Annotated in this window: 99 protein-coding genes, 1 tRNA gene and 1 pseudogene (1 of these 101 running past the window's edge); 70 read left to right on the top strand and 31 right to left on the bottom strand. The window is 46.9% G+C overall.

The features are described 5' to 3' along the window. The 3 genes from H6H02_RS10405 to H6H02_RS10395 form a co-directional block, all read right to left on the bottom strand. A protein-coding gene (locus H6H02_RS10405; protein WP_190817402.1) for a response regulator crosses the window boundary here: on the bottom strand, window positions 1–57 show its 5' portion. 372 nt of this gene lie to the left of the window's left edge; only the first 57 of its 429 coding nucleotides appear in the window; its start codon is at window positions 55–57; its stop codon lies beyond the left edge, outside the window. 125 nt (window positions 58–182) lie between these two features. Then, on the bottom strand, window positions 183–2,669 hold the full coding sequence (locus tag H6H02_RS27090; protein ID WP_242040656.1) for an ATP-binding protein: 2,487 nt from the start codon (window positions 2,667–2,669) through the stop codon (window positions 183–185). A 595-nt stretch (window positions 2,670–3,264) separates the two neighbouring features. Beyond that, entirely contained in the window at window positions 3,265–3,513 is a 249-nt protein-coding gene (locus tag H6H02_RS10395) for a Ycf34 family protein (protein WP_190817268.1), read from the bottom strand. A 174-nt stretch (window positions 3,514–3,687) separates the two neighbouring features. Here H6H02_RS10395 and H6H02_RS10390 point away from each other — a divergent pair, with 174 nt between their 5' ends. Then, the gene (locus H6H02_RS10390) at window positions 3,688–5,106 is read left to right on the top strand and encodes a CCA tRNA nucleotidyltransferase (RefSeq protein ID WP_190817267.1); all 1,419 of its coding nucleotides are present in this window, start codon (window positions 3,688–3,690) and stop codon (window positions 5,104–5,106) included. Between the two features lie 241 nt (window positions 5,107–5,347). On the opposite strand, the gene H6H02_RS10385 is transcribed toward H6H02_RS10390, so the two are convergent. The 3 genes from H6H02_RS10385 to H6H02_RS10375 form a co-directional block, all read right to left on the bottom strand. After that, window positions 5,348–6,319 carry an orange carotenoid protein N-terminal domain-containing protein gene (locus tag H6H02_RS10385; protein WP_190817265.1) on the bottom strand — a complete coding sequence of 324 codons (972 nt, stop codon included), beginning with the start codon at window positions 6,317–6,319 and terminating at the stop codon, window positions 5,348–5,350. A 423-nt stretch (window positions 6,320–6,742) separates the two neighbouring features. Further along, complete coding sequence (locus H6H02_RS10380) at window positions 6,743–7,258, bottom strand: GrpB family protein (protein ID WP_190817263.1); 516 nt, start codon at window positions 7,256–7,258, stop codon at window positions 6,743–6,745. A 17-nt stretch (window positions 7,259–7,275) separates the two neighbouring features. After that, on the bottom strand, window positions 7,276–8,397 hold the full coding sequence (locus H6H02_RS10375) for an FAD-dependent oxidoreductase (protein WP_190817261.1): 1,122 nt from the start codon (window positions 8,395–8,397) through the stop codon (window positions 7,276–7,278). Window positions 8,398–8,477: 80 nt separating this feature from the next. Here H6H02_RS10375 and H6H02_RS10370 point away from each other — a divergent pair, with 80 nt between their 5' ends. From H6H02_RS10370 to H6H02_RS10350, 6 genes are all read left to right on the top strand, one after another. Then, window positions 8,478–9,320: a YaaW family protein gene (locus H6H02_RS10370; RefSeq protein WP_190817259.1), complete on the top strand. Its 843-nt coding sequence runs from the start codon at window positions 8,478–8,480 to the stop codon at window positions 9,318–9,320. A 30-nt stretch (window positions 9,321–9,350) separates the two neighbouring features. Further along, on the top strand, window positions 9,351–10,751 hold the full coding sequence (locus H6H02_RS10365) for an O-antigen ligase family protein (protein WP_190817257.1): 1,401 nt from the start codon (window positions 9,351–9,353) through the stop codon (window positions 10,749–10,751). Between the two features lie 143 nt (window positions 10,752–10,894). Continuing rightward, the gene (locus H6H02_RS10360) at window positions 10,895–11,893 is read left to right on the top strand and encodes an HNH endonuclease (protein ID WP_190817255.1); all 999 of its coding nucleotides are present in this window, start codon (window positions 10,895–10,897) and stop codon (window positions 11,891–11,893) included. Next, window positions 11,881–12,015 (top strand): hypothetical protein, encoded by a 135-nt coding sequence (locus H6H02_RS27605; RefSeq protein WP_277922542.1) that lies wholly within the window; start codon window positions 11,881–11,883, stop codon window positions 12,013–12,015. Before H6H02_RS10360 ends, H6H02_RS27605 begins: the two co-directional genes overlap by 13 nt. 79 nt (window positions 12,016–12,094) lie before the next feature. Beyond that, window positions 12,095–12,706 (top strand): J domain-containing protein, encoded by a 612-nt coding sequence (locus H6H02_RS10355; protein WP_190817254.1) that lies wholly within the window; start codon window positions 12,095–12,097, stop codon window positions 12,704–12,706. A 38-nt stretch (window positions 12,707–12,744) separates the two neighbouring features. Further along, the gene (locus tag H6H02_RS10350) at window positions 12,745–13,017 is read left to right on the top strand and encodes a DUF3143 domain-containing protein (RefSeq protein ID WP_190412046.1); all 273 of its coding nucleotides are present in this window, start codon (window positions 12,745–12,747) and stop codon (window positions 13,015–13,017) included. Window positions 13,018–13,125: 108 nt separating this feature from the next. On the opposite strand, the gene H6H02_RS10345 is transcribed toward H6H02_RS10350, so the two are convergent. From H6H02_RS10345 to lysA, 3 genes are all read right to left on the bottom strand, one after another. Continuing rightward, window positions 13,126–13,875, bottom strand: coding sequence for an isoprenyl transferase (locus H6H02_RS10345; protein ID WP_190817252.1), 750 nt, complete (start codon window positions 13,873–13,875; stop codon window positions 13,126–13,128). After that, the gene (gene cdaA, locus H6H02_RS10340) at window positions 13,872–14,786 is read right to left on the bottom strand and encodes a diadenylate cyclase CdaA (protein WP_190817250.1); all 915 of its coding nucleotides are present in this window, start codon (window positions 14,784–14,786) and stop codon (window positions 13,872–13,874) included. Before cdaA ends, H6H02_RS10345 begins: the two co-directional genes overlap by 4 nt. Before the next feature lie 787 nt (window positions 14,787–15,573). Continuing rightward, window positions 15,574–17,046 (bottom strand): diaminopimelate decarboxylase, encoded by a 1,473-nt coding sequence (gene lysA / locus H6H02_RS10335; RefSeq protein WP_190817248.1) that lies wholly within the window; start codon window positions 17,044–17,046, stop codon window positions 15,574–15,576. Window positions 17,047–17,117: 71 nt separating this feature from the next. Between lysA and rimI the strand changes: the two genes are divergently transcribed. From rimI to H6H02_RS27080, 6 genes are all read left to right on the top strand, one after another. Continuing rightward, window positions 17,118–17,774: a ribosomal protein S18-alanine N-acetyltransferase gene (rimI, locus tag H6H02_RS10330; RefSeq protein ID WP_347342599.1), complete on the top strand. Its 657-nt coding sequence runs from the start codon at window positions 17,118–17,120 to the stop codon at window positions 17,772–17,774. A 272-nt stretch (window positions 17,775–18,046) separates the two neighbouring features. Next, on the top strand, window positions 18,047–20,527 hold the full coding sequence (locus H6H02_RS10325) for an ATP-dependent Clp protease ATP-binding subunit (protein WP_190817243.1): 2,481 nt from the start codon (window positions 18,047–18,049) through the stop codon (window positions 20,525–20,527). A 336-nt stretch (window positions 20,528–20,863) separates the two neighbouring features. Further along, a complete protein-coding gene (locus H6H02_RS10320) occupies window positions 20,864–21,670 on the top strand; it encodes an MOSC N-terminal beta barrel domain-containing protein (RefSeq protein ID WP_190817241.1) in 807 nt (268 codons plus the stop codon). A gap of 31 nt (window positions 21,671–21,701) precedes the next feature. Further along, the gene (locus H6H02_RS10315; RefSeq protein WP_190817239.1) at window positions 21,702–21,998 is read left to right on the top strand and encodes a DUF3288 family protein; all 297 of its coding nucleotides are present in this window, start codon (window positions 21,702–21,704) and stop codon (window positions 21,996–21,998) included. A gap of 181 nt (window positions 21,999–22,179) precedes the next feature. Beyond that, window positions 22,180–22,602: an HAD-IIB family hydrolase gene (locus H6H02_RS27085; RefSeq protein ID WP_242040655.1), complete on the top strand. Its 423-nt coding sequence runs from the start codon at window positions 22,180–22,182 to the stop codon at window positions 22,600–22,602. After that, complete coding sequence (locus tag H6H02_RS27080; RefSeq protein ID WP_242040654.1) at window positions 22,575–22,886, top strand: HAD-IIB family hydrolase; 312 nt, start codon at window positions 22,575–22,577, stop codon at window positions 22,884–22,886. The genes H6H02_RS27085 and H6H02_RS27080 overlap by 28 nt, the downstream gene beginning before the upstream one ends. Window positions 22,887–22,953: 67 nt before the next feature. Here the strand turns inward: H6H02_RS27080 and H6H02_RS10305 are convergent, their stop codons facing one another. The 3 genes from H6H02_RS10305 to H6H02_RS10295 form a co-directional block, all read right to left on the bottom strand. Next, the gene (locus H6H02_RS10305; protein WP_190817237.1) at window positions 22,954–23,619 is read right to left on the bottom strand and encodes a hypothetical protein; all 666 of its coding nucleotides are present in this window, start codon (window positions 23,617–23,619) and stop codon (window positions 22,954–22,956) included. Window positions 23,620–23,851: 232 nt separating this feature from the next. Then, window positions 23,852–24,037, bottom strand: a complete 186-nt coding sequence (locus H6H02_RS10300; RefSeq protein WP_190817235.1) for a hypothetical protein — start codon at window positions 24,035–24,037, stop codon at window positions 23,852–23,854. Between the two features lie 40 nt (window positions 24,038–24,077). After that, window positions 24,078–27,683 carry a GAF domain-containing protein gene (locus H6H02_RS10295; protein ID WP_190817233.1) on the bottom strand — a complete coding sequence of 1,202 codons (3,606 nt, stop codon included), beginning with the start codon at window positions 27,681–27,683 and terminating at the stop codon, window positions 24,078–24,080. Between the two features lie 625 nt (window positions 27,684–28,308). Here H6H02_RS10295 and H6H02_RS10290 point away from each other — a divergent pair. The 10 genes from H6H02_RS10290 (at window position 28,309) to H6H02_RS10245 (ending at window position 42,157) form a co-directional block, all read left to right on the top strand. Further along, window positions 28,309–28,719, top strand: coding sequence for a GFA family protein (locus tag H6H02_RS10290; RefSeq protein ID WP_190817231.1), 411 nt, complete (start codon window positions 28,309–28,311; stop codon window positions 28,717–28,719). Between the two features lie 959 nt (window positions 28,720–29,678). Further along, window positions 29,679–32,036 carry a CHASE2 domain-containing serine/threonine-protein kinase gene (locus H6H02_RS27075; RefSeq protein ID WP_347342598.1) on the top strand — a complete coding sequence of 786 codons (2,358 nt, stop codon included), beginning with the start codon at window positions 29,679–29,681 and terminating at the stop codon, window positions 32,034–32,036. Between the two features lie 36 nt (window positions 32,037–32,072). Further along, a complete protein-coding gene (locus H6H02_RS10280) occupies window positions 32,073–32,234 on the top strand; it encodes a hypothetical protein (protein WP_190817229.1) in 162 nt (53 codons plus the stop codon). Window positions 32,235–32,253: 19 nt separating this feature from the next. Continuing rightward, a complete protein-coding gene (gene bchI / locus H6H02_RS10275) occupies window positions 32,254–33,375 on the top strand; it encodes a magnesium chelatase ATPase subunit I (protein WP_190817396.1) in 1,122 nt (373 codons plus the stop codon). 170 nt (window positions 33,376–33,545) lie between these two features. Next, window positions 33,546–34,328: an ABC transporter ATP-binding protein gene (locus H6H02_RS10270; protein ID WP_190817226.1), complete on the top strand. Its 783-nt coding sequence runs from the start codon at window positions 33,546–33,548 to the stop codon at window positions 34,326–34,328. A gap of 88 nt (window positions 34,329–34,416) precedes the next feature. Then, window positions 34,417–35,838, top strand: a complete 1,422-nt coding sequence (locus H6H02_RS10265) for an MlaD family protein (protein WP_190817224.1) — start codon at window positions 34,417–34,419, stop codon at window positions 35,836–35,838. A 623-nt stretch (window positions 35,839–36,461) separates the two neighbouring features. Continuing rightward, window positions 36,462–38,501, top strand: coding sequence for a serine/threonine-protein kinase (locus H6H02_RS10260; protein WP_190817222.1), 2,040 nt, complete (start codon window positions 36,462–36,464; stop codon window positions 38,499–38,501). 347 nt (window positions 38,502–38,848) lie between these two features. Continuing rightward, complete coding sequence (locus tag H6H02_RS10255) at window positions 38,849–39,883, top strand: mechanosensitive ion channel family protein (protein WP_190817220.1); 1,035 nt, start codon at window positions 38,849–38,851, stop codon at window positions 39,881–39,883. A 3-nt stretch (window positions 39,884–39,886) separates the two neighbouring features. Then, window positions 39,887–41,218: a DUF2254 domain-containing protein gene (locus H6H02_RS10250; RefSeq protein WP_190817217.1), complete on the top strand. Its 1,332-nt coding sequence runs from the start codon at window positions 39,887–39,889 to the stop codon at window positions 41,216–41,218. Window positions 41,219–41,221: 3 nt separating this feature from the next. After that, complete coding sequence (locus H6H02_RS10245; RefSeq protein WP_190817215.1) at window positions 41,222–42,157, top strand: metallophosphoesterase; 936 nt, start codon at window positions 41,222–41,224, stop codon at window positions 42,155–42,157. 22 nt (window positions 42,158–42,179) lie between these two features. Here H6H02_RS10245 and H6H02_RS10240 read toward each other — a convergent pair whose 3' ends face one another. Then, window positions 42,180–43,454, bottom strand: a complete 1,275-nt coding sequence (locus H6H02_RS10240; protein WP_190817213.1) for a DUF389 domain-containing protein — start codon at window positions 43,452–43,454, stop codon at window positions 42,180–42,182. A gap of 123 nt (window positions 43,455–43,577) precedes the next feature. On the opposite strand from H6H02_RS10240, the gene H6H02_RS10235 reads away from it, so the two are divergent. Together H6H02_RS10235 and H6H02_RS10230 are read left to right on the top strand one after the other, a co-directional pair. Beyond that, window positions 43,578–44,384: an ion transporter gene (locus H6H02_RS10235; protein WP_190817211.1), complete on the top strand. Its 807-nt coding sequence runs from the start codon at window positions 43,578–43,580 to the stop codon at window positions 44,382–44,384. Between the two features lie 144 nt (window positions 44,385–44,528). Further along, window positions 44,529–45,116 carry a hypothetical protein gene (locus H6H02_RS10230; protein ID WP_190817209.1) on the top strand — a complete coding sequence of 196 codons (588 nt, stop codon included), beginning with the start codon at window positions 44,529–44,531 and terminating at the stop codon, window positions 45,114–45,116. A 76-nt stretch (window positions 45,117–45,192) separates the two neighbouring features. Here the strand turns inward: H6H02_RS10230 and H6H02_RS10225 are convergent, their stop codons facing one another. Next, on the bottom strand, window positions 45,193–45,762 hold the full coding sequence (locus tag H6H02_RS10225) for a DUF3611 family protein (RefSeq protein WP_190817207.1): 570 nt from the start codon (window positions 45,760–45,762) through the stop codon (window positions 45,193–45,195). Window positions 45,763–46,067: 305 nt separating this feature from the next. Here H6H02_RS10225 and H6H02_RS10220 point away from each other — a divergent pair, with 305 nt between their 5' ends. From H6H02_RS10220 to H6H02_RS10190, 7 genes are all read left to right on the top strand, one after another. Continuing rightward, window positions 46,068–46,841 (top strand): hypothetical protein, encoded by a 774-nt coding sequence (locus tag H6H02_RS10220; protein WP_190817394.1) that lies wholly within the window; start codon window positions 46,068–46,070, stop codon window positions 46,839–46,841. A 44-nt stretch (window positions 46,842–46,885) separates the two neighbouring features. Next, the gene (locus H6H02_RS10215) at window positions 46,886–47,218 is read left to right on the top strand and encodes a nuclear transport factor 2 family protein (RefSeq protein ID WP_199329098.1); all 333 of its coding nucleotides are present in this window, start codon (window positions 46,886–46,888) and stop codon (window positions 47,216–47,218) included. A gap of 56 nt (window positions 47,219–47,274) precedes the next feature. Then, window positions 47,275–47,463 carry a hypothetical protein gene (locus H6H02_RS10210; RefSeq protein ID WP_199329097.1) on the top strand — a complete coding sequence of 63 codons (189 nt, stop codon included), beginning with the start codon at window positions 47,275–47,277 and terminating at the stop codon, window positions 47,461–47,463. A gap of 468 nt (window positions 47,464–47,931) precedes the next feature. Further along, a complete protein-coding gene (locus tag H6H02_RS10205; protein WP_190817205.1) occupies window positions 47,932–48,570 on the top strand; it encodes a hypothetical protein in 639 nt (212 codons plus the stop codon). A 7-nt stretch (window positions 48,571–48,577) separates the two neighbouring features. Then, on the top strand, window positions 48,578–49,306 hold the full coding sequence (locus H6H02_RS10200; RefSeq protein ID WP_190817203.1) for a hypothetical protein: 729 nt from the start codon (window positions 48,578–48,580) through the stop codon (window positions 49,304–49,306). A 62-nt stretch (window positions 49,307–49,368) separates the two neighbouring features. Next, window positions 49,369–49,644, top strand: a complete 276-nt coding sequence (locus tag H6H02_RS10195) for a BrnT family toxin (protein ID WP_190817200.1) — start codon at window positions 49,369–49,371, stop codon at window positions 49,642–49,644. Then, window positions 49,628–49,873, top strand: a complete 246-nt coding sequence (locus H6H02_RS10190; RefSeq protein ID WP_190817198.1) for a hypothetical protein — start codon at window positions 49,628–49,630, stop codon at window positions 49,871–49,873. The genes H6H02_RS10195 and H6H02_RS10190 overlap by 17 nt, the downstream gene beginning before the upstream one ends. Before the next feature lie 683 nt (window positions 49,874–50,556). Here H6H02_RS10190 and ftsH3 read toward each other — a convergent pair. From ftsH3 to H6H02_RS10175, 3 genes are all read right to left on the bottom strand, one after another. Then, window positions 50,557–52,395, bottom strand: coding sequence for an ATP-dependent zinc metalloprotease FtsH3 (ftsH3, locus tag H6H02_RS10185; RefSeq protein WP_190817196.1), 1,839 nt, complete (start codon window positions 52,393–52,395; stop codon window positions 50,557–50,559). A 291-nt stretch (window positions 52,396–52,686) separates the two neighbouring features. After that, window positions 52,687–53,502 carry an aminotransferase class IV gene (locus tag H6H02_RS10180; protein WP_190817194.1) on the bottom strand — a complete coding sequence of 272 codons (816 nt, stop codon included), beginning with the start codon at window positions 53,500–53,502 and terminating at the stop codon, window positions 52,687–52,689. A gap of 76 nt (window positions 53,503–53,578) precedes the next feature. Then, window positions 53,579–55,783: an ATP-binding protein gene (locus H6H02_RS10175; RefSeq protein WP_199329096.1), complete on the bottom strand. Its 2,205-nt coding sequence runs from the start codon at window positions 55,781–55,783 to the stop codon at window positions 53,579–53,581. Between the two features lie 398 nt (window positions 55,784–56,181). Here H6H02_RS10175 and H6H02_RS10170 point away from each other — a divergent pair, with 398 nt between their 5' ends. Then, a complete protein-coding gene (locus H6H02_RS10170; protein WP_190817192.1) occupies window positions 56,182–57,102 on the top strand; it encodes a bestrophin family ion channel in 921 nt (306 codons plus the stop codon). A gap of 225 nt (window positions 57,103–57,327) precedes the next feature. Beyond that, window positions 57,328–57,486 (top strand): hypothetical protein, encoded by a 159-nt coding sequence (locus H6H02_RS10165; protein WP_190817191.1) that lies wholly within the window; start codon window positions 57,328–57,330, stop codon window positions 57,484–57,486. A 299-nt stretch (window positions 57,487–57,785) separates the two neighbouring features. On the opposite strand, the gene ftsH is transcribed toward H6H02_RS10165, so the two are convergent. Beyond that, window positions 57,786–59,726, bottom strand: a complete 1,941-nt coding sequence (gene ftsH, locus H6H02_RS10160; protein WP_190817189.1) for an ATP-dependent zinc metalloprotease FtsH — start codon at window positions 59,724–59,726, stop codon at window positions 57,786–57,788. Between the two features lie 232 nt (window positions 59,727–59,958). Here ftsH and H6H02_RS10155 point away from each other — a divergent pair, with 232 nt between their 5' ends. From H6H02_RS10155 to H6H02_RS10140, 4 genes are all read left to right on the top strand, one after another. Continuing rightward, window positions 59,959–60,153 (top strand): hypothetical protein, encoded by a 195-nt coding sequence (locus tag H6H02_RS10155; protein WP_190817187.1) that lies wholly within the window; start codon window positions 59,959–59,961, stop codon window positions 60,151–60,153. A 183-nt stretch (window positions 60,154–60,336) separates the two neighbouring features. Further along, on the top strand, window positions 60,337–61,530 hold the full coding sequence (locus H6H02_RS10150; RefSeq protein ID WP_190817185.1) for an AI-2E family transporter: 1,194 nt from the start codon (window positions 60,337–60,339) through the stop codon (window positions 61,528–61,530). A gap of 61 nt (window positions 61,531–61,591) precedes the next feature. Beyond that, window positions 61,592–62,455, top strand: a complete 864-nt coding sequence (locus tag H6H02_RS10145) for a DUF4351 domain-containing protein (RefSeq protein WP_190817390.1) — start codon at window positions 61,592–61,594, stop codon at window positions 62,453–62,455. Window positions 62,456–62,556: 101 nt separating this feature from the next. Beyond that, window positions 62,557–63,756 (top strand): homocysteine biosynthesis protein, encoded by a 1,200-nt coding sequence (locus H6H02_RS10140; protein WP_190817183.1) that lies wholly within the window; start codon window positions 62,557–62,559, stop codon window positions 63,754–63,756. A gap of 67 nt (window positions 63,757–63,823) precedes the next feature. Here the strand turns inward: H6H02_RS10140 and H6H02_RS10135 are convergent, their stop codons facing one another. Continuing rightward, entirely contained in the window at window positions 63,824–64,786 is a 963-nt protein-coding gene (locus H6H02_RS10135) for a hypothetical protein (protein ID WP_190817181.1), read from the bottom strand. Window positions 64,787–65,030: 244 nt separating this feature from the next. On the opposite strand from H6H02_RS10135, the gene H6H02_RS10130 reads away from it, so the two are divergent. Continuing rightward, window positions 65,031–65,936: a tetratricopeptide repeat protein gene (locus H6H02_RS10130; RefSeq protein WP_347342597.1), complete on the top strand. Its 906-nt coding sequence runs from the start codon at window positions 65,031–65,033 to the stop codon at window positions 65,934–65,936. 59 nt (window positions 65,937–65,995) lie between these two features. Here H6H02_RS10130 and H6H02_RS10125 read toward each other — a convergent pair whose 3' ends face one another. The 3 genes from H6H02_RS10125 to H6H02_RS10115 form a co-directional block, all read right to left on the bottom strand. Next, the gene (locus tag H6H02_RS10125; protein ID WP_190817177.1) at window positions 65,996–66,613 is read right to left on the bottom strand and encodes a TMEM165/GDT1 family protein; all 618 of its coding nucleotides are present in this window, start codon (window positions 66,611–66,613) and stop codon (window positions 65,996–65,998) included. Window positions 66,614–67,047: 434 nt separating this feature from the next. Beyond that, entirely contained in the window at window positions 67,048–68,775 is a 1,728-nt protein-coding gene (locus tag H6H02_RS10120) for a succinate dehydrogenase/fumarate reductase flavoprotein subunit (RefSeq protein ID WP_190817175.1), read from the bottom strand. Window positions 68,776–68,966: 191 nt separating this feature from the next. After that, on the bottom strand, window positions 68,967–69,278 hold the full coding sequence (locus H6H02_RS10115) for a hypothetical protein (RefSeq protein WP_190817173.1): 312 nt from the start codon (window positions 69,276–69,278) through the stop codon (window positions 68,967–68,969). 687 nt (window positions 69,279–69,965) lie between these two features. Here H6H02_RS10115 and H6H02_RS10110 point away from each other — a divergent pair. Next, a complete protein-coding gene (locus H6H02_RS10110; protein ID WP_206757270.1) occupies window positions 69,966–73,949 on the top strand; it encodes a PAS domain S-box protein in 3,984 nt (1,327 codons plus the stop codon). Window positions 73,950–74,173: 224 nt separating this feature from the next. Next, complete coding sequence (locus H6H02_RS10105; RefSeq protein ID WP_190817169.1) at window positions 74,174–74,653, top strand: GAF domain-containing protein; 480 nt, start codon at window positions 74,174–74,176, stop codon at window positions 74,651–74,653. Between the two features lie 240 nt (window positions 74,654–74,893). Here H6H02_RS10105 and H6H02_RS10100 read toward each other — a convergent pair whose 3' ends face one another. From H6H02_RS10100 to H6H02_RS10080, 5 genes are all read right to left on the bottom strand, one after another. Then, the gene (locus tag H6H02_RS10100) at window positions 74,894–76,720 is read right to left on the bottom strand and encodes a metallophosphoesterase (RefSeq protein ID WP_190817167.1); all 1,827 of its coding nucleotides are present in this window, start codon (window positions 76,718–76,720) and stop codon (window positions 74,894–74,896) included. A 151-nt stretch (window positions 76,721–76,871) separates the two neighbouring features. Beyond that, window positions 76,872–76,945 (bottom strand) — tRNA-Pro (locus tag H6H02_RS10095). Between the two features lie 50 nt (window positions 76,946–76,995). Beyond that, the gene (locus tag H6H02_RS10090; RefSeq protein ID WP_190817165.1) at window positions 76,996–77,361 is read right to left on the bottom strand and encodes a DUF1818 family protein; all 366 of its coding nucleotides are present in this window, start codon (window positions 77,359–77,361) and stop codon (window positions 76,996–76,998) included. Between the two features lie 241 nt (window positions 77,362–77,602). Then, window positions 77,603–78,223, bottom strand: a complete 621-nt coding sequence (locus tag H6H02_RS10085; RefSeq protein ID WP_190817163.1) for a hypothetical protein — start codon at window positions 78,221–78,223, stop codon at window positions 77,603–77,605. 19 nt (window positions 78,224–78,242) lie between these two features. Then, the gene (locus H6H02_RS10080; protein WP_190416141.1) at window positions 78,243–78,470 is read right to left on the bottom strand and encodes a DNA-directed RNA polymerase subunit omega; all 228 of its coding nucleotides are present in this window, start codon (window positions 78,468–78,470) and stop codon (window positions 78,243–78,245) included. A gap of 230 nt (window positions 78,471–78,700) precedes the next feature. Here H6H02_RS10080 and H6H02_RS10075 point away from each other — a divergent pair, with 230 nt between their 5' ends. Next, window positions 78,701–79,438, top strand: a complete 738-nt coding sequence (locus H6H02_RS10075) for a GDSL-type esterase/lipase family protein (protein ID WP_190817161.1) — start codon at window positions 78,701–78,703, stop codon at window positions 79,436–79,438. Here the strand turns inward: H6H02_RS10075 and H6H02_RS10070 are convergent. Together H6H02_RS10070 and H6H02_RS10065 are read right to left on the bottom strand one after the other, a co-directional pair. Continuing rightward, the gene (locus H6H02_RS10070; protein WP_190817388.1) at window positions 79,424–79,930 is read right to left on the bottom strand and encodes a pentapeptide repeat-containing protein; all 507 of its coding nucleotides are present in this window, start codon (window positions 79,928–79,930) and stop codon (window positions 79,424–79,426) included. The two genes, H6H02_RS10075 and H6H02_RS10070, sit on opposite strands and share 15 nt — an antisense overlap. 135 nt (window positions 79,931–80,065) lie before the next feature. Next, the gene (locus tag H6H02_RS10065; protein ID WP_347342596.1) at window positions 80,066–81,508 is read right to left on the bottom strand and encodes an LCP family protein; all 1,443 of its coding nucleotides are present in this window, start codon (window positions 81,506–81,508) and stop codon (window positions 80,066–80,068) included. 30 nt (window positions 81,509–81,538) lie between these two features. Here H6H02_RS10065 and H6H02_RS10060 point away from each other — a divergent pair, with 30 nt between their 5' ends. The 22 genes and pseudogenes from H6H02_RS10060 (at window position 81,539) to H6H02_RS27600 (ending at window position 105,534) form a co-directional block, all read left to right on the top strand. Continuing rightward, window positions 81,539–81,817, top strand: a complete 279-nt coding sequence (locus H6H02_RS10060) for a hypothetical protein (protein WP_190817159.1) — start codon at window positions 81,539–81,541, stop codon at window positions 81,815–81,817. Next, the gene (locus H6H02_RS10055; protein WP_190817157.1) at window positions 81,777–82,838 is read left to right on the top strand and encodes a mannose-1-phosphate guanylyltransferase; all 1,062 of its coding nucleotides are present in this window, start codon (window positions 81,777–81,779) and stop codon (window positions 82,836–82,838) included. Before H6H02_RS10060 ends, H6H02_RS10055 begins: the two co-directional genes overlap by 41 nt. A gap of 134 nt (window positions 82,839–82,972) precedes the next feature. Continuing rightward, window positions 82,973–84,625, top strand: a complete 1,653-nt coding sequence (locus tag H6H02_RS10050) for an AarF/ABC1/UbiB kinase family protein (protein ID WP_347277012.1) — start codon at window positions 82,973–82,975, stop codon at window positions 84,623–84,625. 481 nt (window positions 84,626–85,106) lie between these two features. Further along, on the top strand, window positions 85,107–86,150 hold the full coding sequence (locus tag H6H02_RS10045) for a class I SAM-dependent DNA methyltransferase (protein WP_199329094.1): 1,044 nt from the start codon (window positions 85,107–85,109) through the stop codon (window positions 86,148–86,150). Between the two features lie 201 nt (window positions 86,151–86,351). Beyond that, window positions 86,352–86,723, top strand: coding sequence for a hypothetical protein (locus tag H6H02_RS10035; RefSeq protein WP_190817411.1), 372 nt, complete (start codon window positions 86,352–86,354; stop codon window positions 86,721–86,723). Between the two features lie 566 nt (window positions 86,724–87,289). Next, a complete protein-coding gene (locus H6H02_RS10030) occupies window positions 87,290–93,289 on the top strand; it encodes an AAA family ATPase (protein WP_190817155.1) in 6,000 nt (1,999 codons plus the stop codon). Next, window positions 93,286–93,915 carry a response regulator transcription factor gene (locus H6H02_RS10025; protein ID WP_190817153.1) on the top strand — a complete coding sequence of 210 codons (630 nt, stop codon included), beginning with the start codon at window positions 93,286–93,288 and terminating at the stop codon, window positions 93,913–93,915. Before H6H02_RS10030 ends, H6H02_RS10025 begins: the two co-directional genes overlap by 4 nt. A 208-nt stretch (window positions 93,916–94,123) precedes the next feature. Beyond that, the gene (locus H6H02_RS10020) at window positions 94,124–94,663 is read left to right on the top strand and encodes a DsbA family protein (RefSeq protein WP_190817151.1); all 540 of its coding nucleotides are present in this window, start codon (window positions 94,124–94,126) and stop codon (window positions 94,661–94,663) included. Window positions 94,664–95,009: 346 nt separating this feature from the next. After that, window positions 95,010–95,255 carry a hypothetical protein gene (locus tag H6H02_RS10015; protein ID WP_190817149.1) on the top strand — a complete coding sequence of 82 codons (246 nt, stop codon included), beginning with the start codon at window positions 95,010–95,012 and terminating at the stop codon, window positions 95,253–95,255. 54 nt (window positions 95,256–95,309) lie between these two features. Next, window positions 95,310–95,747, top strand: coding sequence for a cupin domain-containing protein (locus tag H6H02_RS10010; protein WP_190817147.1), 438 nt, complete (start codon window positions 95,310–95,312; stop codon window positions 95,745–95,747). A gap of 125 nt (window positions 95,748–95,872) precedes the next feature. After that, the gene (locus H6H02_RS10005) at window positions 95,873–96,622 is read left to right on the top strand and encodes an SDR family oxidoreductase (RefSeq protein WP_190817145.1); all 750 of its coding nucleotides are present in this window, start codon (window positions 95,873–95,875) and stop codon (window positions 96,620–96,622) included. 48 nt (window positions 96,623–96,670) lie between these two features. After that, window positions 96,671–97,060, top strand: coding sequence for a DUF302 domain-containing protein (locus tag H6H02_RS10000; protein WP_190817143.1), 390 nt, complete (start codon window positions 96,671–96,673; stop codon window positions 97,058–97,060). Between the two features lie 74 nt (window positions 97,061–97,134). Beyond that, window positions 97,135–97,785, top strand: a complete 651-nt coding sequence (locus tag H6H02_RS09995; protein ID WP_190817140.1) for an MOSC domain-containing protein — start codon at window positions 97,135–97,137, stop codon at window positions 97,783–97,785. A gap of 224 nt (window positions 97,786–98,009) precedes the next feature. Further along, on the top strand, window positions 98,010–100,373 hold the full coding sequence (locus tag H6H02_RS09990; RefSeq protein ID WP_347342595.1) for an alpha/beta fold hydrolase: 2,364 nt from the start codon (window positions 98,010–98,012) through the stop codon (window positions 100,371–100,373). A 165-nt stretch (window positions 100,374–100,538) separates the two neighbouring features. Continuing rightward, a complete protein-coding gene (locus H6H02_RS09985) occupies window positions 100,539–101,534 on the top strand; it encodes an alpha/beta hydrolase (protein ID WP_190817136.1) in 996 nt (331 codons plus the stop codon). Between the two features lie 224 nt (window positions 101,535–101,758). Then, window positions 101,759–102,148 (top strand): DUF6130 family protein, encoded by a 390-nt coding sequence (locus H6H02_RS09980; protein WP_190690633.1) that lies wholly within the window; start codon window positions 101,759–101,761, stop codon window positions 102,146–102,148. A 222-nt stretch (window positions 102,149–102,370) separates the two neighbouring features. Beyond that, window positions 102,371–103,192 (top strand): alpha/beta hydrolase, encoded by an 822-nt coding sequence (locus tag H6H02_RS09975; protein WP_190817134.1) that lies wholly within the window; start codon window positions 102,371–102,373, stop codon window positions 103,190–103,192. Between the two features lie 563 nt (window positions 103,193–103,755). Then, a complete protein-coding gene (locus H6H02_RS09970) occupies window positions 103,756–104,133 on the top strand; it encodes a hypothetical protein (RefSeq protein WP_190817132.1) in 378 nt (125 codons plus the stop codon). 91 nt (window positions 104,134–104,224) lie between these two features. Beyond that, entirely contained in the window at window positions 104,225–104,872 is a 648-nt protein-coding gene (locus H6H02_RS09965) for a cysteine hydrolase (RefSeq protein ID WP_190817130.1), read from the top strand. A gap of 12 nt (window positions 104,873–104,884) precedes the next feature. Further along, entirely contained in the window at window positions 104,885–105,055 is a 171-nt protein-coding gene (locus H6H02_RS09960; protein ID WP_190817128.1) for a hypothetical protein, read from the top strand. A 131-nt stretch (window positions 105,056–105,186) separates the two neighbouring features. Next, a pseudogene (locus tag H6H02_RS09955) lies at window positions 105,187–105,351 on the top strand (mercuric reductase); the annotation flags it as partial. 51 nt (window positions 105,352–105,402) lie between these two features. Further along, complete coding sequence (locus tag H6H02_RS27600; protein ID WP_277922540.1) at window positions 105,403–105,534, top strand: hypothetical protein; 132 nt, start codon at window positions 105,403–105,405, stop codon at window positions 105,532–105,534. Between the two features lie 66 nt (window positions 105,535–105,600). Here the strand turns inward: H6H02_RS27600 and H6H02_RS09945 are convergent, their stop codons facing one another. Then, entirely contained in the window at window positions 105,601–107,454 is a 1,854-nt protein-coding gene (locus H6H02_RS09945) for an AAA family ATPase (protein WP_190817125.1), read from the bottom strand. Between the two features lie 305 nt (window positions 107,455–107,759). Further along, window positions 107,760–108,005 carry a helix-turn-helix domain-containing protein gene (locus tag H6H02_RS09940; protein WP_190817123.1) on the bottom strand — a complete coding sequence of 82 codons (246 nt, stop codon included), beginning with the start codon at window positions 108,003–108,005 and terminating at the stop codon, window positions 107,760–107,762. A gap of 109 nt (window positions 108,006–108,114) precedes the next feature. Here H6H02_RS09940 and H6H02_RS09935 point away from each other — a divergent pair, with 109 nt between their 5' ends. From H6H02_RS09935 to H6H02_RS09910, 6 genes are all read left to right on the top strand, one after another. After that, window positions 108,115–108,405: a hypothetical protein gene (locus H6H02_RS09935; protein WP_190817121.1), complete on the top strand. Its 291-nt coding sequence runs from the start codon at window positions 108,115–108,117 to the stop codon at window positions 108,403–108,405. 13 nt (window positions 108,406–108,418) lie between these two features. Further along, entirely contained in the window at window positions 108,419–108,694 is a 276-nt protein-coding gene (locus H6H02_RS09930; RefSeq protein WP_190817119.1) for a helix-turn-helix domain-containing protein, read from the top strand. A gap of 103 nt (window positions 108,695–108,797) precedes the next feature. Beyond that, window positions 108,798–110,108, top strand: a complete 1,311-nt coding sequence (locus H6H02_RS09925; protein ID WP_190817117.1) for a hypothetical protein — start codon at window positions 108,798–108,800, stop codon at window positions 110,106–110,108. Between the two features lie 243 nt (window positions 110,109–110,351). After that, entirely contained in the window at window positions 110,352–111,194 is an 843-nt protein-coding gene (locus tag H6H02_RS09920; protein WP_190817115.1) for a TnsA endonuclease N-terminal domain-containing protein, read from the top strand. Further along, on the top strand, window positions 111,191–113,377 hold the full coding sequence (locus tag H6H02_RS09915) for a Mu transposase C-terminal domain-containing protein (protein WP_190817113.1): 2,187 nt from the start codon (window positions 111,191–111,193) through the stop codon (window positions 113,375–113,377). Before H6H02_RS09920 ends, H6H02_RS09915 begins: the two co-directional genes overlap by 4 nt. A 3-nt stretch (window positions 113,378–113,380) precedes the next feature. After that, window positions 113,381–114,985, top strand: a complete 1,605-nt coding sequence (locus tag H6H02_RS09910; protein ID WP_190817111.1) for an ATP-binding protein — start codon at window positions 113,381–113,383, stop codon at window positions 114,983–114,985. The last annotated feature ends 358 nt before the right edge of the window (window positions 114,986–115,343 follow it).

Here is a 115,343-nt window from a genome sequence, read left to right as displayed (position 1 = left end):
GCATTCTTCTAATGCATCCTTTGCTAGCAGCCGATCGTCTTCATCATCATCAGCCATCAAGATAGTAATTAGTTTTCCAGCTTCATTCACAGAGTTTTACTCACACCAAGTTGCAGAATCGTGGCATCATTTACTTCTAAAGTTTTTCAGTCAAAAGATAAAAGTTAAAATTCCCAAATTTATTATTTAGATTGTTCAACAGGTAGTGTAAAAATGAATGTCGATCCTTGCCCTAAGATGCTTTTTGCGGTGATGCTACCACCATGACGCTCGACTATTTTACGGCAAATTGCTAAGCCAACTCCAGTTCCTTCATACTCGGTACGACCGTGTAGGCGTTGGAAAACTGTGAAGATCCGATCCAGATACTTCTCATCAAAACCAATTCCATTATCTTTTACCATAATTTGACACATCGGATGAGTTGGTAATTCTTGTGTCCAAAGCGGCTCGTTCTTCTCTAACAAGCGACTCCAAATCTTGACGACTGGTGCTTCTTGCTCACGGTGGAATTTCAGCGCATTGCTAATCAAATTTTGTAATAATTGCCGCATCTGCGACGGATCGGCATCAATCGTTGGCAAATCGCCAATTTCTATTTTTGCGCCTACCTTCTGGATATGCACCTCCAAATCAGACAAGACCTCTTGTAGCACGTTGGTGATATTGACAGGAGTAAAAGGCTGAGCTTTGCTTGTCACTCGCGAGAAGGAGAGGAGGTCATTAATCAGAGTTTGCATCCGTTGCGCTGCTTTTTGCATTCGCTCCAGGTAGTCTTGCCCCTCAGTCGTGAGGGATGCACCGTATTTAAGTTTAAGGCGATCGCCAAAGGCTTGAATTTTCCGCAATGGTTCCTGCAAGTCGTGGGAAGCGACGAAGGCAAAGTCTTGCAATTCCCGGTTGCTTTGTTCCAATTTGAGGGTATAAGCTTTTAACTTTTCCTCTGTTCGCTGTCGTTCGGCAATTTCAGCTTCAAGTTCTGTATTAATGATTAATAATTTTTGAGTACGTTCTTGCACCCGTTCTTCAAGCATTTCGTTGGTGCTTTTGATTTCCCAAAACTTTTGATTAAGTGTCGCCGCCATTGACTTAAAGTTGCGAACTAGAGCGTCCAGTTCTGTCACCGAACTGTTTGGCCAATCGATTAATTCTTGCTCTGAAAGTTTGTAAGGCAGGTTTGTCGTCACTTGCGCTAGTTTTGAGAGAGGGCTAACTAAGCTGCGGCTTAGAAGGGTTGCAAAAATGAGCGCGATCGCTGAAATTAGCATCAAAATCGCTAAACTATTCGTATGAACGCGCTCTATATGGCGGACGTGTGGTGTCGCAGATAATTCTGCAATGAGAGTCCAAGGAAGTTGGCTATCGATTAGGGTCTCTTGCACAAAGAACGAATTGTTCCAACGCACCATGACAAGCCGACTGCCAGTTATCGGTAGCCACTGATAAGTCATCGGCGCAATTGGAAGAATTTCGCCATCCTTACGACGATCAAATGTTTGCATTGCTACTCGATCAGGCTGAGTACTAGCAATTACAGATTTTCTGCGATCGACGAGACTAATTAGTAGTCCTCGCTCGTCAATATTTGATTTTAGGAGTTCGTCAATACCGTTCAAATCGAGTTCTGCAATGACTAAGCCACGGAAGCGATTATCTCTCAGTACGGGTACACTGAGAATTACCTTTTGTCCGGTTAATACATCTGATAGAGTAGGTTGCAGAGTATTATTGATTTCCTTGAAGTAGGGTTTAACAGTGAGATTCGAGCCAATAATGGACTCTCCTGATTCATTCTGTTGTGGAGAAGATGCAATTGCTTTACCTTCAGGGTTGACAACATAAATATTATGGAAATCTGGAAATGCACGCCTAGAAAATTCTATACTTGGCTGCAATGTTTCCACTTGGTTTGATTCAGCGGAAGCAGCAATCCGAGCGATTTCCTGAACTGCCTTTAGATGTTGCTGATGCCAAGAACGCATTTCAACAACTAAATCTATAGAAGCCGCCTTGAGTTCTGCATTAGCTGTTGTCTTGATGTTATCAATTACCCGGCGGCTGTCTAAAACTATAAGAATTAGAGTAGGAAAGAAGACAAAAGCAACTAACAAATTAAATACAGTTTGTTGCAAAGAAAGCGTGCTAACTGCTTGAGGACGACCTAGCCATTTATGAATCGGTAAATGAGTCAGCATCAAGCTAGCAATTAAAGCATTGAAAATCCCGTTTACAGGCTGCTTTAACAAGATAATCAACGCTTGTGTAGTATCTACGTGCAAGATAATGGCATAAAATAGCCAAATGAGAGGCATCCCGATGAACAGCCAAAAAATTCCGTCTAGCAGCACGATATTCTGACGTAGACGATGAAACAATAAACTGACAAAGAATGCTTCAGCGGTAAAGGTAATTACCGTGTAGGAATGATGCCAAATAAAATAAGTACAAATGCCAGAAACGAAGCCTGCAAAAGTACCCCAACCTGTACCGTACAAAAATACTATAATCCAAACGGCAATGCTGCCAAATAGGAAATCTATATCAAAAAATAATGACAAACGGAAATAGTTCCCTAAATATCCGGCAATGATTAAAATACTTAGTCCAATAGCGGCTTTGTTTCGGGCGTAAAACGGTGTTATTCTTGGGATATAATGACTTAAATTCATAACTACGCCTTGGTTTTCTTAATTGATGTTGAACCAGATAAATTCTGTTAAAGCAAGTCGCTTTACTCCCAAACTAGACTTCTTATTAGCTCCCTTTGTTTCGAGCGTAGTTGTGGGTGAGCGGTGAGATACGGGCGAGATTATACGTATCTTCCCAGAATCAAAACGGAATAACGGCTATTAAAGATTCCTAATTATCATGGCTAATATTTCATAAATTAATTCAGATGAATATGCTAATTATTATGGAATACAGCTTAGAGCGATCGCTTTCCTAATTCCTACTACCCTCTCCACCAGTTATATTCATTTTTGCCTACCTGCTGAGGTATCGTTGCCACAAGCAGATTAAAAAGCATTAGTTTATTAATTACTGTAATAACTCTAAGACAGCGCAGATTCTTAGCCAATCGTTACGCGCGTCGTCTGTATTCCGAGCAATTATTGAGAAGCCATTGATTTTTCTGACTAAGTTCGACTCTATGCAGTTACCTGAATTGCCTAAACGCAACAAAACGGCTACTGAAGCAGCAGTAGCCGTCGCGTTAAAGTTGGGTAAAATACCGTGACTTAGGGCAATCTGACTGAGAGGTTTTCAGGTTGGCACTAACTCGCCGGGACGCAACCGCGCCCATTTGCCGGTTTCCCGCTTAAAGCTGAGACAACCCACAACATCCCACTCCATCTCAATCATTTCCCCCTCGGTGCGGATATTGACATTGATGGTGGGTTCAGTAGCTTCAAAATCGGGGTCTTCAGTTAGGTGAGGCACCTGATGCTGCGTTTCTACCGCATGATAGGTGGTGCAGCGGTCTACGTATTGGCAGTTAACACAAATACACATAGCACAGCCTCCAGAGGCTTTTCTGTTAATCTAGCTCAGTCAACACGTCTATTAATTACCTATTGGGTTGATTTTTATTGCGATGTGTCTTTGAGGCGAATAAATTCACAAAGACACAAACGCTTGTTCCTCTGTGTGGACTTGGAAAATTATCTAAATGGCGTAAGTATACAGATGCACTTAAACACAGACACCTCTACCCTATCGCCAGAAACTTGGCCTTTTAGCCTAGAATTGCTCCCGGAACCCGCTTATATGGTGGGGGGTGCTGTGCGAGATGCTTTGCTGGGACGCCGCCGCGAGTACCGGGATCTAGATTTTGTTTTACTTGGGGATGCGGTAAAAACAGCGCGGAAGATTGCCAGTCGCTACAAAGTGGGGTTTGTGTTGTTAGATGCCCAGCGACAGATTGCCAGAGTCGTATTTGAGCAGGCAACCGTTGATATTGCACAAGCCGAAGGGTCAAATCTGGAAATCGATTTGCAGCGGCGCGACTATACAATGAATGCGATCGCATACAATCCCCACACTGGCGAACTCATCGATCCCCTTAATGGCTATGCAGATTTGCAACAGGGCATCATTCGGATGGTTTCCCCCAAAAATCTCCAAGATGACCCTTTACGGCTATTAAGAGCCTACCGCCAAGCCGCCCAACTAAATTTTACGATTGAGTCCGATACCCAATCAGCGATTCGACAACTTGCGCCTTTGCTGGGGCAAGTATCAGCAGAACGAGTGCAAGCAGAGTTTGCCTATCTCCTGAATACTTCTGAAGGCACTCCTTGGATAATTGCTGCCGTTGAGGATGGTTTACTCCAAACTTGGTTTCCCAGTGCCTCAAGTCCCCAACCTCTCCCGAAGCCTCCCCTGCAACCGGAGGGAACAATCGCGAACCTCCAGCCTCTCCCGAAGCCTCCCCTGCAACCGGAAGGAAGAATTGAGAGGTTAATGAACCCACCTCTTAGCCCCCTCCCCGTCAACGGGGAGGGGGTTTGGGGGAGAGGTTCCAAAAATCTTTCTACAATCTTGCCAGCGGTTGAACGTTCAGCGGTAGTGCTGGGAGAAACATGGCATGAATTAGCAAGCTTTTTATCTAGCTTGGTAGGCGATACCTTAAAAACTTCTTGGTTAGGAATTGCCAAACTAGCGACTCTTTTATCACCCGTAGCGGAAGCTGCTGAAGCTGAATTATTGAATTTAAAATACAGCCGCGCTGAAATTCGCGCCATCACCACTGCACTCAAATTGCTGCCGCAGCTGCAATCATCTCAGATGTCTTTAGGAGCGCAGTATTTGTTTTTTCGGGAAGCCGGACAGGTTTTCCCAGTCATCCTCGTTCTGGCTTTAGCAGATGGGGTATCCGTCGCAGAATTGACACCTCTCATCAACCGCTATCTTACTCCTGACGACCCAGTTGCTCATCCCGCGCCCTTTGTCACCGGCAAAGATTTAATCCAAACTTTCAATCTCCCATCTGGGCCACAAGTTGGTCAATTTCTCACCGCGATTGGAATCGCACGGGCTGAAGGTAAAATCTCTACCCCCGCAGAAGCCATAAAATTAGTTTCTCAATTACTTAACGAGGGGTAACATCTCCACCAAAAATCGGGATTAGCGGGTTCAATTCTCTCACCCGCCGCATTATTACTCCCAGTTCGCCCACTTTTTTAGGAGTTATGAATTGTTTGGGTAAAAAATTTGATGTCTTGCAGACTCAAACAGTAATTTAGGGTAACAAAAAGTGTAGGGTGCTGATTTTAGCACCCTACACTTTTTGTTGATAAGGCGATTATTTGTGCCTTATCTTATCTCAGCAACTGTACTGAACGTCCTACTGACGAGTAAGGTTTAGGAGTTCTTTGGGCGATGCTAGTAAGTCAACCGCCACGAAGAAAATTTTGCCTTGGGGATCTAGTAAGAACCGCCATGCAATGTTCATACCAACGCTGGCACCGAACCAAGGAGTTTCTACTTTGCCTGTGACTTTATGTTGAGTATAGCCATCTTCTATGCGCTCAGAGACGCCTTTCTGTGGCATCATCTTGAGTCCCTGGCATTCTTCGCACATATATGCAAAAATCGCTTCACGACCGACAATTGGCTTCTGGAAGGGCGGTTGCAATGCTCCCTTTTCCGCAAATAAAGACACAGCTGCCTCAAAGTCAAATGCGTTCATGTTTTGAATATAATTCAGCACTGTAGGTTCACTGATGCCATCAATACTGATCTTCGGACGGGAAGCTAGGGCGGTGGGTGTTACATAGGGATCTTCGGGTTTTGCGTAATCGTTGAGAGCCGGATCAAATCCCATGTTGATGACGGTATTCCGCAAAACTGTGATTTGCTGACCCGGATCGAGTTTCTTGATGGTTTCCAGCACTGCCGCGGCTTCAGGCGTCATTTTATAGCCAGAAGGGATGGGAGCAACGATGCCCTGTGCCATCAACTCTCCTAACTCATACCAAAAACCTAGCTTGGTATTGACGCTGAAAGAAGAATAGGAACGGCTGATGGGAGTGTCGGCACGGTTAGCAATATCCTGCATCACTTGCGTTTGGGCGGCAGATGGCATCTGCTTAATTTGGGCTAGTAAACCTTCCGCTAGTATCATGCGGGCGGCTCCTGTGGCGGCGCGAGTAATTGAAACACCCATTTCGGTGTAGGCAAACCAGAGTAATGCCAGTTGATCGTCAACGCTGAGCTTATCGAACGCTTCCGTGGTAGCTGGAACCGCATTAGCAATCTGAGTTCCAGGGAAAATGCCCTGTGCGGACTCAATCGTATAAGTCGTGGATGAAGTCATGGATGCATTATTTAGATTCGTTAAAACTATTAATCCAGAAACTTCTGGATTTACGAATCTTTGTCTCCTGTCTTAAAAGATATAACGAAACATTACATAATGTAAAGAAGACTTTACATTATGCGAGACAGTGATCGTGCCCTCCCAGACTGCCAAGAATCAGAATTCTTCATGCATGGCATAGGGTTGATGGTATTCCCCACACCCCAAGTGTTATGAAACAGTTTGTAAATACTGGTGTTCGATGAACGCTCGTGCTTTGAAAATCAGTAGCAGCTAATGGCAGACAAGCAGCGATCGCAACTTCGGGCAGTGAGGCTCTTCTGCCACCACTGGGATGTATTTGGCTTTAAAGACGAAATTTGGCGAATGTTAAGAAAGCGCTTCTAGAAAACTTTCGTCCGGTAGCGATCGCTGCTTATCTTAGATAATTTGCCGCCATGCCCTAGCTTTTGAGAGTAGCTGCTCAATCAAAGGAGCTTTTGCCTGGACGTAGCCCTCTCGATCTAGCCGGAATTGTACCGCTAACTTGCGCTTCAAAGCATCATATTGCTTCGCCTTCTCTGGGTGCGCCCTGAGAAAATCGCGGAAGATCAGCTGGTTTTCCCAAACCTGATTTCCTTGTTTCACCAGATGGAGATGGTGAGTGCGGGGCATCCCTTTGCGAAAGAAGTGTCGTCCTGGAATACCCAACTCACCTTGGTAGAGATACCCGAGTGTTTCGAGAGATGCAATCTGAGTGACGCTGGGTGGTAACTCCTCCAAGCCTACGAGAATATCAATAATTGGTTTAGCTGCTAATCCTGGCACTGAGGTACTGCCAATATGGTGAATGTCCAAAACATCATCACCGAGAGCGTGGAGAATCTGGAGTTTTTCCTGCTCAAATTGGATAGGCCAATTGGTATCGTAATCAACCACTTGGATCAAATCTTCCATCGGTTTAAATTAACTCCTTAGCGATCGCTCCTACTAGATATTTGCTGGAGGGCTTCTAAAAAACTTTCTCCCGGCAAGCTTCGCATTTCCATCTGCTGATTAATCTTGACGGCGGCGGCTAATCCAGAATTCATCGCCCCTTCTACCAAGTTTCCCCCACACCAATCGCCACAACAAACTAGGGGCAATGGTGTCCCAGCGTCTAGGCAATCTAGATCCAATGGACGGCTGGGGAAAGCATAGCGCCAGCAATGGATTTGAAACCATTCGGGAGAATCTAGCCACGGAACAAGTAACTGTGCAGCATGGGATAACATCTGGCGTGCAACTGGGTTTAAATCTTCGGCGTCCAGGTAACGGTTTGCAAATTCAGCGGTGCTGTGCAAAACAAAGACTGGCATCTGGGGATTGGGACGTTTGCTGCTGTCCAAACCAATCCACGACAAGTCAGAGTCGTGTGTAACATCTAGGTGTAACGGGAAATTTCCCGTCTCTGCATTACTTAAATCTTGCTGTCGAGAAGCTGGATAACCCGCCATGACACTGAGACAGGGATCAAACTCCACAGCTCGTAAACTATCTAGAAATTCAGTTGGTATGGTTTTGGCTAAGGGTTCCAGTAGCATCAAAGCTTGAGGCGCTGGAATTGCCACGACGACAGCTTTAGCAATTAATGGGTCGGCTTTCTGCTCAAAAGTGAAATGCCAAGTTTTCTCATCAGTTGCGGTAATTTCCTGAACCCGTTGATTCATCTGCATTTCTAAACCTGTAGCGAGGAATTTAGCGATCGCATTCATCCCCATTGGTGCCACATAACGGGGCAGAAGTGAGGATGAATTCGGCTTTGCAGGTTCCCATTCGTAAACAGGATTCTCCCAAACTTGAAGAATTCCTCGATTTCCTGCAAAATCGCTTTGCTGCACCCCTAAAACATCAATCAACTTCTCACTTAACTTTCCTTGGGGTTCTAAATAACGCAAGCCATGATCGGCACAAGTCCCCTGTAATCGGCGTGTTGCCACCCTTCCCCCAACGCCACGAGATTTGTCAACGACGACCACTTTATATCCAGCTTGGTGCAACTGTTGAGCAACGGTCAGTCCCGCGATACCCGCACCAATTACGGCGACATCAAACACTACGGATAACCCTCAGTCTTCAAGTATATAGAAGTAGAATAAGGGACAGCACCGAATCTGGGGTCTGGGAGGAATTGAAGTTGGACGAGCTGAGAGCCGCGCTGAAATTAGCCACAGAAGAAGAGTTAGAGCAACTGACAGATATTCTATTTCGCCGCAAATTTAATCCCTTAGATTACGTTCAGACACCTGACCCGATCGATATCCAAAGCCAAGACCGTGAAGCTTGGTTGGATGCTATCGAGCAGAGATTTCGCTTTTTAGCGGCGGATGGAGTAACGGTTTTGCGAGGACGCACGGGTGAAGTAACTTATCGCCAAATTTTGATCCAAGTTTGTCGATATCTGAAACTTCCCTATTCTGCAAAACTTTCGACGACTGATTTAGAAGCAGAAGTATTTCTCAACCTGATGGGTCGGGCATGGAAACAAATGCCACGACACGAACAGAAAGCGTTAACCGCCAGAGTACAGCGATCGCTCGCGAAGTCTCAACTCTCCGAACCCCTCCCAGTGCAATTGCAGCACGACCCGATGGCTTTACTCGTTAAGGGCGGTAGTGCCCTTGCCGTTAGTTCCATTGTCCAGCCGCTGCTGCTACAACAACTTGCCCGTCAATTCGCGATTCACTTTGCTAGCTATCAAGTTGCCAAAGAAACGGTTATCCAAGGCAGTGCTGCGGCGGCTGCACAGTTCCAAAATTACGTGGTGCTACAAACAGCAAAGCGTGGAATGGCAATGAGTGCCGCCCGTTATGGTGCCATCCGCAGTGTATTTGCATTAGTGGGACCCGCAATGTGGGCGTGGTTTTTTGCCGATTTGGGCTGGAGAGCGATCGCGACTAACTACGGTCGGATTATCCCTATCATCGTTGCCTTAGCGCAAATTCGCCTAACTCGTGCCGAATGCTGGGAACCTGCTTAGGAGTTAAAAGTCAAAAGTTAAAAATTAAAAATGAAGAAATCCCCGTTTTTAATTTTTAATTTCCCATTTTTAAGTCGGCATCCTGACCCCAGCTTGCAAGCCTCTTGGCACTATGCTCAACTGGGGTTTCTGTTTTTCCCCTTAATTCCTATTCTGGGTGCTGTTGGAATATTTATTGGATTAGTCGGCACCTGGAGAAAAAAATATCCCACAATTATCCGACGCCCTCTCAATCGCGGATTCGCTATCTTTTGCGCCTGGGTAATTATTTCAGCTAGCTTCGCCCCTTTTCCTTTAGAAGCCTTGCTGGGATTGTTTAATTTCCTCCCCTTTTTCATCTTTTTTGCTGCCTATAGCGAACTCATTCAGACACCAGCACAACTGCGACGGTTAGCTTGGATTTTGGTGGTGCCTTCTGTCCCCGTAGTGATTCTCGGCTTTGGGCAGATATTCTTGGGCTGGGCTAGCCCAGCGCTATTGGAAGGTATTGTAGGCTGGGCGCTGCAACCTAAAGGGAATCCCATCGGGCGGATGGCTTCGGTATTTATGTACGCCAATATTTTGGCAGCCTATCTGCAAATTGTGTTTATTTTGGCGCTGGGATTGTGGATTGAAGAAAGCAAAAAGCGATCGCCCCAACCTTTGCGTTTACGCGCCGCTACGCTAGAAAAAAGAGAGGAAGAAAAAGGCAGAAGAAAATATATTTTTTCCTTTCCGATTACGTGGCGGATGGGGTTTCTGAGTGTAGCGGTAATTGGAAATGCTGCTGCACTGATTTTGACGAATTCCCGCAATGCTTGGGCGATTGTCGTTCTTAGCTGTCTTGCCTTTGCCTTCTATCAAGGTTGGCGTTGGCTAATCGCAGCGGTGGGGGCGATCGCTACTAGCATCCTCTGGGCAGCTTTTGGCCCTTCACCCGTGCGAGAATGGCTTCGCACGATTGTCCCCTATTACTTTTGGGCGCGACTCACCGACCAAATGTATCCAGATCGACCCGTGGCGCTGTTACGGACAACTCAGTGGCAGTTTGCTTGGTCGATGACTCAGCAACGTCCTTGGACGGGTTGGGGATTAAGGAATTTTACACCCCTCTACGAGGCACAGATGAAAGTTTGGCTGGGGCATCCTCACAGTTTGCTGTTAATGCTAACTGCTGAAACTGGCATCCCCGCAACCATTTTCTTCTGTTGTTTAGTTGGCTGGGTGATGGTTCAAGCTGTCCTATTATTAGCAAAGAAGCGATTAATCCTGTCCCTACGAAATAAATTAATTCTATTTAGTTATTTAGTTGCTTTTGGTGCCTGTACGCTATTTAACATAGTAGATGTAAGTATATTTGATTTACGGGTGAATACTTTGGGGTGGTTGTTGTTAGCCGCAATTTGGGGAGTAGTTTATCAAAAGAGAGCGCTCCCTCTTACTCTAAATTAGCTATTTACACACTTGGGAAATCTATATAATTGCAAGCTGTATTTCATGAATTTATTTTTATTTAATTTTTTTTATAAAAAAGCCATTTCAAATTATAGAATTTAATAATTGGTGTAACAAAAATACTATAATAGGAGCCATTAATGCTAACAAGAATTTTTCTATGTAATAAAAAAGAGTGGAATAAAGAGAACTGTTATAAGGATATTGAAGATGAAATAAACCAAGCTCAAGAAAAGATTTCTAGTGGTGAAGTTCATCGTAGTCATTGGAGTGTTGGGAAGATAGATAAGATTCAGGTTGGAGAAAAAGCATATTTTAAAAGGGTAGGTAGCAAGCCTCATGGCTTTTTTGCGCGTGGACATATTATTAATGCTGAAGAACAGTATCAGTTAAAATTAAAACTTGATAATAAATATTATCAAGAAGTAAGCGAAGCATATACTGATATATATAGCAATGTATCTAAAGATTTAAGGGTTTGCTATGAATGGGACTCAGTCGTAGGTTACAACAACCCATTGGATGTAGACATACTAAAGAAAGAAGATAAATTTTCTAAAGCATTTTTTGATTATCGTAATTCAGGATGTAAGTTCAAAGAAGAATATATTGAGGCATTAGACTATTTTTGGGAAACTCACGTAGAAAAATACGGGGTTAAAGTTAAATTTGTTGATAACAAAGTAATTCAGGAAGTTGCTGCTGCACAGGAACGTGCCGAGAATGATGGCAGTTTCAATCCAGAAAGCATTAAAGATGCCAGGGAGCGAGCTTTCGTATCTATTGTGCGGCGGCGAGGGCAATCTGAGTTTAGGATAAGTCTGCTAAAAGCTTACAACTATCGCTGTGCAATTACTGGCTGTAATGCAGAGCAAGCTTTGGAAGCTGCCCACATCAAGCCATACAATGACACGCAAACAAATGATCCCTCAAATGGGTTGCTGCTTCGAGCTGATATACATACACTTTTTGACCTTAAACTAATTGCCATTGACCCAGAGACCATGAGGGTATACCTTGAGCCTAGTTTACGCAATACATACTACGCAGAACTTCACGAAAAATTGCTGCAACTGCCCAAGAATATTAATAAAAATGCACTGCAATGGCGATGTGAACAATGCGGGTGGTACAGATGATTTTGTGGGAAGTTGTAAGGAATGCGATCGCATTCTTTCCCCATCTCCTTGTATACCCCACAACGGCAAGCATTCGATGCGACGAGATAATGTGGGGCGTCCTATGCGATCGCTTAGAATAATTGAAAACCACTCTTAACTAAGCAGAGTGAAGCTGCGGTGACTCAAAACAGGGAAAATCTGAATAGTCAAAGTCGCAGGATGCCGTATCAAACAACCTTAGCGACCAGTCATTACGCTTTGCTAGGGCTGCATCCTTCGGCGTCGCCAATCGAAATCCGGCGGGCATATCGAGAATTAAGCAAATCCTACCATCCTGATACCACAGAATTGCCTGCTAACGTAGCAACGGCTAAGTTCCAGCAGCTAAACGAAGCCTATTCCACTCTCAGCAACCCACAACGGCGAGTGGCTTATGACCTAAAAATTGGCTATTCCCGCATTAGCGTAATTCAAGCACCACCAAACTTGAAGCCTCCGGTTTCCCCAATCAAAAAAACATATTCTTCCTCAGCCTACTTAGATCCAACCGACCGTCCCCTCTCTTCAGGAGAGGTTTTTGTCTTATTTATCATGGGTCTAACTCTTGTGGGTTGCCTACTGTTAGCGATCACCATTGGCTTAACACGGGGAGAAACCGCTTTCCAGGTTTCCGGTCTACACACCCTGCAACCAGTCGAGCAACAGGTGACTCCTCCTCTTCCTGTTCATCCTCAACCTCTATCTAAACCCGTAGCATCTGGGTCGCGGCTTGCCCCACTCATCCCTCAAAACAAGCGAGTTGATTCAATCTACTTGCCGGATGACAGATAATTTGGGAGAATCCGCCCCTAGCCAAATAAAAACGACCTATGACTCTTCCCACTGCTGATACGCCCCTTTATAACCATCCCTTGCCTGATATTGAACAGTGGCTCAAAAAGATGGGATGTCAACAAGATCGAACTCAGCTGCACTGCTGGCACATTGCTAGACCTTTTTGGAAAGCAGAGCTGTCTCTAGATGTTGAGGAGCTGACCGTGCGCTATCTAGAAGCGGGTGAAGGCGGACGAGATATCCTGCGCTCCTTCAAATATTCTCTAACTCGCCAAGATGTAGAAGACGCGGTCTTTGCAGGCCCTTAGAAAGAGTTTTGAGTTTTGAGCTTTGAGCTTAAGAAATCAGTCAAAGTCCTTTGATTACAGAGACGCGATAATCGCGTCTCTACAAATTTACTTATACTTTGCCAATCTTCATACTTTGCCGAAACGGCGATCGCGCTGTTGATAGGCACACAATGCCCGATGAAACTCTGCCCGGTCAAAATCAGGCCACAGCGTCTCTGTGATATAGAGTTCTGCATAAGCTAATTGCCACAGCAAGAAGTTCGAGAGGCGCATTTCCCCACTGGTGCGAATCAGTAGGTCGGGATCGCCAACTTTGGCAGTATAGAGGTGGCGTGAAAACAAAGCTTCATCAATTTCATCAGGCTGTAAAACACCTTCCTGCACCTGAGTTGCGATCGCTCGGCAAGCTTGCAGAATTTCCTGGCGTCCCCCATAATTAGTTGCCACAGTGAACTGAATGCTGGCATTGTCCTGAGTTTCAGCCATTGACCGCTCAATTTCTGCCTGGAGACTTCGCGGTAAATCTGCTAAATTTCCCATAAAGTTGATTCGCACATTCTCCTGCACCATTTCCCGGAGTTCCTGCCGCAACACCCGCTCAAACAAGGTCATCAAAAAATCAACCTCTTCCAGCGGTCGTTTCCAATTTTCCGTAGAAAATGCATAAGCAGTCAGCGCTGGAATTCCCCAATCCTTACAGCAGCGCAGTAAATCCTTCAGCGCGTAGACTCCCCGCCGATGGCCCATAATTCGAGGTAGCCCTTGACTTTTGGCCCATCGACCATTTCCATCCATGATTACTGCCACATGCTTGGGCAGGCGGTCTCGATCGAGGTCAGCAGGCAAATTTTGTAAGACAGTTGATTTTGAAGTCATTTCTTGTCACGAGAACCCGGTGGTGGAAGACGAAGCAAACGCGAAACCAGTGCCTTTCCCCGATCGCTAATCTGACGTCCCAAACTACGTAGACCGGGGGCGACGGCTCTCTCTTCGCTTGACGTGGAGAATCGCGCCTCTAAGAGTTCTTTCAGTTTACTGCTGGTTAGGGGGCGATTCAGTCCCCCCCGCTCCGCTAAAGAAATAGAGCCGGTTTCTTCAGATACAACAATACATAGGCAATTTTCGACCCGTTCCGTAATTCCCATTGCTGCCCGGTGTCGAGTCCCCAGCTGCCGCGATGCTGTCCGCTCAGATAGGGGCAAAATCACCCCAGCGGCAACAATGCGGGAGCCACTAATGAATATTGCACCGTCGTGCAGAAGTGTAGATGTTTGAAAGATAGTCTGTAGGATTTCCTTAGAAACCTCAGCATTCAACTTGACGCCTTGAACAGAAAAATCCCGCTCATCAATTGGTCCGGTTGTTTCTAGTACGATCAATGCACCCGTGCGGTTTTGGGACAATTCTTTGACCGCATCCACAATTTCATCAATAACGCTATCTGCCTTGGGAATCGCTCGTCGGGAGGGTTGTAGCAACTGCATTAGTTCTCCCCTGCCCAATTGTTCTAGAAACCGACGAAACTCTGACTGGAAAATGACAGCCATCGCCACAGCAGAGCCGACTACTAACTTTTCCAGCACGAAACTCAACAGTACCAACCCCAAGCGATTACTTACCGCTGAGGCTAGCATTAAGACAATCAAACCTCGTACCATCCACAATGTGCGACGCTCCCCGATAAAGAGTAGCACCAGATACGTGAGGATGAGAACTAAAACAATGTCAATACTTTGAAGCAACAAGGTCGAAGTTCCGGGAGGGTCTTGACCGGGACCCGAATTCATTGAACTTTTATCAGATTGGCTGAAGTTTGCTGGATACGGGCGAGTTTAAAGGCAAAAGGCAAGAATGTAAAAAGCAAGGACAACAGTTAGCTATTCGCTTTAATTATCTGTCTAGAATCTAAATCTAGTGTACCTGTGGTTATGTACCACCTAAACAGTGAATAGCTAATCGCGGTTTCTATTTTTTTAGTTTCTTTTGCCCTTAAGGCTCGATTTTAACTGAAGCGACCCCTTGGGTACTAGCTAATTAGGTAGTAAGTCATCGGATTTTCCGATGACTGAAATTTTGCATCAATCGACTATATAGCGGTTTTCCATTGCGTTCAACACATTTGATGGTAGGGGCGCACAGCTCACGCAAGCGCCCCTACATAGGTATCTCATGCTCTTTGAGAACGGCTATGTATTCCCCTGCTCTCCCCTTTGCTCAAATGCCCAGAGGGGCTTTGAAGGCTCCCCTTCCCTTGTCTACCGTGTACACACAAGTTTTCTAATGTTGCCCCACAACGTTTTCGCTCCCCCTAGCCCCCCTTGACAGGGGGGAACTGGAGTCAAAGTCCCCTTTTTAAGGGAGATTTAGGGGGATCAATCACGTTTTGCCTCTTAACCAAAGATGTGTGTACAGGGTAGCTTCCCTTGTAGGGAAAGGGCTGTTCTTGTTAGGTCTGACTGGGAGCGCTGTGAGAAAAATAAGTCACTTGTGTGTACACGCTAGCTTGAATCGAAAGGGATTAAGCTGTATGGATTTTAGTTGACTGCAATGGGTGCAAAATAAAAAATTACCAATCTAACTAACTACTAATCGCTCAGGTAGGCGATCCTGCCGAATTAAATCCTGGTAGGTTTCCCGCTGCAAAATCAGATTAGCTTCTCCTCGACCTACTAAAACCGCTGCCGGACGAGGCAGGCGATTGTAATTAGAAGCCATGCTGTAATTGTAGGCACCTGTGCCCATGACGACGAGAATATCTCCCGGCTCAGTTTTCGGCAGCGATGCTTCTTTAATCAGAATGTCTCCAGATTCGCAGTGCTTACCGGCAAGGGTGACAGTTTCTGTCAAGGGTGCTGACATCCGGTTGGCAACAACGGCTCGATACAGGGATTGGTAGGTAATGGGACGGGGATTGTCAGACATTCCGCCATCAACAGATAGGTAGGTGCGGATGTCGGGAACAACTTTTGATGAGCCTACGGTGTAGGCGGTGACGCAGGCAGTCCCAATGAGCGATCGCCCTGGTTCGCACAATAATTTAGGTAAGGGGATTTGTTGGGATTGGCAGGCGGCGGTAATGGCATCGCTGACAGTTTTTACCCACTCGTCAATACTGGGAGGATCGTCTGATTCGGTGTAACGAATTCCTAAGCCACCCCCGACATTTAACTCTTTGACGGGCAATCCATGAGTGGTTGCTTTTTTAAACCACTCCACCAGAACCCCCGCGAGATCGTGATGGGGTTGGCGCTCAAAGATTTGGGAGCCGATGTGGGCGTGCAACCCGATACAATCCAAAGTTGACTGCTGGCTGATAAAAACAAAGACTTCTTCTAATTGGTTAGGATCGAAGCCAAATTTGCTATCGAGGTGTCCGGTGCGGATGTATTCATGAGTGTGGCACTCAATGCCGGGGGTGAACCGCAGCATGATCCGGATTTTGGATTTTGGATGATTAGAGGGGTTAACCTCTGATTCCTGAGGCGCTTGTCCCGATTCCAAAGCCGCGAGGGTGCGTAACTCTAACCAGTTGTCTACTACAATCGTGCAGCCGGTTGAAACAGCTAGAGTCAGTTCTTCACGAGATTTGTTATTACCGTGAAAATAAATTTTGTCGGGACTGACGCCAGCTTGTAGCGCCGTGTAGAGTTCGCCGCCAGAGACGACATCGATCCCCAAGCCTTCACTCGCAGCGATCGCGCAAACGGCTAAGCAACTCCAGGCTTTAGAAGCATAAAGCACCTGAGATTCACCGCCGTAATAGCAGCTCAAACCATCCCGATATTGACGACAAGTTGTCCGTAGCGTTTCTTCGTCCAAAATATAAAGGGGCGAACCAAATTGCTGCACGAGTTTCGTGACGTCACAACCCCCAATCTCCAGGCAGTCGCGGCTGTTAACCCCAGATGTCAGGGGCAAAAGTTCCTGATTGGGTGAGCGATCTACACTGACGTGATGATTTGCGTCTGTACGGGTTGTAGGGGTAAGCGGAAGCGGTAAATATTGCCGTCCAGAATTTTGAACCCCGACTGGTTGAGTCGATAGCATGATCTAATAGTTATCCTTGGATGCTTAACAAGCGTGAATGCGTCTTGTTTTTCAGTCTACAATTGAAAACTGTGACTTTTTTGCAACTTCAGCCGCTGACAGCGGAGCAGCTCTTGGCGGTAGTGGAACTAGATCAACTGTGTTTTGGTCAACTCTGGACTCTAGACGGTTACAAGCGAGAATTAGAAAGCCCCAATAGTGACTTGCTGGTTATAGAAGAAGTGAACGGCAAGGAGCAAAAGGTAATTGGTTCCACTCAGTACGTGGGGGAATCCATCCCGACTGTATTGAGTACGGAAGGAAGTACGCAAGGAGACCCGCCTCTAGAGGGAGCGCTCGTGGGCATCGGATGTCTCTGGGCAATCTTAGAAGAGGCACACATTACGATTTTGGGAGTGCATCCCAACTATCGGGGTCAGGGTTTGGGGCAGGCACTGCTCTATGCCCTACTCAAAAAAGCTTGGGAACGCCGGTTGGAGTGGGCAACGCTGGAGGTGAGAGCATCAAATCGACCTGCCCAGTCTCTCTATGAAAAATTTGGGTTTCAGGAAGTTGGTAGGCGTCGGCGCTATTACAAAGATACTGGCGAAGATGCTTTGATTTTGTGGCGTAGTGGTCTTCAAGCCCCCGAATTTCCGCAAACCTTAAGCGACTGGCATTCCTCAATTCGCGATCGCTTTCGTTACTCTCATCGGCAGTTCTTAGAAGCCGATGAAGTTCAAGGATAGAAGGTTGACGGTTATAAGGTTCAGTTATAAGGTTGTAGGGGACATTGTGGTTCAACTGGCGCTTTTTGCCAATGTGTAAATTTACTCACTTTTTTGCTCCGTCAATTTTCTAACTTTAGATAGTAGCGAGATGTAGCAATCGCTGGTTTCTACTAACAAAGTTAGAAAAATCTTGCGGGATAGATTTCATCTATCTTCAATGTGACAGCCGGATAAAAACCCTATGCTAGAATCACCATTACAGGCACGCAGCAGGGGAAACTAAATCCGCCATGTTTGAACGCTTCACAGAAAAAGCCATTAAGGTAATCATGCTGGCCCAGGAAGAAGCTCGTCGCCTGGGACACAACTTCGTCGGTACGGAGCAGATCCTCCTGGGTCTAATTGGAGAAGGAACCGGCGTCGCCGCCAAAGTCCTGAAATCTATGGGCGTCAACCTCAAGGATGCTCGGATTGAGGTGGAAAAAATTATCGGTCGCGGTTCTGGCTTTGTGGCGGTAGAAATTCCATTCACCCCCAGAGCCAAGCGCGTCCTGGAGTTATCGCTAGAAGAAGCTCGCCAACTAGGGCATAACTACATCGGGACGGAACACCTGCTACTGGGTCTGATCCGAGAAGGAGAAGGGGTTGCCGCCAGAGTGTTGGAAAACCTAGGGGTTGACCTCACAAAAGTGCGGACGCAAGTAATTAGAATGCTGGGAGAGACGGCAGAAGTCTCTGCGGGGCAAAGTAGCGGGCGCACCAAGACCCCGACATTAGATGAGTTTGGCTCTAACCTGACCCAGATGGCATCAGAAGGCAAACTCGATCCAGTCGTCGGTCGGGCAAAAGAAATTGAACGGGTAATCCAGATTCTGGGACGCCGCACGAAGAACAACCCAGTGCTGATTGGGGAACCCGGAGTTGGAAAGACCGCGATCGCTGAAGGGTTGGCGAGTCGCATCGCAAACAACGACGTACCCGACATCCTGGAAGAAAAGCGCGTAGTCACGTTGGATATTGGCTTGCTGGTAGCGGGCACCAAATACCGGGGTGAATTTGAAGAGCGCTTAAAGAAAATTATGGATGAAATCCGCAGCGCCGGAAATGTCATCCTAGTAATCGACGAAGTTCACACCCTAATTGGTGCAGGTGCCGCAGAAGGTGCCATCGACGCGGCAAACATCCTGAAACCCGCCTTGGCGAGAGGTGAATTGCAGTGCATCGGTGCAACCACGCTAGATGAGTACCGCAAGCACATCGAACGGGATGCCGCCCTAGAGCGTAGATTCCAGCCGGTGATGGTGGGTGAGCCGACGGTTGCCGAAACGATTGAGATTTTATATGGATTGCGCGAACGCTACGAGCAACACCACAAACTGAAAATCTCCGATACAGCCGTAGAAGCTGCTGCCAAGCTTTCAGATCGTTATATTTCCGACCGCTACTTGCCGGATAAAGCAATTGACCTGATTGATGAAGCCGGAAGCCGCGTGCGTCTGCTCAACTCTCAGTTGCCCCCCGCAGCGAAAGAATTGGATAAAGAACTGCGTCAGGTTCTCAAAGATAAGGATGATGCAGTCCGGAGTCAAGACTTCGACCGGGCCGGAGAATTGCGCGATCGCGAAATGGAAATCAAAGCCGAAATTCGCGCGATCGCTCAAAGCAAAAAGACCGAGTCAGACAAACGTGATGATGTTTCCCCCGTCGTCACCGAAGAAGACATTGCCCACATTGTCGCCTCTTGGACTGGGGTGCCGGTGAACAAGCTCACCGAATCCGAATCCGAGAAGCTGCTGCACATGGAAGACACGCTGCACAATCGGCTTATCGGTCAAGAAGAAGCCGTCAAAGCAGTTTCCAGAGCCATTCGTCGGGCACGGGTTGGCTTAAAGAATCCCAACCGACCGATTGCTAGCTTTGTCTTCTCAGGGCCGACGGGCGTAGGTAAGACGGAACTCGCAAAGTCTCTGGCTGCTTACTTCTTCGGTTCGGAAGAAGCGATGATTCGCTTGGATATGTCCGAATACATGGAGCGCCACACCGTTTCCAAGCTGATTGGTTCGCCTCCAGGGTACGTCGGTTACAACGAAGGCGGTCAGCTCACCGAAGCAGTGCGTCGTCGTCCTTACACCGTAGTGCTATTCGACGAAATCGAAAAAGCCCATCCGGATGTATTCAATATGCTCCTGCAAATCTTGGAAGACGGTCGCCTGACCGATGCCAAGGGACGCACAGTAGACTTCAAGAACACGCTGTTGATTCTTACCTCCAACATCGGTTCTAAGGTAATTGAGAAAGGTGGAACCGGGCTTGGCTTCTTCGACACCCAAGAGAACGAAGCAGAGGCACAATACACCCGCATTCGCTCTCTGGTGAACGAGGAACTCAAACAATACTTCCGCCCAGAGTTCTTGAACCGTCTTGACGAGATCATCGTCTTCCGTCAATTGACGAGAGACGAGGTGAAGGAAATTGCCGACATCATGCTAACAGAGGTGATCGGACGGTTGAGCGAACAGGGAATCGTCTTAGAAGTCACGGAACGCTTCAAGGATCGTCTCGTGGAAGAAGGATACAACCCCAGCTACGGTGCCCGTCCGCTACGTCGTGCCATTATGCGCCTGTTAGAGGACAGCTTAGCTGAAGAAATCCTCAGCGGTCGCGTCTCAGATGGAGACACAGCGATTGTGGATGTCGATGAAACCACCAAAGAAGTGAAAGTGCTGCAAGGTCAGAAGCGAGAATTGCTTCCCCAAGCGGCTGAAAGTTAAAGATTAAGAATTAAAAATGAATTTGTCCACAATTCATTTTTAATTTTTAGTGTTATACGGTAGAGAAGCGATAGTTTCTCTACCGTTTTTGTATTCAGGGGGTACTTGATTAGAGCCTTGCCTCCTTTCAAGGAAGATGAAAAATGAACAATAGGCTTCTTGCAAAAATAGCGAAATTTTATTTTTAACCAGAAATGAGCTTAGATGTAGCAGCGAAGCAGCTTCCCGTTCCTTGAAGGGTAGAGGGCGCAGATAAATGTTTAATAAAAGGAAAAAGTCTATTGGAAAAAATTCGTCTATTTTTAAGCAAGCATTTTTAATTTTTAATTGATTACCGTGTCTTACCTTGCCCGCATTCTGGTTTATCCAATCAAATCTCTCGATGGTGTTTCCGTTACCAAGGCAACCATCCTCAAAAGTGGTGCATTACAGTATGACCGAGAGTTTGCCATCTGTGACGCTCAAGGTCGATTCGTGAATGGCAAGCGAAACCCTAAAGTTCACTTACTTCGGACTTCCTTTGACATTGATACCGATACTGAGAAGATTACTCGTGTCTGTTTAGAAGTCCAAGGAACAGAACAAACTCAAATTTTTCACATCGATCGGGAACGGGCTGAACTAGAAGCTTGGTTGAGTGACTATTTCGACTTTCCCGTAAAACTCTGCCAGAACTTAGTATCAGGCTTTCCAGATGATACCAATGCTTCCGGACCAACCGTTATCAGTACTGCCACACTGGACACGGTTGCCTCCTGGTTTCCTCCCTTAACAGGGGATGAAATGCGGCGACGCCTGCGGACGAATCTGGAAATTGAGAGCGTCCCTGCATTTTGGGAAGATCGGCTATTTGCGACCCAAGAGGATGTGGTAACGTTTCAGGTGCGAGGTGTGCAGATAAATGGGGTCAATCCCTGTCAGCGTTGTGTGGTGCCGACACGAGATTCTCTGAGAGGTGAAGTTTACCCTAACTTTCAAAAAATATTTGTCCAAGCGAGGAAAGAAACTTTGCCAAGTTGGGTAGATTCATCCCGATTCAATCATTTTTACCGACTCTCAGTAAACACGCGCATCCCTGAATCGGAAGCCGGTAAAATTTTACAGGTGGGAGACGAAGTGGAAATTCAAACACTCAAACCTTAAAAAACACTGAACCTTAAAAATTAGAGATTATATGGCAGAGACCGGAAACAAAGACCAACAGCATCCCCTCCACGGACGCGATCGCCAACTCGTTAACAGCCTCTTAACTGGGGAAATTAATGATTTGAATCTGGCGGAACTCGCCCGTCTACGCATTCGCTATCGGGGCTTTCCAGGCGCAAGAGATATTCAAAAAGACCTGGATACAATTCTCCGCCAGTGGAACTTGACAGAAAATGCACTCTTTGAAAAAACTCGTCAGATTCATGCCACGAGTGTTGTCTATAAGAGTCGCAGCAAGCGGCAAGATGAAGAAGATTGGAATTAGTGAATTTCTAGAGCAAACTTCGTTTGGATGCAGTATTTTTTAACTCCAATTTTGCTCCTCACTGAAAAACTAGTAGATTCTACCCATAAGTCTCAGCATCCTGTAGAGCAGAAGCCTTTGGACGAGGGAGCTGATAGAGAATTACGTATAGATATGCTTCCCAAATTTTAAAAACAATTTGATGCGCTACCTTGCACTCGCCACTGATTATGATGGAACCTTGGCTTCAGACGGTCGCGTAAATGAGGATACTTTAGAAGCGCTGGAACGTTTGAGCGCTTCCGGTCGGAAATTAATTTTAGTCACCGGACGAGAACTGGACGATCTCCTCCATGTCTTCCCTCAAATTGACCGATTTGACCGAGTCGTGGCAGAGAATGGAGCGTTGCTGTATCAACCTGCCACCCGTGAGGAAAAGCGACTTGGCGATCGCCCAGCAGAGGCGTTTATCAAAATGTTACGCGATAGCGAAGCGCTGACTTGTCAGTTCGCGGTGTTAATCCCCTCTCCGTCGGACGAGTCATCGTTGCCACCTGGCATCCCTACGAAACTACCGTCATCGAAGCGATCCGCGACTTGGGACTGGATCTGCAAGTCATCTTGAACAAAGATGCCGTTATGGTAATGCCTTCAGGGATTAATAAAGCCTCTGGGTTAAGCGTGGCATTGAGCGAATTGGGATTATCGCCGCACAATACCGTAGGCGTAGGCGATGCCGAGAACGATCGCGCCTTGCTGAACCTGTGCGAGTGCGGAGTTGCTGTCGCCAACGCCCTGCCCATGCTCAAAGAAGTTGCCGATTTTGTCACTAAGGGCGATCGCGGTGCCGGAGTAATCGAATTGATTGACCAGATGCTGGCTTCGGATTTGTCCGAATTTTCACCCTAGCGGCGATCGCACAACATTCTGCTTGATAGCTGAGAAGAGGTCAAGATTTGTCTACCTGTCGTAGTGTCTACCTATCGTAGTCGATGGAGTCATTTCGCCTACCTTCTAGCTGCGGGGGCAGAAACTCAGAACGCCGTCTATGGGATAGGGTTGGCGGGGGAGTTTGGATTGGGTGAACCACCTGCACTGTCCGGGGAGGACGCTGCTGCTGTGACAGCAAAGCAAAAGCTGCTGCCAGCACAACCCCACTAATGACCGTGAGAACCATGCCTCCCACAGCCCAAAGGATGCCGGTCAGCATGGGATTTAGGGGCTGTTGCTGTTGCTGTTGCGGTTGAAGTGGAGGCAACTCTTGCATGGGGTTGACCGGCGGAGGATAGACATTTGCTTTTGCCTGCGTGGTCAGAGCCTCAATCACCATCTGCTGATTCCGCAGTTGGGCTTTCACCTGCTCGGTTTCACTTTGTTGCTGTTCCAGCCGATCCTTTAGCCTTTGAGTGTCGTTCTGCTGCTGTAAGCAATAGGAAGACGTATCCGGTGAGGCACCAGTTGCCATCGGAGGCGGAGGCGGTAGCTGCTGCATCGTGCCATAGGGTTGTCCTGACTGAGGTGGCGAGGGCAGGTAAGTCGGCAGGTTGGCTTGACCGGGATTCCCTCCACTTCTAAGCAAGACGAAAGCTGCAATTCCGGCGAAGGCAGCCCCGGCCAGAAATGCTGTACTCTTTTCACTCATCGTTCTTGCTTTTCAAGGGTAACTGAACCACAAATAGTCGCAACTGATGCACTCCGAAACTCATAACTTAACACCCTACTCAAATCAGGTTAACTTAGCAACTAAATTAGCAACTGAATTAGATGGGGTAGGGAGGCGTTTGTTACGACCTCTTATATGCTCTTACATTCAAAACCACATCATGTCAGTTGTCCAGCTAAAAAAAATTGTAGAGATTTAAGAAGCTACGAATTCACATCCGTCCTTGATAGCCGTTCTCGCTCTCGCGGGCAATACGCTGGGATACTTCAACTGAGAACCTCATCCCCAAACTCTCTAGACGAACGAGCGGGAAGAATATTGAACCCTTTTCCACGAACAGGGTGGGGTTAAACCGGGGCGCATCCAAACACGAATCGCTATATTTTCCACGCTGCACGCATGGGATCTCTTCATGTTTCCCTTTGTGCTGGGTAAAGTCAAGCATAGGCAAAATTAATCGGGAACTCTACGATAAAGCCGGTTTGACCCGACCCACTCTCAACCCAAATTTCGCCTCCCAAATGCTCTGTTAGTTTCTTTACCAGTGCCAGCCCTAAGCCAGTTCCACCCTGCTTCCAGGGGTCAGCATTGGGAACGCGGTAAAATTTATCAAAAATGCGGGTTAGCTCGCTCTGGGGAATTTCAGCACCGGAATTCTTGACACTCAATTGGAGCGTTCCTGCTTTTGCTTCGGCGGTAAGAGCAATCTTTTCTCCGGGGGGTGTGTATTTACAAGCATTGTTGAGCAACTCCGCGAGGATGCGTTCCAAACTAGATGAATCGGAGACGAATTCAGGTAATGGGGAGGGGATGTCAACCTGCAAGAGTTGTTGGCGGTTTTGGGCACGCTCTTGAAAAGGTTTTACAATCTGGGGCAACCAGGTATGAAGTTCGATTACGTTTAAATCCAAGGGTCGTGTCCCTGCCTCTAGGCGTTGCAAATCCAGCAGATCGTTAATTAAGTCAGTTTCACGTTTGCATTCCTTCTGCAATATCTGCAAGTAGAGACTAACTTTGCTGACCTCTGTCGGGGGTTTTGCGATTTTGGCATCTAAGATCCCCTCTCGCTTTAGGGTGATTTCCAACATCTGAGTTGCCATTTTCATGTTGGATACGGGCGAACGTAATTCGTGAGAAACGGTACTGAGAAATTCATCTTTGAGCCGATTGAGTTTTTCTAGTTCCTGCACTTGTGCCAGGGATGCTTGATAAAATCGGGCTTGACGAATTGCGATCGCGCATTGATTCGCGACTTGTTGCACCAGCCGGATCTCTAGCTTTTTGAAGGTGTAGTCTGGGCGGTGGAATAACCACAGATCCCCCAGCACTCCCTGATCGTCCAATATCGGACAAGCCAACATTGCCACCTTACTTCGGACAAAGTCGGGACTGATTGAACAAGATTGGAAACATTTACCTTGCCGCAGAGGAGCATAAATTTCTGGGAAGGCTGTCATTTCCATCAACCGACCCTGAGAGGAAGGCATTGAGGTGGTGTACTCGTAGGAAATTGTGGCAGTTTCTTGCTCCAAGTTGTAGAGGGAAGCATGACAGCTGCCCATATTAAATGAAAGCGCTAACTCCCGAACGGCTACCTGTAAAATCTGGCGTTCGTCGAGACTATCGCGGACTTTGTCGGTGATGCGTTTTAGAACCGCTTCAAAGCCAAGCGCTTTTTGCAGTTGGGTTGTCCGTTGTTGCACTTGGCGTTCTAAATTGGCATTCAGCTGCTGCACCTGCTTAAACAGGACGGATTGTCCAATAGCGATCGCAAGTTGAGCCGCGAAGGCAGACACCAGCTCCACCTCTGAGTCTTGCCAGTAGCGAGGACGACCTTCCATTGACAGCGTTAAGCTTCCCCAGAGGTTCCCTTGAAAGTGGAGCGGCACCAACAACCAAGCACCCGGATTAGCCTCTGCGAGAGGCTTATTCACCTCATCTTCGATAGTCTGAGTATCGGGAATAGAAACCACTTGAAACTGCTTGAGTTGCCTTCCCAACAAATTGTCTACATCTGGAATTTCCATCCCTAGACCGCTCAACAAACTAGGAGATTGATGGTACTCTCCTACATTCAGCCAGACTTGCCGTTGCGGAAGATATTCCAGGATAGAAACATGGTCGATATGCAAAAGTTGACCGATTTCCGCTGCTGCTGTGGCAAAAATTACCTCTAATTCTAGAGAGCTACGAATTGCACAAGTAAACCGATTCAGCGCTTGCTCGCGCTGAGCTTGCTGTTGCATTTGGTTGTACAGTTCGGCTTGCTGAATTGCGATCGCTACCTGGGTTGCCAAGGAACAAAGCAAATCAATTTCTAGTTGCTGCCACTGTCGGGGTTGCGAACAATTATGGGCAATTAACAGTCCCCACAATTCCTCTCCCTGGAGAATCGGCACGATCAAGCTGGCTCTAATTTGAAGCCGATGTAGTAAATCGATGTGACACTGACTCAACTCGGCTGTATAAATATCTTCTATGGCTTTAGTGCGACCCTGTTTATAGAGCTGGACATAGCTTTCCTGAAAGCAAGGATCTTGGATTGTGGTTCCTAGGAGCGGAGTCCAACCATTAGCAACTGACTCCACTGCTACGACGCCACTCCAGTCTGGCTGAAAGCGGAAAACGATCACTCGGTCGGAGGCGAGAAATTGCCGGACTTCAGACACCGTCGTGTTGAGAATCTCCTCCAGATTTAAAGACTGACGGATGCGTTCTAGCATCGCCCTCAGCAGCCGCTCCCGCTCAGTTTGCTGCCTCAGTGACTCTTCAGCGGCTTTGCGATCGCGAATGTCGCGCACAATGACTAAAACTTCATTTTCTCCGGTGACAACGAGCCGCGCCTCGTAATCTTGCAAAGTACCATTTTTGGGTAGCTGATACTCGAAGATTTGGATTTCGTTCGTAGAAAGTGCTTGCTCCACATGGTATCTGGCTGTCTCAGCGACCTCTATGGGCAAAACCTCGTCTATCTTTTTACCTATAAATTCCTGAGCAGGTAAGAATGTATCAAAGTCTCTTGCCGCTTTGAAGTCTAAATAAGTGCCATCTTTGCTAATTCGGAAGATTAAATCCGGAATGGCAGTTAAAAGAGCGCGAATGTTCGCTTCGCTTTTGCGTAGTGCCTCTTCTGCCTGTTTTCGCTCAGTAATATCCGTCTGAATCCCCACAAAACCGATTAAAGTCCCTTGGGGATTTCCTATTGGGGAAAGATAAAGTTCATTCCAGAAAAGGGTGCCATCTTTGCGATAGTTTCGTAAGGTGACATAACATTCTCTAGCCTCGCTAATTGCCACTCGTAGCTCATCGAGTTCTGGCTGAGCAGTTTCAGAACCCTGCAAGAAGCGGCAGTTTTGCCCTACAGCTTCCTCAGCAGAGTAGCCTGTTAAACGCTCAAAACTTGGATTGACATAAATAATTGGATTATCTGGTTGATTGGAGTCGGTAATGACAATGCTATTGCAGCAATCACGGAGAACCTGCTCCAATAAATGTAGGCGTTCCTGTGCCCGTTTCCGCTCAGTTATATCATTGCAAACCAAGACGACAGCTACATTCGTATTAACTCTTTGTACAATGCTCGCACTAACATTTGCCCAGAAAATGCTGCCGTCCTTACAGATGGCTTGCCACTCCCAATGAGTAACGAAAGCGTTCGATTCGGTTGTTGAATTAAAATCAAAATCTTCTTGAGTTGCTTGTTGCAAAAACTGAGTAAACTCTGCTTTTAACCTTTCTTCGTCGTCAGGCGCAAAAGTGCTAAAAATTGTTTTTCCAATCAACTCTGGGACGCTATAACCGAGACGGGCAGCGCCAAACTGATTGACTCCAAGAACAACTCCTAGCGCATCTAACGTAAAATGGATACAGGGAGTATTTTCGTAGAGTGTTCGATATGCCTCTAGTTCCGCCCTGGTTCTACCCAGTTCTTCTTCAAGGTGGCGACGTTCTACATCTGCATCTGAGATAGGTTGTTGCAACTTTCCAGAAGCATCTTTATCTTGTAAATAATCATGCTTAATTGACTGGTTATTTTCGTCCATTTTTGTAATCTCTTACCCCTTTTTCCTCCTAGAGGATAGAGGAGTCAATATGTTTTTTTATCAAGAAACCAATTCAACTAGCTAGGTGGCAAATTGCTTAATTAAGCCTAAAATACCTCATTGATTCTCTAAATTTTAAACTTCCATAATAATTAACTCAATCGCTTGGTTTATAGAAAATTGGTATTTATGGTAAATATTGGAGTAAGCAATTATAATCGCTTATGCCAACTCGGAAAAAACAGGACTTACGCACTAAAAAGCTAAAACTTAGATCCCTCAATTCCCCTTAAAGACGCGAAACCCGGAAAAGTCACCCTTTTAAATAGGGATTTAGGGGGATCTCGGTGGAGGTTTTAAAGTAATTGCTCCTCTCCTTTAGAAGTTCACAACTAAGCTGTAAAATTGTTCTTTGTTTATACTAAACAATATTTAGTCTTTTTTTGTAAAGTAACATATATTTATATTTAATTTATTATCATTGAAGAGCGCTTATAAAAGTATTGAGCCGTACTTTTATCTGCACGTTAACCATTGTTTGCAAAAGAAGTGCGAGAAAATAGCCATTCGCAATAGACTAGGAACTGGAAATAAATTAGAATCTGCTAACTGCGAATGACTTAATATGAGCGCACAAACAGAAGAACCAATTATCTACGAAGGTGGCTGCCACTGTGGAGCAGTCCGCTTTCAGGTCATTGTTGACGAGCATAAGGTGGATGATTGCAACTGCTCCATCTGTAGGAAGAAGGGCTTTTTACATCTCATTGTGCCGTCCGAACGTTTCACCTTACTAAATGGTGCAGATTTATTGACAACCTACACCTTCAATACGGGTGTTGCTAAGCACACCTTCTGCCGTATTTGCGGGATTCATCCATTTTACCGTCCCCGTTCCCATCCCGATTCAATTGATGTAAACGTGCGTTGTCTTGATGGGGATGTGGCGTCTCGTTTTCGCATTGTTCCGTTTGATGGGGTTAATTGGGAACAAAATGTACACCTGATTCGCTCTGAAACCTCGGACACAGATTAATAAATTTCCTCGTTCAGCTCATAACACCTTTTTTAAGAAGCGCGAGTCGATACTTGAGCAGCTATCGCTTCTTGGCTGATTTTAGGAAAATAATCCTGACTTCAGAAAAATTAACCCCTAAATCTTTGGGTAGAGCGCAAGCTTTGGGCTGAAATCAAGAAGGAATTAAGGATCGTTAATTTAATTTTGTTGCATCAAGATAAAACCAAATAGGTAAAAAAAGACAAAAATATTGTTTTATAAAAAACTTTTATACTTTCGGCGGCTATGTTTTTAATTATTAATAATATTTCAAAATAAATGAATTGTAAAGGCAAAATCGTTAAGGATTTAGCATTAAAAGAAGGTGAGAAGAAAGATAAAGATAGAGTAATGTTAACAAGGAATCTAAATTAGAGATCAAAAAATAATTATTATCACTGGTAAGGCAGCAAGTTATTACTATAAAAATGTTTTTTTTAGAGGAAAAAGATGAAGCTATTTTTATTCGTCCCTATTCCCAAACTTACCTCCTCTCGCCTCGTAGTCTCAATTGTTCAGGAATCTGCCAACCCCAAAACTAGCTACGAGTGTAGATCCAGTAAAATTGTTAGAAAAATAACCACCTAAGAGAGTTACAGCCAAGACTTAATTATGGTAAAGAAGAGCTAGAGCGACAAAGGACTAAAGCAAAATAATAGATCGATCGAAACGGCAGAATCATACTCACAGTTAGTTACGAATATTAGAATGCAAATAGGGAGAGGCATTTATTCGCAAAAGCCGTGCAGGCTTTTAGTGGCAGACGCGGGCTGTTGCCGGACAGCAGGGCTAGGGTGACTTGGCAAATTTGTAACTGCAAATTTGTACACTGTAAGCATTCTCATACCTCGTAGCGATCGCTCCTTACGAGCGATACATTTTAACCATTCCAACCTTTTCTAATTAAGCTTCTTACGTTCTAACCTGACAACGTTCCTGTGATAGATCGGCTTTCAAAAGGGAATTTTCATACCGTGCGATCGCACCTAAGACGCACTGCTACCTTCATTTTGGGACAACCAGCCCTTGTGGTCAGTGTGGTGGTCTCCCTCTTAGTGCTGGGAGTCCGGCAACAAGGTCTGCTAGAAACGCTGGAACTGGGTGCTTATGACCAGATGATCCGGTTACGACCAGCCGAAAAGCCAGATCCCCGCATCTTGGTCGTCGCTGTCACCGAAGCAGACATCCAAACCTACAAGCAATACCCGTTGTCTGATGAACGAATGCATCAGATGCTGACAAAACTGCTGGCAAACGAACCGCGTGTCATTGGATTAGATATCTTTCGTGATTTGCCCGTACAGCCTGGTCATGCAGAATTGGCGGCTCTGATGCGAAAGGATAGTCGCATCATTCCCGTGTGTAAAGTTAAAGACTCCGAAAGTCCTGGGAATGCTGCACCCCCAAGCGTCTCAGAGAGTCGGGTTGGCTTCAGCGACGTTAAGGTTGACCGTGATGGCGTTCTGCGGCGGGCTTTGTTATTTCTTTCTCCCTCTGCACACGAACCCTGCCCCAACCCCAATTCCTTAGGCTTCCAGCTCGTACAACGTTACTTAGAAAAAGAAGGAATCGTTGCTCCAGAAACCGCAGAGCATCTGAGCTGGAAAAACACTGTCTTCAAACCTCTAGAGGCTAACGATGGAGGATATCAAGGCATGGATGCGCGGGGGTACCAAATTATTCTCAATTACCGCTCTGCCAACCGCCCTTCCAATCAGATAACGATGAGTCAAGTCATCAACGGTCAGTTTGACCCTAGCTGGGTAAAAGACCGCATCGTTCTCATCGGCGTTACTGCTTCCAGCATTGATGACGCTTTCTATACTCCCTATAGCGGCTCACAGAAGGGAAATCGGAAAATGCCTGGGGTTGTCACTCATGCCCAGCTGGTGAGCCAGATGCTCAGTGCTGTCCTGGATGGGCGTCGTTTATTTTGGTTCTGGTCGGATTGGGGAGAAGCTTTGTGGGTGCTGGGTTGGTCTGTAACTGGCGGATTGATGGCTTTGCGGCTGCGGCATCCAGGGCATTTATTATTGGGACAGGTAGCGGCGCTGGGTGTCTTGTTTGGGACGTGTTGGGTGCTGTTTACCCAAGCGGGATGGGTGCCAGTGGTTCCCTCTGCGATCGCGTTGGTGGGGACGGCTGCTGGTGTCGTGGCTTATAGCGCTCACCAAGCCGAACAAAATCAGAAAAAAATTGTGCTTCTGGTTCAGGAACAGCAAATCAACCTGGCACAGATGCAAGCACTTCTCCAACAGAAAAATCAGGAACCAAAGATTGAGGAAGAAGCAGAGGTAGCAACAGCGATCGCGCCTTCATCCGTAACGGTTCTGCCCAATCGCGATAATTATGATGATGATAATGATGAGACTCAGCCGTGGCAGCCTGGACTAGAGGTAATTACAGAACCTGAGCGGATAGAGCGTCCGCCATTAATAGATTCCTCTCCCATAAAGCATAACGACTCCCTAAGCCCGTCTCTATTGATGGGACGCTACAAGATCCTTCGGCCTCTGGCTTCGGGCGGGTTTGGTCATACGTATCTGGCAGAAGATACCAAGCGACCGGGTAAGCCCCTGTGTGCGGTTAAGCATTTAATGCCTGCGCTTCGGGATGAAAAATTCTTAAAATTGGCGAATCGGCTATTTTTTACGGAAGCCGCCATTCTAGAAAGTTTGGGGCACCATTCTCAGATTCCGCAGTTACTTGCCTATTTTGAAGAAAACAAAGAATTCTATTTAGTCGAAGAATTTATTAAAGGTCATCCGCTCACGGACGAACTGTTGATAGATAAGCGCCTACCGGAAGCGCAAGTGGTGGAAATCTTGTGCGGGGTTCTGGAAATTCTGGTATTTATCCATGAAAACCAAGTCATCCACCGGGATATTAAGCCGAGTAATATTATTCGCCGCGAAAAAGACGGTCGCTTAGTTTTAATTGACTTTGGTGCTGTAAAACAGATTCAACCCCAAGAAGAGAACGACCAGGAAAACCGCACGATTGCCATTGGTACCCGTGGTTACACTCCGGCTGAGCAATATGACGGCCACCCTAGGTTCAGCAGTGATATCTATGCTTTGGGCATGATTGGGGTCGAGGCAGTAACGGGGATACCTCCCAGCAAGCTGGAAACTGACCGGAACACCGGCAACATCAATTGGCGCGAATTTGCCTCAGTTAGAGACGAATTTGCCGAGATTTTGGATAAAATGGTGCGCTTTCACTTTGTGACTCGTTACCAGTCGGTTACAGAGGTGCTAAATGATTTGAAACAGCTTCCCACCCCTCCCATGTAAAAATCCGAGTGCTGGGGAGTTGGCAGGGTTCAGAAAATGTTTTGGCTAGAGATTTACCGAAAAGAAGCGATCGCGCAGGAAATGAACCCATACCGTTCGGTACTGTTCGGTAAAATTCTGAATTCACGCATCCTCAATGGATTCGGAATTTTCGGTTCGGATGAAGCGAAAAGTGGCACAATGAAAGGCGGTGAATAATAAGATGGGTAACAATTCTGTGAGTCCGACAGCCTCAGCGTCCCCTACGGCACGCCGTGTCGTTTTTCCTTTCACTGCTATCGTGGGTCAGGAAGAGATGAAACTGGCCTTGCTGCTGAATGTGATTGACCCCTACATTGGCGGCGTGATGATTATGGGCGATCGCGGAACGGGCAAATCCACCACGATCCGGGCTTTGGCTGACCTGTTGCCAGAAATCGAAGTCGTGGCTGATGACCCGTTTAATAGTCATCCCAGCGATCCCGATTTGATGAGCGACAGCGTGCGCGATCGCGTGGCGAAACAGGAAGAAATTCCCATCGCCCAGAAAAAAGTCACAATGGTTGACCTGCCGCTTGGTGCGACAGAAGACCGCGTCTGCGGCACTATCGACATTGAAAAAGCTTTATCTCAAGGAGTTAGAGCCTTTGAACCCGGACTCCTCGCCAAAGCTAACCGGGGGATTCTCTATGTGGATGAAGTCAACCTACTTGACGACCACCTAGTCGATGTACTACTTGACTCAGCGGCAAGTGGCTGGAACACCGTCGAACGGGAAGGAATTTCCATCCGTCACCCGGCGAGATTTGTTCTCGTTGGTTCCGGCAACCCGGAAGAAGGCGAACTGCGACCTCAACTGCTCGACCGCTTTGGAATGCACGCAGAAATTCGCACAGTGAAGGAACCGGCGCTGCGAGTGGAAATTGTGGAGCAACGGGCTGAGTTTGACCAAAATCCCCCGAAGTTTCTGGAAAAATATCTTCCTCAGCAACAAGCATTGCAACAAAAGCTCGTCAGCGCTCAGGAACGCCTGATCTCAGTGACGATGGACTATGACTTGCGGGTAAAAATCTCGGAAGTTTGCTCGGAATTGGATGTAGACGGCTTGCGGGGCGATATGGTGATCAACCGAGCCGCTCGCGCGATCGCTGCCCTAGAAGGACGCACTGAAGTCACCGTAGACGATATCCGCCGCGTCATCACTCTGTGTCTGCGTCACCGGCTCCGCAAAGACCCCTTGGAGTCGATTGATTCCGGCTACAAGGTGGAAAAAGTGTTTGGTCGCGTCTTTGGACTGGAAGCGTCCTCAGCAGACACCAACGCAGCTTCAGCCAATGGAGTTCGTCAGAGCGTTCGGTAATCAGGCATGAGAGTGTGTTGAGTGTTGAATGATTAGAGAGTTTTTTGATTCAATGCCCATAAATTTAAAACAAAAACTTTTAATTTATGGGCGTTGAATTTTGAGTTATAAAAGAGTTCTTTAATTCAAAACTCAAAACTCAAAACTTTTTACCAATCCCCAATCTCCCTATGCCAGAGCCACTCATCGAACTCAAGGGAATTTGTAAATCCTTTGGCAACAATGTCATCTTAGATGGGGTCAATCTGACAATTTATCAGAACGATGCGCTGGCAATTATTGGCCCCTCCGGGACTGGTAAATCGACGATTTTGCGGATTATTGCCGGACTTTTAGCTCCTGATGCCGGTGAAGTTTATATTCTGGGAAAACGGCGTCGCGGCTTAATTGAAGATGCCGAAGATCCCCTGGGAATTGGGATGGTGTTCCAACAAGCGGCTTTATTCGATTCGCTGACGGTGGAAGAGAATGTCGGCTTTCTGCTGTTTCAGCGTTCTAAACTGTCGCGTCGGCGGATACGAGAATTGGTGGAGGAAAAGCTAGAGATGGTTGGGTTGCCGGGAGTCAGCGATCGCTACCCCTCGCAATTGTCGGGTGGAATGCGGAAACGGGTGAGCTTCGCCCGTGCGATTATGTCCAATCCAGACCATCCCCAAGACAACCCAGAAGTTTTACTCTATGATGAACCTACCGCTGGTCTTGACCCCATTGCTTCGACAGTCATTGAGGATTTAGTTCGTCAGTTGCAGCAAATCCCTGGCGGTTGTAGCAGTTATGTCATGGTGACGCACCAAGAAAGTACCATTCGCCGCACTGCTAACCGCGTGGTATTTCTCTATCAGGGACAAGTACAGTGGGAAGGTGCCGTTAGCGAGATTGATACTACCGACAATCCTATCGTTCAACAATTTTTTAGTGGGAGTGTGACTGGCCCAATTCACGTCATCGGCTAAAATCAATTAAAAATTAAAAATTAAGAAAGGCAGAATTAAAAATGCTTGCATTTTTAATTCTTAATTGTTAATGGTATGAGGAAAACAGATGCGATCGCGAACGGTTCGAGAAGGCTCCGTCGGTTTGTTAATCCTGCTGTCCCTTTTCTTATTTGGGGGTCTGATTTTGTGGATACGCGGGCTGAACCCCGGTAGCCGTAGCTACACAGTCGTGGCGGAATTTGCCAATGCTGGCGGGATGCAAGCTGGCGCACCCGTCCGCTATCGCGGCGTCAATGTTGGGAAAATTACCGCCATCAATCCAAGCTCGAATGGCGTCGATGTGGTAATGCAAATTTCACCGGCTGACTTACTAATTCCGCGTGATGTCGTTGTTGAAGCCAATCAATCCGGTCTGCTCAGCGAAACCTCAATTGATATTACTCCCCTGAAGCCCTTCCAGCCAGACGCTAAGGTGGCGAATCCGCTCGATCCGCAATGCCAGTCTAGCTTGATTGTTTGTGACGAGGATCGTGTGCAAGGTCAAATTGGGGTCAGTTTTGATGAACTGCTTCGCAGCACTACCCGCATCGCCAATCTCTACAGTGACCCCACATTCTTTGCTAACCTCAACTCAGTTGCTAAAAATACTAGCGTCGCCGCCGTTGGGGTATCTCAACTTACCCGCGAACTCACGGGTTTAAGTCGCTCAGTGCAACAAGAAATTAAAACCTTCTCAGTCGCAGCCAATTCAGTGACGAGTGCTGCCAATCAAACTACCAATCAAGTTGGTTTGGCAGCAAACCAAATTTCTAAAACCGCGAATCAATATAGCGTGACTGCCACCCAGCTCAATCAGCTTGTTGATAATCTGAATGGTCTAGTTGTCGCCAACCGCACGACTCTTGTCAGTACCTTGAACAACTTTAGCCAAGCTAGCGAACAGTTGCGCCTGAGTGCGAGTAACCTAAATGGACAAGTCACCCAGTTTGGAGGTGGACAACTGCGGCGGAACTTAGAACTCCTGTCTGCAAATGCGGCGCAAGCGTCCCTTAATGCAGCGCAGGCATCGGCTAACTTTCGCGATCTTTCCACCGCTCTTAACAGTCCAACCAATTTGGTTGTGTTGCAACAAACCTTAGACTCAGCGCGGATGACGTTTGAAAATGCTCAGAAAATTACATCTGACCTGGATGATTTGACAGGGGACGAAGCTTTCCGCAACAATTTACGAAATTTGGTGAATGGACTCAGCAATCTAGTGTCTTCAACAGAAGACCTACAGCAGCAGGTTCAAGTGGCTCAGGCTCTAGAACCCGTATCAGCAGCAGTCAATCAAAAAACCGGAATTGGAACACAGCAGAATAATTCTTTGCTCCCCCCTTCATCGCCTTCCTTGGCACCCATTGCCGCAAAGAAGGCGTTGCAATTAAAGTCTGTACAGCGCCAACCCATCGGAAAGGCTTTACCCTCCGCTTACTGGGGTGAAGAATCTATTCAGCCCTTGGCTGACTCTGAGAATAAGAATTAGCAAACCTCTGTTCCAGGCTCTCTCCTTCTCTCTCGGAGAGAGGCTTTAAATGATTTTCCCTGCCTTACAAGGAAATGCATTACCTAACCTTAATTGAAGGCTATTTGACTCTAAGTTAGGCTCGGTGCTTAGTTCAATTGAAGGCTATTTAGTTTAAGCATTGTCGCAAGAATAGACAATTTTAAGATATATCATTAAATCGATAATCTTAACTATATAAGATAAGTTCGGAGAGAGTCTAATTCAATTCAAGATAATATATTCGTAGTTTTTAAATACCTTAAAACCGACAACAACAGACTTCTTTTGTATCCATAAAATAGAATAAAGTATAATTTCAAACCAATAGGACTGATAGGGATATCTTCCTAAATGCCTAATAAATTGGGGACTTTTCCGGTTTGCTTCAATTTATCAGGCGGCTAGGAGGGATCTAGGTTTCAAGCTTTCACTGTGAAAGTCCTGACTAAATTTTGGGGGATAGGCTTGCCCATCCCGTCTTTTTTTGTCGCCAGCTAAAATCCTTGCTCTATAACAACTATCGGACTTGCATCCTCTAGCAATAGGTGGATAATTAAAAATTCCCAACATATATTAGGGATATGACAATTCTGTAGCTATCTATGAGCTACTGCATCAATCCCAGCTGCCCTAAACCTAACGATCCAGCCAACGCCAACAACCGTATCTGCCGCAATTGTGGCTCAGAGTTGCTGGTACAAGGTCGCTATCAGGTCATGCGCCTATTGAGTGACAACAGCGGCTTCGGCAATATTTATGAAGCCTACGAGGGTGCAACGCCCAAAATCCTGAAGATCCTCAAAAAAGATCACAACACGAATGCCAGAGTCGTCGAGCTATTTCAGCAAGAAGCCATTGTATTAAGTCAGCTGAATCATCCCGGTATCCCCAAAGTTGAGCCAGATGGATACTTCCAGTTTTATCCCAGAAACAGCCGAGAGCCAGTTTATGGCATCATCATGGAGAAAATTGATGGGCCTAACTTAAAAGAGTGGATGCAACAACAGGGCGATCGCCCTCTCGATCAGCAGCTAGCTCTTGACTGGTTAAAACAGCTCGCTGAGATTTTACATCTTGTCCACCAAAAAAACTATTTCCATCGAGACATTAAACCCGCAAATATCATGATGCGCTCCACAGGGCATCTGGTCTTGATTGACTTTGGCACTGCCAGGGAGATGACCTATACTTACCTTGCCGAAGTCGGTGGTGCAGGCAGTGTCACAAGGATTAGTTCCGCTGGCTATACGCCTCCAGAGCAAGAAAAGGGTCATGCCGTACCCCAATCAGATTTTTATGCATTAGGGCGTAGTTTTGTTTATTTATTGACTGGCAAACAAGCAACGGATCGCGCAATTTATGAACCTTTAACGGATAAATTTAATTGGCGCAACCATGCACCGGGTATTTCACCTTTATTGGCAGATTTTATTGATAAACTGATGGCTCCTACCGCCGGAGCGCGGCACAAAAATACTCAAGAAATTTTAGATGACCTCGCTAAAATTTCACAATCTTTATCTCGACATAAATCTTCCCCTAACTTTAGTCTGATCGGTATCGGGTCAGTTGTTGGTATACTTCCCCCTTGGAAACCTTCATTAGCTCCAACGATCATTGTTGGTAAGAAAAATAAAAATAGATGGTTGGTGGGGGGAGCTGTTACTTGCTTGGTCGGATTAGGAGGATATGGAATTTGGAAACTATCTTACCAAGACGCGCCCAAAGTCATCGCTTATGAAAATCTTTCGGGAGTTAAAACGCTTCATGGGCATGAAAGCCAGGTAAATTCTCTAGCGATTAGCCCGGATGGGCAAATTTTAGCCAGTAGTAGTGCCGATAAAACAATTAGAATTTGGAAGAAGTCTACAGCCAAAGAGATTCGCGTCATAAAAGGGCATGACAGCTACGTGAATTCTCTAGCGATTAGCCCAGAGGGAAATACATTAATAAGTGGCAGCGCCGATAAAACAATTAAAGTTTTAAATATCTCCACTGGTCAAGAAATTCGTAGATTAAAAGGACATTCTGACCCTATTAATTCTGTTGCGATTAGCTTTGATTGGAAGACTCTAGCCAGCGGGAGCGCCGATAAAACGATTAAAATCTGGAATATTTATACAGGTAAAGAAATCCGCACGCTTCAGGGTCATTCTCAACCTATTAATTCCGTTGCAATTAGCCCAGATGGGACGATTTTAGCCAGTGGCAGCGCCGATAAAACGATTAAAATTTGGGATATTTCTACGGGCAAAGAAATCCGTACGCTTCAGGGTCATTCTCAACCTGTTAATTCCGTTGCGATTAGCCCGGATGGGCAGATTTTAGCCAGTGCTAGTGCCGATAAAACAGTTAAAATCTGGGATTTAAACATTGGGAAAGAAATTCACACCCTCACCGGGCATTCTAACTATGTGAATTCGGTTGCAATTAGCTCAGATGGACAAACTTTAGTGAGTGGCAGTGCGGACAAAACAATTAGAATTTGGAATCTTTCAACGGGTGAAGAAATTCGCACGCTTACCGGGCATTCTAGCTGGGTTAAATGTATTGTGATTAGCCCGGATGGGCAGACAATTGCTACTGGCAGTGGTGACAGTACTATCAAAATTTGGCGGGTGCCGCTCACAAATACTCGATAACAAATGCTCGATCACTAAGGCGGTTGCGTACTGGGTGGCGGCGGCTCTTAGAGGTTAATCGGCTGCGCTTGTGCAATCAATACGGTTAGGTTAGTCAAAAGATGCCAGAATCGTCACTGTGTAGAGATAAGGGCGATCGCGTCTCTAAAATCTATGGTAATCTTCAATTTTTTCGAGAAGCCTGAACAATGAAGAATGATTAACCGTGCTATTCGATAAGTTGACTGGTGCTGACCTACTGCTCTACTCATTATCGGATTTCCATCGTCTAAATACTAACCTTAGGCAGAGCCGAAATAATTAAGTTCCTAGTAATATTAACGAAAGTTTTTAAGCGGCGAAGAGTAATGAATCCCGAAACATCGGTATCAACAGCGTGGGAAAAAATTCAGGCAATGAGCGATAGCCTGATTGTCATGCTGCCAAATATTGTGTTAGCAGTAATCGTCTTTGCGATATTCTTTTTCGCAGCAAGAACGATTAAGGCGACAGTCAGACGGCTTACCAGAAGGCATCGACAAGCTCGGAATCTGGGGCTGGTACTAGGTCGTTTGTCACAGGGAATTGTTATTTTAGTCGGTTTATTTGTATCATTATCCATCGTCATCCCGACATTCAAAGCTGGAGATTTAGTTCAACTGCTAGGTATCAGTGGGGTGGCAATTGGTTTCGCCTTCCGCGATATTCTCCAGAATTTTCTGGCTGGCATCTTAATTCTATTGACTGAACCGTTCCAGATCGATGACCAGATCGTATTCAAAGATTTTGAGGGGACGGTTGAAAACATCCAAACGCGAGCCACGACAATTAGAACCTATGATGGTCGTCGCATCGTGATTCCGAATTCTGAGCTGTTCACAAATTCGGTAACTGTGAACACTGCTTTCGAGAATCGCCGCCTTCAGTACGACGTGGGTATTGGTTACGGCGACGATATTGACCGGGCAAAACAACTGATTCTGGAAGCGATCGCTAGCGTCGATGATGTTTTGGAAGATCCAGCTCCCGATGCCCTTGTGGTAGAGCTGGCTGACAGTACTGTGAAAATCCGCGCCCGTTGGTGGGTACAGCCGCCGCGACGTGCAGATGTTCTCGATAAGCAGGATCAAGTTCTCGCTGCCATTAAGAACAAACTCACTGCTAATGGCATCGATATGCCTTTCCCGACGCAGCAAATCCTGTTCCACGACCAAACCGAAGAAACAGACGGCGATCGCTCACGTCAGCGTGAAGGATGGCCTGCGGGTAATAAAGAAGTGCCAAAACCCCGTAGCATCGGCGGTTCACTCCGGAAGCTGGCAGAAATGCGTGCCCAAAAAGATGGCAATGGTAGCCATAGAGACGAGAACCCCAATCGCTCTCAAACTGCCAACGATAATTGATGGATGAAAAACATTAAGCTGGGCAAACTTTGGGACTCGCTCCACTCCAGCTACTGGTTCGTACCAACACTGATGGCAGTGATTGCGATCGCGCTAGCAGTCGGAATGCTAAGCCTCGATCGAGCAGGCAAATCTGGCCCGCTAGAGTCCTTGGGTTGGATCTATACAGGAGGGCCAGATGGAGCGCGAACGCTGCTTTCATCTGTTGCTGGTTCGATGATTACCGTTGCCGGAACCGCCTTCTCGATTACGATTGTTGCCCTCACCCTTGCTTCCTCCCAATTCGGCCCACGACTGATGCGGAACTTCATGCAGGATACGGGCAATCAAGTCGTCCTGGGCACATTTATCGGTACATTCATCTACTGCTTGCTGGTACTGCGAACCGTGCGGGGAGATGATTACGACGTGTTTGTGCCGCAAACTTCCGTCACAATGGGCATGGTGCTAGCGATCGCTAGCATCGGCGTCCTGATTTACTTTATCCATCACGTCTCAACCTCGATGCAGGCATCGCATATCATCAGAGACGTTGGCAGAGAGTTGGATAATGCTATCGATCGCTTATTTCCGCAGAAGATCGGGCAGGGTAAATCAGTACCAAAGCAGCGGTCGGTGGCGGAAATCCCAGCCGAGTTCGACAAGGAAGCGGCTCCCATCTTGGCGAAAGAAAGCGGTTATCTTCAAGCAATTGATGACGAGCTGTTAATGAAGATCGCCACCTCAAAAGACCTCCTCCTGCGTCTGAAATATCGTCCTGGCAAGTTTATTGTGGAAGGAAGCGAACTGGTGATGATTTGGCCTGGAGAACGGGTGAATAAAAAACTCATCCACCACCTGAACCAAGCATTTATTTTTGGCGAGCAACGCACCGAACAACAGGATATAGAATTCCCCATTAATCAGTTAGTTGAAATTGCCGCTCGTGCCATTTCTCCTGGCATCAACGATCCGTTCACGGCGATCCAGTGTATTAACCAGATAACCGCTGCACTTTGCCGTCTGGCGGAGAGAGATTTTCCCTCGCCCTACCGCTACGACAACGACAACAACCTGCGAGCGATCGCGAATCCGGTGACGTTTGCAGAATTAGTTGATGCTGCCTTTAACCAGATTCGACAGTACAGCAAACCGGATATAGCAGTGAGGATTCGATTGCTGGAAGCGATCGCACTCATCGCCAACCACACCCGCAACCAGAAAGATCGGGCGGCGTTGCTGCGTCATGCCCAGATGATCGAGCGCAGCAGCCAACAAGAGGTATCAGAAGAGGTAGACCGAAAGGATATTGAGGAGCGATATTTGGCAGCAGTAAAAGCGCTAGAGGAGTTTTAAACGATGAAGCAGAAAACCCTCAAATACATCCTACTTAGCCTATTGGGAGTGCTGAGTACCTACGGGATTTGGGGTTTAGCCATCGAACCCTATTTAATCGATCGGGAAGAGTATGTTGCACAAATCCCCGATCTCCCCTCTAGCTGGCAAGGGAAAAAAATTGGCTTAATCTCCGATATGCAGGTGGGGATGCCTTTGGGTAATACCTCCACCATCCGCCGGATTGTCAAGCAACTGATAGAAGAGCGTCCCGCCGCCGTGCTAATTGCGGGTGACTTTCTCTATGAACCCGGTAAGAACCCCACTGAAGAAATCAACAAAGTTGCTGAACTGGTACGTCCGCTAACCCAGGCAGACATTCCCACCTATGCCGTGCTGGGCAATCATGACTATCGGATGAAAAACTCCAAAGCAACTTCCAATGATGAGCCGTTAGCCACGCAAATGCGTCAAGCACTAGAAGTTATAGGTGTGCAAGTCCTCAACAATGAAGCCGTGGCGCTGGAATTGCCTGGAACCGGCAATCAGGCAGAAGCGATCGCCAATCAACCTTTATACCTGGTGGGCATAGGGGCACACCTCCCGAAACAAGACAAACCCCTAGTTGCTTTAGCTCAGGTGCCAAAGTCGGCACCCCGGTTAGTGATGATGCACAATCCCAACACCTTTGATGCACTACCTCCCAGTACCGCACCGCTAGCAGTGGCAGGACACACCCACGGCGGGCAGATTAACCTCTTGCCCTTTGGATTGACGCCCGTGTGGTTTTTGCTCACCTATGACGAAGAGGAACTGGTGCATGACGCTGGTTGGATTGAAGACTACGGGCAACCGGGGAATCACTTATATGTAAATCGAGGCATTGGTTTCAGTCGGGTTCCCCTCCGCATTAATGCCCCACCTGAAATCACGATATTCACGCTCCAGCCGCCCTCCTAGCCCTCCTAATTTAACTTTCCGATTAAGGCGCTTCCAGAACGCTGACATCAATTAAAGGGGTGACGTTAAACCTTTTGTCCAGTAATTGCCTTTGGATCGTCTGCGTCATGCGAGAGCGAATCTCTTCCGAAGACTCAGTAACACCCGCCTGACGCTGAACATAAATGGTACCCAACAGCGTGTTCTGACCTTTGATATTCGTGGGGGTGAATCGAACATTTGCCTCCACCAGTTTTGCCAAACCGCTATCATTCACTACCTTCTGGATTTGGGCAACAGCACGCTGTTCGCGGCTACCGCGCTGAAGCTCTGGGGAGGAGGAAAACTGCCAAGTCAGCAAGCCAAAGAGCGCTACGGCGGTGGCTGCAAAGGCAGACGGAAATATCCAGCGCTTGCCACGGTTATAGCGGGCACCTTGAGCAGACAGACCATAGACGCGGAACATCAGGGAGGCGGAGAGATTAATCCCAACCAGTTGCAGCAACAGTACAAAGACGCCGTTTACAGCCATATCCCAGCGACCCATTGCACAAGCCATTCCCACCACTCCAGCAGGCGGTGCCAGCGAAGCCGCAACGAGCATTCCGACGGCTGCCCCAGACACGAGGCTACTTCTTTCCGATTGCACAAGATTCAGAGCGCCTGCCGCACCTGCAACCAGTGGCAGCAGAACTGCTACTGCCGAAACCGTACTGGTTGCGTTCATGGAAGATGTCACTACTTCCTGCCGCAGAATCAAAGTGATTGCCCCAGTTACTAGGATTGTTACCGCCAGGGCTGAAAAATATCGTAAAAGGCTCCGTCCGAGAAGTTCTCCATCACCGCGTGCCGTAGCGATCGCTGTATTCATCGCTGGCCCCGCAAACGGTGCAATCAGCATGGCAGCGACGAGAAGATAGCTAGTATTCGTGAACAAGCCGATCCAGACCACCACACCCGCCGCCGCTGCATATCCCAGAAACCCTTTCCACGAGCCAACGCTTTGCAGCCCTGAGAGGAAAATTTCGATAGGGCTGCGTGCCTGCACATCTGTCACCTGCTGCGCTGCTTTAAAAGGCGGTGGCTGCAAGGCGATGACTCCACGCGGAAGCAGTGTGACGTGCAATTTTGGCACCGATTGCAACTGTTCGAGTAGTTCCTCAACCTTTCCATTCGAGACGTGGACGATTACCACGTCTAAAGATTCATCAGCCCCAGTCGCTTCAAACTGGGAAAGATTCGCTCCGTCACAAGCTTGGGCGATGTCAAGGACAGTTTTCCCACACCCACGGGGAACCTGTACAAGTAGTTGGCGCATTGGAGCTACATAAGTGTCCGTCCCCTGTAACCATCTCGCACTGTAATGGAGTTCGCTCTCTAGCTAGAGGCATATTTCACTGCACTTCTACTAATCTCAGCCGTGCGAATCATTAAAAATCTTATGAGCAATCTGAGTCCATCTGAAAAACGGGAACTCAAAAAAGAACAAGGCGAAGTTCTGCAACAGTTAGAAGACTCGCTAGAAACACCGATGCTATTGCTCGGTTTCGGGTGGCTGGCGTTGTTGGTTGTCGAACTAATTTGGGGCTTAAATCCCCTTCTGGAAATCATCAGCAACGTCATCTGGATCGTCTTTATTCTAGACTTCGCCTTGCGATTAGTTTTGGCTCCTTACAAATTTGTCTATCTCAAGCAAAACTGGCTAACCGCCCTTTCCCTATTGTTGCCAGCATTGCGCGTCTTCCGAATTACCCGCGTACTTCGCTTACTCAGAGCCAGCCGGGGGCTGCGGCTGGTGCGAGTCATTAGTTCTCTGAATCGCGGGATGCGTGCCCTCCGAGCCAGCATGGGTCGTCGTGGTTTTGGCTACATCATCGCGCTGACGCTGGTGGTGATGCTGGTGGGAGCCGCAGGGATGTATGCCTTTGAAAGCAACCTTCCTAATGGTGATGGACTGAATGACTACGGGGAAGCACTTTGGTGGACAGCGATGCTAATGACAACGATAGGTGGCGAATACGTGCCACAGACTCCAGAAGGTCGCGTGTTACACCTAATCCTAGCGCTGTACGCCTTCACCGTATTTGGTTACGTAACGGCAACCCTCGCCACATTCTTTATCGGGCGCGATGCTGAAAACGAAGAAGCCGAGTTAGCGAGTGCCAAGTCTATTGCCGCGTTGCACGAAGAGATAGTTGCATTGCGGACTGAGATTCAGTCGCTTTCCCGTCAGAAACCAGAAGCATGATCGCAAATTAAATTAATTGCTTCGTTTATAGTTTGTTAATAATGAGTAATTTGGAAAAAGTTTGAAGTTTTGAATTAGAGAACTCTGTTCTAACTCGAAACTCAAAACTCTCTTTACCTATGACCCATTTATGAGGAAACAGCGATGCTGAGTAGCGATTGGCGAGGATATCGGATAGCAGCATGGGTTGGACAATTCTTACTAGCGATCGCGATCGCCGTTGAATTGTATCACCGGAACTGGGTGGGTTCATTTACACTCGCCTGCTTCCTCGCGGCTTCGTTTATGTTTGTGACTCTGGAAAATAAACTGCCAACGTTGTTCGATTTTCTATTTGTAGTCGCAGCGTTGATCAATGCCGGTGGCTGGGTTTGGGGTTTATTTTACCCACCGGGACCCTACGATGAAATTGCTCATGCCTTTACAACCTTTTCTGTAACCCTGGCGCTGAGTTTTCTCGTGTATGAGTCAATGCTGACCCCGTTTCGCTACCACCGACTGCTGTATATCTTAACGATCGCTAGCTTCGGAATCGCTATCGGCGCTCTTTGGGAGATATTTGAATGGGTTGTGCAAGTGATCAATGACCTTGATGACACCATTGTGGATCTAATTATGGACACAATTGGAGCGTTAACCGCAGCGCTGGTGAGTGTGTGGGCGCTACAAGAGCGAGTTCATCCAAAATCAACTGTCGAAGATCAACCAGTATCGCCAAAGCGCCGTCGTTAAAAATTTTTAATGCGTTGTGAACGATAAATTCTGAGTCTTTAGCAATAAACCAAGGACTTAGAGTTGTGGAAAATTATTACTGATTATGCACCCACTTGAGCAGCCCTAGAGCAGCAACCAGATTTACAAAATGACCGGCAATCCCATTAAAATTCCCTAACACCACAAAAACATCAAGCGCTCGAATAATCTTGTAGGGGTCGGTGATTGCCACACCTGGAGGTTGGGATACAGATTTTGCTACCAGCACTCCCAGACTTGCTCCACCACCCAACAGACATAACAAAATTCCCACCAAACCTGTAATTAAAGCTAGCCGCAGAACTTGAACAGTATCGGCTTTGGAGGGATGCACAGCCGAATTAGGATTTGCTAAATGCTTAGCGATGCGAGTGTAACGGAAAGATAAAAAGACACCAAATAAAAGAGCTAAAAGTCCGCAAACCGCCCAGAATATACCGACTCCCAGGGCAGGATTTGCTTCGTTGGCAAAGTTACGACCTGAGATAGCAAATAATAAAGCGATGCCAGAAGCAACAGCCAATCCTAAACCTACCCAGAAGGCAATCCAGCCTATAAGACGAAAAATATTGGAGATTTTTTGTTTAGTTGGGGAAGGTGAGTGGGTGTCTGAGTGAGTTTGCATAGCTGTCTCATGTTGCAAAAAGGAGGGAATACCCCACTTCAAAACATTACCTCTACTAGCTCTGGTTCTGCCCCCGCCTAGAGAGAGAACCGATCCCCTGCCTAAAGATGAAAGTTTATCAGTCAATCAACCTGTTTAAAACTTGAAGAATCTTCAGAAAAATCGGCTGAGCGGAGGACGCCTTAGTGCCCAAATCCTATCAATCTGAAGAGCAAGGGCACTGATTTCAGATTCGCTATTGAGGAGTGGCGTGCCTTTTTAGTAAAGATATTCAGTCTAAAAAATATTCTCTATTCTCAACTAAGATGCTGTTGGCAGTTGCAGAGTCTTCGGTATTCAATCCTGACGTACGCTTCCTGTCTGCAATCCTTGCAGTCGCGTTGGCTCTGGTACATCTCTACTCCGGTAAACTGCGCTTTCTGGATGCCACCCCTCGCAGTATCTGGCTTTCTATCGGGAGTGGCGTATCTGTCGCCTACATTTTCGTCCATATCCTCCCGGAACTGAGTCAGGCACAGGAGACGGTTAAGGAGACGTTGGACGGGGGGTTTGCCTTTCTGGAACACCACGTTTACCTGGTGGCACTCATAGGCGTCAGCGTGTTTTATGGACTGGAGCGAGCTGCTACACTGTCGCGCCAGCGCAACCAAAAGGCGGGAAATGGAGATGTTACAGAAGCTGGGGTCTTCTGGCCGCACATCGCTTCATTCGCCGTTTACAATGCTTTGATCGGCTACCTGTTAATCCACCCGGAGGAACCGGGTTTTCAAAGTCTTTTTCTGTTTTTCTTCGCAATGGCTTTGCATTTCATGGTCAACGACAACGGCTTGCGCGAACACCATAAGGATGCCTATCACAAGAAGGGGCGCTGGATACTGGCGGCGGCGATTATCGTGGGATGGGTCATTGGGAGCGGAACCGAAATTCACGAGGCAGCGATCGCTGTCTTGTTTGCCTTCCTCGCCGGAGGAGTCGTCCTGAACGTGCTGAAGGAAGAACTCCCGGAAGATCGCGATAGCCGCTTTTGGGCTTTCGCTCTGGGTGCAGGTATCTATGCCGCGCTGCTGCTGGAACTGTGAAGCGGTGCCGAGCTTTGTTTGCAATCAAAGCGTCTTTGCAGATCGTGCCAATCCTGAACGCAGATTTCGCATTAAGCTTTGCCCGCAGTTGGATCGAGGGGTGGAATCAACATGACATCGATGCTGTCCTGAGCCACTACGCAGATGACTTCGAGTTAGCTTCCCTTTTGATCCCATCGATTGCTGAAGAATCTAACGGCGTTCTACATGGCAAGGCGGATGTGAGAGCTTACTGGAAGAAGGGGTTAGCGCAAATTCCTGACCTTCATTTTGAACTGAAAGAAGTCCTGACGGGTGTAGATAGCATCACGCTCTATTACCGAGGGCATCGGGCATGGTGGCTGAAATGCTATGGTTTAACGGTACTGGAAAGGTAAAGAAAGCTTGGGTTTGTTAGGCCATTAACATAACAAGGAAGGGTGAGTTGTGAGGCATGGGAATCTCCCATCAACTGATTAATCGATCTCAGGAAAATGTAACCTATCTTGAGATTGGCGATCGCACTGAAGGAGATGAGGTCGAATTCCCAAATGACGATCTCAAAGCAACACAATTGCCGAATGGTGAATGGGCTTTAACGCACAAAGCAAAGATGGTCGCGCTTATTAAGGTCACTGCCTAACAACCGCGCTACATCATAACGTTCCGCGATCGCATCCTATCCCTCAACTTAATGCGATCGCCCAATCGAGTCATGGTTGGTTTCACGTTACCGACTGATTCACAAGTAAGGATGTGATAGCTCAACCTACAGCGAAGGGCGATCGATCTTGAAGAGATACAGAAAACTTCAGCCTATTTTCCAGAAACCGCTTAATATACGAAACAATTCTACCTATCCACTTAAGTTGGAATGATATACGGAAAGATTCTAGCTATCCATCAGAAATAGATGGGCAGTAAGTAGTTAAGCTGCTTCAAATCTTGGTTGAGACAGTAACTTTAAAGTAACCTGCTAGCTACTAACATCAGTTTGTTGGATACCATATATAGAGAAATATTCTAAATTTTCTGGCTGAAGCACCAGATATGGTGGCACATTAATTGATACAAAGGCTATACTAAGTAGCTAAAGTTTTCCACACGAAAAATGGCAAAAAATGGTGGTCGTGGACGCATCCGTGTTTTTTTCGCAGAGGTTGAGGGTGATGACGAAACTATTCAGGAAGGTTTGCAGGCAATCAACGTAGCCGCCAACAAAATTTTTCAGTCCTCTCCAAAGATTGTCAAGATATTACCAGCTTCTGCAACTCCTCTTGATGAAGATGAACTTATCGAGGAGCTAGATTCTGAAATTGATTCTGAGGATGAACAGGACAATCAGCTTCTACCTGGTGTGACCGCGAACTCAAAACCTAAAAAGAGTTCTTCAAAGCCTCCCATTATGTCAATCGTGAAGGATTTGAACTTGCGACCAGAAGATAAGCTTTCGTTTAGAGATTTCTATGCTCAGAAACAACCATCTACTCAAGAGCAAGCCATTACTATAGCGGTTTATTACCTGAAACGAGTTCTGGAGCTAGATAAGGTAACGCCAGAGCATGTGTTTACTTGTTTCAAGGATGTTGAACGAAAAACTCCAAAACACATGCCTCAATCTATTCGGGATACTGCAAAACGTAGAGGATGGGTTGATACCTCGGAACGAGGCAGTATCAAAATTACTAATCACGGTGAGAACGTAGTTGAGCATGATTTACCTGCTTCTAATGGCAAAAAGAGTTCGTAGCACATAAATGGAGCTAGAAGATTTTTGTATTCGACTGAATCAGCTTGAGCTTTCAAATGCTCAACGTGCTTTAGCTATTCTGTGGTTTCATGACTGTGAAACCACAGGTGTATATATAAAAGCAAGCACACTCGCACGTACTATTTACACTGCTGGACTTGGAAATCCTAACCCAACGCAACTTGAGGAAGCGATTGTGAAAACAAAACTTGCACTCAAGAGCCAGGCTGGATTTAAGCTTAAGCCAACTGAGCGCGGTACGATTAAGGGTTGGCTTCTGCCAATTCTAGAGGGTGTAGCTGCTGATGTTGATTTAGAGCATGGCTATCTACCAGAAGCGATCTGGAAAAATACAAGGGGCTATATTGAAAAAATTGCTTTTCAAGCAAATGGTTGCTTTCAATATGGATTTTATGATGGTGCATCTGTGCTTCTTCGTCGGTTAGTTGAAACACTTCTAATTGAGTGCTACGAACACAATAAAACTCAAGCTCGTATAGCTGATTCTGACGGCAATTATTTTATGCTGTCAGGAATTATTGCTGATGCTGTTGATAAAAGTGGGCTTTCACTGGGGCGTGAAACAAAATCTGTTCTGCGCGAATTGAAAGCTCTTGGCGATCGAGCAGCTCATAATAGACGATACAACGCTATTCGCGCTGATTTAGAGAAAATTCGCTTAGGAGTACGTTTAGTAGTAGACGAGTTAATTCAATTGGCGGAGTTGAGACGTTAAGTTATTTTCATACCTCTGCGATCTGCTGCGATCGTGCGTGCAAGTTATGAATATTTCTACTCATGGAATTTGAATGGAACCCGGATAAAGCGAAACTAAACCTTGAGAAGCATAGTATTTCCTTTCAGGAAGCTTCAACTGTGTTTAACGACCCACTCTCCCTCACCTTTCCCGATCCCGATCGTTCTGTTGGAGAAAATCGCTACATTATCATTGGTATATCTCGGTTTGGGCAACTTTTAGTTGTTGCACATACTGACCGAGGGGAAAAAGTTCGAGTCATTAGTGCCCGAAAAGCAACCCGACAGGAAAGGAGGTTTTATGAAGAAGGAAGTTGAAAATGAAATGGAGGACGAATTACGCCCTGAGTATAACTTCGCTCAAATGAAGGGAGGAGTTAGGGGGAAATATGTCGAGCGATATCGTCTGGGGACAAATTTAGTGCTGTTAGATCCCGATGTTGCCCAAGTCTTTCCTGATGATGCAGCAGTAAATGAAGCATTACGCCTTCTGATTCAGGTTGCCCAGCGCCAGCAGTCCAACACTGTGGTGCAGCAGACGGAATAAAAGTTATTGGCAGGAGTTCAAGATTATTAGCCACCGCTGAGCTTTGCCGTTAGACCGCTATGTATGCGGCATCAGCTACAGGTCGTGATCGCATAAAGGCCGATCGTTGGAGGTTCTAATTGGAACTGCTAGAGATTGCAGGTAGGATCGATGCTTGGAGAGTAAGGTCTGACTGCTAAATTCACAGTTTGAAATCAAACTTCAAACTTCGAGATCGCATTCTATCCTTCAACTTACTCCTGAGAAGAGAGGAAAGTTTTAGAACTCACAGCTAAAACCCAATCAAATCGTCTGCCAATTTGAAGCATCTGAATTTTTTTGCACTACAGCTACGGATGCTGGGAATTTTTTAGGCTGCAAACAATCAGAGGAGATTTGTTGTGATATCTCGAAGGCTGCAATCATTGTTTAGCGATCGTTCTCCGCTTTTTGAGCATTGCCCTTGTTGTTTCAGTCATGCTATTAGCCTCTAAGGCAAGCTTGTTTCAGCCTTTTGCGATCGCGCAAATCCCGATGCAGCCTAAGCCCTCGAATCCCTGTAGCGCTTTAGGCTCAGGGAGATTTTTCACCCGTACCTGCTCGCTCCTAATGTATTTGTGCAACGCCAAACAAAAATTGGGGGAATTCTAGAAAATATCCTAGAATTCCCCCAATTTTTTAATGCTCAACGAGCAATTAGCGAATTATGCGATCGCTGCCATCTTCACGTCGTTATTCGCCAGAACCTCTTGCAGTTCCTCAGCATCTACCGTTTCTTTTTCAATGAGCATCTGAGCCAATTGATCCAGAATGTGGCGGTTATTCAGCAACACTTCTTTGGCACGATGGTAAGCTTGATCCACCAAATTGTGGACTTCATCATCAATCGTCGCCGCAGTTGCTTCCGAGAAATCCCGCTCGGCGGCAATGTCGCGTCCCAAGAACATATTGCCTTGCTGACGACCTAAAGCAACTTGTCCCAAGCGAGCGCTCATGCCAAATCGCATCACCATTTGACGCGCCACACGAGCCACTTGCTGCAAGTCATTTGAGGCACCTGTTGTCACTTCTTCTTCACCGAAGATGATTTCTTCAGCAAGCCGACCGCCCAAGGCAACTGCCATCTGATTTTGCAGATAAGAGCGGCTGTACAAACCAGAATCCATCCGGTCTTCACTCGGTGTAAACCAAGTCAAACCACCTGCACGACCGCGAGGGATGATGCTGATCTTTTGCACCGGGTCATAATCTGGCATCAATGCACCGACGAGAGCGTGACCCGCTTCGTGATAAGCCACCAAGGTTTTGCGCTTCTCGCTCATCACTCGGTCTTTCTTCTCTGGGCCAGCTAGCACTCGGTCGATGGCATCATTGATTTCATCCATCGAGATTTCGGTGAGGTTGCGACGAGCCGCCAGAATGGCTGCTTCGTTGAGCAAGTTGGAGAGGTCAGCACCCGTGAAACCAGGGGTACGACGAGCGATCTTCTCCAGATCCACATCCTTCGCCAGCGTTTTGCCACGGGCGTGAACGTTGAGAATCTCCAAGCGACCGGCATAATCGGGACGATCCACGACCACCTGACGGTCAAAGCGACCCGGACGCAGCAGTGCTGCATCCAGTACATCTGGGCGGTTCGTAGCAGCGATGATAATAATCCCCGTGTTGCCCTCGAAGCCGTCCATCTCGGTCAGCAACTGGTTGAGGGTTTGTTCCCGCTCATCGTTACCGCCGCCTAAACCTGCACCCCGCTGACGCCCCACGGCATCAATTTCATCGATAAATACGATACAGGGAGCATTTGCCTTGGCTTGTTCAAACAGGTCGCGCACGCGAGATGCACCGACACCGACGAACATTTCTACAAACTCAGAACCAGAGATAGAGAAGAAAGGCACGCCTGCTTCCCCAGCAACTGCACGAGCTAGCAGCGTTTTACCCGTTCCTGGAGGTCCAACTAGCAGCACGCCTTTGGGAATTTTTGCTCCAATCGCGGTGAAGCGGTCGGCGTTCTTGAGGAAGTCAACGACTTCATTCAGCTCTAGCTTGGCTTGGTCAATGCCAGCGACATCCCCAAAAGTTACTTGGGTTTGTGGCTCCATTTGGACTCTGGCTTTGGATTTGCCAAAGTTCATCGCTTGAGAGCCTGGGCCACTCTGAGCGCGTCGTAGCAAAAAGAACAATCCAACCAGAAGCAGAACGGGGAAGAACAGACTGCTCAAGGCGCGGAACCAGAAGCTGTCATCGCTCTGGGGCAAAACTGAAATGTCTACACCCTTGGTGGACAGAATGCTAATCAGGTCTGGGTCATTAGGCAGGTTAACGACAATCTTGCTGCCGTCTTGTGCTGTAACAAGCGCCTTAGTGCGGTCGGCACTAAGACCAACTCTTTCAATCCGACCGTCTTGAACTTCCTGAATTAACTTGCTGTATTTCCAGGTTTCCCGGCTTTGGGGTTGTTTGTCTAAAAATGCTGTTCCTAAGGCGATTACAACTATTGCCAGCAGCGCATACAGCCCTGCATTTCTCCACCGTTTGTTCACCGAGTTTCCTCCTAAGCTCTAGGATATGGGGACGCTTTGAATTTTTATTTGTATTAACTTATGTTAACCCGTCTCAGAATTCCTTGACACGGTTGGTTCATAGAAACCTTCAACAACGTCATCTATCTTCATCGTAACCGTCGCCACAAAAACAACCATCCTAGCCGGAACAATATACTCTTACACCCTAGAAATGGGGCTACACAACTCCCACACCCTAGAAGGGTGGGGCTAGGAGACAGGTTTCGTTTGTGGAGTCGCGACTTCAGTTGTCGAGCTTTTTGCGCTCAGTTAGGATGCCTTATGGGCTTGGTAGCACTGAAACAAGCTCTGCAATTGCTCTATGCTGTCGTGCAACGAGTCAAACGTTAAAGTACCTTCTTGGCAAAGAACGGTATGGATCGGAACGACTTGCACCACGCAATTACTATAAGCAAGAACTGACAATCCTTTCACAAAGTCAGCATCCCAAGGTACTTGCCCAGGGGTTAGATTCTGACTTGCCAGCCAGTTGATCAGTTGCGATCGCGCGATTCCCGGCAAAATTCCGGCATCTAGAGGCGGCGTCCACCACTTGCCATCTCGCCATCCCCAAAGGTTGCCCGTACTGGTTTCTAACCAATTTCCTCTATCATCGACCAAAATTGCTTCTGTCGCTTCCATCTGCTGAGCTTTTCTCAATGCCAGCCAAGCAGGTAGGTAGTTCCCCGTTTTATGTTCGGGAATTGAGCGGCAAAATAACGGCTCTGCCGCTAGCCAACTTTTAACCCCATACTTTTGTCTTTCTGTCAAATCACCGGGAAAAAACCGCCCGCTAATCCACTCTCGCCCATCGGGAAATAGGGTAATTCTGAGAACGGGGAAGTGTGGGATTAACGCTGCTGCTTGTTGTCGTAATTTTTCCCAGTCTGGCTGCTGCCAGCCAAAGGTTTGCACGCTGCAATTGAGGCGATCGCAATGTCCCTTCCAGTTAGTCCGCGGACTCTCCAACGACTGCTCGTAAACCCGCAGCGTTGTAAACACCTTCGCTCCATAAAGCAACCCCGGATCGTCAATCGCTAATTCCAGGGTTCCCGACTCAATCAGGTTGCCGTTATACCAGTACATCTCATCACCTTTGGGTGAATACAATATACTTCAAAATACTACATAAAAGCGACAAACAGAGCGATCGCATCCCCAACTAGGAAACTACATTCAAAGAATTTCTCGCCAAGCTAGCGATGGTTGCAGCGAACGCGGCTGCCTCGACAGGCTTAGTGACGTGCTGCTGGAAGCCTGCCAAAATCGCACGCTCGCAATCCTCGCTTCTGGCATACGCAGTCAGTGCTACCGCTGAAATCTGTCCTCCTTGCTCTGGTGTCATCGCTCTAATTTTGCGGATCAACGTGTAGCCATCCTCATCGGGCATCCCAATGTCGCTCACCAAGACATCTGGTTTTACCTGTTGCAGCGCTAAGAGTGCCTCCTGTACCGATGCCACGGCTGTCACCCTCGCCCCATACTGTTCAAGAGCGATCGCCAGAAAATCTCGGCTATCAGCCTCGTCATCTACAACCAGCACCTGTAACCCTTCCAATACAGTGCTGAAACCTGATGAAGGCTGTGTACTAAGTGGGGCTTCTGGCTCAGGCTTGAGTCCTTTCAACTCAGTCTTCATCATCAGCGGCAGTTTCACCGTAAAGATTGCCCCCTGCCCCTCCCCAGGACTGTCAACACAGACAGTTCCGCCGTGTAGTTCGGTGAGGTGACGAACAATTGCCAAACCCAAACCAAGCCCTGTTTGCGATCGCGTGCTGGTACTATCAGCTTGACGGAAGCGCTCGAAGACATAGGGCAGAAAGTCAGCCTCGATTCCTTTGCCTGTATCGCTCACCTCGATCTGGGCATAGGAGTCACTGCAATCAAGCTTGATTTCAACTCGTCCCTCGGATGGTGTGAACTTGATCGCGTTCGAGAGCAAGTTCCAGAAAATCTGCTGCAAGCGGTTGGGATCGCCTGAAATCAAACCAACTGAGGGAGCGAGTAACGACTCCAATCGAATGCTCTTAGCAGCTGCGGCTAAATGCACCGTCTCCATCGCCGCTTGAACGATTGGGAGCAGATTAACCGGGCACACATTCAAGGAAAGTTTGCCTCGAATCATCCGCGACACATCCAGAAGATCCTCAATCAGCTCCGCCTGTAACTTAGCGTTGCGCTCAATGGTTTCCAGGGCGCGAGCAGTCGTTGCTGGGTTCAACTTCTGAGTGCGAAGCATCCCAGACCATCCGATAATTGGGTTGAGGGGCGATCGCAATTCGTGAGAAAGTACCGCCAAAAACTCGTCTTTCATACGGTTCGCCGCCTCTGCCTCGGCGCGTGCTGCCTGTTCGCTAGCCAACAGTCGGGCACGTTCTTCCTCTGCTCGCTTGCGCTCCAGTTCCGCTGTCGCACGGGTCGCAAAGATTGTCAGCAGCGATTCTGCAAGCTGGATATTCTCCAGCGGTTTTCGCGCCATCACCCCCACTAATCCCAATACTCTGCCTGTGGAGCCTAAAAGCGGAGTGGCGATATAGCTGTCAACGTCCATCTCGGCAAGCAAAAGATTACCAGGAAATTGCGCTTGGAGATCGCGGGGATAGCAGCATAGCTTTCGTTGCCGAATCACCTGTTTGCAAGGGGTATTCAGCAGTGAATACTCAATATTGTCTGCAATCTCATGCTGGGCATAGAGAGCAATCGTGCTGACTTTATCTTCGTCTTTCCCCGCCAGTTCCCCAATCAAAGCGAAATCAACGTCCAATGCCTTGGTGAGGTGTTGCGCCAGGGAATAGAAAAACGCTTCCCCTGTCGCTGCTGAAACTCCCTTAGTCACCTCGATGAGGGCGGCATCCATCTGAGCAATTTTGTGTGCAGCAAGCCGCAACTCTAGCTCATCAACAACCATCGCCGCTAGGTCGGCAAGGGTTGCTCGCTGCTCAACAGTTAATTCATGGCGCGGCTTGCTGTCTACAAGACAAAGGGTGCCAAGATTAAAGCCATCCTTAGCAATTAGGGGGGCACCCGCATAGAAGCGAATCCCCGGTTCGCTGATGGCATAAGGCTTACAAGCGAAGCGGGGGTCATTTCTGGTATCCGCAACAACGAAAACATCCTTAGACAAAATTGCAAAGCTACACATTGTTGCTTCACGATTAATTTCGCGGGTGTCAAAGCCGTAGCAGGATTTAAACCAGGCTCGAAATTGGTCAACCAAAGAAACTAGGGCAATAGGTACGTCAAAAAGCCGAGCCGCCAGAGCCGTAATGCGGTCGAAGCTTTCTTCGGGAGGTGTATCAAGAATGTTGTAGCGACGCAGTGCCTCTAGGCGTTCTATTTCATTAGGCGGCAAGGGAACAGTGGTCAAAGTACCTCCAGAAGAAACTTCTGAAATATGGTTTGGGGCAACTGAGACAGCTTTGCGTGTCTCTCAAAGAGTGCCATATTTATAATTATTCCGATTTTAGGGCAATCTCAAGCAAAACAGATTAAATTACCACAATTAGGGTAATAAGTATTGCATTTATTGATACTTTTGGAAATTCCGAAGCGCGATCGCAATTAAAGCCACCTGACAATGCAATCGCTTACCTGATACTAACCGCAATGGAACATCGTTGATACAATCTACACCTAAAGAGACAAGACTGTTTCAGAAACATTTACTGACTATGCTACAACCTAAAAGAATTCTCAGGGATTAAATCGAGTATTATCTTTTGGATGTAATTCAGCGTCTGAGCCAAAGTTAGAGGTTAAAGTTTAATGGATAAAAAGAAATGGCAGTGGTTTCGAGTTACCTTCCAGTTAAAAGGATCGGTCATTCCGGCAGTCTTGCCCAGAACCCTGATTTGCGGGCTATTTGGCTTAATTATTTCTGTTCTTCACCATTTTAAATTAGCTGTATCTTTGCCAATTTTAGCTAGCTTAATTCCCAATATTGTTTTAGGTTTATTACTGGTTTTTCGGACGAATACAGCTTACGAGCGGTTCTGGGAAGGTCGGAAATGTTGGGGTAGTATCGTGAACACTGTCCGCAACCTGGCTCGTCAAATTTGGGTATCGGTTGACGAAAACGAACCAAAAGATAGAGAGTCAAAAATAGCTGCTCTACGGCTTCTAGTAGCTTTTTCAGTAGCGACTAAATTGCATCTTAGGTCAGAGCCAGTCAACAGTGAGCTAGAAGATTTAATGTCTGAATCTCGCTACTTTAAGCTAAAGACAATGAACAATCCACCACTCGAAGTTGCGTTTTGGATTGGAGATTATTTACAAGAACAACATGGTCGAAATCGCCTGAATGTTTATCAAATGAATTCTCTGCAAAACTTGATTAATATACTGGTAGACAATTTAGGAGCTTGCGAACGAATTCTCAAAACTCCAATTCCAATGGCTTATGTAATCCATCTCAAGCAGTTACTGTTAATCTATTGTCTATCTTTACCGTTTCAAATGGTTGGACAGTTGCATTGGTGGACTGGGCTAACGGTTGCTTTAATTAGCTTTACATTGTTTGGAATTGAAGAAATTGGGATTGAAATTGAGAATCCTTTTGGGCACGATGCCAATGACCTTCCTTTGGATGCGATTTGTGCCACGATGCGGCGCAATATCGAAGATTTAATTTCTCTAGCCCCTAGTGTTAGGGATTGGAAGACCACAAAAATTGATAAAGCAGGATAGGAAAAAAGCCTGCTGGCGATCGCTTAAGACGAATCTAATTTTCCTGGATGTCTGCAAAATATTCCCCTACACGTTTTTGAAGGCGCATAGGGGATCTGTTATGTAGCCTTCCAAAAGGAAATTACAAACAAGCGATCGCTTCAATGTTCCTTAGGATACATGACACTCTTTGGAACGTTGCTATCATATTTAACAAATTAAACGCTGTCCAAAAGGAAATCATCAATGAATGGTGAATGGTTAATAAAATTCAGTGTAGTTTTATACTTTATAACGGCGGCTGCACTCCTGGCAGAACTGATGAATTTTCATCCATTTTCAGCGTCTCCAGTGGTGACTACCGAAGAACAAGTGCAACCGATTGCTGTAGATTACCAACTTTAAAGGGGAATGCTCTAAGCGATTGCGATTACTGAGAAGGATTCCATATAAATTTTTACATAATTGATACGTCTTAATGCCTACTCAGCAATTAGCGAGCGCAATGAGATTCCATCACTCGTCTCAGGAACCAAGTAATAATACTTAGTCTAGTTACATTGCCGATTTATTCAATAAAACAGTAAAACAGGCGCATCAAATCCCCGTGTTGTAGATTGGCACGCATCGGGATGTTCCCGAAGGAAAAGCGATCGCTTCTTTTAAACGAAGAGCGATCGCTTGTTTCTCACCTCAAGGAGTCATTAAACCAAAGCGGCTTGCTTCAACTGTATCCCGTCAGGTAGCTTCCCGCTACGCAACCATTCATCCATTTCTGAGGGAATATTAGCGGATTTGAGTTGTTCCCGCAGTTCAGCGCCTTCCAAAACTTCTTTTTGCAAAAGCATTTGCGCCATATCTTCCAACAAATCCCGATTCTTGTCTAGGATTTGTAAAGCAATGTGATGTGCGGCATCAATCGTTTCCTTCACTTGGCGGTCAATCTGCTCAGCAACTACGGGACTCACTGAACGACGCGGATTGCTGTAACCCTCGATGAATTGTTGCTGCGGCTTCTCAAATGCCACGGGTCCCAATTCATCGCTCATGCCGTAGAGAGTAATCGCCCGTTCCGCTAAATCCGTTGCTTTTTGGATGTCGTCACTCGCACCCGTAGACACCTTCCCAAAGATTAACTCTTCCGATGAGCGTCCACCTAAGAGAGTGGCAATTCGACCGCGAATTTCATCTTCTACCATCAAAAAGCGGTCTTCCTCTGGCATCTGGAGCGTGTAGCCTAGGGCACCGACGCCACGGGGGACGATAGAGATTTTCTCGACTTTACCGGCTCCCGGCATCAAAGCCGCGATAATCGCATGACCGACTTCGTGATAAGCGACGGTCTTTTTCTCAACGTCATTCAGAACGCGGGATCTGCGCTCTAATCCGGTGACAACGCGCTCAATTGCTTCGTTGAAGTCTGCCATCATTACGGCATCGCGGTTCTGACGTGCTGCTAGCAGCGCTGCTTCATTCACCAAGTTGGCTAAATCGGCACCGGCAAACCCAGGCGTGCGACCCGCGATCGCTACCAAGTCTACATCATCTGCTAATTTGACATTTCGGGAATGGACGCCAAGAATGGCTTCTCTACCCACTTTATCTGGGCGGTCTACCACCACTTGCCGGTCAAAACGACCCGGACGCCGCAGAGCTGGATCTAGCACTTCTGGACGGTTGGTGGCGGCGACAATAATCACGCCGGTATTCCCATCAAAACCATCCATTTCCGTGAGCAACTGGTTGAGGGTTTGTTCACGCTCATCGTTCCCACCGACAAAGCCTCCAGCACCGCCGCGAGATTTACCTAGCGCGTCTAGTTCGTCGATGAAGACGATGCAAGGTGCTTGTTTTTTGGCTTGTTCAAATAAGTCGCGGACTCGTGCAGCGCCAACACCGACGAATAGCTCAATGAATTCGGAGCCAGAGATACTGAAGAAAGGAACGCTGGCTTCACCCGCGATCGCTTTTGCTAAGAGTGTCTTTCCAGTTCCCGGAGGTCCTACTAGCAGCACGCCTTTGGGAATTTTGGCTCCCAATCGGGTGTACTTCCCGGCATTTTTCAAGAAATCCACAATCTCTAGGAGTTCTAACTTGGCTTCATCGACACCCGCCACATCACTGAACTTGATGCCGGTGCTGCCTTCTGAGTAAATCCGTGCCTTGCTTTTTCCGACCGTCAGCGCTGCGCCACCTGCGCCACCACCCCGGTTCATCAACCATCCCCAAATTCCAAAGAAAATCAGGGGAGGAACTACCCAACTGAGGAGCGTCCCAATCCAGCCATTGTTATTGGGTGCAGGTGCGGCAAACTTTACGTTGTGTTCGCGCAGGATCTTGGGCAGATCCAGATCGATTGCAACTGGCGTAGTGACGAATACCTGAGCCGGTGCGGTTTGCTCTCCCGTGGCATCGGATTTAAGCCCATACTCAATCCGGTCATTGCCAACAACCGCCTGCTCAACTTTACCGCTTTCCACCTGTTTGATAAAGTCGCTGTAGGGTACCTGCGGCAATTGAGGACCAAAACTCGGAATGATAAAGTTTAGCAGTAGAAGGATAGTGAACAAAATCAGGAAGCTGCCGCCAAACTGCTTTGTTCTAGAAGCTTTGGGCGATCGCTTATTATTATTTTCAACAGGCATTGTAGATACGAACCTCTTAAAAGTTATAAAGTTTGAAAGGTTGCTTTCAGATGTCTCCTGAGTGAAAGCTAAATGCACTCTTGGCTTCAGTAAGCTTTTAGAGCATCGAAATTGGTAACTAGGGTGAGGCTCTAAAAGCTATTGTAAAAAAAGGGATGCGATCGCCTGGGTTCGGTGTCTACCCCTACAAGCATCCGTATAGCCGTACTTTAGTCTTTGTTTATTAAGTTGTATGACAACTCAGGCTGGATTCATTCTTAAAGTGCTAATCGCCTCAGATGCGCTGTCAATCTTGATTAAGTACGGTGGTCCCTATTTATCGATTCCAGCAAGCCCAGCTCTAGTGCTGATGGTTGTGTTTCTGCCAACGCTGATTATGGCTGTGACCTTCTGGCAGCGATCGCGGCAATATCGCCAACTGGACTGAGTTGTCTTCTAAGTATTAATAAATACTTAATTTAGTCAGTACATCTCCGCAAAAACACTGCAATCTCTGTCACTCGGCAGCGATTTAAACTCTACTTTCAACCCATGCGAAAGTTGCCAAAATCGGCTAATCTAGCTGCATTGAACAGCAATTGCAGCCTATGTCAGCTCGGAGTCAACACCTGTGAATCTAGGTCAGTGGATTGGCTTATTCGTCTTAGTTATTTCTCTTTATATTTTGTGGCAAATTCGACAGGTGCTGCTGTTGGTGTTTGCTGCCGTTGTGTTGGCGACTGCCTTGAACCGATTGGCGCGGCGGCTGCAACGATCTGGAATGCAACATGGCATCGCTGTCCTGGTGTCGATTGTCTTATTATTAGCTCTGATTGTCGGGTTTTTCTGGCTGATTGTGCCGCCCTTTACAGTCCAGTTTCAAGAACTCACAGATCGGGTTCCCAGAGGGTTTGAGCGGTTGAATCTTTGGGTAGCTCGCCTCAGAACGGGTCTTCCTGGTCAGCTGACACCGTATTTACCCGATGTGGACAGCATAAGCCAACAAGTCCAGCCCTTAATTAATCGGCTACTAGGTGGCTCGGTCGCGTTTTTCTCCAGTTCTTTAGGCATTATCCTCAACATTTTGCTGGTGCTGGTTTTAACAGGAATGTTCTTAGCCAATCCCCAAGCTTACCGCAAGGGATTTGTGCGGCTATTTCCCTCTTTTTATCGGCGGCGGGTGGATGGGATTTTGGATCAATGCGAGGTGTCGTTAGGGCGATGGCTTGGAGGCGCACTCATTAGCATGAGTGTAGTGGCGCTGATGAGTATGATTGGCTTGTCGGTTTTGGGAATCCCCTCACCGCTTGCTCAAGGGATCTTGGCGGGTGTTTTTAATTTGATTCCTAATCTTGGCCCAACGATTAGTGTCATTCCACCAATGGCGATCGCCCTGTTGGAAGATCCTTGGAAATGCTTGGCTGTGTTCATTCTTTACTTTGTTATTCAGCAGGTTGAAAGCAATTTTTTAACACCCTACGTTATGGCTCAACAGGTGTCGCTGTTGCCAGCGGTAACGTTACTTGCCCAAGTATTTTTTGTCACCTTCTTTGGATTTTTAGGGTTGTTCTTGGCGTTACCGCTAACCGTTGTCGGTCAGATTTGGGTCAAAGAAGTCTTATTCAAAGATGTCCTCGATCAATGGCGCAATCAGCGTGAAGCAGCCTTTGAGACAGAGGGTATAGCCGAGTCCCATCAAACGGCTGAAGTCGAGCGAGAAACGGTGGTGTTGCCAGAAGCGAATTCATCCATCAATGACAAGCCTCATCTAGAGAACGAGAATCAGCCGAATGTTGATGATGTGACTGGTAAAGAGAAGAAATAGCGATAAGTAGCGATCGCTATTATCAGTAATCTCTGATGAGAAAATAATCTGACTTTCTCCAATTACACTCTTAGAATACGACAACACTTGCAAGTATCTTGCTGAGAATTACCCAGATGAATTTGCCAAGTGGCTACTTTCATCTGAAACTTCAGACATCCTGGTAATCAAAACCGAACTCACTCTGGAACCGATTCGCGCCGATTCTGTCACCTTCCTGCAAGTCGCCAACCAAATCTTGCACCTGGAATTCCAAACCTTGGCGCAATCGACTCCTCCCCTGGACTTCCGGATGCTCGACTACTACACGCGGCTAAAGCGGCAATATGGGTGTGAAATTGTGCAGGTAGTGATTTTTTTGCAAGCCACTACATCAGAACTCGTCTTTCGACAGCAATATACAGACACAAACACCAGACATCAATATCGAGTCATCCGCCAGTGGGAGGAAGACCCCGCCCCACTGCTAGCGAACCCGGCGCTCCTACCACTGGCAACCTTAGCTCGCAGCGATTCACCCAGAACCTTATTAGAGCAAGTCGCCGCTGGGGTCGCTACGATCGAGGAAACCACCGAGCGACAGAACATCTTAGCTTGTGCAGGGGTTCTGGCTGGTTTGCGGTTTAAAAAAGATTTGATCCAACAACTATTGCGAGAGGAAATTATGCAGGAATCTGTTATCTACCAAGACATCCTCCAAAAGGGTGAGCAAAGAGGTCTGCAACAAGGTCTGCAACAAGGAGAGGTGGCGTTAATTTTGCGGCTGCTCAGGCTACGGTTTGGTGACATGAATCCTGAACTGCAAGAACAGATTCGCGGTTTATCGATTCCTCAATTAGAGGAATTGGCGGAGGCGCTGTTGGATTTCTCCAGCCAAACTGACTTAGTTAGTTACTTGGCGGCGATAGATTCATCGGCAATCTGAACAGCAGCACACAACGCTAACCTCTAAAGGGGGTCGCCCCACGAGGCATCGCAATAGTGGAAACTAGGGATAAGCAAAAGTCCGACCCTTCAACCTTCCCTATGCGAACCCTTGCCGAAATTAACGACAAAATCAGCCACCAGCGTGCAGTGGTGTGGACAACAGAAGAATTAAAAGCACGGGTGGCAGAAGTGGGAGTCACCCAAGCTGCAAAGCAAGTAGATGTCATTACCACCGGCACTTTTGAACCAATGGAGTCGTCGGGGGCGATTATTAACCTGGGACACACCGATCCCCCGATTAAAATCCGCTCCTGTTGGTTAGATGGGGTTTTAGCCTACTCTGGCTTTGGGGCAGTTGATCTGTATCTGGGAGCAACCCAGATGGTGGAATATCGGAGTACGGGCGAACCCCTAGATGGAGAGGAATCCAGAGAACGCGGCGGCGGTCATGTGATTGAAGACTTAATTGCCGGTAAAACGGTGCAACTACGCGCCATTGGACAAGGGACGGACTGCTACCCTCGTGCTTCCTTTGAGACAACCATCACCCGCGACACGATTAACCAGTTTTATCTATACAATCCCCGTAATCTATACCAAAATTTTATCGTCGGGGTGAATGGAGGCGATCGCCCACTTTATACTTACCTCGGTCCTCTGCAACCCCGTCTCGCCAATGCCGTCTACTCAAACGCTGGGGCAATTTCTCCCCTTCTGAACGATCCAGACCTGCAAATGATTGGGATTGGCACCCGGATTTTCTTAGGCGGCGGCGTTGGCTATGTAGCTTGGGAAGGCACCCAACACTTCCCCTTGCAAAAGCGGTTGCCAAATCGAACGCCCGTTGGTCCGGCGGCTACCCTTGCCTTAATGGGAGACGCCAAACAAATGAATTCTCGGTGGGTGCGTGGTTGTTACTTCAAAAATTATGGCCCTTCTCTGATGCTCGGCGTTGGCATCCCCCTGCCCGTTTTACAAGAGCAAGTCGTCGCCAATTGTGCTCTGCAAGACAAGGAGATTGTTGCGCCGGTTGTCGATTTCTCGATTCCTCGGCGCGTCCGTCCTACTTTTGGTCTTGTGAGTTACGCCCAGTTGAAGACGGGACGCATCACAATTGAGGGCAAACCCGTGCGGGTTGCCCCCTTAGTCAGCTTATTCTTTTCCAATCAAGTAGCGCTGGAGTTGAAGCAATGGATTGAGGCGGGGACATTTACCCTCACCGAACCTGTTGCTCCCATTCCAATGGATCGCTCCTTTTTACCCCAAGACCGATGGGGTTCTCAAATTTCCCTAGATTAGTCATTCGTCATTCTTTACTCGTTATTTGGCTGTAACTCATCACAGTGACTCATGACTAACCGCCAGTTTATTCTGGCGGTGGGGAAGAGCGCTTAACTGGCTTTGGCAAGGGGTCCTTGCGTTTGGGGGACGGGGGCGCGATCGCTGCGGGTCTTTCTGAGCCTGGACGCACGGGACGCTCTCGGCTTCCTCCTCCTGGCTTTCTGCTGGGAGGACGCCCCCCTCCACCTCCTCGGAATGGCTTCTTGCCCGGAATCTTTCTAGGAGGCAGGCGACCAATATCCTGGCTCTCCTGAATTACCAGGGAATTTCCCTGTCGCTGCACCTGCAAATCCATGAAATGACCGACTGCTTTTTCTTGAACCACACCATTAAGTTTCAACTTGAAAAACTTGGGTGTGTCTTCTTGTTTACGGGGAGACTGCTTGATCTTGACAATGATGCCTTCTTCTTCTTCCCGCGACTGAAAAATTACTTCTCCGCGAATCGAAAAATAGCCATCGTTCGCCGCCGACTCTTCACTTTGAATATCCGTTGGTTCGGATGATTTTGATGATTTTGCTGTTTCCGCTTCTGGGTCAGACGACGGCTGGTTCAGCCTTTCTGGCTCCCAAACGCCCACAATCTGGACGTGCAAGTTGCCGTCTTCTTGTCGCATCCGGGGGTAGACAACCCATAAATGTTCCTGCTCTAAGTTCAGGTGATTTTTGACTAAACTCATCACCCGACCTAATAGCACGGCATCGATGTCTGTTCCATCGCTTGCCAGCAGCATTCCTCGCGTAAATTGCTCGTCGGAGGACGTGTACTTACCCTTTACTAGACCAATGGCCCGGTATTGCATGGGTTCGCTAGGCGGAGGAATGGGTTGCTGTCGTGTGACAGCAGGATTCTCTTCAGTTGTTTGTTCCAAATTGCTGTTTGACGCTGTATCCGCTGGCGTTGGCGGACTGGATAGGGGTGGTGGTTCTGGCTTAGGATCGCCAGAAGACTGAGGTAATTCGGAGAACCGATTCACAGAAGGACTCATAATACTCCTCGCGGCGGAGACACATCCCCTTGGGGGGAGTCAGTCAGCTCATTGTACTGAATGCGGTGATACGACTGGTAGATCCGCAATGTTTTTGCACTCAGCAAAAACACTTACACCTTATCAAGTTCGGTTCGATGCTGTCACTATTTTAAAACGTGGAGACGATGATGCTGTTTGCCAAGTGTGACAGTGGAAAATAAGATTGTGTTTGATAATGACAAATAGAGTTCAGAGCAGTCGTGTGTCCCAAAAGCGCAATCGCTGGTTTATTAATCTAGTTCTAGGGCTGGGTGTGTTAATCTTTGTCGGATTATCCATCATTCCGTTGGTGGGTATTGTTTTTGACGGCCAAGAGCCTACTACTGGGGCAACAGCAACTCCCTCACCTACTCAGACAGCAGCGGTAGCCAATCAAGCAGAACTGGAAGCGCAGGCAAAAGGTTACGAACTGGTTTTGCAGCGAGAACCAGAGAATCAAACGGCGCTGCGGGGGCTGTTGGAAGCGCGGCTAAAACTGCGCGATATCAAAGGCGCGATCGCACCTTTGGAAAAACTGGCGAAGCTGAATCCCGACCAAAGCGAGTACGCAGTTTTACTCGCGCAGGCTAAACAGCAAACAGGAGATCGAGAAGGGGCTGCCCAAACTTATCGCTCGATTTTGACTTCAAAACCGGGAGATATGAACGCCCTGCAAGGTCTTGTTAGTCTTTTGGTACAACAAAACCGTCCGGAGGCGGCGATTGGATTGCTGCAAGATACGTTGAAAACTGCTCCACAAGTGAATCAAGTTCAACCGGGTAGCGTTGATGTCACTTCGGTGCAGTTAGAACTGGGCAAAGTTTATGTTGAGTTAAAGCGCTATCCGGAAGCGATCGCTATCTACGATGACGCGATCAAAGGCAATCGAGAGGATTTTCGTCCAGTGCTAGCAAAGGCGCTGGTGTTGCGAGAACAAGGGAAAATCGCCGAAGCTAAACCGCTATTCAATACGGCGATCGCTCTAGCTCCAGCTAGAGTCAAAGACCAAATTAAACAACTGGCGGCTGACGCACCCACACCTACACTCGCACCTGTACCCGCACCCACGACTTCGCCCACGACATCACCCACGACATCACCTTCTGTCTCTCCCAGTCCTGCGCCTTAACCTGGGTCTTAAGAAATAAAAATGCAAAATTAAAGATTCTGTTTTTTAATTTTGCATTTTTATTTCCCTTCCAATAAGGCGATCGCTCCAAATAGCAGAAACAAGCCGCCCCCCATTGCTGTAATTAATCGCTCAGAGATTCGTCCAGCAATCATCCGACCCCCCAGAACAGCGATCGCTGCACAGATACTATGCCCCGCAATTGCGCCAGCCGTGACCCCCACCGCAGGATGAGCCGCGGCTAGGGCAATTGTGGCAATCTGAGTGCGATCGCCCCACTCTGCTACAAATGTCAACATAAAGGCTTCAAGTACAATCGCCCAAGGTGTTTTCTTTTTGGGCATTTTTGACTCAGCTTCTTTAACCGTGGCGATCGCTTCTTCGGCTTCTTCACACTCCGCTCCCCCTGGCATCTGACTTGCCTGGTACAATAACTTCACCCCAAAGCCAACAAAGAAGATAATCTCCGCAACATGAAGAAAATCCTTGGGGAGTAGAGAAGCCACTTGTCCCATGAGAACCGATAGAACCGTCATTGCTGCTAATGCCGCCACGACTCCTGCAAATACCAGTCGTCGAGAGTGGCGCATTGCCAGAATCACCGCAATGAAAAAGGTTTTATCGCCTAATTCGGAAAAAGTGATGAATAATAAACCGGCAGTAAAAGCTGTCAGCATCCTCTCAAGCTCCTCAGAATAGTTCTACCTATCGCATCTGAGTGAGCTTTCTGGAGGGTACACGGGGACTTCACCAGCAGCTCACATCTGATGTGAACTCGGTGAAGGTCTCGCTCCCAAGGTTTGAAACTATTAGTTCAGCGACTAGGCGCTTGTTTCTAGTTTCTTTCGCTTGTCACCTGAACCAGGCTCATCGCCAGTATGTTGATTCAGATGGGCTAGCATCATTCTTCGCTAGCAGCTACTCCCCTTCATTGTTAGGTAATTATACATCTAACTGTGGGTAGAAGAAATTAATAAATCTACATAAATTTGTTTGGGGAGTGTCATGGTAGGCGATCGCAATATATCCCCCATTTGCAAACAGTCCCAAGCGGGTAAGAGAAAAGTTGGCAGGTTTACATTGTTAACTTACCAACTTTCCACCCGATCGCTTAATACTTCCGTTCCTTTGGCTCAAACATATTAATGTTCACCGGGCGATCGCGCAAATCGATCCCGGCTGGAGAATAGAAAGCCATCGTGTGCTTGAGGAAATTCTCATCGTCACGCTCAGGATAATCTTCGCGGTAATGAGCGCCTCGACTTTCTTGACGGTTGAGCGCTGATGTCAGAATCATTTGTCCGACAATAATTAAACTGCGGAGTTCCAGCGCCTCGATGACTTCAGTGTTCCAAAGTTTACCTTTGTCATCCAGGTAGATATTCTGGGATTGCTGCTGAATCTGTTGCAGCTTATTCAAACCTTCGCGCATCAATTCCTCGCTGCGGAAGACACCGCAATACTCAGTCATGCAGTCTTGGAAAGCTTGACGTACTTGGTTAATCCGGTACTGTCCCGATTGCTCTAGTTGCGCTTGGATTTTGCAGTGAGCTTCTAGCAAATAGGGTTGCTCATCCAGTTCTGGCAGTTTGCGGTTTTGGACAAATTGAGCGATCGCAGCCCCAGTTCTTCTGCCATAAACCACACACTCCAACAGGGAATTACTGCCCAGGCGATTTGCCCCGTGAACTGAGACACAAGCAGCTTCTCCAGCGGCAAAGAAAGCGTCAATTAAACCATCTGGGCCACTTTTCACCTGACCGCTTGTATTGACGGGGATACCGCCCATTGAATAGTGAGCCGTAGGGCGCACGGGCATCGGTTGATCTACCGCGTCGATGCTAAGTAATCGGTGAGCTTCTTCCCAAGCAAAGGGAACCCGACTCATAATTTTTTCTCGCCCCATGTGGCGCAAGTCGAGATAGACAAAGGGTCCACCGGCGCTGCCATCGGGATGAACGCCCCTTCCCGCGCGAATTTCTCGCGCGATCGATCGTGAAGTAATATCGCGAGGAGCGAGTTCCATGCGACTGGGGGCATAAGTCGCCATAAAGCGATCGCCCTCAGCGTTAATCAAATACGCGCCTTCACCCCGCACAGCTTCCGAAATCAGCACCCCCACCGGGTACAACCCCGTCGGGTGAAACTGCACGAACTCCATATCTTCCAACGGCACCCCGGCGAGGGCAGACATCGCCAACCCATCCCCTGTTGAGGCGTAGTCATTCGAGGTGGTATTGAATACTCTGCCATAGCCGCCCGTGGCGAACATCACCGCCTTCGCCCGTACAACCTCAATTCGCCCATCCAGAATCTGGTACATCACCACGCCTTTCGCCTGGGCGTCTTCCAGAATCAGCTGCATCACGTACCATTCATCGTAGATGCGGACGCCGTGACGCCTGAGATTATTCACCAGTTCGTGCAGAATAGCGTGACCCGTCTTATCCGCTGCATAGCAAGTGCGCCGGTGAGAATGTCCCCCAAAAGCCCGCTGGGCAATCCGACCATCTGACAATCGGGAAAACAATACTCCCATGTGTTCTAGGTCGATGATCGTGTCTGGAGCCTCGCGGGTGAGGATTTCCACCGCATCCTGATCCGCCAGGTAGTCAGATCCCTTGACAGTGTCAAAAGCGTGGGCTTTCCAAGTATCTTCGGCATCTACATTCTTCAGCGTTGCCGCCATACCCCCCTGCGCGGCGACCGAATGGGAACGAATCGGGTGAGTTTTGGCAATCAGTGCCACATCCAAGCTGGGTTCGGTGCGGGCAATTTCTAAGGCGGCGCGACACCCCGCTAATCCACCTCCCACAATCACGACATCGTGTTCAAGCATCTTATAAGATCCGCTCTTTGGAATTCTTACATCCATGCTGACGCAAATAAAAACTTCCCCACCACAAAGCGGGGAAGTTCTTCATAAATTTCTTTTTAGTTCTTATACCAGTTCACGTTCCTGGCGTCTCAGTCCTCAGTCTTCAGCCCTCAGTTCTCAGTTATTCGTGTTGACCAAGGACTCATGACTCTTCAACTGGTGACTTCGACAGGTTTTTGGTTGGGTAAACTGCCACCGACTGTCTCAGTGGTGTCCCCGATATCCATTGCAGAAACCTCAATGTGGTTAAACAACGTGGTCACGAAGGCAAAGAGCAAGAAGGGCAGAGACAGCACTAGGATGAGTCCAACAGTCATTAGGGCGTAAATTTGACGAGTGGTACTCCACAGCGCTAGTGCAGAGGCCAGACTAATAAAGATGACAATCAGCCAAACGATGATTTGCCCATAGATATCGCCAAAGGAGAGAGTACAGACGAAGCGATACTTTTGCATTTTATTCATGACGTTTCCCTTGCAACATTCCTTTAAAGTTCTAGGTTAAGGTTCTGACACGGGCTTGGCAGATTTCTCAATCTTTTTACAAGAGTTGCAATATAGCTTTACAATCCACCCCAGGGTGCCAAACGGTCGCTATTGACTGCATCCCAGCCATCGCGATCGCTCTCGAATTAAAAATCATTATCCTTCCCAGCAGCATCTTAAGAATGATTATCGGAAGGTGATTCCTTTTTTTATAGCAAGAAAGCTCAGCTTTGAGTGTGTTAGCGCCGCAGCAGCTCCGATTGAGCATTTTGTAGTTGATTTTTCGGCTAATTTTCAGCGATCGCTCTCTTGACAAATGAACTTTCGTTTAATTTATTGATTTTCTAGATTGACACCAAAGACCTTTTTTAACACAACAATTGCGTAGAAAAACCTATCAATAGTTAAACATGGATATTCTTTTCCAGTTGACATAAGTAATATTACGGTAATCTCTATGCGAATCGAGTATGTTTTCTAGAAGAATTACAGTTGTCTTGGCTCTCGACTGGGATTAAAAATTTTAATTACTAAACATAATTTTCTAAAATTTAGGTTTCTCGGATTTCTCCTTGGAGAAAAGAACTGTAAAGCTTAACCGTATGTTTTTATACTTTATCAATTTACAACTTTTAGTAAAAAGTAGGAACACGTAGTAGGAGCGTTATGCTGCAATTTTTGCAGATTTTTTTGGGTTCAAACTCTTTTATTCCACACGGACATTGTTACTTGTGGAAGCCAGAGTTGGTAGGGCTGCACATCACATCAGATGTGCTAATTGCTCTTGCCTATTACTCTATTCCTATCACGCTCTTTTACTTCGTTCACAAGCGAAAAGATTTACCCTATGCAAGGATATTTCTATTATTTGGAACCTTTATTATTTCTTGTGGTACCACTCATCTAATAGAAGTGTGGACGCTTTGGTATCCGATTTATTGGATAGCCGGTTTTATGAAAGCGCTAACGGCTGGAATATCAGTCTATACAGCAGCCAGCTTAGTACCACTAATTCCCAAAGCCTTGGCGTTGCCTAGCCCAGCTCAATTGGAGACAGCAAACCGCAACCTAGAACGCGAAATCATTGAGCGCTGGTGCATTGAAGAACAACTGCAAAAGTCGCAACAAATGCTGCAATTGGTGATGGATAACATCCCCCAATTTATCTTTTGGAAAGATAAAAATTTAGTTTATTTAGGGTGCAATCAGAATTTTGCCCAATTAGTCGGGATTGGCAAGCCAGAAAATATTGTGGGGAAAACCGACGACGATTTGCCGTGCAGACAAGAAAAGGCGGACTTCTTTCGGGATGGCGAACGGCGAATTATGGAAACAAATACGCCAGAATATCACAGCATTGAATCGGCTCTTAAGGCGGATGGTAAACCGTCTTGGATAGACAGTAATAAAGTTCCACTCCATGATGGTGAAGAAAACGTGGTAGGCATCCTTGGCACCTTTGAAGATATTACCGAACGCAAAACTGCTGAAGAAGCGTTGCGGAAGAGCCGAGAACGGTTTGATTTAGCAGTTCAAGGTTCTAAAGATGGATTGTGGGATTGGGATTTAGTAACCAACGAGACCTATTTGTCGCCTCGTTGGAAGAAGATGCTGGGTTATGAAGAGCATGAGTTGCCCAATCAGATAGAAGAGTGGGAAAAACGCCTGCATCCCGATGACCGCGATCGCGCGATCGCAACCCTTCAAGCTTATGTAAGAAATAGCCAAGCTTCTGATTACGAATTAGAGCATCGTTTGCAGCACAAAGATGGCTCCTATCGGTGGATTTTAGCGCGGGGAGCAGCGCTGCGAGATGCCAACGGCAAAGCGATTCGGATGGCTGGATCGCACACGGACATCACCCAGCGCCGGAGAGCAGAGGAAACTGCGAAAAAAGCCAAAGAAGAACTGGAATTCAGCTACAGCCTTGTGTGCGCGGTGATTGAAGGCACCCCGGATGCCATCTATGTGAAGGATCTTCAGGGTCGCTATCTGATGATCAACTCGGCGGGTGCTACTGTCTTGGGCAAACCGGAAGGGAAAATTATCGGCAAGGATGATACCGAGTTCCTGCCTCCAGAGTTGGCACATCCAGTCATAGAGACTGACCGCCAAATCATGACAACGGGCGTGACTCAAATTGTCGAGGAAACGATACTCACCAGAGGGATTACCCGGACGGTTCTTTCCACAAAAAGCGTCTACCGCGACCCCAAAGGAAACGTCATCGGTTTAATTGGGGTAGCACGGGAAATTACCAAGCGCAAACAGGCAGAGGAAGCACTCAAGAAAGCCAAAGAAGACCTGGAAATCCGCGTTGAGGAGCGTACCCGTGAGTTAAGAGATGCCATTGGGCAATTGCAAAGCGAAATTGCCTACCGGGAAGAGGCAGAGGCGGCGTTGAAGGCGAGTGAGAAAAGATATCGCCATTTGGTCGAGACTTCCCAGGATTTGATTTGGTCGGTGGATAGAGAGGGCCGATTTACATTTGTGAACTCTGCCGTCAAAGAAATGCATGGCTACGATCCCAAAGAAATGATCGGACGTTTGTTCAGCGATTTCCAACCACCGGAACAACTAGAGAAGAACTTGCAAGTACATCAGCGCCTACTGGAGGGTGAGCCGTATGTCCAATACGAGACGGTGCATTTGCGTAAAGATGGAACGCCGATCCAGATAAGCTTTAACGCGATCGCATCTAAGGACGACGCCGGAAACATCCTTGGCACTACAGGCACCGCCCGAAACATCACGAGTGCCAAACAGGCTGAAGCCGCACTCCGGGAGAGCGAACAACGGCTTCAATCTATCCTGGCTTACTCCCCAGCCGCTATCTACGTCAAGGATATTCAAGGTCGAAATATGTTGATGAACCGCAAGTGTGCTAACTTGCTCAACGTAGATGCAGAGGCAATCAAAGGGAAGACAGAGTTCGAGTACTTACCTTATGAAGTCGCTGAGGCATTGCAAGCGAACGATCAAAAGGTACTCGCAGCCGGGATTGCTTTGGAAAGTGAGGAAGTGATTCCTCAAGACGACGGCTTACACACCTATATTTCGATGAAGTTTCCGCTTTACGACGACAATGGGATGCCTTATGCAGTTTGCGGCATTTCCACCGACATTACCGAACGCAAGCAGGCTGAGGTGGCTCTGCAACAATCGGAAACTCGATTTAGACAACTTGCTCAGCAGGAAGAACTGCTCAACCGTTTAGCCAACCAGATCCGGAATACTCTCGATCTAGATACGATTCTAGAAACCGCTGTCGGGGCAATCCAAAGCCGGATGGGGATTGAGTTATGCACCTTCGCTTGGTATCGCCACACTCCCTCATCCCCTGGCTGGGAGATCGTCAAGGAAGCGAGAACTTCCACCGAAGCGAGCTGGCTTGGCTTCTATCCTGCGGGATTTTTTCCCAAGTTTGAGGAAAAAATGCTGAATTTAGAAATGTTTCGTATGGATGAAGTACAAAGTACGAACGATTCCGCCATTCCGCAAACGTTACTGGTTGCAGGCACTCAGTCGGCGCTGGCGCTACCAATCCAGACGCCGAGTGGCGAACTCGGTGCCTTGGCTTGTCATCGCCGGAACCAAGTCCAACCTTGGACGGACAGCGAGGTGGAATTACTCTCGGCGGTTGTCAACCAGCTAGCGATCGCCATTAACCAAGCCGAACTTTACAACCAGCAACTTGATGCCGCCAACACTGCCCAAACTAAAGCCGCTCAGCTTGAACACGCTTTACGCGAATTGAAGCAAACCCAAGCTCAACTGATTCATAGTGAAAAAATGTCTTCTTTAGGACAGTTGGTTGCGGGGGTTGCCCACGAAATTAACAATCCCGTTAACTTCATCTACGGCAATCTTTCATACGCTAATGCATACGCTCTCGATTTACTACGCCTGCTTCAGCTCTACCAGGAACACTATCCCCAGCCACCCGCCGCTATTCAAGCTCAGGCGGAAGAAATTGACCTGGTTTTCCTACTTGAAGACCTGCCTAAAATCCTATCTTCCATGAAGGTAGGAGCTGACCGTATCCGCGAAATCGTCCTGAGTTTACGAAACTTCTCTCGTCTTGATGAGGCAGAGATGAAAACTGTCGATATTCATGAAGGCATCGATAGCACGCTGCTGATCCTGCAAAACCGTCTAAAAGCAAAACCAGATCGTTCGGGTATTCAGCTCATCAAAGAATATGGCAACCTACCCAAAGTGGAATGCTATGCGGGACAGATCAATCAGGTGTTTATGAATATTTTGACCAATGCCATTGATGCTCTCGAAGCAGTTCCTTATTTGCGGTTCGCCGTTCACGGCAATAAACCATCAACCATGAACCCCAAAGAAGTTCCGACAATTTGGATTCGGACTTCTATGGTGCAGCCTAATCAAGTCAGGATTCAGATTGTTGACAATGGCTCAGGAATGACAGAAGAAGTCAGCAGTCGGTTATTCGATCCGTTTTTTACAACTAAGCCGGTCGGTTCTGGGACAGGTTTGGGGATGTCCATTAGCTACCAAATCGTAGATAAGCATAACGGTCAACTGAAGTGTATTTCAGCACCCGGACAAGGTACAGAGTTCTTAATTGAGATTCCAATTCAGCAACAAAAAAGCCAATTCCTGGTGAATCAAAAAGTCTAAAATGTAAATTTCTGCTGTATAGGACATTGCACACCCCCAAAAACAAGAGCGATCGCTTTTAAAATCAATCTCTCGACTTTTAGCGTTGATGCTATTTTGATAATTCTAGAGTTATGATAAAAAACATTAAATTGTCATAACTCAGTCGGATTTGTCTTCTCGTGCAAAGTAACTTCAACAGAGATTCTGACTCTAGTCCTGCTATACAGGATAGTGATCCGGGTTTGCGAACATTTGCTAACCGTCTTGCCAATAGTATCGAGCGAGATGCTTTAGTTCAAAAGACGACCGACGAGCTAAGAGATTTGCTTCAAGTCGATCGCGTAATTTTATATTACTTTTTTCGCCAATGGAAAGGGCAGGTTACGTTTGAGTCCTTGAGGTCTAGAGAATACTCGATCTTCGGCTCAACAGGCCCTGATGATTGTTTTAATGATGAATATGCCGCCTTGTACCAAGCAGGAAGGGTACGCGCGATCGCAGATATTGAATTAGAACCGATTACCCCTTGCCACCGCGATTTTCTCCGCACGATGAAGGTACGTGCTAATTTAGTGGTGCCAATTCTCAATTCCGTTCGGTTGTGGGGATTGCTAGTTGCCCATAATTGTCAGGATGCTCGTACCTGGACATCTTCGGATCTTGAAGCGATGCAAAAAGCAGCAGAAACTTTGGCAATGGCTCCTTCAATTCGAGATAGTTAAGTTGTGCTATCTCTTCAATGATTGTGAAGGCGAAATCCCCGACTTCTCGCTTGAAGTCGGGAATCAAAACCGCTGGCATCTCACAACTCATATCGGATTGCTATAAGAGTAACTGTAAAGGAGATTTTTTCACCTAATTTTAGCCAATTCATGCTTGCAAAATGGTGAAATAATAACTTTTTAGAATGATTGAGCGATCGCGTTCATTGCCAACTCGATAAATCGGCAGCTAAATTTCCTCTATTTCAGCTTAAATTCATCAAACTTTACCACCTCTGAGTCCGGTTTTCGTGTATCAAAACGGTAACTGCTCACCGTACCCGTTCCCGTGTTGAAGATACTAAATGCCGTAATCTCATTACTCGCCACATACGGCAATGGCTTCCCATTTTCACTTATCAGCGGCGTAATGGTCGGTACTACTGCCTCCAACCCATTTGGATCGCCTGTTACGGCCTCATTCTCTTGATACTCTTTGGGTACAGGTCTCTTCTTTTCGCCCAACGCTGCACCGTAGGAGTTGCCTATATTCGAGGTTTCTAAAAAGTGCATCCCGCTAGAACTGACAAAGCGATTCCACAGGTGCGAGTGTCCATAAAATACTAACTGCACATTAGCAGCCTCTAGCAGTGGCTCCACATCTCGGATAAGGTAATCTGCTTCTTTAGGGTACTGATAACGCACCGATTTAATATTGCCATTTTTATCTCGGTCGATCATCTGCACCGGATTGGTATAAGGAGGGACAATGTTATCGCCTAGAGAATGCGGCGGGTGATGAAACATCACGACTTTATACTTTGCTTGCTTAAATTCTGGGCTATTCAGTTCTCTTTCGAGCCAGGTATATTGTTCGCTCCCCTTGGCAATTGGCTCGAAGATGTGCTGTCCATATCCCCACTTTTCCGGGCTATTTAAGTGTTTTTCTCGTTCGCGGTATCTTCCCTTTGTCTTCTCATCTAGTCCCCAGTAACGCCACGTATTGGTTGCGAAAAGTACTACTAGCCGCACATCACCAAAGGTGACGGCGTAATATTTTTTTCCACCTTCTTTGCTTTCGGGTAAACTAAAAATTTCTTCGTAAGTATCGGTATTAAAAGAATTATCTTTTAACTGTTGAAGAGACCCGAAATTGCGCTTCGTGTTGTCGCCGGGGTTTAGTTGCTCTGCCTTTTTTGCCTCTGCCTTTTTTGCCTCTGCCTTTTGGGCATGAATTTCTTGGGCAGCCCAGCGAGGATAAGCGTCATCGAACTGGTCGTTTAAACTGCTCTCCATCGAGAAGCGCCCCATCACCTCATGATTGCCAATCGCCGGGAACATTGGCGCGTTTTGAATTATCTGTCCGCCCCGATAAAGTGTCTTGACACCGTTGTGTTCAAGTTCGTAGTTGCTGCGACCTTGGAGGCAAGGAAAAAAGGCACCCCCTCGATTATCATCAAACCACTCAGAGGCACGGTCGGGAATGTTGACTAAGTCACCGACAAAGAAGACAGCGTCTACTTGCCCGACTGTCTCAACGACCTTCTGAAGATTGGCAGATGTCATCGGCTTGAGCTGGTGGTCGGAAGTGAGCAAAATTTTCAGTGATGTCCCCGGTGTGGGTTTGGGGGCGAGCGTGAATACTTCACTGCTAACGCTCGTACCATCTTCCCGCAGGCTGGTGACGCGATAAGAAACTCGCTTGCCAGGAGTTAAGCCAGCCACCTCCGCTTCGTGCCGCCAGATGTCTCGGCTGGTCGGCTGCTGGTAAATCTGACCGTCTTGAGTCTGATTTCCGACCCGCGATTGACTATCCTCACGAGTGCGGCTGAGTTTGGTGGTACTGGCGACGACACTGTGAGCAAGATTCTCTCCGTAGGCAACACGATGCTCACCAGCAAACTCAGTAAACCACACGACTCGCACGCTTGTTTTGGTCGGCAGTTGTAGAAAGGGATCAGTTAGCAGCTGGGGTTGAGATGTCATAACTGGCTGCTTAGTAAATAGGACAATTATTAGGGTAAGCGATGCCACAGCCAGAAAAATAGCTGCTGTCAGCAGAGAGCGGCTGGTTAAAAGTCTGAGCATAAGCGATCGCTCCGCAACAATAACCGCGATACAGGCTCTCTACACGCTAAGCCATTAGCGTCTATGACGTCTATGACAATGATGAGCGATTTTATCTCTCTAAGGAGAACTTACCACTTTCAACTTAACGGATTCTGCCGGACGAACTAAATCGGAGTGGCGGGATTCGAACCCACGACCTCAGCTACCCCAAAGCTGCGCGCTACCAACCTGCGCTACACCCCGACACAGTCTTATATTGTATATCAGCTTATTTAAAGCTGTCAAGATGCAATCTAGAAAACCTTTAACATTTGAGCCGCTTGCATCAACCCAGGCACGGCGGCAGGAGTCCAGCTACCCTCGCCCCGCCGTCCTGTGTGGAGAATGAAGCGAAGCCTGTAAGCGTGGGGATAGCCCTCCACTTCCATCCAAAGTAAGTCGCTTTCGGTTTCGCAGGCGATTTTCTCCTCTTCCATCAACTCAGCGGCAATCTGGCTCATACTCTCTGCCAATTGCTCCAGTAAGCGACAAAACTCATTTAACTCTGCCTCTGTCAGCTCTATCGCCCAATCATCCCCACCGACTAACCCTTTAAACTCAGTCGTGTTAGGGTTCCACCCAATGCGCCAGCCAACTCCACTTTTAATGAGACGTTCCATGAAGGTAATAAAAAATTAGAAGAATCTAGCACTTACGCACTGTACAAAATTCCTGTTGTATGGATTAACCAATTTTGGTCGTTTCAGGCTTTTGAGGATTAACTTCAGATAAATCGCGATCGCGATTTAATCGTCAAACAATGAAGTTTGAATGCCCCAAACCCATACCTCATCTTTGGGATTGCCGGTTAAAGCATAAGCCCTACTAATTAGAATTTTTTCTTTAATTTTTAATTTCTCATTACTTGAGTAACTGAGCATCTCCTGGCTGAGGCAGTGCTAGCCCTCCACTGGGTTTGGGTGCTGCCTGTGGCTGAGGCGAAGCGCTGGGAGAAGGTACGGGTGCCTGCTGCGGAGAATTGGGAGTGAACAGGCTCACGAGGACTTGAACTAAGGCGTCTCGTTGCGGTCGATTCAGACGTTCAATGACCGCGCGATCGCTCTGCATGGGATTTTTCTGCAACGTATCATAACCGGGATATAGCGACTCCTCGATTAGTTCGTTTGCGCCCAGATAGTCCGCCAAGGTCAGTTTCCAGTCCAGCCGATAGTTGGGTGGACGTGACTTTACATAAACGTGATACCGGATGATGCGCCCCACTAGCGTATTTTCCGATGCCTGCTTGCCAGTCTCCTTACTGATGTATTGATTTTCTAGCGGCAAATCCGGTAGGCGTTGATAAACTTGCCGCCAGACATCCTGGGTTCCGTACATCTGAGCAATGGCAGGCTGTTCGGAAAGATGAAAGAGCGAGGATGAAGGATCAAAGATGCTTCCCCAAGGAAATAAAAACAGCACCGTTAGAGAGGCAACGGCAAAACGTAGCATTCGCTTGGGAAATTTCCTGGTTTGTCGCTTCATCTTGCTTCTTGTTTTTTATCTAATCGCCAATGATTTCTGGTTGCGTTAGCTCATCGGACATTTCCAGAATCGCCCGCAGCACTGGCTTCATCATCGGATCGTCAACATTATCAAAGTCTTCATAGCGACGGCGCTTAGCGCGATTCGCTACTTGAACGGTAATCCGGTAGCGATTGGAAGCAGCACTCACCAGCTCTTCAGCCCGGAGTAAAACTTCGGTTGTATCAAACTTGAAACGCTTTTGCATCACGTTGGATTAGTTGTTAATTGTTGTTCGTGAGTAGCGGCGCACAGTCGCGCGACCCTCCTGTCACCTTGCACCCTTCAGTCTAGCAGGAGTCCCCAATTTTTGTGGCTGTTAGCACCGCCTGGAGATTCACTGAAGAATTTCTTTCAAGACAAAGAATCGTTTAATATTATGTAGATTCTTATCAATCTATCTATATCATTCTGGAAATAAATTCGAGATTACAGTCCATGCAAACCCTTGTCCCTCCTACGATTAAGCCGTTTCCTGAAAGCGAGCGCCATCCTCTGAAGCTTGTAGCACTGGGAGACAGTCTTGTTTATGGATTCGGCGATCCGGAAGGTGGCGGGTGGGTAGAGCGGCTGCGACGTCGCTGGATGTTGCCGGATAGTCCGGGACACGTTCTCTACAATTTGGGTGTCCGGGGTGACGGCATCAGCCAAGTGCAACAGCGGTTAGAGCAGGAGTTTCGCCATCGCGGTGAGCTGAGAAATCGCGTACCCGATGCAATTATTCTATCAGTCGGAGTCAATGATTCGGCTCGGCTGGCTCGGCCGACTGGGCGAAATTTTACCGACTTTGAAGTTTTCAAAACAGAAATGACTTTGTTGCTAGAGCGATGTACTCATAGCGCAACCGCAACGCTAACCCAAAGATTCTGTCCGGTACTCTTTGTCGGGATGGTGCCGGTAGATGAAGCGAAAATGCCATTTCTCGACTGTTTTTACTATAATCACGCCGATCAATATCGCTATAAAGAAGCAACGCGGCTAGCGTGTCAGGCGCGACAGATTCCTTATCTGGATATTTTCGAGATGTGGATGAATCGGGGTGAAGATTGGTGGCGATCGCATCTTACAGAAGACGGACTCCACCCCAATGTCTCAGGCTATCAGGCATTACTCCAAGATGTCCTCAACTGGGAGCCAATGCAACAATTGGCAAACGACAGCTTAGCGACAGCCTAAGCTGTCCCGCGTAGAAACGCCCGTCACTGGGTTCACACCTTCTGCTCGCTGACAGAGCTGAGATACTTCGTAGCGGTCAATCAGTGCATCCGTAAAATCAGCACCCGTAATGGTGGTGTCGTAGAAGCGAGTCCGCGTCAACGTCGCTTCTGCTAAAATCGCGTTGGTTAAATTAGCCTCGTCTAACGTTACTCGGTCTATCAAAGCCCCTGTTAGGTTTGCCCCTTCTAGATTTGCTTTTAATAAAACTCCTTTGGTGAGAATCGCATTGGTAAGGTCAGCTCCCTGGAAGTTTGTTCCTCGCATTTCAGCCGCCACAAATACCCCACCGACTAAATCAGCATTCGAGAAATCCCGATTTTCCAAATTAATATTGGTGTAATTAATTGTCCCTACCTGAGCAAACGCAGGAGTAGCACTCAACATCACCCACAGCCATGCCAAAGCTAATAGCAAGATAGCGCTAAGCACGCGCACCACAAAGTTTTTAATGGCTTTTGAAGTTAAAGGTTGCATAGAATCAATCAAAAATTAAACGGAAAATTGGGCTTTCCATTTCGGGAGCATCCCAATGCTTGTAAAAAGAGCGCAATTCTATTTGCTAGGTGTATTTACTATTCTTACAATTCATTTTACATTTTTCATTGTATCGAGCCAGTCTTCACCCACTCGCAGGGTGATCTCAGATTCCAAATCGCCTGTAGAAGCCGCTTCAATATGACCGACGCCCAGCACTTTTTTCAAAGCTGCGGCTTTTGTTAAGTCGCCTTGCTGCACAATAATTTGAGTTTGGCGTTCGCGGTCGGGCCAATCATTTACGACATAAACATTCACAAATCCCTTCGCCGCCAGATATTCAGAAACGCGATAACCGATATTAGGCTGCTCCGTGGCATTTTGGATCGCAATTCTCAGCCTGGTCAGAGAACGGCTTGCCTCTACAGTTCCCATCATTTCTTGTCCAAAATATTGGCTCATGATTCGATCTTTGCCCTCTGAATCCAGAATCCAATAGCTGGCGATGTACTCTTGGGGGTCGCTGAATCGACCGGGTAATAACACCATTTTGAAATCATCTTGCTCCAAGTTGATGCCAAAATTTGCCAGTGCTAGGGTTTCTTCTAGGCTGAGGTTCGTGTCAACGTACTTCCACATCACCCGGATTAATTGAGGCAATCGAGGGAATACAGCGGGGTTCGTTAGACGCTGCCGCAATGACTTGAGAAGGGCTTGCTGTCGCTGAACCCGACCAATATCGCCATTCTTGTCATTCCGGAACCGCGCAAACTGTTCTGCTTGGTCACCATTGAGAGTTTGCCAGCCTGGGGAAAGATCGATTTTGAGTTTTTGGGTTTCGTCTACATAGGACATCTGGCGAGGAACAAATACCTCAATTCCGCCCACCAAATCCACTAACTCCCGAAAGGCATCGGTGGTAACTCGCACGTATCGATCGATTTGCACGTTGTTTAAGGTGCGACTGACAACTCGTGCAGATAAGGGTGCGCCCCCGTTAACATTCGCCTGATTGATCTTATTAAAACCAACGCCGGGAATTTCCACTCGCGTATCTCGTGGAATGGAAAGCATTTTCACAGAATGGTCGGTCGGATCTAACCGCAACAGCAGCATCGTATCGCTGTTGCCGGTGAAATTATCCGGCGAGTCATCCGGTGAGTTGTGGAGGCGGTCAATTCCCATAACCAGGATATTGACGGGTCGCGCCAGACGGTACTGAAAGCCCCTACCCCAGCCATCAGGCGCGGTCTTTTGTCCTGGGGTCTGGGAGGCAACGATCGGCGACAAAGGCGTAATCAGTGCTAACGTTGCTCCCACTGTGGCAGAAACTGTTGCTGTGACAATAAAGGCAGCAATCCATAACAAGCGCCGTCCCAAGCTTTTTCTTTGGGGCGAGACTTTCTTTGCGACATCGCTTGTCTGCGATTGGGGTGAGGGATCGGAATTGTCATCAACGGCATCTGTATGGGGTGCCTGCTGATTGCCAGAACCCTTAGACGTTTCCATTTCGGAGTCTGGACTGGTTTGAGACTTTTTGATACCTTCTTCCACGTTTACCTCACGACCACAATCGCAGACTAGATGTATCTTTCTGAAGACTTATTTCCAAGGTGGATTATAACTTCAGGTTCTCCATCTCCCAAAGGAAATGACATTGCATTGCAGGGGTGCCTTAAGCTTGCTTCTACAGGTTGGTTTCTACAGAAAGTGGGAGAGAAGTTGCACGAGGCGTTTTATCGGCAGTGGGCACAAAGGTTAAACAGCGATCGCGATCGCGTCAAGGTTAACATAGAGCCGAAAAGAATCGCTAAAGCCAAAAATGAACCAATCGCTAATACCTGTCATTCTCGCCGGTGGTAAAGGGGAACGCTTCTGGCCCCTCAGCCGCAAGCACCGACCCAAGCAGTTTTTAAGTTTGGATGGCAGCGGCAAGAGTTTGCTGCAAGCAACTGCCGACCGGCTGTTATCTCTGGCTGGAGGCTGGGAAAAGCTATGGGTCGTTACTTCAGCTTTGCTAGCAGATGGAGTGAAAGAACAACTGCCCCAGCTACCCGTAGAAAATTTGTTGGTTGAACCAGAGGGGCGCGATACTGCCCCAGCGGTCGCTTGGACAACACTGGAAATTGCCAAGCGCTATGGAGAAAACGCCGTTGTGGGCTTTTTCCCCGCCGACCACTGGATCGCTGATGAGAAGGCTTTTCAACAAACGCTGGAAGCTGGTGCCAGCTTGGCAGCAACTCAGCCGTCGATTGTGACGCTGGGGATTCAGCCGAATTATCCATCGACGGGCTATGGTTACATTGAGCAAGGGGAAGAAACTGGCAAGGTTGGGGAATTTCCTGCCTACCGCGTCAGCCGATTCACGGAAAAACCCGACCGCCCGACGGCGGAAGAGTTTCTGGCAACGGGTCGATTCAGCTGGAACAGCGGAATGTTCATCTTTCAAGCTGGGGTCGTGCTAGATGAACTCCGCACTTACGCGCCGGAAATTATTCATCTTCTCGAAGAAAAAGGTGTCGAAGCTTACTCTCAGGTGCCGAAGAAGAGTATCGACTATGCGCTGATGGAGAAGACGCAGCTGGCTTATGTGCTGCCAGTGTCTTTTGGCTGGGACGATTTGGGAGATTGGAACGCCATCGAACGGTTGCTGAAAGGGGATAAGCCGAACGTGGAACTGGCGACTCATGTGGGGATGGATACGCAAGGGGCGATTCTCTACGCCGAGGGTGAGGATGAGGTAATTGTGACGATTGGGATGGAGGATGTAGTGATTGTGCGCGATCGCAATGTCACGCTGATTGTCAAAAAAGACCGCACCCAAGAAATCAAAAAGGTTCTTGAGTTGCTACGGGCTGATCCCAATCTCGAAAAGTTGCTGTAATCTACCCTCCAACGGAAGGCAGAAGTTGAAAGTATGAAGTATTAATAAGGAGGATGATTGCTAATGGCGAATTGCGAATTGTTCAACAGCCATTAGCCATACTTCCGTAATTCCATTCGCCATTCGCAAAACCCGTGTTTTCCTTAACCCAAACCACTTCTCGCCAACGCGAAATCCTTGAAGTCGTCTTCCGCAACGGTTGGGACTACATGAGACGGCTCTTGACCGGCGGTAAAGCTGATGAACCGAGACTGCCGACCCCCGCCGTCCTCCGCAACATCTTAGTGGATTTGGGGCCAGTCTACGTCAAGCTGGGGCAATTGCTCTCGACTCGCCCGGACTTACTCTCGGCGGACTACATTGAAAAACTGTCAACGCTTCAATCTGAGGTGCCGCCCGTGCCTTGGTCAGAGGTTGAAGTGGTGATCCGGAAGCAATTAGATCGCCCGATGGAGGAAGTTTTCAGTACCATCAACCCGGTGGCGGTTGCTGCTGGTTCAATTGCTCAGACGCATCGCGCCACCTTAGCAGATGGGCGGGAAGTGGCTCTAAAGGTGCAGCGACCTGGAATTGATGCGATTATCTCTCAAGATATTTCCATCATTAAAGGTTTAGCCGATTTAGTTGCTCGCACCGATATTGGGCCAGATATCGATATTGTCGCTTTAGCTAACGAATTTTCTAATGCTTTGCTGGCTGAGCTTGATTTTACCCAAGAAGCTAATTTCACCAACCAGCTACGCCGCAATTTATCAACCAGCCGCTGGTTTGACCCGAAGCAGGTGGTGATTCCAGAAATTATTTGGCAGTTAACCACCCAAAAGCTATTGGTGCTGGAATGGCTAGATGGGGTGCCGCTGTTAGAGGCAAATTTCGAGCAAATCAACGACGGTAAAAGCCCCAGCGACCAGCGGCGAGACATCACTCGGCTACTGTGTCGCGTATTCTTTCAACAGTTGTATCTGGACGGTTTCTTTCACGCTGACCCGCATCCAGGCAATATTTTTTATCTGAGAGATGGTCGCGTAGCGCTGCTTGACTTCGGGATGATCGGTCGACTAGACCCCCGCACTCAGCAGATTTTAACTGAGATGCTGTTAGCGATCGCAAATATTGATGCCCGTCGCTGTAGTCAGTTGACTTTGCAATTAGCTGAATCGGCTCAACCAGCAAATTTAGCAAAGTTAGAAAGTGACTTTGAAAAGCTGTTGCGAAAGTATTACAACCTGAGTCTGTCACAAATCAATTTGAGTCAAGTTTTTTATGAAGTGTTGCAAGTCGCCCGTGACAATAAAATCCGGTTGCCTAGCAATATGGGATTATATTCAAAAACGCTAGCAAATTTAGAGGGCACAGGGCATCTATTTGACCCAGACTTAAATCTCATCGAGGAAATTAAGCCTTTGATGACCGATTTATTCCGGCGTCAATTATTCGGAGATGACCCGTTGCAAGCTTTGCTGAGAACAGCTTTAGATATCAAAAGTTTGTCTTTGGAATCTCCCCGCCAAGTGGAGTTGCTGCTCGAAAGAATTACTTCTGAAACTTTGAAGTGGAATATCAAGATGCCAGACATCATTCCATTTCGCCGAAGTTTGGAGAACTCTGCTAACCGCCTTTCTTTCAGTGTTGTAGTGGGTTCCCTAATTATCGGGGCGGCGATTATCTCCAGCAATGCTCAAACAGGAGGGGGGCTATCTTTATTAAGCAATGGTTTATTTGCTGCTGCTAGCTTCCTGGGTTTGTGGCTAATTGTAAGCATCCTACGTTCTGGGCGTTTGAAGTGATAGAGTTACTGTTGTCCGTTGTACACAAACAATAGAGTTCTTAAGTGAACAATAGAGTTCTTAAGTGAACAATAGAGTTCTTTACTAACTGGCACACAGGTATAAGTACCTAAAGTCTACAGCCAGATTAGCTAATTAGCGATCTCTCTTGAAAAGCGTGGACAAAGACTCAGCAATGGAATGCTGATCAGCTTTGTTCGCGTTTTCTGTTTTTAACTACTCTTTTTGGCACACGACTGGAAACCTTAGTCGAGTTGTATAGAATTCATCGGTAGTTAGAGGGCTTTGGTGTTACTTGTAGACTTTAACCGAGAATCAATATGTACATTCCAGGCTAAAACCCAATCCAAAACCCAGAAGAATTGGATGTTACTTGCGCCTTGGCGGGTGGGAATACTAAGGGAGTGGCGTCTAAAGCCAAGCTATCAGTAGTTTAAAATGGTGTCCGGTCAACTCCCGACTCAAGAGGAAATCAAAGATAGTGCCACGTCGCAGCAAGCAGCAGCCCACCAAATCCATCAAATCAACTGAGCAAACTGAACTGAAATTTCCAGCGCCAGAGGATGAGAAGCTGGAGGTGTCGGCGATGGAGACGTGGCTGTGGGATGCGGCGTGTACGATTCGCGGCACGACTGACGCGCCGAAGTTCAAGGATTTTATTCTACCCCTGGTATTCTACAAGCGCCTCTCGGATGTGTTTGATGATGAGTTTGCCCGTCATGTGGAGGAGTTTGGGGATGAAGAGACTGCCCATGAGGTGATTGAGGCTGACCATAAGGATGCTATAACGACCGGACGCAAAGACCGGATGGTGCGCTACTACATCCCGGATGAGTATCGTTGGGACAAAATCCGCAATCACGGTGAGGAGGGATTGGGGGAGTTTATCACCACTGCGACTCGGAAAGTGACGGAACTCAACCCGGAACTGAAGGGTGTGCTGGATATTAAAGACTACAACGAAACTCAAAGCGGTCAGCGGACTCTGGGGGATGACCGTTTGGCGGCGTTGGTGGAGGTGGTGAGTCGCCATCGGTTGGGGTTGAAAAACACGAGTCCGGATGTGTTTGGGGATGCCTACGAGTATCTGCTGCGGAAGTTTGCCGAAGGGCAGGGGCAGAGTGCGGGGGAGTTTTTGACGCCGCCTGAGGTGGGTTGGTTGATGGCGGAAATTATTGACCCTGCACCCTACACTACAATCTATGACCCGACTTGTGGTTCGGCGAGGCTACTGATTAAACCGCGTTTGGTGTTTGAGCGCAATTACCCCGACCAGAAAAGCAAAGCGCCTAAACTCTACGGTCAGGAACTCAATCATACGACGTTCGCGATCGCCAAGATGAATGCGGTCATCTACGATTTTCGCGATTCGAGTTTGGAAATTGGTGACACGTTTCTCAATCCGAAGTTTGTGGAGACGGGTAAGGGGTTGATGCGCCATGACTACGCGGTTGCTAATCCCGTGTGCTATTTAAAGTCACAAATTTTGCGTCAAATGAGACGGTTTAAGAAATGCTGGTTTTAGCCATCCAGAGAATCTTAATTCCCTGTTATCAAGAAATTTTGTCTAATCTGAAGTGCTTGATTTGGGTTCGTTCTGACGAGGAAAAGATACAACCAAGTTTAAGGGAGAGGATACAGTTAGCATTTGACCATCCTGAGCTAGTAAGACGGTTTGGTTGTTTATTTTTGGGAGAAAGTGACCAGTTGATTAAAACGATCAAACTTGCAACGGAAGATTATCTTAGTGGACAATGTGGATTTTGACGCCGATAAAACTGGTTTTATCGGCGTCAATCTGAACGAGATCCACTTTACCTTAGCTGCGCTCATTCAAGAGTCGGCGCTGGGGCAGGCGAGAATTATTAATCTAGAACGGAAGCGCCCAATTCTTGCTACTTTCTTGAGGATCATCTGCCATTACGAGCGCTCATTCCCCCGCTTCTTTGTCTGGTGCCTTGCTGTCATCATTTTCTTCATTTTGGCGTATAACTTTCTCTCAGCCTCTCTAGTTAGAGCGGACAACCTAACCCCTTCTGGGGGATTGTGGGATAGCTTTTATATTCTCTGCGACAACCTTCACCTCTCTCTCGTCTAACCTTCAGGCGGGTTCTGTTTTGGCGAAGATTTTGGTACTTGTCGAGGCGGTGATTGACTACCTAATGACCAAGTTGCTGGTGGCGATTTTGGTGAAAAGAACGATCCGAGATTAGAGGAAGCGCGCTTTTTTACGGCGAACAAGGTGGGGCAAAAAGGCAGTCAAAAACGTTCAAAGCGTTGCAAGGCAGGGAGATTTTCCGGCGAACGGATTTGAGGGCGCTGGTCTTGTAAAGGGAGCTTTGGATGTACAGCGATTGATTCACAATTGGGTAAGACCGCATTGGCGACTGACAAAAAATACGACTCCTGCAATGGCAATGGGATACTGCCAACGCCCGCTTTCAACGCATGAATTGTTGACCAAGGCAGAACCTGGCACTAATTAAGATACGTTTACCCTGGCAAGAAGGATAAATTTCTCATTTGAGAATGTTGGAATTATCCAGAATGACTGGAAAACCTAAACAGGGGATTCAAACTCTAAGTGTGAGGAAGTATATTCATGAAGCGTGCCTGTCTGACAGGCGCTAACTCAGCTCATGAAATTCATTGGGAGAGAGTTCAATGATTGCCCTACCTGGAATTGCCTTCCATTGCAAAATCTATGAGAGTTCAGTATCTCTAGTGTATCGGGGCATCAGAGTACAAGATGAGCGATCACTCATCGTAAAAATGCTCAAGCAAGATTATCCCTCTCCTCCAGAACTGACACGCTACAGACAAGAATATGAAATTACCCGTTCTCTCAATCTGGAGGGTGTTGTTAAGGCATACAGCCAGCAAGACTATCAACGGACACTCGTCATTCTCTTAGAAGATTTTGGTGGAGAGTCTCTAGAGCAATGGATGCATAAGCGACCAGAGACTTTCTGTCCCATGCCCTTAGCTACTTTTCTACCGCTTGCGATCAATCTGACAAACATTTTGGGCAGAATCCATGCCGCCAATGTCATTCATAAGGATATCAACCCAGGAAACATCGTTTTCAATCCGGATACTGGCGTTGTTAAAATTATTGACTTTGGGATTGCTACCCAATTTAGCCGTACAAATCCGACGTTCAAGAGCCATTATGGTTTAGAAGGAACTCTTGCCTATTTGTCTCCAGAGCAAACTGGGCGCATGAACCGTTCGCTCGATTACCGCACCGATTTTTACTCGCTTGGTGTGACATTCTATGAACTTCTAACCGGGTACCTGCCGTTTCCCACAGCAGACATCCTTGAGCTAGTCCATTGTCATATTGCCAAACACCCTGTTCCGCCCCATGAAATGAATCCAACGATTCCCAAACCCGTTTCAGATATTATTTTGAAACTGATGGCGAAAAATGCTGAAGAGCGTTATCAGAGTGCTTGGGGTATCAAAGCAGATTTAGAAAAAGGTTTTTGCAAGTTCGCAGAAACAGGTCAAATTGACAGTATTCAACTGGGTATTCAAGACGTTTGCGATCAGTTTCAAATTCCACAAAAACTGTATGGGCGCGAAGCAGAGATTGAAGCATTATTAGCAGCGTTTGACAGAGTAGCAGGAATGGGGAATGAACAATTGAGACTGAAGAATGAAGAAAAATCTGAATTCAAAGTCGAGATGATGTTGGTATCGGGCTACGCTGGGGTTGGGAAATCAGCATTAGTGCAGGAACTCTACAAACCTATTACTGCAAAGCGCGGTTATTTTGTATCTGGTAAATTTGATCAATTTGGGCGCAATATTCCCTATAGCGCGATCGCAGATGCCCTGCAAAAATTGGTGCAGCAACTGCTCAGTGAGCCAGATGAGCATCTGCAACAGTGGCGATCTCAACTGTTAACAGCTTTAGGAAGCAACGGACAAATCATCATTGATATCATCCCGGAAGTTGAATTAATTATCGGCAAGCAGCCGCCTGTATCAGAAGTTGGAGCAACTGAAGCTCAAAATCGCTTTCATCGAATCTTTGGGCAGTTTGTGCGGGTGTTTTGTTCAGAATCACATCCCCTGGTGATCTTCTTAGATGATTTGCAGTGGATAGACTCAGCAACGCTGAAGTTAATCGAGTTGATGCTGCTGGATGAGCAAACCCAATCCCTATTTTTGATTGGAGCCTATCGAGATAATGAAGTAAATCCAACGCATCCATTAGCATTAATGCTAGAGAGACTGCGAAAACAAGGGGCAGTACTTCAGGAAATTACCCTAACACCATTAACGCTTGAACCGTTAAGTCAGTTGATTGCCGAGACGCTACATCGGAATGCAGACACCGTTTGTCCATTAGCTGAGTTAGTTTTGCGTAAAACTGAGGGTAATCCGTTCTTTGTCAGTGAATTTTTGAGAAGGCTGCATAGCGAAAATTTATTGACCTTTTATGCTGAAGGCTTAAGCTGGCAGTGGAACATAGCTCAGATCCAAGCCCAAGATATCACTGATAATGTTGTGGAGTTGATGCTTCACAAGTTGAATAAACTACCAGAAAATACACAGCAAATTCTCCGGTTAGCTGCTTGCATCGGCGCTGAATTTAATTTAGATACTCTATCGATTGTTTGTGAAAAATCACATAAAACGGTTTTTCAAGATTTACTAACAGCCATACAAGTTGGATTAATTCAACCTCTATCTGAATTAGATGAAAACTTGTTAATTCAAGAGTATAAGTTCTTGCACGATCGCGTGCAGCAAGCCTCATACATCTTAATCGATGAATCGCAAAAACAAATTGTTCATTTACAAATTGGTCGCAATCTCCTCGGAAAAACTTTGCCAGAGAGACTATCAGACCGACTGTTTGAAATTGTCGATCATCTTAATCATGGAATTGAGCTTGTCACAGATCGACTAGAACGCAATGAAATTGCTAGATTAAATTTAATCACAGGACAGAAAGCAAAAGCTGCGATCGCCTATAGTGTGGCTCAAAACTATTTAGCCAGAGGTAGAGCATGGCTGACATACTCCAGTTGGCCAACTAACTATGAGCTGACCTTAGAGTTATATACAGAAACAACAGAAGTCGCGTATTTGTGTGGCGATTTTGAGCAGGTAGAATCGTGGGCGGCGATCGTTTTACAAGAAGCCAAAACCATTTTCGACATCGTGAAAGTTTACGAAGTCAAAATCCAAACCGATATCGCGCAGAACCAGCTATTAAAAGCAATAAATACTGGATTGCTAGTGTTACAGAAATTTGGGATCAGTTTTCCCGAAAAGCTCAGTGAATTAGATATTCAGCTTGAAATAGACGCGATCACATCACTCTTTAGCGAGATGCCGATTGAAGAGTTGAGCTATTTGCCCCAAATGGTCGAACAAGACAAGTTAGAAGCAATGAGAATCCTATCAAGGATAACGACCGTTGCCCAAATTGCGGCTCCTAATTTGATGCCTCTATTTGCGTCTAAGCAAGTCAGCTTGTCAATTCAGAATGGAAATGCGTCTACATCTCCTGTTGCCTATGCAAACTTTGGGTTAATTCTCTGTGGGTTGGTTGGAAACATCGAGTCTGGTTACGAATTTGGGCAGCTTGCCCTAAGACTTTTGTCACAGCCACATACCCATGCAATCAAATCTCGGACTCTAACAATTGTAAGTAGCTTTATTATCCATTGGAAGAAACATGTCAGGGAAACCTTGCCACAATTTCTAGAAGGCTATCAAAGTGGGCTTGAAACTGGAGATTTAGAGTTTGCTGCCTATTGTGCTCATTGTTATTGCTTTCACTCCTTTGCGGTCGGGAAAGAACTCGTGGAACTTGAACGTAATATGACCAAGTATGGTGAAGCAATCCGTCAAATTAAACAAGAAGTAGCACTTACCTGGAATCAGGTATATCAACAGTCTATCTTGAATTTAATCGGATGCTCAGTTAATCCATTCCGTCTGATTGGAGAAGCATACAATGAGGAAAGCAAACTGCCACAGCATGAAATAACAAATGATGGATTTGCAATCTTCAATGTACATTTTAATAAGCTTTTCCTATGCTATTTATTTTATGAGTACAATCAAGCAGTTCAGAACTCAGACATAGCACAAAATTATTTGCTCCAGATGACAGCTACCTTTGCTAAGGTTTTGTATTATTTCTATGATTCTTTAACTAGACTCGCAATATATCCTGAAAGCTGTGCTCAAGTACAGCCAGAAACTCTCAGAAAAGTTGCGGCTCATCAAAAAGAAATGAAACACTGGGCACACTATGCCCCGATGAATTATTTGCATAAATATTATCTAGTTGAGGCAGAGAAAGCGCGAGTTTTAGGGCGGTTGTTTGACGCAGAAGAACTCTACGAACAAGCAATTCTTGGTGCTAGAGACAATGAGTACATTCAAGAAGAAGCCTTAGCCTACGAATTAGCTGCCAAACATTATCTGGTGCGGGGTCGGGAAAAAATTGCCCAAACCTATATGAAAGAAGCTCATTACTGTTATGAGCGTTGGGGAGCAACTGCGAAAGTGAGAGATTTAGAAGCTCGCTATCCGCAGTTATTTCCTCATTTATCCAGCGTGGCTTCCACACCAATCCGCACTACTACTGGAACTACCTCTAATACCTCACATATCGCTTTTGATTTAACGGCAGTGATGAAGGCAACTCAGGCGATTTTGAGCGAAATTGAACTAGATCAGCTGCTCCGTTCCTTGATGAAGATATTAATCGAAAATGCTGGCGCACAAACAGGATTTTTGATTTTGGAAAACTCAAGAAAATGGGTGATTGAAGCGTCTAGTGAACTTAATGAGGGTGAGAATGTCTATGCTACACAAGTGCTGCAATCTATCCCAACTGCAAATCATCTACCTGAATCAATTATTAATTATGTGATTCGTACTCATGAATCTGTCATCTTAAATGATGCTACTCGTGAAGGTAATTTTATTAATGATCCCTATATTCAACACCACCAGACTCAATCAGTCTTTTGTTTACCTCTGCTCAATCAAAGCAAGCTCACCGGTGTGTTGTATCTAGAAAATCAGTTGGCAACTGGGGCATTTACACCGGAGCAATCGCAAATTCTAAGCCTACTTTCTACGCAGGCAGCGATCGCGATCGAAAATGCCAGACTTTATTCAAAGCTACGCGCCAGCGAAAGCAAAATGGCTCAATTTCTAGAAGCAGTTCCGGTGGGCATTGCCGTCATTGATGCGACGGGTCGCCCTTACTATGCCAATCAACGGGGCATTCATCTCATGGGCAAAGGGATTGATCCTGCCGTACTGCCGGCTCAAATCGCAGAGGCTTATCAATTTTATGTGACGGGAACAGATCAAATCTACCCTACTGAAAAAATGCCAATCATCCGAGCGTTGAGCGGCGAACGCACTACGATTGATGACGCAGAAATTCGCCAAAATAACCAAACGATCCCCGTTGAGGTGTGGGGTACTCCCGTCTTTGACGAACAAGGGAAGGTGGCTTATGCGATCACAGCCTTTCACGATATCACTGAGCGCAAACAAGCAGAGAAACTGCTAGCGGACTATAACCGAACATTGGAACAACGAGTAATTGAGCGGACTTTGCTGCTTTCGCAGGAGATTGAAGAGCGCCAACGAATTGAAAACGCCCTGCGCCAGAGTGAAGAGCAACGCAGGCTGACAATGGATTTCACCCACATCGGCAGTTGGAACTGGAATATCGTGGAAAATACAACAAACTGGAACGATAACCACGCTCGATTGCTGGGGTTGGTTCTAGGTGAAGTTGAGAGTAGCTATCAGGCATGGCGAGATCGCGTTCACCCAGAAGATATTCATCGGATTGAGCAAGCTGTTACAGCAGCTCTAGCAACCCATACCGATTTTGAAGCTGAATATCGAGTGATCTACCCAAATGGTAGTATTCACTGGTTGGTTGGTAGAGGTCGAGGAATTTATAACGCAGCCGGACAGCCTGTGCGAATGTTAGGGGTGATTCTTGATATTAGCGATCGCAAACGCGCCGAAGCCGCCTCGATTCTGGAAGAACGCAACCGCATGGCGCGAGAAATCCACGATACGCTGGCACAGTCCTTCACGGGCATTATCATTCACGCTAGATCTGCTGCTAGCAAGATAACGGTAGACGCAGAAAAAGCTCAGGCTTATCTGGCTCAAGTACAAAACTTAGCCCGAACTGGACTCGCAGAGGCACGCCGGTCTGTAGAGGCGCTGCGCCGTCCATACTTATTGGAAAATAACGATCTGCTCAGCGCTTTCAAGCAACTAACAAGCCAGCTAGAATCATCTACTGGTACGACAATCGTGTGTGAAGCCATCGGTATTCCCTATCCACTACCCTCTGAGGTGGAGAATAATCTGCTCAGGATTGGACAGGAAGCCTTGACTAATGCACTGAAGTACGCTACAGCAACCGAAATTCGCGTTGAACTGATATATCAGTCCACGCAGTGCAGATTACGAATTAAAGACGATGGACAGGGATTTCCCATTGATCGTTCTTCTAGTCACACTGGCTTTGGTTTATTAGGGATGTCAGAACGTGCCGCTCGCATTGGGGCACAACTCCAGATCCAGAGTACTCCTGGACAAGGAACAGAAATCGCAGTGTCCGTAAATCAGCCGGAAAAACCATCATGAATCAACCTAATACCATTCGTGTTCTGGTTGTAGACGATCACCCCGTTGTGCGTCAGGGCTTGGTCGGGATGCTAGAAGAAGTGCCAGATATTCTTGTTGTTGGACAAGCTGGAAATGGTCAGGAGGCACTTGCTGTCTTTCGTCAAGAACAGCCAGATGCAACTTTGATGGACTTGCGAATGCCCCAGATGGATGGAGTCGCTGCGATTACTGCCATCTGCACCGAGTTTCCTGCTGCTCGGATTATCGTATTGACGACTTACGAGGGCGATGAAGATATTTATCAGGGATTACGGGCAGGAGCCAAAGGATATTTACTCAAAGATGCTGAGCCAGAAGAATTGCTGGCTGCTATTCGCACCGTTCACAAAGGACAGAAGCACATTCCACCTCAGGTAGGTGCCAAACTCTTAGAGCGCATGACGAGTCCAGAATTAAGCGATCGCGAGTTAGAGGTACTTCAACTCATTACAACGGGCAAGAGTACCCAAGTCATTAGCAAGGCTCTACATATTACTGAACGCACTGTCAACTTTCATATCAATCATATTTTAAGTAAGTTGGGTGTAGAGGATCGCACTCAAGCGGTGATCGTTGCATTAAGGCGGGGCATTGTTAGCTTGTAGCGTCATACCTGTCAAATTTGTCAGGTTATCATCTGCATAATTTGTCAGCTTATATTCTGAAGTTTTTCTCAGCGACAAAATCGACTTAACTCTCTAAATTGAGAGTATGCAACAGATAACACAGAGGTATTGATTTACCCAATTTTGAAAGATGTTTTATAGCAATCATCTGTCTCTACCTGCTGCACTCCTTTCCTAAGAGGTGCCAATGAGTCTCGGTGATGATTATAATCGGTTGCTTGTGCCAATTTCTGAACAAGATCATATTCAGGGATTGGTGAGCGCTTCAGTGGCACTCGTTGAATATGGTGACTATCAATGTCTTATTTGTGGCGAAGCTCACCAATTAATCAAGGCGCTCCAGCAACAGCTATACGACTTATGCTTTGTATTTCGCCACTTTCCACAGCCGCAAATACATCCTTATGCCCAACGTGCAGCTGAAGCGGCCCAAGCGGCAGCCGCCCAAGGTCAGTTTTGGCAAATGCATGACATTTTGTTCACCCATCAACAAGAGTTAGGAAACGATTATCTTGTGGAGTATGCCAATAATTTAGGACTTGATATCCCTCAATTTCTGCAAGATATATCCAGTCAAGTACATATCAATCGCATCAATCAAGACATCAAAAGTGGATTAAACAGTGGAGTAGCGGCTGCCCCAGCACTTTTTATTAATGAAATTTCCTATATCGGTCGCTGGAATATTGACCAGTTGATGGCAGCAATTGTCACTGTAATTAATTGATGTTCCTGGTCTTTAACCCTAACTAATGTCTCACTGAGGAGAGTTTTATGACATCCATTCTATTGCTGGTTAAAGATAGTTTTAAGTGCTATTCAGTTTTTAAATTAGAGTGATTTTTTGAGCGATTCAGATATATAGTCGCGCTTCAGGATGCTGAAATTGAACTTAACTTAAAACCTATCTTGGAAAGCTTGCCTGGTCTAAATTGACCGAACGTCAAAGAATAGGGATAGTTCATTCGGAATCAGGTGAAACACATTTGCACTGAGCTTGCACGATCAAACACTACGAGACCCGCTCTAGCAATGTGTTCTAAACCGTGAAGTTTAGATAGGGAGACAAACTAATGAACCGTAATTGGCAACACCTTTACTCCACTGCTATCGATAATCCTGAAAAGTTGCAAAGTCTGCCGCAACACCTCAACAGCTCCAGTTTGAATCATGTATTTACCCATATTGCACAAGAGGTTGCTCAGCGGCTTCACTCATCTCATGATTTTCCAGTTAATCGAGACAGCAATCCTGATGAGGCGATAGCGATTCAAGCGATCGCACATCGCACATTTGCAGCGATTGACCCCTCGGACTAATAAGGCTATTAAACATCAACTTTATACCTATCCACAAGAGAAAAGAGCAATCTTATGACACAATCTTTCTGGCTTTTAGGCAATCGTATCACCATCATTGCCGATCACACTACAACAGGTGGTCAGTACGATCTAATCGAGGGCTACAACCCTCCGGGTACACTAACGCCCCTCCATCGCCACACGCGCTATTCCGAACAACTCTACGTGCTGGAAGGGGAGCTTACGGTCTGGGCGGGTAAGAACAAGGCTGTGCTAACCCCTGGCGAAAGCTTTCTGATTTCTCCTGGCACTCCTCACGTCGTTGGCGTGCTCAGCGATAAACCAGCGCGTGCATTAGTCGTTGCTGCACCCAGCGGTTTTGCTCGGTTGATTGCAGCAACCGGGACGATAGATGAGACAGAACCAACAGACCTGGCGCTATTTGAACGCATTGCTGCTGAGATAGGTGACGAATTTCTGGGTGCGCCCGGAGATGTACCCCCCACATGAGGTGATGCGGGAAAACTTTTTAGCGCAGATCGTCAACATCAGGCTGCTCCTCATTGTTCTCGTGTTGAAAGCAACCCACCGCAAACTACTCTTTCACCCCTCAATAACCACAGGACTAACCCAAAATGAAAAAACTAGAAGGAAAAGTCGCTCTTGTCACCGGCGGTACCAGCGGCATCGGTCTTGCCACTGCTAAGCGCTTTGTCGCCGAAGGGGCATATGTCTTCATCACCGGTCGTCGCCAAACTGAACTTGATGCCGCCGTCAAAGCGATCGGTGAAAACATCACGGGTGTTCAGAGCGATGCCTCCAAGATGGAAGACCTCGATCGCCTGTTCGCCACGATTGAGCAAGAGAAAGGACACCTCGATGTGATCTTCGCCAATGCTGGTGGTGGAGAACTCGTTCCACTTGGAGCAATCACCGAAGAACACTTTGACAAAACGTTCAACACTAACGTCAAAGGTTTGCTGTTCACCGTGCAGAAGGCACTACCTCTGTTGCCAGAGGGCGCTTCCATCATTCTAAACGCCTCGACTACTACTACTATGGGTACCCCAGCCTTCAGCGTTTACAGTGCGACCAAAGCCGCTGTGCGCTCGTTTGCTCGCAATTGGACACTCGACCTCAAAGAGCGCCAGATCCGAGTTAATGCTATTAGCCCTGGTGTAGTTCCTACTCCCGGTTACAATCTCATGGGACTGAGTGATGAGCAGGTGCAGGATTTCGTAGCAACTGAAGCCAAAAATATCCCACTAGGACGAGTCGGCACACCGGATGAGATTGCCAAAGCCGTCGTCTTTCTCGCTGGTGACGACAGCAGCTTTGTCAACGGCATCGAGCTGTTTGTCGATGGCGGTATGGCACAGATTTAAAGTGCCCTAAAAATACCCATCACCAAAACCATAGAGGAGTTCGCTGCTATGAATGCAATTAACGGCATCATCAGTCAGCCCAGCCCATATTCAGTAACTGAAACCGTCGATTGCTTAGAAGCTATCCTTCAGGCAAAAGGCATCACTATTTTTGTCCGCATCGATCAACGAGCTGAAGCGAAAAAAGTTGGACTCAGCCTGCGTCCGACACAGTTATTGCTGTTTGGCAACCCTGAAGCCGGAACACCGCTGATGGTGACAGAACCGACGATCGCTCTGGATTTACCCCTGAAAATATTGGCGTGGGAAGCGGCTGACGGCAAGGTATGGCTGAGTTACAACGATCCTGATTACTTAAAACAGCGGTTCTCTCTCTCTGATGAGTTGGTCAAAAACATCGCGGTTATTGCACCTTTAGTCAATCAAGCACTCCGATAAGCAACTCATTCATTTTTTCGATATCCCATGTTGGCTGCCGTAATTGAATGCAATCCAAAACTTTGGAGCTAAAGATGAAACTCATCTCTCTCAACGTAGGACTTCCGCGTGAAGTGACCTGGAAAGGGAAAACAGTTACAACTGGAATTTTCAAAGAGCCAGTCAGCGAACGGGTGATGGTGCGATCGCTCAATTTAGACGGTGATAGGCAAGCCGATCTAAGCGTTCATGGAGGAGTAGACAAAGCAATCTATGTGTATCCCTTCGAGCATTATGATTACTGGCAAAGTGAATTGCCTGATACAGAGTTCCCGCCAGGTATCTTTGGCGAAAATTTCACGATCACTGGGCTGAAAGAAGAGGAAGTGAACATTGGCGATCGCTTTCACATCGGCACTGTAAAACTGATGGTGACACAACCTCGCCTACCCTGCTACAAACTTGGGATTCGGTTTGGACGACCGGATATGGTTAAACGATTTCTCGCGAGTCGTCGAACCGGATTTTACTTTCGCGTTTTGCAAGAGGGCGAAGTCGGAGCTGGAGACACTTTAGAGTTGGTGAGCCGGGATGACAACAATATCACTGTTGCCAATATCACTCAACTTTATGTTGGCAAAGAGGACAATCTAGAGTTACTTCACCGTGCTGCTCAACTGGAAGCTTTACCCGAAAGTTGGCGCGACTACTTCCAGGAGCAAGGTCGTCGTCAGGATGTGAGATAAATTAACCTGTCGTAAAACTTCACCAGTTGAAGAAGGTTCTCTCAGCATGGCTTCACGTCCATCAGCCACTACTTATAGGGCACTTTCCTGTAACGATTGAAATAACTGGATGGAGATAACCTGTAATTACTCTTTGAGTTAAGATTTAAACGCTTTAAAGCCGTCTCTAACTTGTCACTTAACTCAGCAAACTTCAGTGTTCTGAATCAAATGAATATTGAACAATGAGAACAACAGAACACCTGTTTCTCATACTTCTACAACGCATATATTCCATGACCACATATCGCACAGTCTCAATCGATGGTTTAGATATTTTCTATCGTGAAGCGGGTTCTCGCGACAACCCAACGATTCTGCTGTTGCATGGCTTCCCGACTTCCTCTCACATGTTCCGCAATCTCATACCTGCACTTGCGGATTCCTTCCATCTGGTTGCCCCTGATTACCCTGGCTTTGGCTATAGTTCCATGCCTACGGTGGATGAGTTTGATTACACATTCGATCGCCTTACCGAAGTAATGGCAGGCTTTATCGATGCGATCAGCTTGAAACGCTACAGTCTTTACTTGATGGACTATGGCGCTCCTATTGGCTATCGCCTTGCAACGCAGAATCCAGAGCGGGTAGAGTCGCTGATTGTGCAAAATGGCAATGCCTACGCGGAAGGGCTAGGTGATTTCTGGCAACCAATGCGAGCTTTTTGGCAGAACAAGACACCTGAGAATACCGAGCGGGTGCGTCAGGCTCTAGCTATCAAGGGCGCGAAATGGTATTACACCACTGGAGCGAGAAATTTAGAGTCCCTCAGTCCCGATACGTGGACTTTGGATGAAGCGCTTCTCGATCGCCCTGGTAACTCGGATATTCAACTGGCATTGAAGTACGACTATCAATCCAATTTGTTGCTGTATCTGCAATGGCAAGCCTACCTGCGTCAGTATCAACCCCCAACGTTAGTCGTGTGGGGCAAAAACGATCAGGGCTTTTTAGTCGAAGGAGCCTATGCCTACAAACGTGACTTGCAGAATCTTGAGTTTCATCTACTCGATACCGGACACTTTGCCCTGGAAGAAGATGGGGACGCGATCGCAGATCATATTCGCTGCTTTCTGACCACCCACGTTGTCGAGAACACCATGATCGACATGACAACAACGACCGATCCCGATTTTGCTGCCCGCGAGGCACTACGCCTGCTCGGTCCCGATCCCGAAAACTGGGTACCCGATCGCCCTGGCATCGATCACAATGTCACTATAATAGGTGGCAGCGGCAGCGGTAGCACCTTTGTATTTGCGCTACGCCGTGCTGGAATCGGTCGCGTGACGGAGATCGATGCAGCCGATGACGAGGCTCATGCAGGCGTATGGCTGACGCGAGCGCGGATGAAAACGCTCCGCACGCCGAAAAATCTGCCTGGTCCAGAACTAGGCATCCCAGAATTGTCCTTTCAAGCCTGGTACGAAGCTCGGCACGGTGCGGCAGCCTACGCGCAGATCGATCGCATTGGGCGAGTGGCTTGGGCTGAGTACCTCAGTTGGTATCGGCAATTCCTCGGTATCCAGGTTCGTTACCGGACGAAGTTGGTGCGGATTGAGCCAGATGCAGGTTTCTTCCGCCTACACCTTGAGGTAGACGGTGTCCCGCAGGTAGAAACTACGCGCAAAATTATCTTCGCCAATGGCGTGGCTGGCACTGGTGGTCCATACATACCTCCAGTACTGGCTGACTTACCACGCACGCTGTACGCACATACCGCCGATGCCATCGATTTTGAAGCACTGCGCGGTAAGACTGTGGCGGTGCTGGGTGCGGCGGCTTCAGCTTTCGATGCAGCAGGAGTGGCGTTGGAATCGGGAGCTAAGGCAGTACACCTGTTTGTACGGCGGTCAGAGCTTGCATCTCTGTCATTACTGCGGGTACGGGACTATCCTGGCGCTTATGACAATTATCCTCAACTACCCGATGCAGTTCGCTGGTTCCAGGCTTGGCGCTTTCATCAAGCAGGCACCGCACCACCACCGAACTCGATTAAGCGAGCGCTCGCCTTCCCGAACTTTCACATCCACCTATCTGCCCCTTGGAAATCGGCACGGAAAATGGGTGATCGCATTGCCATCCAGGTGAACGATGATGTTTTCGAGTTTGATTTTGCGATCGCTGGCACTGGTTACTTCGTTGACCCAACAAAGCGTCCCGAACTAGCCGACTTTGCCCAGCATATTGCCCTCTGGCGCGATCGCTACGAGCCACCAGAAGACCTGCGCGACGACAATTTGGGGATGCACCCTTACCTCGGTATCGCCCACGAATACCAAGAAAAAGTACCTGGCACTGCCCCTTATCTGAAAGACATTCACGTATTTAATCCTGCTGGTTTGGTCAGCTTCGGCTTGCCAGTCGGTGACATACCTAGCATCCGCCGCGACGTACCTGCAATAGTATCGTGCATCAGTCACGACTTGTTCTTTGAGGACTGGGCGCATCATGAGGCACGTATCACAGGTGATATTGCCCCCGATTTTGAGAACTCGCTCTATGCTGCTGCGGTGTGGAAACAACCGATCAAGGCAGCAACCCGCTAGGTTAACAACTTTTTCACCAGTAACAAATAGTTCTGGCTGGGAAACAATGTCAGTAGAAAGTGATTGCCATTCCACAACCACTACTGATCAAGCATCACTGTTAAATCAACTCACTTAACAGTGTCATTTCAACAGATTGTTTACTACTTATCAAAGGAGAATGTCATGGTTGCTCAAGTAAACTCGCCAGCCGCAAAAATTTTGGAAGTTGCAGATGATCCACGTCTTTCCAGAGAAGTGAAGGCATTTTTGAAAGTGCTGAATTCAGGAGGTGCGCCTCTAGAGACATTACCTCCACTCGAAGCGCGTCAAGTACTCGTGGATGCACAGGCTTCCGTTGCAGTAGACCTTTCAGGCATTGAAGAGTCTGAGAAGACAATTACTACTGACGGTTATTCAATTACGCTCAACATCGTGCGACCGGAAGGAGTCAAAGGCACATTGCCTGTTTTCATCTTTATTCATGGTGGTGGTTGGATTCTGGGTGATTACCCAACCCACAAGCGCATGGTACGTGATCTGGTTGTGCTTTCAGGGTTTGCGGGTGTCTTTGTCAACTACACTCGCACACCAGATGCTCAGTATCCGCAAGCGATCAATGAAATCTATGCTGCGACAAAATGGGTTGCCGAACATGGTGAGGAGATTGATGTGGATGGCAAAAATCTGGCAGTCGTCGGCAACAGTGTTGGCGGAAATATGACAGCAGTAACTGCTTTGCAGGCGAAAGAAAAAGGAGGACCACACATCAAGCTACAAATTATGATGTGGCCGATCGTAGACGCTAGTTTTGAAACGGATTCTTATCATCAATTTGGCGAGAAACGTTTCCTGACCACACCTTTGATGAAGTGGATGTATGACATGTACATCGCTGACCCAGAAAAACGCCAAGACATCTATGCCTCTCCCCTACAGGCGACGATTGAGCAACTGCAAGGATTGCCTCCGGCGTTAATTCAAGTTGCCGAAAGCGATATCTTGCGTGATGGTGGCGAAGCTTATGGACGCAAGCTGGATGAAGCCGGGGTAAAAGTGACAACTGTGCGTTACAACGGCATGATTCATGACTTTGGGCTGCTCAATGGTTTAGCCGAGGTTCCAGCAGTGCGTTCGCTTTTTGTCCAGGCTGCCGCTGAATTGAAGAAACATCTGCAATAGGATGCGATCGTTTCTTTTACCGCCAGTTGCAATGAATCCTCGTTCTTGTCGGTTTCAGAGATGACAGGCTTGAAACTACTCTGACTTATTCAATCCCCATTGTGTAAGTCAGAGATAGTTAATCTCTCGTCACGGCTGCAATTCACCCCTGCCTAATTCGGGCAAAGGATGAATCATCTCGAACATTGAACTTCATAAGGTCAATTCTCAAGTACCTGACAGCTATGGACAATCACATCCCAAGCGCCAAGGATATTGTCGGTCCATCCCCATTGATCGCGATTGAAAACGAAGCACCAGCGAAGCTGATTGTTGATCCACCACTTCCCGAACCGCTGTCACAGGGTCGCGTCTTTATCCAGTATCGAACCGAGAACCTGCGGATGTTGCCGGTGTTCGGTAAAGGTGCCCTTGATGTATCGCCACGCCTTGGTCATGTCCACATCACTGTTGACGACGCACCCTGGCACTTTGTTGACACCAGCGGCGAAACATTGATCCTGGTCGGACTGGAACCTGGTCCACACAAGGTGCTGATTGAACTAGCCGACCCTACACACAAAGTAATCACCAGCGAAACAGTGACGTTCACAATGCCCGATCTTAAGCGATGAGTCAGGTCTGTGAAATCAGGACTTACGCACTAACGCCACATATAGTAGGGGCGCATAGCTATACGCCCCTACTGATGGCGCTTTAAAGCTCAATTTGCGTAAGTCCTATGAAATGATGCGATCGACACTTCGCAGCGCTTCGTTATCGCAACCCACATCCGTCAATTTCTCACATCACGGTTGCAGCCTATACAACGAAATGAATTCAAAGGAAGTCACAACATGAATATGCTCACCTTCAGGAACGGCATTCGCCTGCTTCTGATTGTCATTCTCTTTTTAGGAACCATTACAATCACTTCTCTAGGAGCCATCATGAATACTGCCAGCGCACAAGCCAATAAGCCTACGATCGTGTTCGTCCACGGCGCATTCGCCGAGTCTTCCAGTTGGAACGGGGTATTGACCAAACTGATCACAAAAGGTTACCCGACGGTTGCTGTGGCTAATCCCCTACGTGGCGTCAAAAGCGATGCAGACTATGTTGCTAGCGTCCTTAAAGACATCAACGGTCCCATCGTGCTGGTTGCACATTCCTACGGAGGTTCGGTAACGACCAATGCGGTTAATGGTAACAACAATGTGAAAGCACTGGTCTACGTTGCTGGCTTTGCTCCTGAGGAAGGCGAGACTGCCGCCGAACTCTCAGGACGTTATCCGGGCAGCACGCTCACGCCGACCCTCGCGCCGCCGGTTGTCCTGCCCGATGGTGGCAAAGACCTGTATATTCAGCAGAGCAAGTTCCACGCCCAATTTGCTGCTGATGTGCCCGCTAACGACGCGCAACTGATGGCTAGTACCCAGCGTCCGATTATGGAAGCCGCGTTTAATGAAGCCTCCGGCACGCCTGCATGGAAGTCCACCCCGTCCTGGTTCATCTATGGCGATCGCGACTTGAACATTCCGGCGGCGGTGCATTCTTTCATGGCGAAGCGGGCCAACTCAAAGGAGACCGTTGTTGTAAATGGCGCGTCCCATGTCGTGATGATTTCCCATTCAGATGCCGTCGCCAAGCTCATCGAGCAAGCTGCAACTGCGCCATAGACGAAGTGTAAACGCATCGCGGATACATCGGAATCGCTGTGCTCTGCTGGTGGCAGGCGGAAGCAAAGACATGGGCAAAGGCTGAGTACAGAACAAGACTTGCAAATGCTGACAAGGAAAGGGGTTCCTGAGAATTACCACATTCCCCTCTTCTGAAAAAGTGTATCTTTCAATAACCGAAACCTGACCTTTTCAGCGAATTGGGCTAATCCGGGGAAGATGAACCACAGTGACTTCCCAGCGAACACTGAATACTGGTTTTATTTAAGACCATTGCAACGGATTAAAGCTGTGTACTACTTCACGACGACTTAAAGCTAGGCGCCGAAATATACGAATACGGAAAACTGTTTACGTTAAGCTGCTGCTGTTTAACAGGACGGATGGTATAGAGGGAATGATTTCAGAAGGTAAAGCCATAGCCACTTACTCTATCGCGGACAATTCTCAACAGTAATTTGAGTTTGAGTAAAGGCACCTTTCTCCTCAATTCGGAATTAATGTCGAAGCAATTCAATATGAACGATTTCAGTCTAATTAGTTTTACAACACTCTGGAGAACTATGAAAATACTACTGAAAATATCCGTGTTACTCATTGCTGTGCCAATCAGTGTCTTAGCTAATTTTTCCTTAAGAGTGTCTGCTGATTCTACTGCTGGCATCATCCTGAGTACGAAATGCCGGGGTGGCTACAACATTAATATTTGGCAGAATCATACTTCTGGTAAACTGCTCTATCGCGCGACCAGTCCCAACGGTAATTTAAGTTTAGACGGAGGAACTAGCCAAGCGACAGAAGGTGTTCGAGTCTATAAATTCCGGAATGGAAATTATCAATATTGGGTGTGGGATGGCACGTTAGATAACCCGCAGTCTGGAACTTTAGAGGTGTATAAAAACAACCGTATCTTGATGCAGCGAACTTGTAGGAAAAATTAAATCCTCTAGCGCGTGTTAAGCACTTTTTTAAAACCTAGTTCGTTAGTGCCAGAAAAAAGATAACCGTGAACATCAACAAGCGAAGAGAGACATGAACATTAATAACAATGACACCGCAGTAGTTGTTATCGATCCGCAAAACGATGTCTTGAGCGAAACAGGGGTTTCCTGGGACTTGGTAGGTGATAGTGTCAAGGATAACAAAACTGTCGAGAACATTGAGCGCATCTTTAAAGCCGCGAAGCAGAATGAATTTGAAGTTTTCATCTCCCCCCACTATTACTACCCTACCGACTATGGCTGGAAATTTGCCGGAACCGTGGAGCAAATGATGCTTAAATCTAGGGAGTTTGATCGCAGGGGTGCGTTGAGCCTCGACGGTTTCTTGGGTTCGGGTGCTGACTGGCTTGAGCGCTACAAGCCCTTTATCGAAGATGGCAAGACAATCGTGGTCAGTCCCCACAAAGCTTACGGACCGCAGAGCAATGACCTCGTTTTACAACTGCGTAAGCGCAACATCAGCAAGGTCATTCTGCTCGGAATGCTGGCAAATATTTGTGTTGAAGCTCACCTACGCGACTTGATCGAACAGGGATTTGAGGTACTCGTTGTCAAAGATGCAACGGCTGCGCCCCAACATCCGGAACTGGGCGATGGCTACAAGGCAGCACTGATTAATTTCGGGTATATCGCCAACGCCGTTTTGTCTACGGACGAGGTTGTAGCAGCAATGGCATAACGCCTATCAACGATGCTAATTGCAGAGGCAGTTGCACTTGCAGCTCAGAAAAATTCAAGTAGAAATGGTGTTTGTCTAATTGGTTTTATCACATATCCAACAGGCAACCAGTTACCCATGCCATTAGTTTTTAAGTTAATCATGCAGGCAAGAAAAGCCATTTTAGAGATTTCAACAATCTAGCAAAAATCATGAATACACAGGTGATCGCAATGATAGTTTTTACATAGAAAAAAAGTTCAAAGATTTTTGCTGTTAGCTCTGCTGTGAAGTAATCCCGATCGTCGAATAAAGTAACGCCAAACGCAAAGGAGATGGAAATGGATACCCAATACTACGACGACATGATTATCGGCGGCGGTAAAGCCGGTAAAACACTGGCACCAGCGCTGGTTGCGGACGGACGGAAAACCGCTCTGGTGGAACGTAGTTTAAACATGATTGGTGGCTCGTGCCCTAATATTGCCTGCATTCCCAGTTAGCTCAACAATACATAGACACCAGCGCCGAACAACAGCAACTCAATGTCAATGAAAACACCTGCTGGCGCATTTGCTGGTTCCCAATCACGGCAAAATATTCAAAAGCTTCATGTACGCGCCTATCTACCGGATTGGGAGGAACGAGAGCAGCGGTTACAGGGGGGTATTGGTAAGGGGTGAGCTGTAAGTCAAAAATAAGTATATAGTCTAATGTCTCGGAAGCCTCATTTGTGGCTTTGTTTTCAGTCAACTGTAAAAGTATTCTTGGAGTTTATCCATAATTTCTTGCACATCATCTGGCAACTGATGGAGCGTTGCGGCAAGTTTAGGAGGAGTTAAAGTAAGACCATAGGTTTGCTGGCACCATGTTCTTAATCGTTTTAGAACCTCTTTGCCAGGGCAGTTCCTTATTTGCCAGTTTTCATCATTCCACTTCTGCTCAAACCATTCCTCTCCTTTACGTTCTTTAGTTGAGGAATCTAGAGAACTATCAAGCATCTTCTCACGATATTTTGGTACAAGTTGACACTTAACAGTACTGCGAATTTCAGGGCTGTCTAGTATGCTATTGACTTCAGCTTTGATTTCCTCAACAGTTGGGTAGCTAATGCTTTTTCCTGTGTACTTCTTCCTTTCTTCAACTAAATCTGCTGCTGCTTGTGCTATCACCTCATAGTCAAGTAAGTAATTTTCTATTTCCTTACATTTCAGATGTAGGAGCAATGTATTAGAACCACCAACATCTTTTATAGAAGAATTATTAATCAAAAGCTCATAGTCGTTATCGACTATACAGGCAATTTTTACATCTATCCTAAATGCTTCAAATAGGATTTTTTGGAAAGCATCTAAATATTTACTATCACCCTTTCCATCGGGAAGTTCAGCAATGATAACAGAGCTATCCGCAAATGGGTTAATCCGCGTAGAATCTTCCCGAAAAAAATAACTTGCAAATTTAGAAAGTACAGTATGGTTAGTTCCTCCCTCAACAAACAGAATCTTGTTTGCACCATAGTTACGAATGGCATCAGCTTTTGTCACAGCGCCAAGATCTGCAAGAAACTGACCAACTCCGTTACAAGTACGACTTTCTTGCTTAGTCCGGTCAATCCACGTCAAATACTCAACTGGGATTTCAGCAATGAAATCGGGTGCATGGCTTGTTACGAAAACCTGCACATTTTTCTCGACAGAATGATCGAGAAGCATCTGTGCAACTTGGTGCTGTAAGGTACTATGAAGGTGAGCATCTGGCTCATCCAATAAGAGACATCTCGACTTTGAAAAGTGCAGAATAACAGCCAAGCTTGAAATAGTGCGAAGTCCGCCACCACTTACACTAATATCAAAATTAGTTTCATCTTCCTCAAACTCAATCAAAACCTGTGGCGGACTCTGGTGTGTTAGTTGAGGCAGCTTTAACACAGTATCCGGCAAGTATTTCTGCACAATTTCAACAACACGATCAGAGTTCCTATTATCACCGTCATTGCATAGCCAATATAAGTATGAGCGCCAGCACTCTGCTATCAATCCCTTATCAAGTTTCTGCCTTAACTCAGGGTGATGGATAAATTGCTCAATTGGAGGGAGGCTTGCAGTTGGGGGAACAAATGTGGGAGAAAACAGAAAAAAATCTTCTACAATTTTTTGATTGACAGGTTCTTGTATTTTATTTCTAATTATTTCTTCATTTTTTAATATGTCTAAATTATAATTTTCTCGTTCAGTAATTTCTATTTTTATTTCAAAATTACCAGATAGTTTCAGTGTGATTTTACATGGAGTAGATGTTTTTTTATTAAGCCATAAAGCATCAGGATCACCCGAAAGTTGGCGCTCAATAATCCCGGAGGACTTGAATCTATCATTAGACGACCAGTGAGGAGCAATAAAGTCTGGTCTTTGGATATCAGGGTTTGCATACCCTCCAAATACAAATTTGCAAACATCATGAACAAGCTGTATAGCCTGAAGAATACTTGTTTTTCCACTACTATTCATGCCAACTAACGTAGTGAATTGAGAGCATTTCAGTTTAAAATTTTTAAACCCTTTGAACGAAACTAAATGTAATTCTTCAATAAAAATAGTCATATTGATATAGCAGTAAATGACTGTATTTCTGTTTTACATGAGCTAGAGGTAAAGAGGGAGACCAGACTACAAACTTTGCTAAAATTTGCGCTTTATTAATAAACTGAAGGCTGACCAGTAAATAACTGATGAGCCTTCAGCCCTCAATCAGGGATGCTTGAATATGACCTGAGAGAGTGTAGAGCCAGCCGTCTTACTGGTTCTTATGTTTGGTTGGGTCAACCAGTTTATACCGCTGGTTTGATCCTGTGCTTGGGAATTAGCTTGCACCCAAGCACCTAAATAATCAAGAGCGGCTCTCTGGGTCATTCATCTGCTTCAATGCCGTAATTCGTAAACAGAGCAGAAACAGTTATATCCAGCGCTTTGACCAACTTTTCCATAGTCTCTAGCGAAGGGTTCAGTTCCCCTCTCTCAATATTGGAAATATAGGTACGGTGAAGCTCAGCCCGTTCGGCTAGCTCCTCTTGAGATAAATCCAGTTCTCGCCGTCTGCGTCTTATTGCTTTTCCAAAGCGCTGTTTGATACTTAGTCCATAATTTTGACTCACTTCACAATCGTCAGAGAGTAAAGTGAGTGAGTCTACAGCTTATAAATAACATTTTGTGATATATAAATAACATCAGTGATTTAGCTTCACGCAACATCTGGAAACTACTATGTCTCACCCGGCACCTCAGATACCACCCTTCGCCGTACCAGAGTACATTCCCCAAATCCTACCTCAGCAACAGTTTCAGCTCGGTGATTCAGTACGCTGGCGTCAAGTTCCTCATCCGGACTTTGGTCGCATCCTCGGCGTTATCTACACCCACTCTTCCAGTTGTATTGCTACTGGACTGCATTACCTGGTTTTACTCGATGAGCAAAGTCCTTCCCGGCATATCACCAGCTACGACTTCGCTTTTGAGCAAGACATCGAACGGCTCAATCAGTCATCTGTAGTTTGAATCAGAGGTCATTATGTCTTCTCAACAGACACGTCAACAAGTTCTAGAGCTGCACAATCAGATGTTTATCTCCCCCCAAGACTTCAGCTACCGTTGGGGATTAGGGTATGAACAATTGGCTCACATCTGCTGCCTTTCCAAATCCACCACTTACCACTGGCTCGGTGGACAAGCTAGCCGTCGAGAAGCGGGTCTTCCGTACCAACGAATCATGGCGATGGCTGATTTTCTCCTCACCAATGCCGAACGAGTTCAGCCACTTTTGGAACGCTGGCGCACAAGGCAGTAATCCGACAAATGGTTATGGCTTTGCAAATTGACAAAACTTTCTTGACCGTCTGAAAAACCAGGGAGTACGGTGCAGTCAGTGTAATCTAGACACCGATTGTTTTATGACCTTTTTCTCCACCCGTAACGGCAATCTACCTTCCTCCACTATCGAGATTATTGGCGACCATATTGTGATTCGCGACTTAGAAATCCGTCACCCAGAGGCAGCTAACTACTTGAGACAATTGCCTGAGTCCCAACAAGAATCTACTCTCCTGAGTTGTGTGGAAATGGGTTTTGCCTGCATCCAAGTCGCTCATGCCCGTCAGGATACAGCCTTTGTTGAGCAACGGATGCAAACCCTACTTTCTGAATTCCAAACAGCCGTAAGCCGCATTGTCCAGTCTTTTGAGGAGGAGTTGGTCAGTCAAATCGGTACGGAAAATGGTCAAGTTTTGGCACCGCTCAAAGGACAAATTAATCAAACCGCAGCAGTGCTTACCGCTCAAGTGGATGGCGTCCGAACTCTGCTAGCACGGGATATTGACCCGCATAAGGAAACTTCCGTTATTGGCAGCGTTCTCAAAACCCTCACCAACCTTCTCAACCCCAAATTATCAGATTCCATCCAGGGATCGTTTAAGGCAGCACTAGCAAATGTTACAGCAGACAACGGAACTCTAGCCAAAGCTGTAAAGAGTGTGGTCAGTGAAGCAGTAAAGCCCTTAGCGTCGGAAGTAGACAAACTCCGCCAGGAAATTCGAGACAAACAGGTAACGCAAGCAGCACTTGAGCAAACAACAGCTAAGGGTGCTGCCTATGAAGACTTGGTGCTGGTGAAACTCCAAGACTGGTCGAAGATTTGTGGCGCTGAGATTCACCACGTCGCCAAGGAAAATGAGCCAGGTGACATCCTCATCAAGCTCACTCCCAACTCAGTAGCGGCAACTGAGATTTCTATCGTTATTGAAGCTAGAAATCGACCCTCCCAACCGTGGGGTCGTCATCTGATTTCCAAACGCCTAACCAAGGCAATGGCTAAGTATGAAGCGAATGCAGGAATTTTCCTGAGTCATTCTCGCGAAGGCTTGGCGCAGGAGATTGGCGAATGGACACAAGGAACCTGTGAATACGGATTATGGATTGCAACTACTCATGAGTTACTCAGTGTTGCCCTTCAGTTTCTCATCGTGCGGCAGCAATTAGTAAACCAACAGGCTCTTAACTCGAAGCTAGACTGTAGTGCGATTGAAGCTCAGATGCAACGAATTCAATCCTCTCTAGATTACATTGCCAAAATTAATACTCACTTAACGTACTTACAAGAGAACACCGACGGCATTCGAGCCAAAGCCAAGGCAATGAAAGTTGAAATTTTGAGTGCGTTGACCTCAGCCAGTCAAGCTCTAAATATTGTCTCAGGTGAAACGTAATTATTTTTTTAGGATAGGAGCTGGCAAAAGATTAAAAACTGAAACAAATTAAAAAGTGGTTCAAAGAAAGTTATGTATGAAGTATGTAGTTAATTAGCTATATTGCATACATTATTCACGATGGTGACGTGCTAGTATCCAGCACATCTTGAAACTCTGCTTAGCCTACCTAAAAAATGCACGAACAGCCTGGTTTGAGAAACAACTTTGTGAGTACCAGCATTCATAACAAGGAGTAGCTGAATGGCTAAACGCAAGAGACAAACAACCCAGGCTGTCATTGAAAAACGGATTGAAGAAGGTCGCGGTCAAGGTAGAGGTTTCAATTACAAGCCTTGGCTAACGGTGCAAGATGTCAGCTCAATGGGTACGTGCAAGCGTATTAAAGGGTTGACAACGGGAAGAAGACACGAGCTTTTGAGCCAGCATGAGGTTCGTTATTTCTATATTCTCGACTGGTCACCAATTGTTGAGGACATCCAAGAACAGTATCCTCTACTACCTTTGTCAGAGACCTTAGAAATTGCCGAAAAACTTTGCATCCGTCATCCTACTGATCCAAAGACACAAGAACCTATCGTCATGACGACGGATTTCTACATCGCCATCCGCCAAGGCATGGGAGTTTTTTATCAAGCTCGCACAGTTAAACCTTCAGACCAACTGGAAAACGAACGGACTATAAAAAAGTTTGAGATTGAACGCCAATATTGGCTCAAAAGAAACATCAGTTGGGGGATAGTGACTGAACACGAAATTCCCCCAGTCCTTGCCAAAAACATCGATTGGATAAGCAAGCGCTTTGATGAAGATAAACTTACTCTGTCAGAGCGCGAGATTCTTGAGGCTAAAAAATTATTAATTCAGTGGATTGCTCAAAGGGATGAGCCGCTTACGGAAATCACTGCTGATTGTGATGACAAACTTGGTTTAGAACCAGGTGACAGCCTCTCGGTAGTTCGGCATATGCTGGCTAGACGCGAATTGCTGATTGACCTGAATCAACCCATCAATCCTAGAAAAAAGCTCGTACTTTTGAAAGCTCCATCCGCAGACGTTATCAACCAAAGGGATAAAGTTGGATGAACCTTTTAGTCAACCAGCTACTCTGCTGGCAAAGTGACAACGAAGCAGATACTCAAATTGACCGCATATTGTGGATCGATTTCTCTGGCACCGATGTAGTAACCATCGACATCTACGATCCTTATGCTCAACCCATACTCCAGAAGCATGAGCATATGATGGCAGCAATTGCTGCTAATAGAGCCAGCATCCTGCAAGAAGATCCCTACGCCAAAATTCTTCGCTATTACGTTGCACTAAATGAGGAGCAACGCCAGCGCGTAGATAAGGCTTGGTCTGCTATTTTCCTAATCGTAACCCAAGAAGAGTCGTTGTTCGATCCTGTTAAGCGGAGCCAGTTGATCAAGGAGGCAGTTAAACAGACAGGAAGAACAGAACCAACTATTCGCAAGGACTTACGACGGTATTGGCAACGAGGTCAGACAAAAAATGCCATCATACCTGACTTTAATAAGTGCGGTGAGAAAGGTAAGGAGAAGCGAAGTGATGGTTGCAAAAGAGGTCGCAAGAGCTTCCTTGCTCAAGCCAGAAATGAGGAGCTTGGAGTTAATGTTGATGCCGAGATAGAGAAGAAATTTCGTAAAGGTATCCGGTTATTCTACGAAACCCCGCAAAAAAGACCCTTAACCAAGGCTTTTCAACTTACCCTCGAAAAGTTCTTTCCCATCGGATATAGAGAACTTGCCGATGGTTCCAAGGAGCCTATTTTGCCACCAGCAGAAAAATTACCTAGCTTGAGGCAGTTTCAGTACTGGTATGAGAAAAGCTCTGATATCACTCGCCAACTCATTACTCGTAAAGGCGAACGTCGATATAACTTAAGTCATCGGGCTATCGTGGGAAACTCAACTCAGATGGCTTTTGGACCTGGGTCACTCTTTCAAATCGACGCAACGATCGCTGATGTTTATCTAGTAAGTTCGCTAAGCCGACGCTGGATTATCGGTAGACCTACACTCTATCTGGTTATCGATGTGTTCAGCCGTATGATTGTTGGGTTTGTCGTCACCCTCGAACCTTCAAGCTGGCTAGGTGCAATGTTAGCCCTGGAAAATGCTACAGCAGATAAGGTTGAATTTTGCAAAAAGTTTGATTTGGAAATTACAGAAGCTGAGTGGCCTAGCCATCATCTTCCTGAAGCTATCCTGGCAGATCGAGGTGAATTTGAAGGATATAACGCAAATAACCTGGTGGACTCTCTCGGTGTAGATGTCGATAATACGCCTCCTTACCGGGCAGACATGAAAGGTATTGTAGAGCAGAGCTTTAATCAGTTAAATAACGAAGCCATTCATTGGCTCCCAGGTTCTGTCAAGAAACTTCCTGAACGAGGAGAAAGAGACTATCGGCTTGATGGGGTTCTGACTCTGTATGAATTTCGGCAGTTGATGATTCTTGCCATTCTGGATCACAACAGCGAAAAACGTTTGAACAAATACCCGATGGATGAATTCATGATCCAAGATGAACTCGAACCTTACCCAGTTGATCTCTGGCAGTGGGGAGCCGAGAATCGAGTCGGTTCGCTTCATTGGCAACCACCTGAAAATATCCGTCTGAACCTCCTCCCAACAGCAGAAGCTTCTGTAACCCGTGAAGGCTGTATCTACTTCAAGAAGTTGCACTACACCTGTGAATTAGCTGTACGTCAACAGTGGTTTGTTAAGGCAAAAAGCAAAAGGAGTTGGAAAATTACTGTTGCCTATGACCCACGCCTTGTTGACTACATCTACATACGTCTTGATAGCGGCAAAGACATGGAAGTTTGTCGTTTACTTGAAGTCGATCAACGCTTCCAGGGTTGCGACTTTCGTGAAGTAGAAGACTACTACAGACGGCAAGAGGTAAACAAGCAGGCTTCCAAGACACGCAGACAGCAGTCTAAAGCAAAACATAATGCTCAAGCGAACAAAATCCTTGATCAGGCAACTGAGGAGGCGAAAAAGACTGATGATGGTCAAAGCAAGCAGTCTCGTATCAAAAATATCCGCCAAAACCGTAACGAAGAACGTAGTCACGAGCGGAAGACTGAAGCTTGGGATTTAACACCAGACAAGCTTCCCGACCAACTAGCGCAAGTGATTCCCATGCCAACCATTGCTCAACCTGACAAAGATGATGAGGAGTATGTAGCGCCTCATCGACCTTTTGACAAATTGCGTCAACACGTCAGAGGAGATTGAACAATGACATTCAGTAAAAAATTGATAAAGCCACCGCTCTTAGTCTTTAGAGGAACTCAAGAACAAGCGACTTACCATGATGAAATTTCTATCTATCAAGGAAATCCACTCATTGAAGCGCTACCTGAAATTAAAACCGAAGATGACATCATTAAAGAGCTGGCGTTCTACCCTGAATTCTTGAAAGAGGAGCGTAATTTACCCGCTCACCAGCGCTTACATCTAATTCAAAATGTACTCGAACTTTTCATCGTTCTTTCCCCTCACCTCGACTTGGAGCAGCGTTTCTCGCGAATGCTGCGTTCGGGATATATCGCTCGCAACCCGGTAAGTCGTGGGTTTTGGAAAAATATAAATAAGAAGGTAGAGACTTTACGCTCCGGTAGCACAGGTAACAGGCGTCGGCGGTCAACAGCTACAGGTTTTACGATTCTTGGTATCAGTGGAGTCGGCAAGTCTACAACTATACAAGCAATCCTAGACCTCTATCCCCAAGTCATCTATCACAATCGCTACCAAAACCAAAATTATACTAACACGCAGCTAGTATGGCTCATTCTGGAATGTCCCGCTGATGGCTCAATTAAAGGTCTATGTCTCAACTTCTTTCAAGCTGTTGATGACATTTTAGGAACGTCATATTACCAAAATTATGCTAACAATGGTCGCAAGACAGTCAATGAATTGATGCCCTACGTGGCTCTTGCTGCTTCAAATGTCCATCTTGGAGTACTGGTGATCGATGAAATCCAAAGATTGACTAAATTAAATGTCGGTGGTTACGAAAAAATTCTCGACTTCTTCGTTCAACTGATTAATACTATCGGTCTTCCTGTAGTTCTAGTAGGAACTTACAAAGCTTGGTCGGTTTTAGGGAGTGAATTTCGTCAAATCCGTCGAGGTACGGGGCAGGGAGATTTTATCTGGGATCGAATGAATGAGGATGAAGACTGGGACATATTCACTCATGCACTTTGGCCATATCAGTATATACGTAACCCTTGTGAATGGACTCCTGAGTTGAGTCATGCTCTCTACTACGAATGTCAAGGAATTACTGACTTGGCAATCAAAGTTTTCATGTTGGCGCAGGCACGAGCTATTTCGACAGGTAAGGAAAAACTGACAGTAGGAATCTTCAAGTCAGTGGCTAAGGATTGTCTACGCACGGCGAGGGAAGTTCTAGATGCCCTGAAAGCAGGAAACACAGAGAAGCTTAGAAACTGTGAAGATGTCCGTCCAATTAATATTGGCGAATTCATAGAAGAAGAGCAGCATCAACTATTAGTAGATGATTCACCCACTCCTTCCTCAGAACCTATTGAAGGCCTAGTTAATCACAAAATAGAGCAACCGGAGCAAGTCCAACAGCAAAACTCTGATTTGTTTAAAAAAGAGTCGATAGCAGGTCAGACAAAGGTTTTCAATGATTCTCCGAGTAAGACTAGAAAGCATTCAAATAAACATCCCAAAAAATCAGAAGGGGAAAAAAGCTTGATTAATATTCTTTCAGATGGAAAACAATGTAGCATTACCCCTTATGAAGCTCTCCTAGAGGCTGGTTACATTCAACCCATCACTGAATACTTTTTGGAGATTATAGCCTAATGATTTCATGTTTCCCTGACCCTTATCCAGATGAACTGCTCTACAGTATTTGTGCCCGATACGCTGACCGAATGCAGTACCCATCAAAGGGGTTTCTGAGTAAAGAACTGTTTGGAAATACTATGACTGCAAGAATAGAGCTACCAGGGTACCTGAATGATTTAGTTACGGCTCTACCACCAGGAGGTTACTACACAGTTGACCGCTTGATTGATAACCATACACTGCTACCTTTTTACCCACATTCCGCAGGTTTCAAACCAGTAGGTAGTATTTCTGGCAAGCCGCCCCCAGGAAGCGGAGAATGCGCTGCCGTTCTTCGGTCAAATTGACCACTTGATGGAGGTGGTGCATCTCT

Origin of the sequence: Coleofasciculus sp. FACHB-1120, from assembly GCF_014698845.1 — a bacterium.
GTDB lineage: Bacteria > Cyanobacteriota > Cyanobacteriia > Cyanobacteriales > FACHB-T130 > FACHB-T130.
This window is presented reverse-complemented; position numbering and strand designations above follow the sequence as displayed.

Excerpts from the sequence above, each read along its gene's own strand:
- H6H02_RS27090 (WP_242040656.1), bottom strand. The coding sequence starts at position 2,669 with ATGAATTTAAGTCATTATATCCCAAGAATAACACCGTTTTACGCCCGA.
- H6H02_RS10395 (WP_190817268.1), bottom strand. The coding sequence starts at position 3,513 with ATGTGTATTTGTGTTAACTGCCAATACGTAGACCGCTGCACCACCTAT.
- H6H02_RS10390 (WP_190817267.1), top strand. The coding sequence starts at position 3,688 with ATGCACTTAAACACAGACACCTCTACCCTATCGCCAGAAACTTGGCCT.
- H6H02_RS10385 (WP_190817265.1), bottom strand. The coding sequence starts at position 6,319 with ATGACTTCATCCACGACTTATACGATTGAGTCCGCACAGGGCATTTTC.
- H6H02_RS10380 (WP_190817263.1), bottom strand. The coding sequence starts at position 7,258 with ATGGAAGATTTGATCCAAGTGGTTGATTACGATACCAATTGGCCTATC.
- H6H02_RS10365 (WP_190817257.1), top strand. The coding sequence starts at position 9,351 with ATGAAGAAATCCCCGTTTTTAATTTTTAATTTCCCATTTTTAAGTCGG.
- H6H02_RS10360 (WP_190817255.1), top strand. The coding sequence starts at position 10,895 with ATGCTAACAAGAATTTTTCTATGTAATAAAAAAGAGTGGAATAAAGAG.
- H6H02_RS10355 (WP_190817254.1), top strand. The coding sequence starts at position 12,095 with ATGCCGTATCAAACAACCTTAGCGACCAGTCATTACGCTTTGCTAGGG.
- H6H02_RS10350 (WP_190412046.1), top strand. The coding sequence starts at position 12,745 with ATGACTCTTCCCACTGCTGATACGCCCCTTTATAACCATCCCTTGCCT.
- H6H02_RS10345 (WP_190817252.1), bottom strand. The coding sequence starts at position 13,875 with ATGACTTCAAAATCAACTGTCTTACAAAATTTGCCTGCTGACCTCGAT.
- cdaA (WP_190817250.1), bottom strand. The coding sequence starts at position 14,786 with ATGAATTCGGGTCCCGGTCAAGACCCTCCCGGAACTTCGACCTTGTTG.
- lysA (WP_190817248.1), bottom strand. The coding sequence starts at position 17,046 with ATGCTATCGACTCAACCAGTCGGGGTTCAAAATTCTGGACGGCAATAT.
- H6H02_RS10325 (WP_190817243.1), top strand. The coding sequence starts at position 18,047 with ATGTTTGAACGCTTCACAGAAAAAGCCATTAAGGTAATCATGCTGGCC.
- H6H02_RS10315 (WP_190817239.1), top strand. The coding sequence starts at position 21,702 with ATGGCAGAGACCGGAAACAAAGACCAACAGCATCCCCTCCACGGACGC.
- H6H02_RS27085 (WP_242040655.1), top strand. The coding sequence starts at position 22,180 with ATGCGCTACCTTGCACTCGCCACTGATTATGATGGAACCTTGGCTTCA.
- H6H02_RS10305 (WP_190817237.1), bottom strand. The coding sequence starts at position 23,619 with ATGAGTGAAAAGAGTACAGCATTTCTGGCCGGGGCTGCCTTCGCCGGA.
- H6H02_RS10295 (WP_190817233.1), bottom strand. The coding sequence starts at position 27,683 with ATGGACGAAAATAACCAGTCAATTAAGCATGATTATTTACAAGATAAA.
- H6H02_RS10290 (WP_190817231.1), top strand. The coding sequence starts at position 28,309 with ATGAGCGCACAAACAGAAGAACCAATTATCTACGAAGGTGGCTGCCAC.
- H6H02_RS10280 (WP_190817229.1), top strand. The coding sequence starts at position 32,073 with ATGTTTTGGCTAGAGATTTACCGAAAAGAAGCGATCGCGCAGGAAATG.
- H6H02_RS10270 (WP_190817226.1), top strand. The coding sequence starts at position 33,546 with ATGCCAGAGCCACTCATCGAACTCAAGGGAATTTGTAAATCCTTTGGC.
- H6H02_RS10265 (WP_190817224.1), top strand. The coding sequence starts at position 34,417 with ATGCGATCGCGAACGGTTCGAGAAGGCTCCGTCGGTTTGTTAATCCTG.
- H6H02_RS10260 (WP_190817222.1), top strand. The coding sequence starts at position 36,462 with ATGAGCTACTGCATCAATCCCAGCTGCCCTAAACCTAACGATCCAGCC.
- H6H02_RS10255 (WP_190817220.1), top strand. The coding sequence starts at position 38,849 with ATGAATCCCGAAACATCGGTATCAACAGCGTGGGAAAAAATTCAGGCA.
- H6H02_RS10250 (WP_190817217.1), top strand. The coding sequence starts at position 39,887 with ATGAAAAACATTAAGCTGGGCAAACTTTGGGACTCGCTCCACTCCAGC.
- H6H02_RS10245 (WP_190817215.1), top strand. The coding sequence starts at position 41,222 with ATGAAGCAGAAAACCCTCAAATACATCCTACTTAGCCTATTGGGAGTG.
- H6H02_RS10240 (WP_190817213.1), bottom strand. The coding sequence starts at position 43,454 with ATGCGCCAACTACTTGTACAGGTTCCCCGTGGGTGTGGGAAAACTGTC.
- H6H02_RS10235 (WP_190817211.1), top strand. The coding sequence starts at position 43,578 with ATGAGCAATCTGAGTCCATCTGAAAAACGGGAACTCAAAAAAGAACAA.
- H6H02_RS10230 (WP_190817209.1), top strand. The coding sequence starts at position 44,529 with ATGCTGAGTAGCGATTGGCGAGGATATCGGATAGCAGCATGGGTTGGA.
- H6H02_RS10225 (WP_190817207.1), bottom strand. The coding sequence starts at position 45,762 with ATGCAAACTCACTCAGACACCCACTCACCTTCCCCAACTAAACAAAAA.
- H6H02_RS10220 (WP_190817394.1), top strand. The coding sequence starts at position 46,068 with ATGCTGTTGGCAGTTGCAGAGTCTTCGGTATTCAATCCTGACGTACGC.
- H6H02_RS10210 (WP_199329097.1), top strand. The coding sequence starts at position 47,275 with ATGGGAATCTCCCATCAACTGATTAATCGATCTCAGGAAAATGTAACC.
- H6H02_RS10205 (WP_190817205.1), top strand. The coding sequence starts at position 47,932 with ATGGCAAAAAATGGTGGTCGTGGACGCATCCGTGTTTTTTTCGCAGAG.
- H6H02_RS10200 (WP_190817203.1), top strand. The coding sequence starts at position 48,578 with ATGGAGCTAGAAGATTTTTGTATTCGACTGAATCAGCTTGAGCTTTCA.
- H6H02_RS10195 (WP_190817200.1), top strand. The coding sequence starts at position 49,369 with ATGGAATTTGAATGGAACCCGGATAAAGCGAAACTAAACCTTGAGAAG.
- H6H02_RS10190 (WP_190817198.1), top strand. The coding sequence starts at position 49,628 with ATGAAGAAGGAAGTTGAAAATGAAATGGAGGACGAATTACGCCCTGAG.
- H6H02_RS10180 (WP_190817194.1), bottom strand. The coding sequence starts at position 53,502 with ATGTACTGGTATAACGGCAACCTGATTGAGTCGGGAACCCTGGAATTA.
- H6H02_RS10170 (WP_190817192.1), top strand. The coding sequence starts at position 56,182 with ATGGATAAAAAGAAATGGCAGTGGTTTCGAGTTACCTTCCAGTTAAAA.
- H6H02_RS10165 (WP_190817191.1), top strand. The coding sequence starts at position 57,328 with ATGAATGGTGAATGGTTAATAAAATTCAGTGTAGTTTTATACTTTATA.
- ftsH (WP_190817189.1), bottom strand. The coding sequence starts at position 59,726 with ATGCCTGTTGAAAATAATAATAAGCGATCGCCCAAAGCTTCTAGAACA.
- H6H02_RS10155 (WP_190817187.1), top strand. The coding sequence starts at position 59,959 with ATGACAACTCAGGCTGGATTCATTCTTAAAGTGCTAATCGCCTCAGAT.
- H6H02_RS10140 (WP_190817183.1), top strand. The coding sequence starts at position 62,557 with ATGCGAACCCTTGCCGAAATTAACGACAAAATCAGCCACCAGCGTGCA.
- H6H02_RS10135 (WP_190817181.1), bottom strand. The coding sequence starts at position 64,786 with ATGAGTCCTTCTGTGAATCGGTTCTCCGAATTACCTCAGTCTTCTGGC.
- H6H02_RS10125 (WP_190817177.1), bottom strand. The coding sequence starts at position 66,613 with ATGCTGACAGCTTTTACTGCCGGTTTATTATTCATCACTTTTTCCGAA.
- H6H02_RS10120 (WP_190817175.1), bottom strand. The coding sequence starts at position 68,775 with ATGCTTGAACACGATGTCGTGATTGTGGGAGGTGGATTAGCGGGGTGT.
- H6H02_RS10115 (WP_190817173.1), bottom strand. The coding sequence starts at position 69,278 with ATGAATAAAATGCAAAAGTATCGCTTCGTCTGTACTCTCTCCTTTGGC.
- H6H02_RS10110 (WP_206757270.1), top strand. The coding sequence starts at position 69,966 with ATGCTGCAATTTTTGCAGATTTTTTTGGGTTCAAACTCTTTTATTCCA.
- H6H02_RS10100 (WP_190817167.1), bottom strand. The coding sequence starts at position 76,720 with ATGCTCAGACTTTTAACCAGCCGCTCTCTGCTGACAGCAGCTATTTTT.
- H6H02_RS10090 (WP_190817165.1), bottom strand. The coding sequence starts at position 77,361 with ATGGAACGTCTCATTAAAAGTGGAGTTGGCTGGCGCATTGGGTGGAAC.
- H6H02_RS10085 (WP_190817163.1), bottom strand. The coding sequence starts at position 78,223 with ATGAAGCGACAAACCAGGAAATTTCCCAAGCGAATGCTACGTTTTGCC.
- H6H02_RS10080 (WP_190416141.1), bottom strand. The coding sequence starts at position 78,470 with ATGCAAAAGCGTTTCAAGTTTGATACAACCGAAGTTTTACTCCGGGCT.
- H6H02_RS10075 (WP_190817161.1), top strand. The coding sequence starts at position 78,701 with ATGCAAACCCTTGTCCCTCCTACGATTAAGCCGTTTCCTGAAAGCGAG.
- H6H02_RS10060 (WP_190817159.1), top strand. The coding sequence starts at position 81,539 with ATGTATCTTTCTGAAGACTTATTTCCAAGGTGGATTATAACTTCAGGT.
- H6H02_RS10055 (WP_190817157.1), top strand. The coding sequence starts at position 81,777 with ATGAACCAATCGCTAATACCTGTCATTCTCGCCGGTGGTAAAGGGGAA.
- H6H02_RS10030 (WP_190817155.1), top strand. The coding sequence starts at position 87,290 with ATGATTGCCCTACCTGGAATTGCCTTCCATTGCAAAATCTATGAGAGT.
- H6H02_RS10025 (WP_190817153.1), top strand. The coding sequence starts at position 93,286 with ATGAATCAACCTAATACCATTCGTGTTCTGGTTGTAGACGATCACCCC.
- H6H02_RS10020 (WP_190817151.1), top strand. The coding sequence starts at position 94,124 with ATGAGTCTCGGTGATGATTATAATCGGTTGCTTGTGCCAATTTCTGAA.
- H6H02_RS10015 (WP_190817149.1), top strand. The coding sequence starts at position 95,010 with ATGAACCGTAATTGGCAACACCTTTACTCCACTGCTATCGATAATCCT.
- H6H02_RS10010 (WP_190817147.1), top strand. The coding sequence starts at position 95,310 with ATGACACAATCTTTCTGGCTTTTAGGCAATCGTATCACCATCATTGCC.
- H6H02_RS10005 (WP_190817145.1), top strand. The coding sequence starts at position 95,873 with ATGAAAAAACTAGAAGGAAAAGTCGCTCTTGTCACCGGCGGTACCAGC.
- H6H02_RS10000 (WP_190817143.1), top strand. The coding sequence starts at position 96,671 with ATGAATGCAATTAACGGCATCATCAGTCAGCCCAGCCCATATTCAGTA.
- H6H02_RS09995 (WP_190817140.1), top strand. The coding sequence starts at position 97,135 with ATGAAACTCATCTCTCTCAACGTAGGACTTCCGCGTGAAGTGACCTGG.
- H6H02_RS09990 (WP_347342595.1), top strand. The coding sequence starts at position 98,010 with ATGAGAACAACAGAACACCTGTTTCTCATACTTCTACAACGCATATAT.
- H6H02_RS09985 (WP_190817136.1), top strand. The coding sequence starts at position 100,539 with ATGGTTGCTCAAGTAAACTCGCCAGCCGCAAAAATTTTGGAAGTTGCA.
- H6H02_RS09980 (WP_190690633.1), top strand. The coding sequence starts at position 101,759 with ATGGACAATCACATCCCAAGCGCCAAGGATATTGTCGGTCCATCCCCA.
- H6H02_RS09975 (WP_190817134.1), top strand. The coding sequence starts at position 102,371 with ATGAATATGCTCACCTTCAGGAACGGCATTCGCCTGCTTCTGATTGTC.
- H6H02_RS09970 (WP_190817132.1), top strand. The coding sequence starts at position 103,756 with ATGAAAATACTACTGAAAATATCCGTGTTACTCATTGCTGTGCCAATC.
- H6H02_RS09965 (WP_190817130.1), top strand. The coding sequence starts at position 104,225 with ATGAACATTAATAACAATGACACCGCAGTAGTTGTTATCGATCCGCAA.
- H6H02_RS09960 (WP_190817128.1), top strand. The coding sequence starts at position 104,885 with ATGCTAATTGCAGAGGCAGTTGCACTTGCAGCTCAGAAAAATTCAAGT.
- H6H02_RS27600 (WP_277922540.1), top strand. The coding sequence starts at position 105,403 with ATGAAAACACCTGCTGGCGCATTTGCTGGTTCCCAATCACGGCAAAAT.
- H6H02_RS09945 (WP_190817125.1), bottom strand. The coding sequence starts at position 107,454 with ATGACTATTTTTATTGAAGAATTACATTTAGTTTCGTTCAAAGGGTTT.
- H6H02_RS09935 (WP_190817121.1), top strand. The coding sequence starts at position 108,115 with ATGTCTCACCCGGCACCTCAGATACCACCCTTCGCCGTACCAGAGTAC.
- H6H02_RS09930 (WP_190817119.1), top strand. The coding sequence starts at position 108,419 with ATGTCTTCTCAACAGACACGTCAACAAGTTCTAGAGCTGCACAATCAG.
- H6H02_RS09925 (WP_190817117.1), top strand. The coding sequence starts at position 108,798 with ATGACCTTTTTCTCCACCCGTAACGGCAATCTACCTTCCTCCACTATC.
- H6H02_RS09920 (WP_190817115.1), top strand. The coding sequence starts at position 110,352 with ATGGCTAAACGCAAGAGACAAACAACCCAGGCTGTCATTGAAAAACGG.
- H6H02_RS09915 (WP_190817113.1), top strand. The coding sequence starts at position 111,191 with ATGAACCTTTTAGTCAACCAGCTACTCTGCTGGCAAAGTGACAACGAA.
- H6H02_RS09910 (WP_190817111.1), top strand. The coding sequence starts at position 113,381 with ATGACATTCAGTAAAAAATTGATAAAGCCACCGCTCTTAGTCTTTAGA.